The sequence below is a fragment of the Mycobacterium sp. IS-1496 genome (assembly GCF_001499995.1).
GTDB lineage: Bacteria > Actinomycetota > Actinomycetes > Mycobacteriales > Mycobacteriaceae > Mycobacterium.
In genome coordinates, this window is sequence record NZ_LQIU01000003.1 from 55,456 (window position 1) to 136,378 (window position 80,923).

The 80,923-nt window shown below is 67.4% G+C and carries 55 protein-coding genes, 1 pseudogene and 1 riboswitch (1 of these 57 cut by a window edge); of the genes and pseudogenes, 38 read left to right on the forward strand and 18 right to left on the reverse strand.

Translation table 11 applies throughout. The annotated features are described in order from the left end of the window. The 12 genes from AU195_RS02935 to gcvP all read left to right on the forward strand — a co-directional run. A protein-coding gene (locus AU195_RS02935; RefSeq protein WP_059157569.1) for a GNAT family N-acetyltransferase crosses the window boundary here: on the forward strand, positions 1-283 show its 3' end. It extends 569 nt beyond the left edge of the window; only the last 283 of its 852 coding nucleotides appear in the window; its start codon lies beyond the left edge, outside the window; the stop codon is at positions 281-283. Positions 284-287: 4 nt separating this feature from the next. Next, positions 288-2,612: an accessory Sec system translocase SecA2 gene (gene secA2, locus AU195_RS02940; protein ID WP_059157570.1), complete on the forward strand. Its 2,325-nt coding sequence runs from the start codon at positions 288-290 to the stop codon at positions 2,610-2,612. Between the two features lie 10 nt (positions 2,613-2,622). Next, the gene (locus AU195_RS02945) at positions 2,623-3,225 is read left to right on the forward strand and encodes a CDP-alcohol phosphatidyltransferase family protein (protein ID WP_059157571.1); all 603 of its coding nucleotides are present in this window, start codon (positions 2,623-2,625) and stop codon (positions 3,223-3,225) included. Continuing rightward, positions 3,218-4,159, forward strand: coding sequence for a DUF881 domain-containing protein (locus AU195_RS02950; protein ID WP_059157572.1), 942 nt, complete (start codon positions 3,218-3,220; stop codon positions 4,157-4,159). The genes AU195_RS02945 and AU195_RS02950 overlap by 8 nt, the downstream gene beginning before the upstream one ends. After that, complete coding sequence (locus AU195_RS02955) at positions 4,156-4,488, forward strand: small basic family protein (protein WP_059093808.1); 333 nt, start codon at positions 4,156-4,158, stop codon at positions 4,486-4,488. The genes AU195_RS02950 and AU195_RS02955 overlap by 4 nt, the downstream gene beginning before the upstream one ends. Before the next feature lie 2 nt (positions 4,489-4,490). Beyond that, complete coding sequence (locus tag AU195_RS02960; protein WP_059157573.1) at positions 4,491-5,285, forward strand: DUF881 domain-containing protein; 795 nt, start codon at positions 4,491-4,493, stop codon at positions 5,283-5,285. A 47-nt stretch (positions 5,286-5,332) separates the two neighbouring features. Continuing rightward, positions 5,333-5,728 carry a glycine cleavage system protein GcvH gene (gcvH, locus tag AU195_RS02965; protein WP_059157574.1) on the forward strand — a complete coding sequence of 132 codons (396 nt, stop codon included), beginning with the start codon at positions 5,333-5,335 and terminating at the stop codon, positions 5,726-5,728. A 171-nt stretch (positions 5,729-5,899) separates the two neighbouring features. Next, positions 5,900-6,379 (forward strand): glycogen accumulation regulator GarA, encoded by a 480-nt coding sequence (gene garA / locus AU195_RS02970; protein ID WP_059093811.1) that lies wholly within the window; start codon positions 5,900-5,902, stop codon positions 6,377-6,379. Positions 6,380-6,408: 29 nt separating this feature from the next. After that, on the forward strand, positions 6,409-7,170 hold the full coding sequence (gene ftsR / locus AU195_RS02975) for a transcriptional regulator FtsR (RefSeq protein WP_059157575.1): 762 nt from the start codon (positions 6,409-6,411) through the stop codon (positions 7,168-7,170). A gap of 104 nt (positions 7,171-7,274) precedes the next feature. After that, positions 7,275-7,769 (forward strand): bifunctional nuclease family protein, encoded by a 495-nt coding sequence (locus AU195_RS02980; protein ID WP_011560235.1) that lies wholly within the window; start codon positions 7,275-7,277, stop codon positions 7,767-7,769. 228 nt (positions 7,770-7,997) lie between these two features. Next, positions 7,998-8,618 carry a MerR family transcriptional regulator gene (locus AU195_RS02985; RefSeq protein WP_059157576.1) on the forward strand — a complete coding sequence of 207 codons (621 nt, stop codon included), beginning with the start codon at positions 7,998-8,000 and terminating at the stop codon, positions 8,616-8,618. Positions 8,619-8,690: 72 nt separating this feature from the next. Then, positions 8,691-8,789: riboswitch (glycine riboswitch) on the forward strand. A 165-nt stretch (positions 8,790-8,954) separates the two neighbouring features. Continuing rightward, on the forward strand, positions 8,955-11,801 hold the full coding sequence (gcvP, locus tag AU195_RS02990; protein ID WP_059157577.1) for an aminomethyl-transferring glycine dehydrogenase: 2,847 nt from the start codon (positions 8,955-8,957) through the stop codon (positions 11,799-11,801). A gap of 3 nt (positions 11,802-11,804) precedes the next feature. Here the strand turns inward: gcvP and AU195_RS02995 are convergent, their stop codons facing one another. Together AU195_RS02995 and AU195_RS03000 are read right to left on the reverse strand one after the other, a co-directional pair. Then, positions 11,805-12,191, reverse strand: coding sequence for a hypothetical protein (locus AU195_RS02995; protein ID WP_059157578.1), 387 nt, complete (start codon positions 12,189-12,191; stop codon positions 11,805-11,807). A 4-nt stretch (positions 12,192-12,195) separates the two neighbouring features. After that, a complete protein-coding gene (locus AU195_RS03000) occupies positions 12,196-12,942 on the reverse strand; it encodes a thioesterase II family protein (RefSeq protein ID WP_059157579.1) in 747 nt (248 codons plus the stop codon). A 1,627-nt stretch (positions 12,943-14,569) separates the two neighbouring features. Between AU195_RS03000 and AU195_RS03005 the strand changes: the two genes are divergently transcribed. From AU195_RS03005 to AU195_RS03055, 11 genes are read left to right on the forward strand one after another with little or no spacing between them, the layout of a single operon-like run. Continuing rightward, positions 14,570-16,309 carry an AMP-binding protein gene (locus AU195_RS03005; RefSeq protein ID WP_059157580.1) on the forward strand — a complete coding sequence of 580 codons (1,740 nt, stop codon included), beginning with the start codon at positions 14,570-14,572 and terminating at the stop codon, positions 16,307-16,309. Beyond that, the gene (locus AU195_RS03010) at positions 16,306-21,048 is read left to right on the forward strand and encodes an SDR family NAD(P)-dependent oxidoreductase (protein ID WP_059157581.1); all 4,743 of its coding nucleotides are present in this window, start codon (positions 16,306-16,308) and stop codon (positions 21,046-21,048) included. The genes AU195_RS03005 and AU195_RS03010 overlap by 4 nt, the downstream gene beginning before the upstream one ends. A 5-nt stretch (positions 21,049-21,053) precedes the next feature. After that, positions 21,054-24,572 (forward strand): type I polyketide synthase, encoded by a 3,519-nt coding sequence (locus AU195_RS03015; RefSeq protein ID WP_059157582.1) that lies wholly within the window; start codon positions 21,054-21,056, stop codon positions 24,570-24,572. Positions 24,573-24,577: 5 nt separating this feature from the next. Next, positions 24,578-31,054, forward strand: a complete 6,477-nt coding sequence (locus AU195_RS03020; RefSeq protein WP_059157583.1) for a type I polyketide synthase — start codon at positions 24,578-24,580, stop codon at positions 31,052-31,054. Then, positions 31,051-36,450, forward strand: coding sequence for a type I polyketide synthase (locus AU195_RS03025; RefSeq protein ID WP_059157584.1), 5,400 nt, complete (start codon positions 31,051-31,053; stop codon positions 36,448-36,450). The genes AU195_RS03020 and AU195_RS03025 overlap by 4 nt, the downstream gene beginning before the upstream one ends. Further along, positions 36,447-40,865 (forward strand): type I polyketide synthase, encoded by a 4,419-nt coding sequence (locus tag AU195_RS03030; RefSeq protein ID WP_059157585.1) that lies wholly within the window; start codon positions 36,447-36,449, stop codon positions 40,863-40,865. The genes AU195_RS03025 and AU195_RS03030 overlap by 4 nt, the downstream gene beginning before the upstream one ends. Positions 40,866-40,908: 43 nt before the next feature. Then, positions 40,909-42,006, forward strand: a complete 1,098-nt coding sequence (locus AU195_RS03035) for a daunorubicin/doxorubicin resistance ABC transporter ATP-binding protein DrrA (RefSeq protein ID WP_059157586.1) — start codon at positions 40,909-40,911, stop codon at positions 42,004-42,006. After that, on the forward strand, positions 42,003-42,836 hold the full coding sequence (locus AU195_RS03040) for an ABC transporter permease (protein ID WP_059157587.1): 834 nt from the start codon (positions 42,003-42,005) through the stop codon (positions 42,834-42,836). Before AU195_RS03035 ends, AU195_RS03040 begins: the two co-directional genes overlap by 4 nt. Then, a complete protein-coding gene (locus AU195_RS03045) occupies positions 42,836-43,696 on the forward strand; it encodes an ABC transporter permease (protein ID WP_059157588.1) in 861 nt (286 codons plus the stop codon). The genes AU195_RS03040 and AU195_RS03045 overlap by 1 nt, the downstream gene beginning before the upstream one ends. 14 nt (positions 43,697-43,710) lie before the next feature. Then, the gene (locus AU195_RS03050) at positions 43,711-44,946 is read left to right on the forward strand and encodes a phthiocerol/phthiodiolone dimycocerosyl transferase family protein (protein WP_059157621.1); all 1,236 of its coding nucleotides are present in this window, start codon (positions 43,711-43,713) and stop codon (positions 44,944-44,946) included. A gap of 12 nt (positions 44,947-44,958) precedes the next feature. Next, complete coding sequence (locus tag AU195_RS03055; RefSeq protein ID WP_059157589.1) at positions 44,959-45,792, forward strand: class I SAM-dependent methyltransferase; 834 nt, start codon at positions 44,959-44,961, stop codon at positions 45,790-45,792. 24 nt (positions 45,793-45,816) lie between these two features. Here the strand turns inward: AU195_RS03055 and AU195_RS03060 are convergent, their stop codons facing one another. After that, entirely contained in the window at positions 45,817-47,295 is a 1,479-nt protein-coding gene (locus AU195_RS03060) for a flavin-containing monooxygenase (RefSeq protein WP_059157590.1), read from the reverse strand. A gap of 610 nt (positions 47,296-47,905) precedes the next feature. Between AU195_RS03060 and AU195_RS03065 the strand changes: the two genes are divergently transcribed. Both AU195_RS03065 and AU195_RS03070 read left to right on the forward strand, forming a co-directional pair. After that, a complete protein-coding gene (locus AU195_RS03065; RefSeq protein WP_059157591.1) occupies positions 47,906-49,531 on the forward strand; it encodes a PE-PPE domain-containing protein in 1,626 nt (541 codons plus the stop codon). Between the two features lie 152 nt (positions 49,532-49,683). After that, positions 49,684-50,043 (forward strand): DoxX family protein, encoded by a 360-nt coding sequence (locus tag AU195_RS03070; RefSeq protein ID WP_082702947.1) that lies wholly within the window; start codon positions 49,684-49,686, stop codon positions 50,041-50,043. Positions 50,044-50,052: 9 nt separating this feature from the next. On the opposite strand, the gene AU195_RS03075 is transcribed toward AU195_RS03070, so the two are convergent. After that, positions 50,053-50,478 carry an SRPBCC family protein gene (locus tag AU195_RS03075; RefSeq protein ID WP_059157592.1) on the reverse strand — a complete coding sequence of 142 codons (426 nt, stop codon included), beginning with the start codon at positions 50,476-50,478 and terminating at the stop codon, positions 50,053-50,055. Between the two features lie 134 nt (positions 50,479-50,612). On the opposite strand from AU195_RS03075, the gene AU195_RS03080 reads away from it, so the two are divergent. After that, positions 50,613-51,122 carry a DUF2505 domain-containing protein gene (locus AU195_RS03080; RefSeq protein WP_059157593.1) on the forward strand — a complete coding sequence of 170 codons (510 nt, stop codon included), beginning with the start codon at positions 50,613-50,615 and terminating at the stop codon, positions 51,120-51,122. Between the two features lie 21 nt (positions 51,123-51,143). On the opposite strand, the gene AU195_RS03085 is transcribed toward AU195_RS03080, so the two are convergent. Further along, entirely contained in the window at positions 51,144-52,955 is a 1,812-nt protein-coding gene (locus tag AU195_RS03085) for a CocE/NonD family hydrolase (protein ID WP_157531011.1), read from the reverse strand. A 64-nt stretch (positions 52,956-53,019) separates the two neighbouring features. Between AU195_RS03085 and AU195_RS03090 the strand changes: the two genes are divergently transcribed. Next, entirely contained in the window at positions 53,020-54,003 is a 984-nt protein-coding gene (locus AU195_RS03090) for an SDR family NAD(P)-dependent oxidoreductase (RefSeq protein WP_286149114.1), read from the forward strand. Here AU195_RS03090 and AU195_RS03095 read toward each other — a convergent pair. From AU195_RS03095 to AU195_RS03140, 10 genes are all read right to left on the reverse strand, one after another. Then, positions 53,988-56,870 carry a hypothetical protein gene (locus AU195_RS03095; RefSeq protein WP_059157596.1) on the reverse strand — a complete coding sequence of 961 codons (2,883 nt, stop codon included), beginning with the start codon at positions 56,868-56,870 and terminating at the stop codon, positions 53,988-53,990. The genes AU195_RS03090 and AU195_RS03095 overlap by 16 nt on opposite strands. Before the next feature lie 125 nt (positions 56,871-56,995). Continuing rightward, positions 56,996-59,068 carry a hypothetical protein gene (locus AU195_RS03100; RefSeq protein WP_059157597.1) on the reverse strand — a complete coding sequence of 691 codons (2,073 nt, stop codon included), beginning with the start codon at positions 59,066-59,068 and terminating at the stop codon, positions 56,996-56,998. A 94-nt stretch (positions 59,069-59,162) separates the two neighbouring features. Beyond that, complete coding sequence (locus AU195_RS03105) at positions 59,163-61,406, reverse strand: malate synthase G (protein WP_059157598.1); 2,244 nt, start codon at positions 61,404-61,406, stop codon at positions 59,163-59,165. Positions 61,407-61,464: 58 nt separating this feature from the next. Next, positions 61,465-62,382, reverse strand: coding sequence for a 3-methyladenine DNA glycosylase (locus AU195_RS03110; protein ID WP_172800458.1), 918 nt, complete (start codon positions 62,380-62,382; stop codon positions 61,465-61,467). After that, entirely contained in the window at positions 62,382-63,434 is a 1,053-nt protein-coding gene (locus AU195_RS03115) for a hemolysin family protein (protein WP_059157599.1), read from the reverse strand. Before AU195_RS03115 ends, AU195_RS03110 begins: the two co-directional genes overlap by 1 nt. Then, positions 63,434-64,828: a hemolysin family protein gene (locus AU195_RS03120; protein ID WP_059157600.1), complete on the reverse strand. Its 1,395-nt coding sequence runs from the start codon at positions 64,826-64,828 to the stop codon at positions 63,434-63,436. Before AU195_RS03120 ends, AU195_RS03115 begins: the two co-directional genes overlap by 1 nt. 205 nt (positions 64,829-65,033) lie before the next feature. Next, complete coding sequence (locus tag AU195_RS03125) at positions 65,034-66,470, reverse strand: GuaB1 family IMP dehydrogenase-related protein (RefSeq protein ID WP_059157601.1); 1,437 nt, start codon at positions 66,468-66,470, stop codon at positions 65,034-65,036. A gap of 81 nt (positions 66,471-66,551) precedes the next feature. Then, positions 66,552-68,012, reverse strand: a complete 1,461-nt coding sequence (gene gnd, locus AU195_RS03130) for an NADP-dependent phosphogluconate dehydrogenase (protein WP_059157602.1) — start codon at positions 68,010-68,012, stop codon at positions 66,552-66,554. A gap of 44 nt (positions 68,013-68,056) precedes the next feature. Next, positions 68,057-69,007 (reverse strand): M56 family metallopeptidase, encoded by a 951-nt coding sequence (locus tag AU195_RS03135; protein ID WP_059157603.1) that lies wholly within the window; start codon positions 69,005-69,007, stop codon positions 68,057-68,059. A 14-nt stretch (positions 69,008-69,021) separates the two neighbouring features. Then, entirely contained in the window at positions 69,022-69,438 is a 417-nt protein-coding gene (locus AU195_RS03140) for a BlaI/MecI/CopY family transcriptional regulator (protein ID WP_059157604.1), read from the reverse strand. A 203-nt stretch (positions 69,439-69,641) separates the two neighbouring features. On the opposite strand from AU195_RS03140, the gene AU195_RS03145 reads away from it, so the two are divergent. The 8 genes from AU195_RS03145 to AU195_RS03180 all read left to right on the forward strand — a co-directional run bounded on the left by AU195_RS03145 (position 69,642) and on the right by AU195_RS03180 (position 75,395). Further along, on the forward strand, positions 69,642-70,415 hold the full coding sequence (locus AU195_RS03145; RefSeq protein ID WP_059157605.1) for a hypothetical protein: 774 nt from the start codon (positions 69,642-69,644) through the stop codon (positions 70,413-70,415). A 175-nt stretch (positions 70,416-70,590) separates the two neighbouring features. Continuing rightward, entirely contained in the window at positions 70,591-70,995 is a 405-nt protein-coding gene (locus AU195_RS03150; RefSeq protein ID WP_059157606.1) for a PaaI family thioesterase, read from the forward strand. A gap of 55 nt (positions 70,996-71,050) precedes the next feature. Further along, the gene (locus AU195_RS03155) at positions 71,051-71,353 is read left to right on the forward strand and encodes an urease subunit gamma (protein WP_059093845.1); all 303 of its coding nucleotides are present in this window, start codon (positions 71,051-71,053) and stop codon (positions 71,351-71,353) included. Between the two features lie 8 nt (positions 71,354-71,361). Then, entirely contained in the window at positions 71,362-71,679 is a 318-nt protein-coding gene (locus tag AU195_RS03160; RefSeq protein ID WP_059157623.1) for an urease subunit beta, read from the forward strand. Beyond that, positions 71,676-73,397: an urease subunit alpha gene (locus tag AU195_RS03165; protein WP_059157607.1), complete on the forward strand. Its 1,722-nt coding sequence runs from the start codon at positions 71,676-71,678 to the stop codon at positions 73,395-73,397. The genes AU195_RS03160 and AU195_RS03165 overlap by 4 nt, the downstream gene beginning before the upstream one ends. Positions 73,398-73,412: 15 nt before the next feature. Next, on the forward strand, positions 73,413-74,048 hold the full coding sequence (locus tag AU195_RS03170; RefSeq protein WP_059157608.1) for an urease accessory protein UreF: 636 nt from the start codon (positions 73,413-73,415) through the stop codon (positions 74,046-74,048). 10 nt (positions 74,049-74,058) lie between these two features. Beyond that, on the forward strand, positions 74,059-74,763 hold the full coding sequence (gene ureG / locus AU195_RS03175) for an urease accessory protein UreG (RefSeq protein WP_059157609.1): 705 nt from the start codon (positions 74,059-74,061) through the stop codon (positions 74,761-74,763). Next, entirely contained in the window at positions 74,763-75,395 is a 633-nt protein-coding gene (locus tag AU195_RS03180) for an urease accessory protein UreD (protein WP_059157610.1), read from the forward strand. The genes ureG and AU195_RS03180 overlap by 1 nt, the downstream gene beginning before the upstream one ends. Here AU195_RS03180 and AU195_RS03185 read toward each other — a convergent pair. The 3 genes from AU195_RS03185 to AU195_RS03195 form a co-directional block, all read right to left on the reverse strand. Continuing rightward, positions 75,388-76,773 (reverse strand): NAD(P)/FAD-dependent oxidoreductase, encoded by a 1,386-nt coding sequence (locus tag AU195_RS03185; RefSeq protein ID WP_059157611.1) that lies wholly within the window; start codon positions 76,771-76,773, stop codon positions 75,388-75,390. The genes AU195_RS03180 and AU195_RS03185 overlap by 8 nt on opposite strands. 110 nt (positions 76,774-76,883) lie before the next feature. Next, positions 76,884-77,813: an LLM class F420-dependent oxidoreductase gene (locus AU195_RS03190; RefSeq protein WP_059157612.1), complete on the reverse strand. Its 930-nt coding sequence runs from the start codon at positions 77,811-77,813 to the stop codon at positions 76,884-76,886. A gap of 18 nt (positions 77,814-77,831) precedes the next feature. Beyond that, positions 77,832-78,518: an SDR family oxidoreductase gene (locus AU195_RS03195; RefSeq protein ID WP_059157624.1), complete on the reverse strand. Its 687-nt coding sequence runs from the start codon at positions 78,516-78,518 to the stop codon at positions 77,832-77,834. A 166-nt stretch (positions 78,519-78,684) separates the two neighbouring features. On the opposite strand from AU195_RS03195, the gene AU195_RS03200 reads away from it, so the two are divergent. The 3 genes and pseudogenes from AU195_RS03200 to AU195_RS25025 form a co-directional block, all read left to right on the forward strand. Then, entirely contained in the window at positions 78,685-79,461 is a 777-nt protein-coding gene (locus AU195_RS03200) for an ABC transporter permease (RefSeq protein WP_502687309.1), read from the forward strand. Further along, on the forward strand, positions 79,458-80,531 hold the full coding sequence (locus tag AU195_RS03205) for a sulfate/molybdate ABC transporter ATP-binding protein (RefSeq protein ID WP_059157614.1): 1,074 nt from the start codon (positions 79,458-79,460) through the stop codon (positions 80,529-80,531). The genes AU195_RS03200 and AU195_RS03205 overlap by 4 nt, the downstream gene beginning before the upstream one ends. A 198-nt stretch (positions 80,532-80,729) precedes the next feature. Beyond that, a pseudogene (locus AU195_RS25025) lies at positions 80,730-80,923 on the forward strand (APA family fibronectin-binding glycoprotein); the annotation flags it as partial.

Consider the following 80,923-nt stretch of genomic DNA (forward strand, 5'->3'; position numbering starts at 1 on the left):
TCTGTTGTGGACCGCGGGCGGCGCGCCGGTCAGCATGGCCGCGGTACGTCCGCCTGCGGTCGGCGTGTCGCGGATCGGCCCGGTGTACACCGCACCGGAGGTGCGCGGCCGCGGGTACGGGGCGGCGGTCACCGCCGCCGCCTGCCGGTGGGCGCTGGGTGCGGGCGCCGAGCAGGTGGTGCTGTTCGCCGACCTCGACAACCCCACGAGTAACCGCGTCTATCGGCGGCTGGGTTTCGTGCCGGTGGGTGATTCGGTCACGGTCGACTTCCGCGTACCGTAAACGTGTGTCCAAGACGACTACACGCACCCCCGGCCGCCTGAGCGGCAAGTTCTGGAAGCTGCTCGGCGCCGCCACCGAGAAGAACCAGGGCCGGTCGCTGGCACAGGTCAAGGCCTCCGCGGACTACGAGACCAAAGCCGCCGACCTCGACGACGAGCAGCTGCGCAAAGCCGCCGAACTGCTGCGGCTCCAGGACCTCTCCGAGTCGGCCGACATCCCGCAGTTCCTGGCCATCGCCCGCGAAGCCGCCGAGCGCAGCACCTCCCTGCGGCCGTTCGACGTCCAGCTCCTCGGCGCGCTGCGCATGCTGGCCGGCGACGTCGTCGAGATGGCCACCGGCGAGGGCAAGACGCTGTCCGGGGCGATCGCGGCGGCCGGCTACGCGCTCGGCGGTCGCAGCGTGCACGTCATCACCATCAACGACTACCTCGCCCGCCGTGACGCCGAATGGATGGGCCCGCTGATCGAGGCGCTGGGACTGACCGTCGGGTGGATCACCGCCGAGTCGACGGCCGAGGAGCGCCGCAAGGCCTACACCTGCGACGTCACCTATGCCTCGGTGAACGAGATCGGTTTCGACGTGCTGCGCGATCAGCTCGTCACCGATGTCGCCGACCTCGTGTCGCCGAACCCGGACGTCGCGCTGATCGACGAAGCCGACTCCGTCCTCGTCGACGAGGCACTCGTCCCGCTGGTGCTGGCGGGCACCACCCACCGCGAGACCCCGCGCGTCGAGCTGATCCGCATGGTCGGCGAGCTGACCCCGGGCCGTGACTACGACACCGACACCGACAGCCGCAACGTGCACCTCACCGAGGAGGGCGCCCGCAAGCTCGAGGCCAAACTCGGCGGCATCGACCTCTACTCCGAGGAGCACGTCGGCACGACGCTGACGGAGGTGAACGTCGCCCTGCACGCCCACGTGCTGCTCCAGCGCGACGTGCACTACATCGTCCGGGACGACGCCGTGCACCTGATCAACTCCTCGCGCGGCCGGATCGCCCAGCTGCAGCGCTGGCCGGACGGTCTGCAGGCCGCGGTCGAGGCGAAAGAGGGCATCGCGACCACCGAGACCGGCGAGGTGCTCGACACCATCACCGTGCAGGCGTTGATCAATCGGTATCCGACCGTGTGCGGGATGACGGGTACCGCGCTGGCCGCCGGTGAGCAGCTCCGGCAGTTCTACAAACTGGGCGTGTCGCCGATCGACCCCAACAAGCCGAACATTCGCGAAGACGAATCCGACCGGGTGTACGTCACCGCGGCGGCCAAGCTGGACGCGATCATCGAGCACATCGAAGAGGTGCACAAGACCGGTCAACCGGTCCTGGTCGGCACCCACGACGTCGCGGAATCCGAAGAGCTGCACGAGAAGCTGGTCAAGCGCGGGGTGCCCGCGGTGGTGCTCAACGCCAAGAACGACGCCGAGGAGGCCCGCGTCATCGCCGAGGCCGGCCAGCTCGGCGCGGTCACCGTCTCCACCCAGATGGCCGGTCGTGGAACCGACATCCGGCTGGGTGGATCGGACGAAGGTGACCACGATGAAGTGGCCGAACTCGGCGGGCTGCACGTCGTCGGCACCGGGCGTCACAACACCCAGCGGCTCGACAACCAGCTGCGGGGCCGCGCCGGGCGCCAGGGCGATCCGGGTTCGTCGGTGTTCTTCTCCAGCTGGGAGGACGAACTCGTCCAGGCGCACCTGGAACCGAACAAGCGCCCGATGCAGGCCGACGAGAACGGCCGGGTGCTGCACGACAAGGCGGCCGGGCTGCTCGACCATGCCCAGCGCGTGGCCGAAGGCCGGCTGCTCGACGTGCACGCCAACACCTGGCGCTACAACCAGCTCACCGCCCAGCAGCGCGCCATCATCGTCGAACGCCGAGATACGTTGCTGCGCACCGCGACTGCGCGTGAAGAACTCGCCGAACTGTCGCCGAAACGGTACGCCGAACTGGCCGAGGAGATGTCCGAGGACCGGCTCGAGCAGGTCTGCCGCCTGATCATGCTCTATCACCTCGATCGCGGCTGGTGTGAGCACCTCGCGTACCTGGCCGACATCCGCGAGAGCATTCACCTGCGCGCGCTCGGCAGGCAGAATCCGCTCGACGAATTCCACCGGATGGCCGTCGACGCGTTCGCCTCACTGGCCGCCGATGCGATCGAGGCGGCCCAGCAGACGTTCGAGACCGCGCCGTCGCTCGACGGCGAAGTGGGCGTCGATCTGTCCAAACTCGCGCGGCCGACCTCGACGTGGACATACATGGTCCACGACAACCCGCTGGCCGACGACACGATGGCAGCGCTGAGCCTGCCGGGGGTGTTCCGCTAGGTTTAGCCGCATGGACGCCTCTGCGTCAGGGGAGCGGGACCGCGTGCTGACGGTGCCCAACGCACTGTCTGTGCTGCGCCTGGTGCTGGTCCCGGTGTTCCTGTGGTTGTTGTTCGGCGCGCACGCCAACGCCTGGGCGGTCGGCGTGTTGATGTTCAGCGGCTTCTCCGACTGGGCCGACGGCAAGATCGCCCGGCTGGTCGACAATCAGTCGTCCCGGCTGGGAGAGCTGCTCGACCCGCTCGTCGACCGGATCTACATGGTGACCGTGCCGCTGGCGCTCGCCGTCGAGGGCAGCGTCCCGTGGTGGTTCGTCATCACCCTGCTCGCCCGCGACCTGGTGCTCGCGGCGACCCTGCCGCTGCTGCGCGCCCGGGGATTGGCCGCCCTACCGGTCACCTATCTGGGTAAGGCGGCGACGTTCGCGTTGATGTCCGGCTTCCCGCTGGTGCTGCTGGGTCAGTGGGATGCCCTCTGGAGCCGGGTGGTGCTGGCCTGCGGCTGGGGGTTCCTGATCTGGGGGATGGCGCTGTACCTGTGGTCGGGGGTGCTGTACCTGGTCCAGGTGGCGATGGTCGCCACGCGGTTGCCGAAGGTCCGGGCCGGTGGCTGACGGGCAGAGCGCAAAACCGCCGACGCCCGACGAGCGCCGGGCACTGGGCGGCTTCGATCCCGAGGCGGGTCTCAAGCACCACGACGCCGCGCCCAAGAAGATCCCGGTGCCCTCGCTGCTGCGATCGCTGCTCTCCGAACATCTCGACCCCGGCTATGCCGCCGCGGCCGCCGCCCGGCGCGACGGCGCCACGCGGCCGCGCGCCGTCGAGTGGGGCTGGCAGGTGGCGGCGGCGCTCACTGTCGCGACGGTGTTCGGCGTCGCCGCGGCGCAGGCGCAGACCGCCGCGCCGGCCACCCGCGAGGCCCAGCATGTCCTCGCCGGGAGCGTGCGGGCGGCCGAGGCGACCGACGACCAACTCACCGCGCAGCGCGACGCGCTGACCACACAGGTCGCGGCGGAGCGCCGCAGCCGGCTCGAGGGCGATGAGCGCGGCAGGCGACTGCTGGCCGACCTCGACGTCGCCGACGTCGCCGAGGCCGCGACCCCGGTGATCGGTCCGGGACTGACGGTCACCGTCACCGATCCCGGGCTGTCGAACGACCTGTCCGACGTGTCGAAGCAGCGTGTCGCGGGCAGTCGGCAGGTCATCCTCGACCGCGATCTGCAGCTGGTGGTCAACTCGCTGTGGGTGAGCGGCGCGGAAGCGGTGGCCGTCGGCGGGGTGCGCATCGGGCCCAACGTCACGATCCGGCAGGCCGGCGGCGGCATCCTCGTCGACAATCAGCCCATCAGCAGCCCGTATCTCCTGCAGGCCGTCGGCCCGCCCAAGTCGATGGCCGACACGTTCGATCGCAGTACCGGCCTGCAGCGGCTGCGGCTTCTCGAAACCTCTTACGGTGTCGGGGTTTCGGTCATCTCCGCAGAAGCGCTCACCCTGCCCGCCGGTTCGGTGCGGGAGGTCAACTTCGCCACCCAGATCGGAGCCAGATGATCGGAATCGCCGCGCTGCTCGTCGGCATCGTCCTGGGCCTGGTGTTCCGCCCGAGCGTGCCGGACTTCGTCGAGCCCTACCTGCCCATCGCGGTGGTCGCGGCGCTCGACGCCGTGTTCGGTGGACTGCGCGCCTATCTCGAGCAGATCTTCGACTCCAAGGTGTTCGTGGTGTCGTTCGTCTTCAACGTGCTCGTCGCCGCGCTCATCGTGTACGTCGGCGACCAGTTGGGCGTGGGCACACAGTTGTCCACCGCGATCATCGTCGTGCTCGGCATCCGCATCTTCGGCAACGCCGCGGCGCTGCGGCGCAGACTCTTCGGTGCCTGATCATGACCGATGACAACCACGTCGAACACCATGGCCGCCACGAACTGCCGTCGGAGCGCCCGCGGCTCCCGCTCGGCCGCCTGCTGCGCCCCGGCCGGTCGCAACTTCTCTTCGGCGCACTCGGAGCGCTGCTGTGCATCCTGCTCGGCGTGGCGATCGTCACCCAGGTCCGGGAGAACGAATCGGGTGACTCGCTCGAGACGGCCCGGCCCGCCGACCTGTTGATCCTGCTCGACTCGTTGCAGCAGCGCGAGGCCGCGCTCAACACCGAAGTCGCGGATCTGCGCCGGACACTCGAGCAGTTGGCGGCCTCCGGGAGCAACGACCAGGCGGCCATCGAGAACGCCCAGGCGCGGCTCGCGGCGCTGTCCATCCTCATCGGCGCCGTCGGCGCCACGGGTCCCGGTGTGACCCTCACCATCACCGACAGCACCCCGGGGGTTCCGCCCGAGACGATGCTCGACGTGGTCAACGAACTGCGCGCCGCCGGCGCCGAGGCGATCCAGATCCAGGGCGCCGCGGGCGGGCAGCCGGTGGTGGTGCGGGTCGGCGTCGACACCTGGATCGTCGGAAGACCCGGGGCGCTCAATGTCGACGGGACGACGCTGAACCCGACGTACACCGTTGCCGCCATTGGCGATCCGCCGACCCTGGCGGCCGCGATGAACATCCCGGGCGGTGCGATGGACAGCATCGAAAGGGTGGGCGGGACAATGGCGATACAACAGGCCGAGCGGGTGGACGTGACCGCCTTGCGGCAACCGAAAGACCGCCAATACGCTCAGCCAGTCAAATAGCGTGCCGGCCGTCGGCCGATCCACGCCGTCGTACGCAGAGGAGACCCGTGACCGAGATCCCAGCCGAGCTGCACTACACCGAGGAACACGAGTGGGTGCTCCGCACGGGTGACGACACTCTGCGCGTCGGCATCACCGACTACGCGCAGTCTGCGCTCGGTGACGTCGTGTTCGTACAGCTGCCCGACGTCGGCGCCGAACTGACCTCCGGGGAGACGTTCGGCGAGGTCGAGTCCACCAAGTCGGTGTCGGATCTGTACGCGCCCGTCAGCGCGAAAGTGGTTGCCGTCAACGCGAATCTGGAGGGCAGCCCCGATCTGGTCAACTCCGACCCGTACGGCGAGGGATGGCTGGTCGACCTGCAGCTCGACGCCGACGACATGGAGGCGGCCCTCGGTGGTCTGCTCGACGCGGACGCCTACCGTGGCGTGGTGACCGAGTGAGTTGTTGTTAGGGTGCTGGGCGACGGTTCGACCATCTTCGACCGAGTGAAATCAACGAGGGGCGGATCCGGCGGTGGTGGACACAGTGACGTCCACAGCGCGGTACGGTCGACGTGAGACGACGGCTGTGACCGGCCGGATATCGCCACAGCAGCCAGTGAGGAGCAGCGGGTGACGGAGAAGGACATCAACTCTGGGGGCGACCAGACGTCTGAAGAAGTCACCGTCGAGACGACCTCGGTATTCCGGGCCGACTTCCTCAACGAGTTGGACGCACCGCCTGCGGCAGGGTCCGACAGCGCGGTCTCCGGTGTAGAGGGCCTGCCGGTCGGCTCGGCGCTTCTGGTCGTCAAGCGGGGTCCGAACGCGGGTTCGCGGTTCCTGCTCGACCAGCCGACGACATCGGCCGGTCGTCACCCCGACAGCGACATCTTCCTCGACGACGTCACCGTCAGCCGCCGGCACGCCGAGTTCCGGCTCGAGAGCGGTGAGTTCCAGGTGGTCGACGTCGGCAGCCTCAACGGCACGTACGTCAACCGCGAACCGGTGGACTCCGCCGTGCTCTCCAACGGTGACGAGGTGCAGATCGGCAAGTTCCGCCTGGTGTTCCTGACGGGCCCCAGCACCGACGAGAACGGCCCGAGCAGCTAGGTGCCGATGAGCGCCCGCGCGAAGAGTCAATGAGCCAGCCCGACAGCGCCCCACTCGCCGGGATGTCCATCGGGGCGGTCCTGGACCTACTCCGGCCGGACTTTCCGGACGTGACGATCTCCAAGATCCGGTTCCTGGAGGCCGAAGGTCTGGTCACGCCGGAGCGCACCGCGTCGGGCTACCGTCGGTTCACCGCGTACGACTGTGCGCGCCTCCGCTTCATCCTCACTGCGCAGCGCGATCACTACCTGCCGCTCAAGGTCATCAAAGCCCAACTCGACGCCCAGCCCGACGGTGCGCTGCCGCCGTCTGCTCCGTCTTTCCCGACGCCCTACCCGGCGCCGAGGCTGGTGCCGGTCGGCACCGACGACGGGGATGCGGCCGGCGTCGCGAGCGTCGCCCCGACCCAGGTCCGGCTCAGCCGCGAGGACCTGCTGGGGCGGTCCGGTATCGACGACGAACTGCTGGCCGCGCTGATCAAGGCCGGGGTCATCACCCCGTCGTCCAGGGCGGGCGGCGGGATCTTCTTCGACGAACACTCCGTGGTGATCGCGCAGTGCGCCCGCGCGCTGGCCGACTACGGCGTCGAACCGCGCCATCTGCGCGCGTTCCGCTCGGCCGCCGACCGGCAGTCCGACCTCATCGCGCAGATCGCCGGTCCGGTCGGCAAGGCAGGCACGACCGGCGCACGCGACCGGGCCGACGACCTCGCCCGGGAAGTGGCGGCACTGGCCATCACGCTGCACACGTCGTTGATCAAATCGGCCGTACGCGACGTACTGGATCGCTGAGGATTAGACTCGCAACGACGGATTCGTTCGTCGCGTCAGGTCGCCGCATCTGACACGCAGCACCGAAGAACGACAAGCACACTGGTGCGAAAGGGCAGACACAGATGGCTGAGGTTCGTGTGGTCGGCATTCGCGTGGAGCAGCCCCAGAACCAGCCGGTGCTCCTGCTGCGCGAGTCCAACGGCGACCGTTATCTGCCGATCTGGATCGGCCAGTCGGAGGCCGCCGCGATCGCCCTGGAACAGCAGGGTGTCGAACCGGCCCGACCGCTGACCCACGATCTGATCCGCGACGTCATCGCCGCACTCGGGCATTCGCTCAAGGAGGTGCGGATCGTCGACCTGCAGGAGGGCACCTTCTACGCCGACCTGATCTTCGACCGGGACATCAAGGTATCTGCGCGGCCGTCGGATTCGGTGGCCATCGCGCTGCGCGTCGGAGTGCCCATCTACGTCGAGGAGGCGGTGCTGGCGGAGGCCGGGCTGCTGATTCCCGACGAGAACGACGAAGAGGCCGCAGGCGCGGTCCGCGAGGACGAGGTCGAGAAGTTCAAGGAATTCCTCGACAGCGTGTCTCCGGACGACTTCAAAGCGACCTGAAACCCGGGCTTTGTCACGGATGCGTCTCAACTGGGCGCATGCGTGCCGACACGCGGTGTGGGTGGCCACCAACGCCTCGTCAGGCGGCCATACTTTGGGAGCGACGAGCAGTCAGGGCTCGAGTGAACGCGTATGCTCGGACACAATCGGGCTGGCGTACGACGACACTGATCTGCACGTCGCTGCAGGGTGCTAGCGGGCGAGTTCGATCGGCGAGAGGATTCGATAGTGGGCGACACGCCACGTCAGGGAGAGCTGGATCTGTCGACCGAGAACACCCCTGAGCCGGCGCCCCGGGTGACGAGCGAACCCGTGCAGGGTGGTCTGTTCCCCGACGACTCCGTCCCGGACGAACTCGTGGGCTACCGCGGGCCGAGCGCCTGCCAGATCGCCGGCATCACCTACCGGCAGCTCGACTACTGGGCCCGCACCTCGCTGGTGGTGCCCTCGATCCGCGGCGCGGCCGGTTCGGGTAGCCAGCGGCTGTACTCGTTCAAGGACATCCTCGTCCTCAAGATCGTCAAGCGACTGCTCGACACCGGGATCTCGCTGCACAACATCCGCGTCGCGGTCGACCATCTGCGCCAACGCGGCGTCAGCGACCTGGCGAACATCACGCTGTTCTCCGACGGCACCACGGTGTACGAGTGCACCTCCGCCGAGGAGGTCGTCGACCTGCTCCAGGGCGGCCAGGGTGTCTTCGGTATCGCGGTCTCGGGTGCGATGCGCGAGTTGACCGGCGCGATCGCCGACTTCCCCGGTGAACGGGCCGACGGTGGCGAGTCCATCGCCGCGCCCGAGGACGAGCTGGCCTCCCGGCGGAAACACCGCGACCGCAAGATCGGTTGACGCGCAGCCGGTTCACCGGCGCTGACCTCGATCGGACGCTGTTGCGTGCCGCCCGCTAAACTGGTCGTGCATCGCCCGTGTGCGGGAGAGCTCCGTGATCGCCAGTCACGGGCGCCGAAGGAGCAACACCTCTCCGTCAACCTCTCAGGCACCCAGGACCGCGCACGGCCTCGATGCCTCTGGAAAGCGGTGGACACCAGCGGTCCGCCCGCCCATGGGGAAAGGCACGGACTCCGGAATCGGGTCCGCTGCCGAATCTCTCAGGCGCCCGCCCGGGTCGACGACAGAGGGAGAGGGATCGTCCAGCGGTTCTGCGCCCGGTAGGAGATCTCACCCGTGCTCGATGCTCATCAGCCCCGATTCGCCGACCGGCACATCGGTCCGGACTCCGACGCCGTCGCGGTCATGCTCGACACCATCGGCGTGCCGACCCTCGACGACCTCGCCGCCAAGGCGTTGCCCGCGAACATCCTCGACGCGCTGTCCGCCGAGGGGGTCGCACCAGGTCTGGAGTCCCTGCCCGCGCCCGCCTCGGAGACCGAGGCCCTCGCCGAACTGCGTGCGCTCGCCGAGTCGAACACCGTCGCGGTGTCGATGATCGGCCAGGGCTATTTCGACACCCTGACCCCGCCGGTGCTGCGCCGCAACATCCTGGAGAATCCGGCCTGGTACACCGCGTACACGCCGTACCAGCCCGAGATCAGCCAGGGCCGCCTCGAGGCGCTGCTCAACTTCCAGACCATGGTGTCCGATCTGACCGGTCTCGAGGTGGCCAACGCGTCGATGCTCGACGAGGCCACCGCCGCGGCCGAGGCCATGACGCTGATGCAGCGGGCCGGCAGAAGCAAGTCGAACCGGCTCGCCGTGGATGTCGACGTGTACCGCCAGACCGGCGCCGTGCTCGCCACGCGGGCCCGGCCGCTGGGCATCGAGATCGTCAACGCCGACCTGCGTCAGGGTCTGCCCGACGGTGACTTCTTCGGTGTCGTCGTGCAGTTGCCGGGGGCCAGCGGTGTGCTCGTCGACTGGGCGCCGCTGGTCGCCGAGGCGCACGAACGCGGCGCCCTGGTCGCGGTCGGCGCCGATCTGCTCGCGCTGACGCTGGTCACCCCGCCGGGAGACTTCGGCGCCGACGTCTCGTTCGGCAGCACGCAGCGCTTCGGGGTGCCGATGGGCTTCGGCGGCCCGCACGCCGGATACCTCGCGGTCCACACCAAGCACGCCCGCCAACTGCCCGGCCGTCTCGTCGGGGTGTCGGTCGACGCCGACGGGGCGCCGGCCTACCGGTTGGCGCTGCAGACCCGCGAACAGCACATCCGCCGCGACAAGGCGACCAGCAACATCTGCACCGCCCAGGTGCTGCTCGCGGTCATCGCCGCGATGTACGCGAGCTATCACGGCGCCGAGGGCCTGACCGCGATCGCCCGACGTGTCCACGGGCACGCCCGCGCGGTCGCGACCGGACTCGCGGGGGCCGGGGTCGACGTGGTGCACGACGCGTTCTTCGACACCGTGCTGGTCCGCGTGCCGGGCCGGGCGGTAGAGATCCGGCAGGCCGCGAAGTCCCACGGGATCAACATCTGGCTGGTCGACGCCGATCACGTCTCGGTGGCGTGCGACGAGGCGACCACCGCCGACCACGTCGCCGCGGTGCTCTCGGCATTCGGCGCCACCCGTGGCGGGCGGCCCTTCACCGGACCCGAGATCGCCACGCGCTCTTCGGGATTCCTCACGCACCCGGCGTTCACCCGGTACCGCACCGAAACCGAGATGATGCGCTACCTGCGGTCGTTGGCCGATAAGGACATCGCGCTGGACCGCAGCATGATCCCGCTCGGTTCCTGCACGATGAAACTCAACGCGGCCGCGGAGATGGAGCCGATCACCTGGCCGGAGTTCGCCAGGCAGCACCCGTTCGCCCCGGAGGGCGACGCCCCGGGCCTGCGCAGGCTGATCGCCGATCTGCAGACCTGGCTGACCGGCATCACCGGGTACGACGAGATCTCGTTGCAGCCCAACGCCGGATCGCAGGGCGAATACGCCGGCCTGCTGGCGATCAGGGCCTACCACGACGCCAACGGCGCACCCGAACGTGATGTGTGCCTGATTCCGTCGAGCGCCCACGGCACCAACGCCGCGTCGGCGGCGCTGGCGGGCATGCGGGTCGTGGTGGTGGGCTGCCGGCCCAACGGCGATGTCGACCTGGACGACCTGCGCGCCAAGGTGAGCGAGAACGCCGAGCGTCTCGCCGCGTTGATGATCACTTATCCGTCCACCCACGGTGTGTACGAGCACGATGTCGCGGAGATCTGCGCGGCCGTCCACGATGCCGGCGGTCAGGTGTATGTCGACGGTGCGAACCTCAACGCGCTGGTCGGCCTCGCCCGGCCGGGTCGGTTCGGCGGCGACGTCAGCCACCTCAACCTGCACAAGACGTTCTGCATCCCGCACGGTGGGGGCGGTCCGGGTGTGGGTCCGGTCGCGGTGCGCGCGCACCTGGCCCCGTATCTGCCGGGCCATCCGCTCGCCGACGAACTCGGTGACGACTACACCGTGTCGGCCGCCCCGTACGGGTCGGCGTCGATCCTGCCGATCACGTGGATGTACATCCGGATGATGGGCGCACCGGGCCTTCGCGCGGCGTCGCTCACCGCGATTGCATCGGCCAACTACGTCGCCCGCCGTCTCGACGAGTACTACCCGGTGCTCTACACGGGGGAGAACGGCATGGTGGCCCACGAGTGCATCCTGGACCTGCGGCCCATCACCAAGCAGACCGGCGTCACGGTGGATGACGTGGCAAAACGCTTGGCGGACTTCGGTTTTCACGCGCCGACGATGAGTTTCCCGGTGGCGGGGACGTTGATGGTCGAGCCGACCGAGAGTGAATCGCTGGCCGAGGTGGACGCGTTCTGTGCGGCGATGATCGCCATCCGGGCCGAGATCGACCAGGTCGGTTCGGGTGCGTGGCCGGTGGACGACAACCCGCTGCGCGGGGCCCCGCACACCGCCGAGTCGCTGTTGGTGGCGGACTGGGATCACCCGTACACCCGCGAGCAGGCTGCCTACCCGCTGGGCAAGGGTTTCCGGCCCAAGGTGTGGCCGCCGGTGCGGCGGATCGACGGGGCCTACGGCGATCGCAACCTGATGTGTTCGTGCCCGCCGGTCGAGGCGTTCGCCTAGCGGCTACAGGGGAGGCGCGTCGGGGCGTGGGGTCATCAAGTTGAGCGAGCGACGACGACGGCGAGTGTGCTCAGGCTGGTTCGCCGGTGTGGCGGACGTCGTCGTCGTCAGGCCAAAAGGGTGTCCTTCTTCGCCCTCCAGGTAGTCCGCAACGTCAGTGGGTGCGATCCGGCCGTAGCGGATGAGCAGGTCCACCGGGTTGAGGTCGAGGTTCCGGGCGGCGCGAAGCAGGGTGTCGGTGGTCGTCAGCGTGCCCTTACCCTGCCGGTCGTAGTAGGTCGACCGCGACATCCCCACCGCGGCGAGCACCTCGTCGAGTGTGAGCTTGCGGCCGGTCAGATAGGACAGCACCAAGCCGAGATCCTTCTCGGCATCGCGACTCACGACCATCGCCTCACCTCTGTTTCTGAACGCTGGACCCGGTGAGCCGGGCCTCGATGTCACCGACGATCTCGTCGACGTGCTGGGTGATGAAGAAGTGGTTCCCCGCGACGGTGCGCAACGAGAAGTCGCCGGTGGTGAACTCGGACCAGGCGCGCATGCTGTCGTAGGTCACCGCCGCGTCGTCCGCCGCGGCGTAGGCGTACACCGGACAGGACACGGTTGTTCCCGGTGGGCAGCGGTAACTGGTGATCGCCCCGTAGTTCCGCAGTGTTTTGAGCACCGTGGCGCCGAATTCACCTCCGACGAACTGGGAATCGGCCCCCGTCATGGCCGCCACCATCTCGAGCAGTTCGTCGTCCGAACCCTGGTGCAATTGCTCGTAGCCAGCGTGGCCGGGCGCCGGTGATGCCGAGAGGAACAGCGCGGCAAGGGAATCGCCGTCCTGTTCGAGCCGACGGGCGATGTCGAATGCGATCAGCCCGCCCATACTGTGGCCGAAGAAGGCGACGCGGGATCCGCTGATCTTCGGACGCAGCAGTGGGTAGATGTCGTCGGCCAGCGCGGGGATGCTCGCAAGATCGGGTACGTCATGGCGTCCGGCGCGGCCCGGGTACTGCACCGCGATCCGTTTCGCGTCCATCGTGAACGCGCGGGCGAACGGCTTGTACCCGGCGGCGGACCCGCCGGCGTGCGGAAAGATGAAGAGCGTCTCGACTGCGGACTGAGTCGTCGCGCCCAACGACGTGGCACTGTTCATGTGGTTTCCCCCTGCCACTACCCGGTTTCGCCACCAGGCACGGCACTTCGTGGAATGTCGACGCTGTCGATGATGGCCGAAATATCAAGCGCTGCGCGACAGATCAGCGAAGTCTTCGCGATGGTCTTTACGAACGCAGAGTTCCCGTGACCTGCCCGGATGTGCAGCGCGCCGGAGCGCAGCAATGCGGCGCAATCATGTGCGTGGTTGCTGACCGGAACCGCTCCGCGCCGGCTCGACAGATTTCGTCACAATCGTCAAATTCCAAGATCTTGGACTTTCCTTCAGTCGTTCGGAAGGCTGGAGCGCGGCGGCAACTGAGAATCAGATAAGAATTGCATGACCGCGCGCCGGGCCGGTGAAGAGATTTACAGCCAATCGGCCGAGGTGCGCGTCGAGTTGCGCGTGTGCGACGGCCGCGTCCTCCAAAACCCTTGCAAGCGGCAGCATCCGGCGAGAGGCCATCCGCCGCCCGTATGGCGATTCGTGCTGGTGGGCGGGCCGTGAGAGCCAAGCCCCGCCGTCTCGACCGGCGAGGCGACGTGGTGGGTATCCGCGGCGGTGTCGTATCGCGCCATTATGGTGGGAATTGGACCAGGTCCGCTGGATAGCCTGACAAACAAACATTATCGAATTCCGCTTCGATAATTCCGTGAATTGCTGCGCAATGTTTATTCCCTCAACAATGGCTCGTCGTCCATACGGCGAATTCGTGCTTCACTGTGTAGCGGGCGTCGCCGAGGGTGCGAGCCATCCGCATGGCGGTTTGCCTGTCGGGTGACATCCCACGTTGCCGAAGCCGGTGCGCGACGTTGCGGCAGCTTCGCCGACGACGCCCAAATTCGTATTGGCCGCCACCGTCCGCGGCACTTGCCCGAAGTGACGCCGCCGTCAAGTTCCTGGTGGCACAAGTGGCTCGGATCGGCTCATCCCAGCGCCTGGCCCACGCCCGGACAACCGATTTCGTTGCCGTCCGCATAGGTGCCGCCCGAAATAGTGGCCAACGCGGCGACCTGCGCCGATAACGGCACCGGGTGTCACGATGGTTGTGCTCACGGCCGCCACCGCTCAGCCTTGCCGCGAGTGCCATGGCGTCGGATCGTGGCCGTCTCGGATGCGGCGCCGGCAGTGGTCGGCAGTGCGACGGGCTCGTCGGACGTGGGTGATCATTGCTGGAACTGCCGCCCCGGGTGCGGTGGGGTCGGTAACGGGTGGTGCCGCGCACGGATCCGGCCGTTGCTGATTTGAGACCGTCGTGTGCGTCCGGAATTTGCTTGACGGGCGTCAAACTCGCTGGTAGCGGGCGCCTTCGCACCGGAACCCCACCGCGCGTAATTTGCGTAGGAAACGAAAGCAATGATGCGGCCAGAATTCCAGGTTTAAGTTTCGGATTGCCGTTGTACGGTATGGCGATCAACGAAACCGCAGGGGTGGTTCACGATGACCGGAATTCGTTGGTGGGGAGCACTGGGGGACGACATTGACGGTCTTTTCGACCGAGGGCTCCGGCACGCTGGGCGCGCACCTGGGGAGGACGCGCCGCGGTACCGGGCCACAGGGAAGCGCCGTCGATGGCGAGCGCACACGCACTTCTCAACGGACGGCCACTGAAGAAACGGGTAGGACCATGACTGAATCGTCTCTGACAGCCCTGCTGCAGGAGCGGGCGCTGCGGCAGCCCGACGAGGCCGCGTACACGTTCCTCGACTTCGACGTCGACCCGAACGGGTACGCCGAGACGCTCACGTGGGCCCAGCTGCACAACAGGGCGCAGGTCCTTGCCGAGGAACTCACACTGTTCGGCGCCGCTGGCGACCGTGCCGCGATCCTCGCTCCGCAGGGGCTGGACTACATCGTCGCCTTCTTCGGCGCGCTGCAGGCAGGCCTCATCGCCGCTCCACTTTCGGTGCCGCAGTACGGCGTTCACGACGAGCGGATCTCGAGCGTGCTGCGGGACTGCGCGCCGTCGGTCATCCTGACCACGTCGGCGGTCGCGGGCGAGGTCACCCGTTACGCGCAGGGTGGCGGTCGCGCGGCGACGGTTGTCGAGGTCGACTCGCTGGACCTCGACGCCCCCGCCCAGCTGGGTGCGGCGCCGGCCCGACAGTCCAAGATCGCGTACCTGCAGTACACGTCGGGGTCGACCCGCGTTCCGGCCGGCGTCGTCGTCACCCATGACAACGTCGTCGTCAACGTCGATCAGGCCTTCACCGACTATTTCGGCTGCTCCGGGCTTACTCCGCCGGGCATGACCTTCGTGTCGTGGCTGCCGTTCTATCACGACATGGGTCTGATCAAGGGAGTGTGCGCACCGCTGGTGAGCGGCCGTTCCGCCGTCCTGATGAGCCCGATGGCGTTCCTGCAGCGTCCGGCCCGCTGGATACAGCAACTTGCCATCAATCCCGGATCATTCACCGCAGCACCGAATTTCGCGTTCGAGTTGGCGGTCCGGCGGACCACCGACCAGGACATGGCCGGACTCGATCTGGGCGGGGTGCTCGGAATCTGCAGCGGCAGCGAACGGGTGCACGCCGCGACCGTCAACCGCTTCGTGGACCGTTTCAGCCGGTTCGGCCTGAACACCGCGTCGATCAAACCCTCCTACGGGCTCGCCGAAGCCACCGTGTACGTCGCCACGTCCGACCGGGGCCACGCCCCGAACATCGTCCGGTTCGACTACGAGAAGCTCTCGAGCGGACACGCGATGCGGTGCGAGAGCGAGGCCGTCGGTGGCACCGATCTGCTGGGTCACGGGACGGTGCGGTCGACCATGCTGCGCATCGTCGATCCGGAGAGCGGCGCCGAGAACCCCGCGGGCAAGGTCGGTGAGATTTGGGTCCACGGGGCGAACGTCGCCAGGGGTTACTGGCAGCGCCCGAAGGAGACGGAGCGGGCATTCTCCGGACGGCTGGTCAACCCGTCGGCCGGCACTCCGGCAGGCCCATGGCTGCGCACCGGCGACGTGGGCGTGATCTCCGACGGTGAACTGTTCATCATCGGCCGGATCAAGGATCTTCTGATCGTCGACGGGTCGAACCACTACCCGGACGACATCGAGGCCACGATCCAGGAGCTGTCCGGCGGTCGGGTCGCCGCGATCTCGGTGCCCAGCGGGGAAACCGAACACCTGGTCGCCATCGTCGAGGTGAAGAAGCGCGGCTCCGACGAGGAGCACCAAGAACGTCTGCGCACCCTCAAACGTTCGGTCACCGCGGCTGTTTCGACCACTCACCGGGTCAGGGCCGCCGACATCGTGTTCGTCGCACCCGGTTCGATCCCGATCACCACCAGTGGCAAGATCCGGCGCTCCACCTGTGTCGAGCGCTACGGGCGTGGAGAGTTCGAGCGTCTGGATCAGCCGGCATGACTTCGGCCGCGCTCGACGATGCGAGGCTGCGCGACTGGCTGGTCAACCACCTGATCACGCACGTCGGATGTTCACCCGAGAGCATCGACTTCGACGCGTCGATGGCAGACCTCGGGCTCGGCTCGCGCGATGCCGTCGTGCTGTCCGGTGAACTGGCTGAGCTGCTCGGCAGGCCGGTCTCGCCGGTTGATTTCTGGCAGCACCCGACGATCAACGGTCTCATCGAGTTCCTGAGCGCACCGGTTGCGGAGGCGGAGGCGCAGGCGATCGTCGAGGCACCGAACGTCTCGGGCACCGAGCCCATCGCCGTCATCGGGCTGGGTTGCCGGATGCCGGGGGGAATCAACGATCCGGACGCCCTGTGGGATCTCCTCGCCGACGGTCGCTGCACGGTGGGGGAGGTGCCCGCCGAACGCTGGGCGCCGTTCGACGACGGCTCGCCGGAGATGTCGTCCGCACTGGCGCGCACCACACGGTGGGGCTCGTTCCTGAACGACATCGAGGGCTTCGATGCGGACTTCTTCGACATCTCCTCGCGTGAGGCCGTCAAGATGGATCCGCAGCAGCGGCTGCTGCTGGAGGTGTCCTGGGAGGCGCTGGAACACGCGGGGATCCCCGCGGCCTCCCTGCGTCGTTCGCAGACAGGCGTTTTCGCGGGCGCCTGCTTCAGCGAATACGGCTACCTCGCGTCAACGGACCTGCCCCGGGTCGACGCGTGGAGCAACACCGGAGGCGCCCTGAGCATCATCGCCAACAGGCTCTCCTACTTCCTCGACCTGCGCGGCCCGTCGATCACGGTCGACACGGCGTGCTCCTCGTCCCTCGTCGCCATCCACCTGGCCTGCCAAAGCCTGCGTTCGGGCGACTCGAACCTCGCACTGGCCGCCGGCGTGAATCTGCTGCTCTCGCCCGCGGTATTCCACGGCTTCGACCAGGCCGGTGCCCTCTCGCCGACAGGGATGTGCCATTCCTTCGACGCCGCCGCCGACGGCTTCGTTCGCGGCGAGGGCTGCGGTGTGGTGGTGCTCAAACGCCTGCCGGACGCGCTGCGCGACGGTGACCGGGTGCTGGCCGTGGTGCGCGGTTCCGCGGTCAACCAGGACGGTCGGTCCAACGGTCTGATGGCCCCGAACCCGGCCGCGCAGATGGCGGTGCTGCGGTCGGCGTGCGCGAACGCCGCTATCGAACCGCAAGACATGGACTTCGTCGAGGCGCACGGAACCGGCACCTTCTTGGGTGACCCGATCGAGGCCCGGGCCCTCGGTTCGGTGATGGGCCGTGGGCGGCCGACCACCTCGCCGCTGCTCGTGGGCGCGGTCAAATCGAACCTTGGCCATCTCGAGGCCGCGGCCGGGGTAGCCGGCTTCATCAAGACCGTGATGGCACTGCAGCGTGGACGAATCCCCGGAAACGCCGGCTATCAGTCGCCGAACCCTCACATTCCGTTCGACCAGTTGCGTCTGAAAGTGGTTGATCGCGAACAGGAGTGGCCTGCCGTGTCGCGCGCGCGCCGCGCCGGGGTGTCCTCCTTTGGTTTCGGCGGAACCAACGCGCACGTCATCCTCGAACAGGCGCCGGACGCGATCGCGGGCGAACCGCACCCTGCCGCCGCCGTGAGCACGCTGGTCGTCTCGGGCAAGTCCCCCGAGCGGATCGGAGCCGCCGCTGCCGCACTGGCCGATTGGATGTCGGGACCGGGTGCGGGCGTCGCGCTGGCCGATGTGGCCCACACCCTGAATCACCACCGTGCCCGCCATCAGGCGTTCGCGACGGTGTGCGCCCGGGACGGTCTCGACGCCGTGGCGGGCCTTCTGGCGCTGGCCTCGGGACGGCCCGCCGACGGCGTGGTGAGACCTCATGAGGGTCCGTGTGGTTCGGGGACGGTGTTCGTGTTTTCCGGGCAGGGTTCGCAGTGGGCGGGGATGGGTCGGCGGTTGTTGGCCGACGAGCCGGCGTTCGCGGCAGCGGTGGCCGAGCTCGAGCCGGTGTTCGTTGAGCAGGTGGGTTTTTCGTTGCAGCAGGTACTCGCCGACGGTGAGGCCGTTGCGGGTGATGCGCGGGTGCAGCCGGTGATCATGGGGTTGCAGTTGGCGTTGACCGAGTTGTGGCGGTCCTATGGGGTTACCCCGGATGCGGTGATCGGTCACTCGATGGGTGAGGTGACCGCGGCGGTGGTCGCCGGTGCGCTGAGCCCGGCCGAAGGGCTTCGCGTGATCGCGGTGCGGTCCCGGCTGATGTCGCGGCTGGCCGGCCAGGGCGCTGTGGCTCTGGTGACCCTGGACGCCGAGTCCACCGAGGCCCTGATCGCCGACCATGCGGACGTGGCGGTCGCGGGTTACGTCTCGCCGGGGCAGACAGTCGTCGCCGGTCCGCCCGCACAGGTGGACGCGGTTATCGCCGCGGTGCAGAGCCAGAATCGGTTCGCCCGTCGGGTCAACATGGAGGTCGCATCCCACACCGCGCTCATGGACCCGATCCTGGAGGAACTGCGATCCGAACTGGCGGGCCTCACGCCGAACACCACGGCGATCCCGTTCATCTCGACAGTCGAGGACAGCACGACGCCCCTGCTGGACGCCGACTACTGGGTGGCGAACGTGCGGCGACCGGTGCGACTGAGTCAAGCGTTCGTCACCGCCGCCGACAACCACACGACATTCGTCGAGATCAGCCCAAACCCCATGCTGACCAACGCGGTCACCGAAACTCTCGGGGACCTGCATCACCACGCGCTGGGGACACTGTCGCGGGATGCCGACGACACCGTCGTCTTCCACACCAACCTGAACACGACACACACCACGCATCCGCCGGTCACGCCGCACCCGCCCGAACCTCACCCGGTGCTGCCTGCCACGCCGTGGCAGCACACCCGGCATTGGATGGATCTCACACCCCCGCGGCGAACCTCCACCGCGGCGGCGTTGCAGGGCGATCGGTCGGCGGGGGTGCTGCCTGCCGAGTGGAACTGCGAACTGATCTGGCCGAGCCAGCCCCTCGCCGGTACTCAACGCGCCGTCGGCTCGTGGCTGGTCGTCGGAGACCCCGCGCTGGCGGTTCAGATCCGGCGTGAACTGGGGGATGGGGCCGATGTGGCCGTCCTCGACGAAGACACGCCGGAAAGCCGGCTGGAGGCCGGACTGGCGGCTGCCGACCACGTGGTCTATGCGCCGGCGGTACCGGAAATCTTCGACGCCGCGCCGGGCCGTCGATTGTTCGACGCCGCCCGTGGCATCGCCGTGGCGATTGCGCGGATGGCCGACCCGGGTCGCCTCGTCTTTCTCACCCGCAACGCCCAACCCGTCACAGAGGGTGACCGCGCCAACCCAGCACACGCGGTGTTGTGGGGCCTGGGCCGCACCCTCGCGCTCGAGCACCCGGAGATCTGGGGAGCGGTCATCGACCTCGACGAGTCGGTTCCCGATCGGCTGGCCGCCCGCTACTTGCTCACCGAGGCGGCGGCCGACGACGGCGAGGACCAGGTGGTGTACCGCGACGGGATGCGTCGGGTCGCCCGGTTGCGCCGGACAGCGGTGCCGCAGGTCTCAGGCCAGGGTCTCGATCCGGCCGGCAGCCACCTGGTCGTGGGAGCGACGGGCAACATCGGCCCGCACCTCATCGAGCAGCTGGCCGATATGGGCGCGACGACTGTCGTCGCGGTGTCGCGTCATCCGGGCGACCGACTACGCGCGCTCGGCGAGGCCCTCGCCGCGCGCGGCACCACCCTCGTCACGGTGGCCGCCGATGCCGCCGACGAGGAATCGATGCGCACGGTGTTCGACCGTTTCGGCGCAGACCTGCCCCCGCTGGCCGGCATTTACCTGGCTGCGTTCGGTGGCGGACCGGTCACGCTGACGGAGATGACCGACGAGGACGTCACCGCAATGTTCGCCCCCAAGATCGATGCGGTGGCGGTTCTGCACAACCTGTCGCTGGAGACCGACGTCCAGCAGTTCGTCTTGTTCTCGTCGATTTCCGGTGTCCTGGGCTCTCGGTGGCTGGCGCACTACACCGCCACCACCACCTATCTGGACACGTTCGCCTACGCGCGTCGGGCGGCCGGCCTGCCGGCCACCGCCGTCAACTGGGGACTGTGGAAGTCGTTGGCGGACAACCACAGCGAGCACGAACGCCAGATCACCATGGAGTCCGGCCTCGAACCGATGCCCGACGAGGTGGCGATCCAGGCGCTGTGGTCGATCACCGCCGCCGGAGCGCCCGCACGCTCGACCGTGGTCGCCGCGGACTGGCCGCGACTGGCCGCGGCCTACCGTACGCGCGCCGCGCTGCGCATCGTCGACGAGCTGCTGCCGGTCGAGAGCACCGACGACGAAGGCGACCACACGGCTGCAGCGGTTCCCGAGACCGCGTTCCGCCGGGAACTGCGCGCGTGCTCCGCGGAGGACCGGGGGTACGTGCTCAGCCGCCACGTCCGTGCACTGGTCGCCTCGTCGATGGGACTGTCGAGTGCTCAACTGGTGGACCCGTCCGCGGGGTTCTTCCAATGCGGGATGGATTCGCTGATGAGCGTGACGCTCAAGCGTGAGCTCGGCGAGAGCCTCGGCGAGACACTGCCGGCCTCGGTGATCTTCGACTATCCCACCGTCGAGGGGCTCACCGAGTACCTCGCCACGGTGCTGCCCGAGATGATCGAGATCGCCGATGCCGAAGACGTCGACGACTACGACGAGTTCAGCGACGACGAACTGCTCCAACAACTCTCGGAAAGGCTGAGCTGAGTCTGATGGCAGCTGGTTCGTCGGATCGCCGTGCGATCATCACGGAGGCATTACGCAAGATCGATGAGCTGTCCGCGCGGCTGGCCGTGGCCGAGCAGGGGGACACAGAACCGATCGCGGTGGTCGGCATGGGGTGCCGGCTGCCCGGTGGGGTCTCCGATCCCGATGGATACTGGCAGCTGCTGCAGGATGGTCGCTCCGGAATCGTCCGTGTGCCGTCGGAGCGTTGGGATGCCGATGAGCTCTACAGTGCCGACAGCGCTGTGCCGGGGACAATCTGCACGCGTGAGGGCGGGTTTCTGACGTCATGGCAGCCCGACGAGTTCGATGCGGAGTTCTTCGGGATCTCGCCGCGGGAGGCCGCGGCGATGGATCCGCAGCAGCGGTTGCTGATGGAGGTGTCCTGGGAGGCGCTGGAGCACGCCGGAATTCCGGCCCAGAATCTGCGCGGAACCCAGACCGCCGTCTTCGTCGGACTCACCACGAACGACTACTCGCTGCTCTTCGCCGGGAAGCTGCGGCGCGAGGACATCGACCCGTACGTGCCGTTCGGGAATGCGGCGAATTTCGCAGCGGGGCGGCTCTCCTACTTCCTGGGGGTGCGTGGTCCGGCGGTGGTGGTGGACACGGCGTGTTCGTCGTCGTTGGTGTCGGTGCACCTGGCGTGTCAGAGCTTGCGTCGCCGGGAGAGTGACACCGCGCTGGCCGCCGGTGTCAACCTCATGTTGAGCCCCGAGAACAGCATCGCATGCTCACGATGGGGGATGTTGGCGCCGGACGGTCAGTGCAAGACGTTCGACGCCGGTGCCGACGGCTATGTGCGCAGCGAGGGTTGCGGTGTGGTCGTGCTCAAGCGTCTCGGCGATGCGCAGGCGGATGGCGATCGGATACTCGCTGTGGTGCGGGGGTCGGCGGTCAATCAGGACGGTGCCAGTAGCGGGCAGACGGTCCCCAACGGGCCCGCGCAACAAGCACTCTTGCGTCAGGCGCTCGCGTCGTCCCGGCTGACAGCGGCCGACATCGACTACATCGAGGCTCACGGCACGGGTACCGCACTCGGTGATCCGATCGAATTGGATGCGCTCAGCGCGGTGTTCGGCGAGCGTGGTAACGCAGCACCTCTGGTGCTGGGTTCGGTGAAGACCAACCTCGGACACCTCGAATCAGGCGCCGGCATAGCGGGATTCATCAAGACCGTGCTCAGCGTGCGGTACGGCTACATTCCCAAACACCTGAATTTCGAGTGCTTGACGCCTCACGCGGGGCCATCCGCCGCGCAGTTCACGATTGCGGCCGACGGGATGGAGTGGCCGGCGGTGGCCCGTGCCCGCCGGGCGGGCGTGTCGTCGTTCGGCGTAAGCGGCACAAACGCGCACATCATCATTGAGCAGGCCCCCGCACCGGAACCCGCCCGGTGGGAACCGGATCCGGCGGTGTGCACCCTGGTGGTGTCGGGGAAATCCGAGGAGCGCATCGCCGCCACGGCAGGGGCGTTGGCGGAGTGGATGACCGGTGCCGGGGCCGGGGTGGCGCTGGCCGATGTGGCGCACACGCTCAACCATCACCGTGCCCGGCATGCCAAATTCGCGACGGTCTGTGCGCGCGACCGCGCCCAGGCGGTGACGGCGCTGCGGGCTCTGTCGGTTGGGCATAACGCATCCGGACTGGTGAGACCTCATGAGGGTCCGTGTGGTTCGGGGACGGTGTTCGTGTTTTCCGGGCAGGGTTCGCAGTGGGCGGGGATGGGTCGGCGGTTGTTGGCCGACGAGCCGGCGTTCGCGGCAGCGGTGGCCGAGCTCGAGCCGGTGTTCGTTGAGCAGGTGGGTTTTTCGTTGCAGCAGGTGCTTGCCGACGGTGAGGCCGTTGCGGGTGATGCGCGGGTGCAGCCGGTGATCATGGGGTTGCAGTTGGCGTTGAGCGAGTTGTGGCGGTCCTATGGGGTTACCCCGGATGCGGTGATCGGTCATTCGATGGGTGAGGTGACCGCGGCGGTGGTCGCCGGCGCTTTGAGCCCGGCCGAGGGGCTTCGCGTGATCGCGGTGCGGTCCCGGCTGATGTCGCGGCTGGCCGGCCAGGGCGCAGTCGCGCTCCTGACCCTGGACGCGGAGGCCGCCGAGGCCCTGATCGCCGATTTCGACGACGTCAGCATCGCCGGTCACCTCGCGCCGGAGCAGACCGTGATCGCCGGTCCGCCCGCACAGGTGGACGCGATAATCGAGGCGGCGACGGCGGCGGGCGCAATTGCGCGCCGGGTGAACATGGAGGTCGCCTCGCACACCGCGCTGATGGACCCCATTCTCGGCGAACTACGCGACACGCTGGCCGATCTCGCGCCGCAGACGCCGGTCACCCCGTTCTTCTCCACCGTCGACGCCACCACGGCGCCGCTGCTGAACGCGGACTATTGGGTCGCCAACGTTCGCCGGCCGGTGCGGTTGCACCAGGCGGTGTCCGCGGCGGGCGCCCACGGGCACACCACCTTCGTCGAGATCAGCCCGCACCCGGTGCTGACTCGTGCCATCTGCGACAGCCTCGCCGAGGGGCATCACCACGTGGTCGGCACGCTCGCCCGCGACACCGACGACACCCACACCTTCCACACCAACCTCAACACCACCCACGCCGCTCGGCCGCCGGTCACCCCACACCCGCCCGAACCTCACCCCCTGTTGCCCCCCACGCCGTGGCACCACACCCACCATTGGATCAGGGTGAAGGCGGCCGGACCGTGGACCACACATGAATCGGTGACGATCGACACGAGCGCGCCATGGCTGCTCGTCGCGGACACCCGGCATGGATCGAGCATCACCGAAACGATCGCCGGCGATGTGACGGTCGTTCCGCCTCAAGCTCTCGCCGACGAAGGGTCGAGCGCCCTGGCACAGGCGCGCAATGTCCTGTGGATGCCCGACTTGTCGGCGAATGGTTTCGACACCGAGTGCGGCTATCGACTCATCGACGAATTCCGGCTGCTTACCGCAGCACTGGTCGCCGCGGCCGGCTCTCCGCTCCTGTTCCTCTCGGTGCCGGACCGCGAGGAGCTGGCCCCGGCGCGAGCGATCCTGTGGGGGCTGGCCCACTCGTTCGCCGACGAGCACCCCGGGATGTGGGGCGGTTTCGTCGCACTCGATGTCGCGGACAACGCGAGTGACGACCGGGGTGACGGCGAGTCCGTGCCGAGCGGTGACATCAAGGACGTGTGGCGCACGCTTCCGACTGACGGGCGGAGGGCCATGCTTCGCCGGCACGTCAGTGTTCTCATCGCGGCGGTCATGGGACTGCCGTCGCCCGAAGTGCTTGACCCTGAGGCGGATTTCTTCGATCTCGGAATGGATTCGATGATGAGTGTGGTGCTGCAACGCGCGCTGCTCGCCACACTCGGCGAGGAGATCCCGTCACCTGTCCTCTTCGACAATCCGACCGTCGCCACCCTCGCCGACCACCTGGTCGTGCTGGCTGAGACGGACGTCGATTCTCTCCGGGACCTCGCAGAGGTGCCCCTGCCCGAGAAGGTGAGTTGAGTTTCATGGCTGCTGCGACGTCGGATCGCCGTGCGATCATCACCGAAGCACTCCACAAGATCGACGATCTGACGCAGCGGTTGGCGATCGCCGAACGGGGCGAGGTTGAGCCGATTGCCGTGGTGGGTATGGGATGCCGGCTACCCGGTGGCGTCGACAACCCCGACCAGTATTGGCAGTTCCTGCGAGAAGGCCGCAGCGGCATCGTCCGTGTGCCGGCCGATCGCTGGGATGCCGAAGCCTTCTTCTGCGAGGACAACAGTGTGCCCGGCACGATCTGTACGGTCTCCGGCGGATTCTTGACGTCATGGCAGCCCGATCAGTTCGACGCGGAGTTCTTCGGGATCTCGCCGCGAGAGGCTGCGGCGATGGATCCTCAGCAGCGCCTGCTGCTCGAAGTTGCCTGGGAGGCTCTCGAGCACGCCGGCATCCCCGCACACACACTTCGGGGTACGCAGACCTCCGTCTTTGTCGGCATGACCGGTTACGACTACATGCTGACCCTGTCCGACAAGCTGCGCGCGGAGGAGTACGACGCCTACGTGCCGTTCGGGAACGCACTCAATTTCGCGGCGGGCAGATTGTCGTACTTCCTGGGGGTGCGGGGTCCGGCGGTGGTGGTGGACACGGCGTGTTCGTCGTCGTTGGTGTCGGTGCACCTGGCGTGTCAGAGCCTGCGCCGCCGGGAGAGCGACACCGCGCTGGCGGCCGGTGTGAATCTGATGCTCAAGCCGGAAGCCAACATCGCGCTGTCACGGTGGGGCATGTTGGCGCCGGATGGTCAATGCAAGACGTTCGACGCAGGCGCCGACGGCTATGTGCGCAGCGAAGGCGCCGGTGTGGTGGTGCTCAAGCGTCTGGAAGACGCGTTGCGGGACGGGGACCGGGTGCTGGCGCTGGTGCGTGGGTCGGCGGTGAATCAGGACGGTGCCAGCAGCGGGCAGACGGTGCCCAACGGCCCCGCCCAGCAGGCGCTGCTGCGCCAAGCCTTGGCCGCGTCCCGCCTCACTCCCGCCGACATCGACTACATCGAAGCCCACGGGACCGGAACCGCACTCGGTGACCCGATCGAACTCGACGCGCTGAGCAGTGTTTTCGGGGATCGGCAGGATTCTGCGCCGCTGGTCCTCGGTTCGGTGAAGACGAATATGGGCCATCTGGAGTCCGGTGCAGGGATCGCGGGCTTCATCAAGACCGTGCTCAGCGTGCGCCACGGGTTCATCCCCAAGCACCTGAATTTCGAGCAGTTGACCCCACACGCCGGGCCCGGCGCGTCTCAGTTCGCCATCGCCACCGAAGGCGTCGAATGGCCCACAGTCACCCGCGCACGCCGCGCCGGCGTGTCCTCCTTCGGTGTCAGCGGCACCAACGCGCACGTGGTAATCGAGGAAGCGCCTTCGACCACGCCTGAAGCCCGGGAAGCGGACCCCGCCGTGAGCACCCTGGTGCTCTCGGGTAAGTCGGCCCAGCGCATCGCCTCCACGGCGACCGCGCTTGCGCAGTGGATGACTTCGGAGGCCGCGGCGGGCGTCAGTTTGGCCGATGTGGCACACACCCTCGACCACCACCGCACACGCCATCAGAAGTTCGCCACCGTCTGTGCCCGAGACACTTCCACGGCCGTCACCGGGTTGCAGGCGCTGGCCGCCGGTCACCCCGCCACCGGGGTGGTGCCTCCCCACGAGGGGCCGTGTGGCACCGGCACGGTCTTCGTGTACTCGGGACAGGGTTCACAGTGGGCCGGCATGGGCCGGCAGCTGCTGACAGACGAGGCGGCCTTCGCCGCGGCCGTTGCGGAACTCGAGCCGATTTTCGTTGAGCAGGTGGGGTTCTCGCTCCGGGACGTACTCGCGGAAGGGCAGGCGGTCAGCGGAGATGCCCGGGTACAGCCGGTGATCATGGGTCTGCAACTGGCGTTGACCGAGTTGTGGCGGTCCTACGGTGTCACGCCGGACGCGGTGATCGGTCACTCTATGGGCGAGATCACCGCCGCGGTGGTCGCGGGAGCGCTCACGGTGGCCGAGGGACTGCGGGTGATCGCGAGGCGTTCACAACTGATGTCTCGACTGGCCGGCCAAGGCGCCGTCGCGATGGTGGAACTCGACCCCGAAGCCACCGCGGCGTTGATCGCCGACCATCCCGAGGTGAGCCTCGCGGTGTACTCGTCACCGCGTCAGACGGTGATCGCCGGGCCGCCCGCTCAGGTCGACACGCTCATAGCGCAGGTCGCCGGGCAGCAGCGGTTCGCCAAGCGGGTCAACATGGAGGTGGCCTCGCACAACGCGCTGATGGATCCGATACTGCCCGAATTTCGTCGCGCCCTGGCCGATCTGACGCCACACGCGCCGAACATCCGATTCATCTCCACCGTCTCGGGTCCCGACACCACGCCGATGCTCGACGCTGACTACTGGGCGGCCAACATCCGCCAGCCCGTGCGTCTGAGCCACGCTATTCGCGCTGCTGCGGCGAACCACACCACCTTCGTGGAGATCAGCGCGCATCCGATGTTGACGCACGCCATCACCGAAACCCTCACCGATGACCATCACCACAGCATCGGAACCCTCTGGCGTAACGCCGACGACACGGTCACCTTCCACACGAACCTGAACGCCACCCACACCGTGTCCGCGCCGCAGTCCACCCATCTACCGGAACCTCACCCCGAGCTACCCCACACACCGTGGCACCACACCCGTCACTGGATCACTCCCACTACCGGGCGCGACCGCGCCGGCGTCCACCCGCTTCTGGGGATCGGGGTCACCGATCCGGTGACCGGAAGGCGGGTGTGGGAGAACCGGCTCAGTTCGGAGATGATGTGGCTGGGCGATCATGTCATCGACGAGGTCTGCGTCTTACCGGGCGCCGTCTACGCCGAGATGACCCTCGCCGCGGCGACGGAGGCGCTGGGAACGGCTGACGGTGAATGCTGGACGATCGGTGAGCTGTCCCTCGAGCAGGTCATGCCGGTCACGGAGGGCACGGTCGTCGCGACGACGCTGACCGGAGATTCGTCGAATGCTCGCGTCGAAATCCGTTCCAAGACATCGGAATCAACGTGGACCACCCATGCCGTCGCCGTCGCGCGGCGAGTGGCTTCACCCGCCGCCAAATGCCTGCTGCCGATTGCCGAGCCGTCGGCCACGGATCTGGATCCCGAGGAGCTGTACCAGCGTTTGCGCGCCGCCGGTCAGCAGCACGGCCCGGCATTCCGAGGCATCACCGGCCTGTCGGTGAGCCAGTCAGGTGAGGCCCGTGCGCGGGTGCACTTGCCGTCCGCGGCCAGGCGTGGTTCTGGGATGCTGCTGCTCCATCCGGTGATGATGGACATCGCCGTGCAGGTTCTGGGCGCGACGAGAACCGCCACTGACCTCGCCGATAGTGGCGAAGAGCGCGCGGTGGTCCTGCCGGTCAGGTTCGAGGACATCCGGTCATTGGGCGACGTGACCGAAGGTGCGTACGCGGTCGGGTCGCTGACTCCCACCGATCGCCCTGATCGTCTCGCCGGTCACGTGGTACTGACCGACGCGGACGGTCGACCGCTGTTGGAAATCGGTCACGTCGAGATGATGGTGCTGCGGGCTCCGGGCAGCGGCGACCAACTCGCGGGCAAGCTGTTCGCGCTGGAGTGGCGCCCGACCGCCCTCGACGGGTCCGAGTCGCACGCCGGCGGGGCGGTGTTGCTGCTGGCCGAGCCATGTGAAGCCGACGAGATGCTGACCACGGTGACGTCCGCACTCGCGGCCAGAGCCGACGTGCTCGAACAGTTGTCGCCGCATGATCACGAGCAACTCCGATCCGCGATCACACGCGGTGATCGAAGCTGGGACCACATTGTTCTGGTGTATCCGGATCAGGTCGTCGACGATTCGATGCCCGACCAGAGGCAACTCGATACAGCACAGATGCGCACGGTGCAGGCCGCGGAAATCGTGAAGATCCTCTCCCGGCTCGGCGCCAGGAACAGTCCGCGGTTGTGGATCGTCACCCGCGGCGCGCAGCAGCTCCAACCTGATGATCACGTGACTTTGGCGCAGGCGGGCCTTCGCGGGCTCGCCCGAGTACTGACGTTCGAACACCCTGAACTGAATGCCACAACCGTCGACGTCGACCCGATGGGCGCGGGATCCGCTGCCGCGCTCGTAGATGAATTGATGGGTGGCGGAGAGCACGATGAGGTCGCGCTGCGCGACGGACGGCGCTACGTCCGCCGATTGGTGCCTGCACCCACCACCGTCGGCGGCGGGCTCGCGCCCGAGCAACGCCACACGCTCATCAGCGTCGGCGGACCGGATGCCTTCCGTCTGCAGCTCGACCATGTCGGACGTCTGGACGGACTGAAGGTACATGCCGCTAGACGCGTTACGCCCTCGCCGGGCCAGGTCGAGATTCGCGTCTCCGTCTCGGCACTCAACTTCTCCGACGTCCTCAAGACGATGGGCTTGTACCCAGGGCTCAACGGGCAGGCGCCCGTCATCGGTGGCGAGTGCGTGGGGGTGATCACCGCTGTCGGTGACGCCGTCGAATCTGTGCGGATCGGTCAACGCGTCATCGCGGTCGCACCCGGGACGCTGGGCTCCCATGTGACGACGGTGGAAGACCTGGTCGTCCCCGTGCCCGACGAGTTGAGCGACAGCGATGCCGCGACGTTCGGCGTCGCCTACCTGACCGCGTGGTACTCGCTGCTCGAGGTCGGTCGGTTGTCCGCGGGTGAACGGGTGCTGATCCACTCCGCCACGGGCGGTGTGGGGCTGGCCGCGGTCGCGATCGCGAAGATGGTGGGAGCGCGGGTCTACGCGACGGCCGGAACGGATGCCAAACGGGAGTTGCTCACCACGTTGGGCGCCGAGTACGTCGGCGATTCGCGCAGTGTCGCCTTCGCCGATGAGATTCTCGACGTCACCGATGGTGCCGGCGTCGATGTCATATTGAATTCCCTGGCGGGCGAAGCCATCACCCGCGGTGTGCAGATCCTCGCACCGGGGGGCCGATTCGTGGAGCTCGGCAAGAAGGATGTCTATGCCGATGCGTCACTGGGGCTTGCGGCGCTCGCCAAGAGCGCATCCTTCTCGGTCGTCGACTTGGACCTCAACCTGCGTCTGCACCCGAGACGCCACCGCAGAATGCTCGAGGACATCCTGGCGCGGGGTGCGTCAGGCGACCTGGAGCCCCTGCCGGCGACCGAGTTCGACTTCGACCACGTGATCGACGCCTTTCGGCTCATGGCGTCGGGCGGTCACATCGGCAAGATCTTGGTCTCGATCCCAAGCGACGGTGGAATCCGGGCCATTGCCCCTGCGCCGCCACAGCCGGTGGTCACGTCTGATGGCGGCTACATCGTTGTCGGTGGCATGGGCGGTGTCGGTTTCGTCGCCGCGCGATGGCTCGCCGAGCAAGGAGCGGGAATCGTGGTGGTCAACGGTCGTTCGGGTCCCGACGCGGACACCGCCGCCGCGATAGCGGAACTCGCGGACAAAGGTGTGCGGATCGAGGTCGTCACGGGGGACGTCGCCACACCAGGCACGGCTGAGCGCCTCGTCGGCGCCGTCCACGATGCCGGGTTCGCGCTACGCGGTGTTCTGCACAGCGCGACCGTTCTCGAGGACCAGATCGTCCTCAACATGTCGGAGTCGGCGGCCGCGCGGGTGTTCCACCCGAAGGTGGCGGGCGCCTGGCGACTACACACGGCGACTGCCCACCTCGATCTGGATTGGTGGTTGGTGTTCTCCTCCGCCGCTTCGCTTCTCGGTTCGCCGGGACAGGGGGCTTACGCGGCGGCGAACGCCTGGCTCGACGGCCTCGTAGCGTATCGGCGTTCCCGCGGTCTCCCCGCCGTGGCAATCAACTGGGGTCCCTGGGCGGAGGTCGGCCGGGGCCAGTCATTCGCCAATCTCGGCTTCTCGATGATCACGCCGGAGACGGGCATGGAGGCGATGGAAAGGGCGCTCGCCGCCGACCGGGCCACCACAGGGGTGTTCGGGCTCGATGCCCGGCAGTGGTTCCAATCGTTCCCCGCTGCCGCTCACTCCTCACTCTTCAGTGAACTGCGGGATGCGAGCACGGTGGAACGACGCGGTAACGGCAAATACCAGGCAGAACTCGCCGCTCTTCCGGACAGCGAACGTCCTGCGCGCGTCGCGGCGACGATTGCCGACGAGATCCGCGCGGTTCTGCGGTCCACCGATCCGATCGACCACAGCGAGGCGATGACGTCCTTGGGCCTCGACTCGCTGATGGCTCTGGAGCTTCGTAACAGGCTCGAGTCCGGCCTCGGCATCACGCTGCCCGCGGCTCTCGTCTGGGCGTATCCGACCATCTCGGATCTCGCCGGTGCCCTGTGTGAGCGCATGGGCTTCGACCAGGCGCCGGAAATGCCCGACCCCGAACCGGCACTGGCGGACGACGATCTGCGGTTGCTGGCTGATCTCGTCGCGGCGAGCGAGTCCGAGGTGACGATGGGAGCCGGCGAGTCATGACGAATCTGGCCGCGCTCGCATCTCAGCTGTCACCGAAGGCGCGCGAGCTGCTGATGCAGGAGCTCGTCCGGGCGGGCACCGCGTTGCCGGCCGATGCAGGCGCTGTCGAGCCGATCGCCGTCGTGGGCATCGGCTGCAGGTTCCCAGGCGGCGTCACCGATCCGGAAAGCCTGTGGCGACTGCTCGCCAACGGGGTGGACGCGATTACCGAGGTGCCTGCCGACCGCTGGGACGTCGACACGTACTACGACCCGGATCCGGCTGCGCCGGGTCGTATGACGACGCGGTGGGGTGGGTTCGTCTCCGATGCGGCGGGGTTCGACGCCGACTTCTTCGGGATCGCGCCGCGCGAAGCCGAAGCGATGGACCCGCAGCAGCGACTGCTCCTGGAGGTTGCCTGGGAAGCACTCGAACACTCGGGTATTCGCCCGGACTCCCTCAGCGGTACCCGTACCGGCGTCATGGTCGGTCTGTCCACGTGGGACTACGCCATCGTCAACATCGAGCGGCACGCGCAGATCGACGCCTATTTGAGCACCGGGATTCCGCACAGCACCGCGGTCGGCCGCCTGTCGTATCTCATGGGCCTGCGTGGCCCTGCGGTCGCGGTCGACACCGCGTGCTCGTCGTCACTGGTGGCGATCCACCTGGCGTGCCAGAGCCTGCGGCTGGGGGAGAGCGACCTGGTGCTCGCCGGCGGTTCGCAACTCAATCTCTCGCCGTTCACCAGCATCGCACTGTCGAAGTGGTCGGCGCTGTCGCCGGAGGGGCGATGCAAGACCTTCGACGCGCGCGCCGACGGCTTCGTGCGCGGCGAGGGTTGCGGGGTGGTCGTTCTCAAACGGCTCAGTGACGCGGTTCGGGACGGCAACCGGGTGCTCGCCGTGGTACGCGGTTCGGCGGTCAACCAGGACGGCCGGTCGAACGGAATCACGGCACCGAACGCGTTGGCGCAACGTGACGTCATCAACGACGCGTTGCGGTCGGGCGGCGTCGAAGCGGCATCCGTGAATTATGTGGAGGCGCACGGCACCGGAACCATCCTCGGGGACCCGATCGAATTCGAAGCGCTGGCAGCCACTTACGGGGTGGGGAAGGTTCCTTGTGCACTGGGAGCCGTCAAGACGAACCTGGGCCACCTGGAGGCGGCTGCGGGCGTCGCGGGTTTCATCAAGTCCGTTCTGACGGTGCAGCGTGGTCAGATACCGCCCAACCTGCACTTCACCAGACTGAATCCGTCGATCGATGCCTCGGCCACACGATTCGTCTTCCCGACCGAGTTGGGGACATGGCCAGACGACGGCGCGCTGCGGCGGGCCGCGGTGTCGTCATTCGGTCTGGCAGGCACCAATGCGCATGTGGTGGTCGAGCAGGCGCCGGTCGCCGCACCGGCCGCAACGGTTGCGGATCCGCCGGTGACCACCCTGGTCTTGTCGGGTAAGTCACCCGCGAGAATCGGCGCGACGGCCGGTGCGCTGGCCGACTGGATATCCGGTGAAGGCGCGTCGGTCCCGCTCGCGGATGTGGCGCAGACGCTGAACCACCATCGAGCGCGGCACTCCAAACTCGCCTCGGTCTCCGCCCGTGACCGCAGTCAGGCGGTCGCCGGGTTGAAGGCGTTGGCGGCCGGACGTCCGGCGGAGGGAGTCCGCGGCCCGGCTGACGCGATCAGCGGTTCCGGCGCGGTGTTCGTGTACTCGGGCCAAGGCTCGCAGTGGGCCGGTATGGGGAGACAACTACTCGCCGACGAGCCGGCGTTCGCCGCAGCGGTATCCGCGCTGGAGCCGACGTTCCTTGCCAGAGTGGGCTTTTCACTGCAGGACGTGCTCGCCGGCGGCGAGCCAGTGGACGGTGACGCTCGGGTGCAGCCGGTCGTCATGGGTCTCCAATTGGCACTCACCGAACTCTGGCGATCGTACGGTGTGACTCCCCGTGCCGTGCTCGGCCATTCGATGGGGGAGATCACCGCCGCGGTGGTGGCCGGTGCGTTGACAGTGGACCAGGGTTTGCGGGTCATCGCGATCAGGTCGCAGTTGATGTCGCGGCTGGCCGGCCAGGGCGCGGTGGCTCTGCTGGAGATGGATGCCGACGCCACGGCGGCGCTGATCGCCGACCGCCCACAGGTGAGTCTGGCCGTGTTCTCCTCACCCCGGCAGACGGTGATCGCCGGCCCGCCGGGAGACATCGACGCGCTCATCGCCGTCGTACAGAACCGGGGCCGATTCGCCAAGCGGGTGAACATGCAGGTCGCTTCGCACAACGCGCTGATGGATCCCATCCTGCCCGAACTTCGCGAGGCGCTTGCCGATCTGACTCCGGACGCCCCCGTCATCCCGTTCATCTCCACCGTGCAGGACACGACCCAGCCGGTGCTGGACGCCGAGTACTGGGTGGCGAACGTGCGCCAGCCGGTTCGGTTGAGCCAGGCCGTCGCCACCGCAATGGACAAGCGCCTGCCATTCGTCGAAGTGAGTCCGCATCCGACGCTGGCGTACGCCATCACTGAAACCGTCGAGCACAGCGAGTCATCCCGACGCCCCGTGGTGATCTCGACGATGAGCCGGGGTGAGGATCAAGCACTGTACTTCCACTCGCAACTCGCGGGACTGGGAGTCGTCCCTGCGGGGAACGAGCCCCGTCGCCTCGTCGACATACCGACAACGCCGTGGCAGCACACGCGTTACTGGATTCCGGATCGCGCCACCTCTTCAGTCTCCGGGGACTGTCACCCGCTGTTGGGCACGCACATCGCGATACCGACAGGTGACGGCCATGTCTGGCAGGCCGACATCGGCTCTGCCGTCGTACCGTGGCTCGCGGACCACAGGATTCACGACCAAAGCCTCATGCCTGCGGCGGGATTCGCAGAAACGGTTCTCGCAGCCGCCACCGAAGCGTTCGGGCAGCCGGCCGACACAATGCGCCTCGATCAATTCACCGTCGAGCAGATGTTGCCGATCGAGGAGCACACCACGATCACCACGCAGTCGGCGGTGCTCACCGAAAACCGGATCAGGGTCGAGGTCCACTCGCGTTCCGCCAGCGGAAGTTGGCGTAGACACGTGGTGGCGAACGTCGAGAAGCGATCGAGCGATCAGATGCCGGACCGCCACAGCCCGATACCGCTGGAATCACTGGGAACTGCTCTGTCGCCGGCCGAGTTCTATGCGAGCCGTCGACTCGGTCCCGCGTTCGCCGGGCTGAGTCGGATCGTGCGGCTCGGTCGGGGAGTGTCGGAAGCGCAGCTCGACGTCCCGGATGAAGCACCGGACTACCCGGGTCGCGTGATCCATCCCGCCCTTCTGGACGCGGCTCTGCAGAGCCTTCTGGTGGCGATGCCGGACGGAGTCGGGCCGGATTCCGGGACCGAGACCTACATTGCGGAATCGATCGGAACGTTGCGCCTGTTCCGCGAAATCGGCCGTCGCGCTCGATGCCGTTCGGAGATAGGGGGACTCGATGACGGGGGAGCAACACGGATCGGCAAGATCACTCTGACCGACGAGACCGGCGAGACGACCGCCGAGATCACCGATGTGCGCCTCCGGCGGGTCGAGCGCGCGGCGATACCGATGTCGGTGTCGCAAAAGACCTTGGAGACCGTCTGGAGCGAGTGCCCGGTGACGATAGATGCGGCACCCGAGACCCCCGCCGGAACCTGGCTGGCCCTCAGCGACGGTGTCGACGGACGCACGAAGCTCGATGAGTTCGTGACCGCGTGGTCCACCCGGTCTCAGAAAGTGGTCACCGCCGACCTCGCGGATGAATCCGCACTGCACGGCGCATTCGCTGAGGCGGCATCTGATCCGGAGCACCCACCGGCGGGCGTGGTCGTCTTCCTCGAGTGCCGACCTCCGGACGAGGCCGATCCGGAGGCCGCCCTTCATCATGCCCGCAACTCGATTTGGTCCATCTCGACCACGATCCGCACGATGATGGCGGGTTGGCACGGCCGCAGTCCGCGGCTGTGGCTGATGGCGCCCGGAGGCCTCGCCGCCGGCGAGCACGGGCATGACGATCCGGGGATCGGTTCATTGAGAGGCCTCATCCGGGTCCTCGCCTACGAGCATCCCGAGTTGCGCGCGACACTGGTGGATCTCGGCGCGGAGGACGCGGCATCAGTCCTGAGCGCTGAGTTGCGCGCGACGGCCAAGGACGACGTCATCGGCTGGCGCGATGGACACAGATTCGTGGAACGTCTGGCCCGGACCGCTCTCGAATCCCCGCAGAAGAAAACCGTTGTCCGCCAGGGCGGCGCCTACATCGTCACCGGCGGACTCGGTGGCCTGGGTCTTGTCATCGCACGATGGTTGGTGGATCGCGGCGCCGGACGCGTCGTGCTCAATTCGCGCAGCGAGCCATCGGACGAACGGCTTGACGTCATCGCCGGGCTGCAGAGCAAAGCCGAGATCGTCGTGCTGCGAGGGGATGTCACCGACCTGCATATCGCCGAACAACTCGTCGCCGCCGCCGAAGCGACGGGCCGCGAACTGTGCGGTGTCGCTCATCTGGCCGGCGTGCTGGACGACAGCCTCCTGGTGACGATGACACGTGAGAGCCTGGAGCGCGTGTGGTCGGCCAAGGCCGCCGGTGCCTTGCGGCTGCATCAGGCGACCGTTGGGCACCAACTCGACTGGTGGCTCGCTTTCTCCTCCACGTCGGCCATGCTGGGTTCGCCCGGACAGGCGGCGTACGCGACCGCCAACGCGTGGGTGGATGCCTTCGTCACGTGGCGCCGAGCAGCCGGCCACCCCGCAACGGCGGTCAACTGGGGACCCTGGTCCGACGTGGGAATGGCTCGGTCTTTGGCCAACAGTGCAGTGGATCCGATCACGCCGAGCGAGGGAATCGAAGCGCTGGAGGCGCTGCTGGCGACGGGCCGTGCCAACACCGGTCTGGCGCGCCTTCGTACTGACCGCGCACTCACGGCATTCCCCGAGATCCTCGAACTCGGCTACTTCTCGCGCCTGATCGACGAATTGAACGTCTCCGACGCCGGAGACAAGTGGGCGGGTCCGGACGCGCTTCGCGAGCTCGGCCCTGACGAAGCCCAACGGGTCGCCGCCGAGCGTGTCCGTTCGCGGGTGGCGGCGATCATGGGATACGCCGACGAGTCCGCTCTCGACGTCTCTGCGCCGTTGATCACCATGGGCATGGACTCGCTCATGGCGGTGCGCATACGGCGCGCTGCACAGGCGGACTTCGGCGTCGAACCGCCGGTTGCGCTGCTGTTGCAGGGCGCGTCCCTGGACGATGTGACGGCCGATCTGCTGCGACAGCTCGGATTCGCCGGGCACGACGGTCCGGCCGTCGACGCAGTCCGCGACAGGGCCACTCAGCGCGCCGCCGCACGACAACATGCCGCGTCGCGGCGGAAGAGAGGACAACGCGCATGAACCCGTCCATGGACCTCGATTCTCTGCCGCCCAACGCGATCGCGGTGGTGGGGATGGCGGCCAAGCTGCCCGGCGCCACCACGCTGTCGGCCTTCTGGGACAACCTCATGCGTGGCGACGAATCGATCGTGACATTGTCCGAGGACCGGCTGGCCGCGGCGGGAATCGGTGAGAAGGCCTTGGGGAGTGCGTCGTACGTGCGACGGGCGGCGCTGTTGGACGGATTCGACGAATTCGACCCTGAATTCTTCGGCTTCCCTCCTCAAACGGCTCGCATGATGGACCCGCAACAGAGGGTCTTCCTGCAATGTGCATGGCACGCCCTGGAGGACGCCGGCTGCGATCCGGCCGGATTCGACGGGGCGATAGGCGTCTACGGCACCAGCGGCGCCAGCATCTACATGCTGCACAATCTTCTGTCCCATCACGACCCGAATCAGATCATGGGACAGGGTGCCTCGTTCGATCTCATCAACATGTCGTTGTGGAACGACAAGGACTACCTGGCGACGAGGGTGTCGCATCAGTTCAATCTGCGGGGGCCGAGTGTCACAGTCCAGTCGGCGTGTTCCTCGTCGCTGGTCGCCGTTCACATGGCATGCCAGAGCTTGTTGAGTGGAGAGTCCGATGTGGCTCTCGCCGGCGGCGTTTCGATTCGCGTCCCGCACTATGCCGGGTACTGGCACGAGCCGGGATCCATGGTGTCGGCCGACGGACACTGTCGGCCCTTCGATGTCCGAGCCGATGGCACTGTCTTCTCCAGCGGCTGCGGGATAGTGGTGCTCAAACCGCTCCGGACGGCGATCGAGGACGGCGACCGCATCCACGCGGTGATCCGAGGTTCGGCGATCAACAACGACGGGTCGATGAAGATGACCTACGCGGCACCGAACGGTGCCGCTCAAGCGGACGTGATCGCCGAGGCGCACGCGGTTGCCGAGGTCGATTCCTCCACGATCAGCTACGTCGAGACACACGGCACCGCGACGCCGCTCGGAGATCCGATCGAGATAGCCGGCCTGCGCAGGGCATTCAGCGTTTCGGAAGCCACGCGTCCCGGGCCGTGCGCGCTCGGATCCGTCAAGTCGAACATCGGCCACCTCGGGGAGGCCTCGGGTATAGCGGGGCTGATCAAGACGATCTTGTGCCTGAAGAACCGCGCCCTCCCGCCCACCTTGCATTTCACCAGTCCGAACCCAGCTCTGAACCTCGATGACGGCCCCTTCTTCGTTCAGAGCAGCCCCGGCGCGTGGGACTGGGACGGGGTCCTGCGCGCCGGTGTGAGTTCCTTCGGGGTAGGCGGAACGAACGTCCACCTCGTCGTCGAAGAACCGCCCGTTCTGCCGAAGCGGGCGAACCATGTTGCACCGCAGGTTCTCCGGGTCTCAGCGCGTACCGAGAACGCCCTGACCGACTTCCGTTCCGCCTTGGCTGCGGAGCTCTCACGTCCGGACGCCCCGGAGCTGTCGGACGTCGCATTCACCCTCGACGGCCGCAGGAAACACGACATCCGGATGGCCGTGGTCGTGCATGACGCGGAGGACGCCGTGGCGGTCCTGCGGGCACCCGAACACGACAACATGTTCGTCGGTGCAGCGGTGGAGGGTGCAGCGGCGGCGACCGACCGGGTGGTGCTGCTCTTCCCTGGGCAGGGTGCGCAGCATCAGGGGATGGCTCAAGGGCTCTACACGACGGAACCGGTGTTCGCCGAATACTTCGACAGATGCTCCGCAGGCTTCCTCGCAGACCTCGGATTCGATCTACGCGAAGAATTGTTCGGCAGTGGCGCAGTCGATCTCGAGCGTACCGACCGAACGCAACCGGCGCTCTTCGCGGTCGAGTTCGCACTCGGGAAGTTGCTCGAACACTACGGAGTGCGCGCGGCTGCATATGCCGGACACAGCATCGGTGAGTACGCGGCCGCGACGTTGGCGGGCGTGTTCGACCTCGACACCGCAATCCGGGCGGTCGCCGTGCGATCGCGGTTGATGCATGCAGCACCGCCTGGTGCGATGATCGCGGTCGCGATCAGCGAGCAGGCCATCGCCGACCATCTTTCGCCGGGTCTCGACCTGGCGGTGCTGAATGATCCCGAGAATTGCGTGATCGCCGGCTCGCAACAGGACATTCAGTCGCTGCAGAACCAGTTGCGCCGGCAGGGAATCCTGGCAAGGCGCGTACGCACGTCACACGCATTCCATTCTGCGTTGATGGACCCGGTGATCCCACAGTTCGCGGAGTTCATGTCGAGCCTCGAGCTCCGCGCTCCGCATACGCCTTTGCTGTCGAACGTCACGGGGTCGTGGATGACCGACGATGAGGCGACCGACCCCGGCACGTGGGCGAAACAGATCCGCAGCACGGTCAGATTCGCTGACGAGATTGACCGCATACTCGACAATCCGCACAGCGTGGTGGTCGAGGTGGGTCCGGGTGGCACGCTGACCGGATCGGCGGTTCGGCATCCGAAGTGGTCGAACGGGCATCGTGCCGTGAGGTTGATGCGACATCAGGTGCAGAACAAGAACGATAAGGACACGTTCCTCATGGGGCTCGGACAGTTGTGGGCCGCCGGAGTGGAGGTCGACTGGTCACGGTTGTCAGGCCAACCGCCGCGGCGGGTCACGCTTCCCGGGTATCCTTTTGCGCGGGAACGACATTGGATCGACCCGAAGAAGACCGATTGGGTGGAGGCCGTTCCAGGGTCGGAGAATGCCTCGGCGGCTCGCGCGACGGGGCAGGCCGGCGGCGGCAAGAACGCGCAGGAGGACATCGAGCGCACCCTGCAACGCATCTGGTGCGACTGTCTGGGTGTCAGCTCGGTCGGCCGTACGGACGACTTCTTCGAGATCGGCGGTGACTCACTGTTCGCGGTCGGGGTCGCGATGAGTGCCACCAGCCAGGGGCTCGACCTCACTCCGCAGGATCTCTACGAGAACCGCAGCGTGTCGACGCTCGCGGCGACGCTCGTCGCCCGGTACTCCGCGGGTGGGCTTACGGAAGCAGCGGCTGACGAGGACATCGATCTACCCGTTCCGCCCACTCTGCTGTCGTGCCTGGAAAGTGGGCTGCGGGAGACCGGTCAATGGCGGGTACCGCTCATACTGGGTCTGTCCGCCGACGTATCGGTGGCCGACGCCCAGGCCGTCATCACCGCCGTCACCAATCATCACGACGCTCTCCGAACGCGATTCGTGAACCGTTCAGGCAGTTGGGAACAGCGGGTCATTCCCACCTCGGACACCGTCGAACTGCCGGTGCGCTCACTCGGCGACGAGTTGACTCCCGGAACCGCCCAGGAACGGGAAGCCGTACTGGACATCCTCGTTGACGACATCCGCAGGTGCGACCTGTCGAGCTCACCGTTGCGCGCGATCCTGGTCGCCGATGAACAGGGCACGTCGCGATACCTCGCGATCAGCGTTCTCGAATTGGTCGCCGATGCCTCGTCTCGCGAAATCCTGCTCACCGACGTCTTCACGGCTTTCGCCCAACGACTGGCTGGTCAAGAGATCGCGCTGCCGGCCGCTACAAGCACCTGGCGGGAATGGTCTCAGCGTTGTGTGGCGCTGGCGACACATCCCGCAGTGGTGGACACCCGGGACTACTGGATCGACAACGCCACCAGAACCACCATGCACCTCGCGGACGATCAAGTGGTGGAACCACCCGGAGTCGGCGACCTCACGCGACTGCCGTTGGCGCTGAGCGCTGACCTGACCGACGAGGTCGACCGCGTGCGTGTGCGATATCAGTACACGGTCGAAGAAGTTCTCCTCGGTGCCCTCAGCCGGACAATCGCCCGCACGATCGGCGAGGGCGTGGTGGCCGTCGATGTCGACGGGGACGGCCGGTCGGTACTGAAGCCCGACGTCGATCCGCGTCGAACCGTCGGCGGCTTCTCGACGGTCTATCCCGTGTCACTGGTCTGTGCTGGGCGCGAAACGGTTGGTGCAGTTGAGAACTTGCAGAACGTCCACAGAACGTTGATGGAAGTGCCGCACCACGGCATCGGGTTCGCGTTGCTGCGCTACCTCTACGCCCCCTCCTCCCGTGTGCTCAGCGCTGTTCCTGTGCCCGACATCCACCTGCGCCACGAGGGTGTGATCCCCGATGTACCGGCTGGTGAGGCTCCGGTGCAGTTCGACCTCGACGCCGCCATGTCCGTGCGGGACAAGTCTCCGGGCCTCGGTCATGCGATCGAGATGCGGGCATATCGCACCGGGGGCGGACTCCACTGCGACTGGTGGTACGACCGTCGGCGACTCGAGCGGGAAGTCGTCGAGGCGATGGTCGAGGACTTTCCGCAATCGCTCGGCGAGTTGATTGCAGACGCGACCTCCTCAGCGGGGGCGGATTCCGATGACAGCGGTTCCGCTCTCGAGCTCTCCCTAGTTGACCTTTCGGCGGAATGAATCGAGTAACGAGATGACCCTCGCAGTGAGTAAGAGAGATTCGATGCGTGATGAGTCCGGGCCGTCCTACGACAAGAGTGTGATCGTCGAGGATCTGACCAAGTCATTCGGCAGCGTGAAGGCCGTCCAGGGGGTGAGCTTCGAGGTCGGGCGTGGTGAGGTGGTCGCGTTGCTCGGCCCCAACGGGGCCGGTAAGACGACGACGGTGGACATGCTTGCCACGCTCACTGTGCCCGACGGAGGACATGCCAGCATCGCCGGATTCGACGTGGCGTCCGAAGCGGCAGCAGTTCGTCGTTCGATCATGCTGACCGGACAACAGGTCGCCCTCGACGACATGCTCACCGGTCGGGAGAACCTGGTGTTGTTCGGCCGGCTCCAGGGATTGAGCAAGCCGGCGGCGCAGTCACGCGCTGACGAGCTCCTGCGCGATTTCGACCTGGTGGATGCTGCCGATCGACGAGTCGGCACCTACTCCGGTGGGATGCGGCGACGGATCGACATCGCCTGCGGCCTGGTGGTTCGTCCGGAGGTCGTGTTCCTCGACGAGCCGACGACAGGCCTCGACCCTCGAAGCAGGCAAACCATCTGGGATCTGGTGGCCGGTTTCAAAGAACTCGGGATCGCGACCTTGTTGACGACGCAGTACCTCGAGGAGGCGGACGCCCTCAGTGACCGGATCATCGTCATCGACCACGGTGTCGTCATCGCCGAAGGCACCGCTGATGAACTCAAGGAGCGGACAGGCGGAAGCTACTGCGAGATCGTCCCGCGCGATCTCCACCAGTTGCCGGCTGTCGTAGACGCCCTCGGATCGCTGCTACCGGAGCACAACCGGGCGGCGATGAGTACGACCTCCGACCGCATCGCCGTACCCGCACCGGATGGGGTGCACACGCTCGTCGAGGCATTGGCCCGGCTCAACGCCGCGGATATCGAGCTGACAGACATCGCGTTGAGGCGCCCTTCGCTCGACGAGGTATTCCTGGCGTTGACCGCGGATCCTGCTCGGTCGTCGCCGCCTGAAGCTCGTGACACCAAACCGCTGGTGGACGGCTCGCCCGCGGTTGCGGCGGCGGGCGGGGGGAAGCACCGTCTGAACGGTCGCGCCTCGAATACGGGCACGGACGCTGTGTCATGACCGTCGCTCTGGACAAGCCCCGTGACGACGCGATGTCAGTCACCAGGCCACGGCCGTCGAATGTCCATCAGTGGTGGGTGCTCACGAAGCGGTTGATTTCGCCCACACTGCGCAACGGCGAGGTTCTCACGGCGGTGGTCGCCTCGGTGGTGTTCACCATCGGTTGGTATGTGCCGCTGAAGAACATCATGGGCGCCACCATGGATATGAGCTCCTATGCGCAATATCTGATGCCGCTGATAGCGCTTCAGGGCATCTCCTTCGCCGCCGTCACAGGAGCGCTGCGCGCCGCCACAGACTCCGTGAAGGGAGTCAACCGTAGGTTTCAGTCGATGCCGATCGCCGCGCTGACTCCGCTCACCGCCCGTATGTCAGCCAGCGTCTACCGCTGCTCAGTGGGCACCGTCGCGGCGTTGGTGAGTGGTCATGTCATCGGCTTCCGCTTCTACCGGGACTGGGAGTACACGGTTGCGTTCTGCCTGTTGCTGCTCTTGATCGGTATCGTCCTGTCGTTTCTCTCCGACCTGTTGGGCAGCAATTCGAAGAACCCGGAAGCCACCACGCAGTGGCTCCTCCTTCCCCAGCTGATCTTCGGACTGCTCTCCGTCGGCATCCAGCCGGCTGAGCGATTCCCGGACTGGATCCAGCCAGTCGTCCGTAACCAGCCGATCTCCCAATTCGTCTATGCGTTGCGCGCGCTCGCGGGTGATTCCACCTCCGCTGCCGGGCCCGTCACCTGGTCGGCCGTCGGTCCGTCGCTGATCTGGCTGGGCGTTGTAGCGGCCATCATGGTGCCCGCGTCCGTCGTCATCGTCCTGAGGAGGCCGTGATGTCACTTGCGCACGACAAGACACCGGTGAACTCCACCATCCTGCACGAAGACGCGTTTCCGGTCCCTCATCGCCGCACGGGTGAGAATTCGCTGCGCGTTCTCCTGCCGCACACCCTGATACAACTGCAGCGCCTGCTCATCCGTCTGGTGCGCGATCCGATGACGTTCTTCTTCGGGCTCGTCTTCCCGATCTTCTTCCTCCTTGTGATGGATATCGTTCTCGGCGAGACGATTTCGACGGTGACGGGAAACAGCGCGCTCTACGGGAGCGTTCCCATGGTGACTGTCATCGGAGCGATGAACGGCGCCACCGTCGGCGCCGTCGCCATCATCACCGAGCGGACGGACGGTCTGCTGGCTCGGCTATGGGTTGTCCCGGTGCACCGAGCGTCGGGTCTACTGGCCCGGATCGGCGCGGAAGTGGTTCGCGTCATCGTCAATTCCCTCGTACTGCTCGGCGTCGGAGTGTTGATGGGTCTTCGGTTCCAGCAAGGTGTATTGGCGACCCTCGCGTGGCTCTGCATTCCCGCACTCTTCGGCGTGGCGTTCGCGTCGCTCGTGCTCACCGTCGCGTTGTACTGGCCGACCACCACGCTGGTCGACGGTGTCGTCCTGGTGAATTCGCTCGCTCTCTTCTTCTGCACTGGGTTCGTGCCGCTGGACCAGTACCCAGAGTGGATCCAACCCGTGGTCGAGCACCAGCCGCTGTCGTACGCCATCGAAGCCATGCGGGGCCTTTCGCTGGGCGGTCCGGTGCTCGAGCCGGTCACCGGGATCCTGCTCTGGTCAGGAGGGGTCGTTGCCCTGTGCGCCCTACCGATGGTGATCGGCTATCGCAGGGCGTGCCGTCGCGGGTGATGGGGAAGAGTCAGATGTTCTCTGCATCGGTCATCCGCAAACTCGCGCCCAGCGAGGAGTTCTTCGCCGAGACCCAGACGTTCACGTCAGTGACGGTGTACCTCGAAGGTGTGCTCGACGTCGACGCCATGTCGACGGCTTTCGACGTACTGCTCGAGATGTATCCGGTTTACGCCGGCCACTTGGAACAAGGCGCGGACCGGCGATTCCAGATCGTTACGGACGACCTTCTTCATGCCGGGATGTGGACGGTAGAAGGCGATGATGATCGCAGCCCGCACATGCGACTCGATCAGAGCGTGTCACTGCTCAATCTACTCGTCCGAACCGGCGCCGGACGCGCCGAATTGACCCTGTTCGTCCATCACAGCCTTGCCGACGGCCACCACATCGCGGGCCTCTTCTTCGAGTTGTTCACCCGGTACACCGAATTGGTGAAAACCGGTGACATCGGACCAGTCGATGTTCAGCAGGCGCCGGACTCGGTGGAAACCGTTCTGGCGCAACGCGGTATACAGAAACTACGCAGGTCCGGGTTGGACCGGTTCATCCCAGCGATGTTCGCGTACGAGTTACCGCCACGTCGCTCGTCCGGACTGGAGCAGCCTACCGAGCCGGTGGCGGTGCCCGCTTCGCGTGGGCGGTTGACCAAGGATGAGACGACGGCCTTGGTGCGATTCGGGCGAAAGAACCGGCTGTTCGTCAATTCACTTGTCTCTGCCGCGATTCTGCTCACGGAGTGGCGCCTTCGGGAGACGCCGCACATTCCGATTCCGTACCTCTGTCCGGTGAACCTGCGTGGGTTGCTCGAACCGCCCGTGACGCCGACCGCCTGCACTCTCGCGCTGGGAGTGGCCTGCTACCTCGCTCAGATCACCTCGGACACCAATCTCACCGGGCTGGCCCACGACATCGCCGACACGCTGCAGGATGACCTGTCCGAGGGAGTCATCCAGCAATCGATGCTTCATTTCAGCTTGCAGTACGAGGAGATCCCCGGGTTGCCCGATGCCGTCATCTTCACCAACATCGGGAACGTGTCGGCTGTGCCGACGCCTCCGGATCTCGAGATCGTCGACTACCGGTCCGAATTCCACCGTGCATCCGCCGCCGTGGTCGACATCTACACATGCGGAATCGCCGCCGGCCAACTGCGTGTAGAGCATCACGTCCAGAACGCCGCGTCAGAGAGGTCGATCGAATCGATCCTCTCGCTGCTGCGTGCCGCCTCGCTCGAGTCTCAAAACTGAAGGAGAGAACACATGTCTGTCAGCAAGATTCACGTCGACTTGAGCGGACCGCCGCAGACGATGCTGGACATGCTTTACGGGAAGGCGCTTGACGCCGGCTCGCCGCAGCCGATACTCAACGACACCTTCGCGAAGGAGCTCGTCGAGCAGCTCGATTACGACTGGCAAGCCAGTGCGATCACCCGGCAACGCCGACGCCAGGTCGCATCGATCGTGGTTCGTGGCACGCAGTTCGACATGTGGGCGCGTCAATTTCTGGCGGCGAATCGATCCGCTGTGGTTCTGCATCTCGGATGTGGGTTGGACAGTCGGGTGTTCCGGTTGGATCCGGGCCCCGATGTCGAGTGGTACGACGTCGACTTCCCAGATGTCATCTCGCTGCGCGAGCGACTCTATCCCCAGCGCGACCACTACCACCTCCTGTCCGCGTCAGCCACCGATCCGTCATGGCTCACCGCCATCCCGGCGGACCGTCCGGCACTGCTGCTCGCCGAAGGGCTGAGCATGTACCTGCCCGAGGCCGAGGGCATTGCGTTGCTACGCCGTGTGGTCGACCGTTTCCCTGCCGGGGAACTGACACTCGACTTCTGGAGCAGGCTGGGAATGCGGGCACAGAAGAAGACGAACAGGGTGATCACACATTCCGGTTCGACACTCGGCTGGACGGTGAACCGCCCCGATGAGATCTTGGGTGCCGTTCCTGGACTTCGATTGATCTCGGCGACGTCGATGTTCGCGGCCGACACGGTGCAACGGTTGCCCAAGGGGCAACGCCGCGTCGCGAAGGTGGCATCACGCACACCCGGTCTTCGGAAGATCATTCAGTTCCACCGTTACGGCTTCTGACGCCAAGCCCCCCACGGGGGCGGCTCATCTGAACGCGTAATCACTCAGCGGGAATCGCATCGACTCACGCACTGCGTTGCGTGTGGAGGTGGGGCGCATCATCGTCGCGTTGTCCCGGTAATAGTACGAACGTGACGACGCACAGTTGCCGCGGAAGAACACCATATCCTCGGCACGGTCGCTGATACGGTCGAAGAACCGAGTGCTCGCTTCTTCGGTGACCTCGAAGGTGTCGGCGTTGCGACGCCGCAGTTCGCCGAGCAGTCGGTCCATGTGCCGCATCTGATACTCCATCGTGTTGAAGAACGAGAAGCCGGCGAAAGAGTACGGACTGGCCAGGTTCAGGAAGTTCGGGAAGTACGGCACGCTGATGCCCTGATAGGTCTGAAATCTGTTGTCACGCCACCATTTACCGAGGTTCCTTCCATCGCGACCCACCACCTCTATGGCCGGGAAGTTGGCGTCCCACAGGTCGAAGCCGGTCGCGAGCACCAACGTGTCGATGTGTTCCTTGTGGCCGTCGGCGGTCACGATGCCGTCCGGGTCCACTCGTTGGATGCCGGAGGTTTCGAGACGCACGTTGGGCTTGGCGAGTGTTCGATAGTACGAGTTGTGGTACGTGGGCCGCTTGCAGCCGAAGTCGTAATCCGGCGTGAGCTTGCGCCGCAAGTCCTTATTTCGGATCGACAGGAACATGTGCAGCTTGGAGAAGTTCGCGGCCACCAGGGTCAGCGGTTTCGCCCAGCGGTAGAACACGATTCCCGGGATGACTCCGAGCTCACCCATGCCGTCGGTCACGAACCGGAGAGCCCGCTGCAGAGGAGGTATCCGAACGAACAGCTTCTGCAACCAGCCTGGAATCGGGAAGTCCATCTTCGGGATGACCCAGATGGGTGTGCGTTGAAAGACCGTCAGCGATGAGGCTTTCTCGGCGAGCTCCGGAACCAGCTGCACCGCCGTGACGCCGGTGCCGATGATCCCGACTCGACGGCCCTCCATCGGGAAACTGTGATCCCACCTCGTGCTGTGGACCATCTTGCCGGTGAAATCGGCGATACCGGGGATGTCGGGTACGCGGGGCTGGGACAGGAAACCCGTTGCGGTGATCAGCATCCGGCTGGTCATCATCTCACCGGAACCGAGAATCACTTGCCACACCTGCGCATCCTCGTCCCAACGAGCGCCGTCCACGGTGGTGTGGAACCGCATGTAGCGACGAAGGTCGTACTTGTTGGCGATGTGATCGGCGTACTGCTTGAGCTCCTCGCCCGGTGCATACAACCGAGACCAGAAGGGGTAGGGCTCGAACCAGTAGGAGTACGTGGTCGTCGGGACGTCGACTGTGAGGCGGGGATAGCGGTTGATGTGCCAGGTACCGCCGAGGTCGTCCTCGCGATCGAGGATTGCGAGGTTGTCGTAGCCCACGCGATTCAGCTGGATAGCCGCGCCCATCCCGCCGAACCCAGCCCCCACGATGATCGCGTCCAGTAGACCCTCACCCATCGTCACAAGGTACCCGTTGAACGTCGGCCGCCGGTCACGATTCCCCTCACGCAGGCCCTAAATTCGCTTTGCCTACACCAGGCGCGCCAGTGATTCGCCGCGCAGCGACACGTTGAAGGCGCGGAGGAACGGCAAACCGCTTGCATGAGTAAAGATCGTCGGCCGGCCCTCACGATCGGTGCAGCGGAGCGGAATGGTGCCGACGCAATAATTCGACGCGTCAAGTGCATTTGCTGGACCCGAGTTCTCCGCTCGACATCATCCGGCGGCCGACGAACATATCGGCCCTAGCAGGGATAACGGCGTTAATAGTGAGACAACCCACGGGCTGACGACGAAACCTGAGAGATTGCTGAGACGCATTGCGCCGGACGCTGACGAACAGGTTCACGACGCAACAATCGCTGGCCCGTTGCCCGCTGCCAGTACTAAATCGTCACTTCGCGTTTAAGTATCAGCGAATCTATTTCAACTGTGTTACGACATGGGTTACGCTCCTCCGCAAGCGCGGTAACAAGTTAGCCCGCTTTCGAATATCTGGGGTGGAGGAACAACAGTGGGGAATCATCGAGCGATCGCTCATGGAAGCCGAAACAAATTGGCGCCATCGGTGACGGCAGGCCTGGCGCTGGGGGGCGCGGCACTCTTCGGCTTCGCGTACGCCGCCGGTAGCCATGCGCCCAGTGTGGGGCTTCTGGCCACCACCATCTTCATCGAAGGCACCAGGGACATCTATCCGACGGGGGAGCCGGAACAGGGCTGGGACCGGATGGAGGACAGCCTCGATGGTGCCTACACGCAGCCTGGCACGAACGTTCAGTACGACGGAACCGGGACGTTCCCGCTCGGCTCGAACGTGTTCATCGACTACTCGCGAGCCATGGGCGTCCTCACCGGCGCGAACGATCCGCTCTACGACGCCTCGAAGGCGGAAGCAACCGATCGGACCATCAAGGCCATCAAGACCGCACGGGCCCAGAACCCGAACGAGGAGATCGTCGTCGTCGGCTTCTCGCAGGGTTCAGGTGCCGCGACGGACGCGATCGAGCAGCTAGAGAAGGAAGACTACGACACGTCGGGTATCACCTTCGTGTTGACCGGCAACGGAACCCGGAACAACGGTGGCTTCTGGGCCGGGCTGCCGCCCGGTGTGTACGTGCCGGTGCTCGGCATCAGCTTCGGTGACGCGACGATTCCGGGCAATACCAAGATCATTCAGGTCAGCAAGCAGTACGACGGTGTCTCCGATTCACCCAAGTACATGTTCAACCTGGTGGCCGGCGCCAACGCGATCATGGGCCAGTACTACCAGCACAACGACTACTACCGCGACGTGAAGCTCGACTACAACGGGGACGGTTCGGTCAACCAGGCCGACTTCGACAAAATGGAGGACGAAGGCTACGCGACCGTCACCTACAGCAAGGAGACGATCAAAGATGAGAACGGGGTCGACACCGGTCAGCCTGTTGTCACCGACGTTCTGATCCTCAACCAGCCGGGTGATCTTCCGCTTCTGCGACCGCTGCGGGACCTCGGAGTGCCGGATGCGATTGTGGATTCGCTCGAGCCGTTCTTCCGCGCGATCATCGAAACCGGTTACGACCGCCCGACAGACGGTGTGTATCCCTCGAAGCCGGTGATGTTCCACATCCTTCCCGGGCCGCACCAGTGGGTCGATGACGCGCACGCGATCGGCGAAGGGCTGGACGACAGCCATGAGCAGCTGGCGGCGGCCGTCACCGCCCCGCAGCCGGCGCCTCTGACGACGCGATCAACACAAACTGCGGGGTCGTTCAGCACCGCCTTCACACCGCAATTCCTGCCGGCACCGAAGACCGCGTACACGCAACCGCCGGCACTTGTTCAAACGGGTGCCACTCAGGCGCCGGTGGTGCCCGCCGGCGGAACCACATCGTCGACTACCGCGCCGACCGGAGGTGCCCCGGCCGGTGGAACGCAGAACCTGCCCGGCCTCAAGGCGTTCAACAAGGTCGTGACCGGTGTGGCGAAGTCGATCACCCAGGCACTGACACCCAAGAAGACCACCGGCGGCTCGACCGGGACCGGCACCACCGGCACGGGCTCAGGAACCGAGGACACCGGGCCCACCACAGGCGGGAGCACCACGACGGAAGGTGGGGGCACCACGGGTGCCGGCGAAGGCACCGACGGCGGTGCGGGCGCCGGCGGGACCACCGGCGGCTCGGAGAACACCTCCGGCGGCACAGGTTAAAATTAGTTAGCCCCACGGCTGCCCGTCACCGCCCCGGCGGTGGCGGGCAGCACTTCGTGTCTCTATGCCTGACAGCAAATCACCGGTGCGGCGGCCGATGCGCCGCTACCATCCGAGAGCACCGGTCATTTCGACATCCGATCGAGGAACCCATGGACATTGCCATCATCGTCGTCACGATTGCGTTAGCGGTGTACCTTGGGATCGCCGCCGTGCTGAACATCTTCTACATGGAGCATGCTCGCGAGAACGCCACGCACTTGAAGATCTCTTCGAAACGGGTGCGCTTCATCGGCTGGTGCCAACTCGCCGCTGTGATCGGCCTGGTTGCCGGCCTGTGGTGGTCAGCGCTCGCCATTGCGGCCGCAATCGGGCTGCTGCTCCTGATGATTGGCGCCGTCATGGCTCACCGAAAGGTCGGTGACTCGATCAAGGAGATGGTGCCGGCCGTGGTGGTGTTCCTGCTGACCGGCTTCGTCATGGTCGGGCATATCGCACAGGCCGGCGCTTGACAGCCCGCGTCAACGCGCGATGCGCGCCTCCGCCAGCTCAGCGATGCGCCCGGTCGTTCCGGCGAAAGTCTTCTTGAGGTTCTTCCCCATAAACCGTCCGGCGATGGCAGCCAACGGACCGTCCATGATCACGCGCTCAGTCAACACGGTCCCGTCGTCGACGTCTTCGATCGTGTGCTCGTAGGTCATGGTGAGCCCGGGGAACCGTGAAACCCCGGCCCAGGCCCTAGGGGCGTCGATCTCCGTGATCGTGGAGGTGGTGGCGGGTCCGCCCTTGACCTTGCCTTTGATCTTCGCGCCGACAACGAAATCGCCGTCGATGGCCGTCGACTGAATTATCCCTCCCGGCCACTCAACCGGATTGCTCCAAACGGTCCACACGGTCGAAGCCGGTGCGGCGCAAGTGGTCGAACCTTCGAACGTACGTCTGCTCATCAGGCAATAATCGCACCATGTTGCTGTCGGCAGGGTGCAATCCGACAGAACATGTTCGGGGACAGACTCTTTGAATAAGCGGGCTTCGTGCAAAGAACTCTCGTGCGAGGTCTGTGACGGTAGCGTCATCTGTCATGTCACGAAGCTTCCAGTTGACCTTCGAGTCGCCGGCCAGTGTCTCGCAGATTCTCGCGGCGCTTGGCGACGAGGCCTACTGGCATGCGAGGCTCGAGTCGTTCGGTGGGGGGACAGCCTCGTTGACCTCGCTGCACGTCGATGCGAATGGTGTTGTGGCCGCCGATGTCACAGTCAGTCTGTTACGCGAACGGCTACCTCGCCTGATCACCCAGTTGCATCCTGGCGGCCTCGCCATGAACCGCAGCGAGAAGTGGACCCCGGCCGCCGATGGTGGTGTCCGCGGCGAGATCCGGGTAGCCGTTGCAGGTGCGCCGTTGTCCGCGGTGGGGACAGCGGAATTGCTCCCTCTCGACGAGGGCGGTTCTCGGTTGACCTACGCCACGACTGTCACCGTCAAAATTCCAGTTGTCGGCGGCAAGATCGAGAGCTACGTGGGTTCCCGAGCCGCCGATGACATCGGTGCGATACAACACTTCACGACCCGATGGATCACCGGACGAAGCTGAGCAAAGGGGCCTTCCGCGGATTCAATGCGTCACCACAGGAAGCTCGATACATGACGCACGCGAACGGTCACGGTGGACCGCCAGTGTCCGCGGTCCGTCACTCAACACCTCGAAATGGCTTGCGTCGCAGCCGGCCAAGGCTACCCGTATTCGGTGGCCCGGCCGAAACAGATAGGACGTCGGCAGTAGGTCGAAGGTCAACTGAGCCGACTCACCCGCGACGAGAGGTGCCGCATCGCCGCGCTTGAAGGTGCGGTACGGGCCGATCTGGCTGTAGACGGGAGCGGCATCGCTCAAGCGGCGGTTGACGAAACGCAACTGTCCCTCGGTCACATAGGCGACACGGTCCTGTTCGTCGACATCTTCGAGGTAAGCGAATACTGTGCCGTCGGCGGTCGGGGAGGTCACGAAGAGCCTCACGACGGGGTGTCCGGTCACCTCAAGGGCTCGGTCGAGTGGCGCGGACGTGTAGGTCAACATCCGCGCATGCTGCGCGGCGCGATCCGGATAGCGAACGGCTTCCCCGATGGTGACCTGGGTACGCCACCGCGAATGTTCACCCGTTCCAACGGACTGATCCACCACGTAGTGGTCAGCTTCATTGTCACAGTCGGGAATCGCGGGCTGCAGCCGGCGATCGGGTGCCAGATGGTAGGTGTAGGGCTCGGCGGGTGGCGGCCATGCATCCGCCGACTTCCACCGGTTCTCAATCATGGTGAAGTAATGGACTCGTGGCTCCGCCTCGATGCCTGTAGCGCGGCCCTTCAGATGATGATCGAAGTAGCGAAGTAACTCCGCGTCGTGGTCGAAGACCGACTTGAGCGGCCCCTGAGCTGGATCGACGTGCCAGCCGCCACCGTGATTCCACGGTCCCAGAATCAAGCGGCTGCCGGGGGTGGATACGGTCAGGAAGCGCTTGATCGCGGCGTTCGCATATGCGCCGTCGAACCAGCCGCTGTAGCTGTACACCGCTGCCCCGGAAGCCTGGAAATCTCGCCAGTAGTTGTGTGGGCTGAACACGTTGACACTGCCCGACTCGTCGACTGGCGTGCCGACCAGTTCGATTTCCGCGCCCAGCTTCCTGTGGAAGGGATCTAATGGGGCGACGTCATCGCGGAAGCGGATCGACAAGGCTTGCTTGTGAACGTCGTAATTGGCTTCGTGTGCCGCTACGGCAGCCGAGCGTAGAGAGCGGTCGTGATCGGCCTGTACCGGCTGTACCCCGGTCAGCACCAGATCCGCCCACTTCCCGACGACTTCATGCGGTGCGTTTCGATCCAGCGCGGCGTTGTAACGGCCCCATGTCTCGGTGAACCACGTGGCATGTACGCCGCCGGGAAACGCTATATCGGTGTAGGCGTCGAAGGGTGCGAAGCGAGGCGCCACCGCGCGTACTGCAGGATGCCGGTTGGCGAGCAGGAACTCGGCGGCGCCCCCGTTGTACGAGGTACCGACGGCGCCCACTTTTCCATCCGACCACGGCTGACGCACGATCCAGTCGACGATCTGCGCCCCATCTCGGATCTCGTCCGGCGACCACTCGCACACACGGTCACCGAACGATGCGCCGGCACCACGGACGTCCACATCCACCCACGCATAACCGCTGGCCACAAACCGCTTTCGGCACCGTGCGTTGCGCGGGATGTGGTGAAAAGTCGGGCCCGGCACGACAGTTCGCAGTGGCTGTCGCAGCTCCATCGACCGGTAGTAACGGGTCTGATGCAGGATCGTGGGCAGCCGGGCACCTTCACGCAAATTCTCGGGGAGGTAGGTGCTGACCGCGATCCGCACGCCATCACGCATCGTCAGGTAGAAGGACCGATAACGCATTCTCCGAGCCGTCCGGCGTGCGGGCTCGGCGTCGTACCATGCTGCATCAGAGCCGTTCTTGACCATGGGACCTCGCCGCCGACGACCATTCGGTTCGTACTTCGTCGATGCCAGCATATGGTCTCTGCCACGTCATCGCCGCGCTAATACGTGCTCAATTCCGCAGTGCACCAGCAAATGTCCAGGTATCGTCCTCGATGCTGGTGCACGAAATCACACCGGTGGGGGACAGGGTGTTATGAAGAACTTCTCCGACGCGGTGGCACTGGTCACCGGAGCCGGTGCCGGGATCGGTCTTGCGGAGGTCAGGCAACTAACTGACCGCGGTGCGCGGGTGTGCGGGGTCGACATCGACGAGGAGGCGGCCCGACGCAGCGGTGCGGCGCTCGCGATCGGTGCCGACGTCAGTGATCGCGCGGCGATGGCGGCCGCGGTGCAGCGCTGCGTCACCGAACTCGGCGGGCTTGATCTGGTGATCTGCAATGCCGGCATCACCCATCCGCCGTCGACGCTGCGACTTCTCGAACCCGGTGTTGCGCAACGTGTCTTCGACGTCAACCTGATCGGCACGCTCAACACGGTGCAGCCCGCCATCGAACCGCTCATCGCCGCACGGGGACATATCGTGCTCGTGTCCTCGCTGGGATGGCCGCCGAACATCGAGTTCGGAGCGATGCTTCCCGCAGTCGGCGGCGTCGCGTACGCCGCTAGCAAGACCGCTGTGGAGATGCTGGGGCGAGGACTTCGGATGGAGCTTGTCGACCACGACGTCTCGGTCACGATCACCTATTTCGGACCTGTCGACACGGCGATGGCGAGGATGACACTCGGAACGCCTCAGAGCGAGAAGGCCGAGAAGGTGCGCATCAGCCCCGAAGAGGCGGCGGCGCAGGTACTCCGCGCGGTCGAGCGGGACAAGGTGCGAGCGATCATTCCGTCCCGCTGGCGATTTCTCGACATCGTGCGTCACTTCGGAGTCACGATGGACAACATTCTGTTACGTAGCAAGGGCCAGAGAGAACTGATCCGCACCTACGATTCGGTGTGACCGGACGCCGTTTGGGCTACCGGCGCATTTCGGCTCGGACTGGGTGAATTCGCGGACTCGTTCCGGTATTGCCCGTCGTTCGGCCGGTGCGCCGCTTGTGCGCACCCCAATGCGTCGGCGCCTGCGATTTTCCCCAGCTCCACGAGACCCGTGAATTCGATGGTCGAGAGGGTTTGCCGACGTGACGAAGAGTCCGGGAACTGCCGATCGGCAATGGCCAGCCGCCTCAGTTCCGGACTGAGATTTTGAGTCGCCTGCAGCTTGAGGTAATGAACCGTGACAGGCCGCGTGAGCGCGCCTTCGGCACCGGCGCTTGCGACCGACGGATACAGGGTGAAGGTCGTCGCCGACGTGGCGGCGGCGGAACCGTGACCGGGCAGCATGTTACTCAGGGAATCCTCGAACTCGACCTCGTTGACGTCAACACCGAATTCCAGCGCGGCCAGAGCGAGCGACTGCTGCAGGGCGGCGAAGGATAGAGTTGGGTCTTCCGTCGCATCGACGCAGAAGATGACGTCGCACTGCCTCCGTAGCAGTTCGACCAGCCCGAGGTTGTCGTAGTAGCCACCGTCGGAGATGAACACGTATCGGTCGTCGGTGTCGCACCAGCCCAGGATCCGCTTGAACGGGTAATTGAAGCGTGGCCCCGGCAAGTTTCTCGAAGTACCAGCCGCGCGGTCGCTTCCTGACTCCGATCCTGAAACGTGCTGACCCTCGGACAGTTTCACATTGGGCAGCCACATTCCTACCTGGGCGTTCCCCTCGGACATGAGACCGGTGCCGTGACGGCTTCCTCCTCCGCGGGTCGGCGAGGGGACGCCCACGCCGGTGGTGGCCAACCACGACGAGACTTGATCGATGTTGCGGAACTCCCGACGCCGGCGGGATGAGCGTCTCACCCGCATGGCCGTATCGATGTAGTCGGCGGTACGGTACGGCCGCGATCCGGTCTGGCAGACGAAGCGTGGTGAGATGGTGAACGGCTCAGCCGCGGAAGTCCCGGACTGTCGACTGCAACACAGCACGAGCTCAGGCACCTCGGCCTTCGTGGTGAGCCATCTCCACGTCCCGACCGCCGACTCCGCAGGGCGCTCGAGTCCATCACCCACCGGGCCGAAGCTTCGGCGCAGGCGAAGGGACAGCAGGCCGTGCAGGGAAGGGGAGTTGGGGCTGAGGAAGATGTACATGGCCAGCAGCGCAAGGCCGGGCACGACAAGGGAGACCTGAGACGTGGCGGACAGTGTGATGGCGCCCCACGGCGTGACGAGCGAGATCGACAGGGACATCGCCACGACGTACAGGACGGCCAGCGCCCAGGCGGTTCCACCCAGCAGCATCACGCCGGCTGCCAGACCGCGCCTCCATGGTCGGGACGACTCGGATGAGGTTTGCCTGGCCGGCTTCCCGAACAGACGCCAGAGTCCACTGGCGATGCTGACGCCTATGGCAAGGGCGATCATCAGAATGGCGACACCTGCTGCGAGACCTACATCGTCGATCGAGCGAAACCATGCCGGTAGCCAGACCAAGCACGAGGCCAGGAAGATCGAGAGCCCCAGTAGCAGTGCTCCGATCGGCCACGTCCGCGCGATCCGGTTGTTGGCGAGACCCGTCACGAGGAGCCAGATCAGTCCTGCCGCGGCGAAGACGATGCTCGGCCCGTAGAAGTGATCGGCCGGGATCGGCTGCGGTCCGCAGTATGCCGCTCCCAATTGGCCCGAGTCGATGGCGCAGTGGGTCATGACCAGTCCGAGCGGCCAGGCGATAAGGTAGATCAGCAGACCGACGATTAGAACGTTGGTGAGGCTGCTGAAGATAATCGAGCCGATCGCGCCGACGAACCCTCCTCGTCCGTTGACCGCGTAGTAGTGGCGGGGGTATCCCGTTATTCCGGTCCCGAATCGGAGTCGGGCGATGACCGCATCGGATGCGCTTTCCGCAGGCCTGTATGCCTTTTGCAACGTCCACGCGGTGGCCGCCCAAGCCCCGCCGGACACGCCTGCGATGAAGCGTGCCGACCCGGTCTGTGATCCGCTCAGGAGGCCCCCTGCTGCCTCGAACTGGCTGAGAGCGCCCAAAGAGAAAGCTGTAGAACGAATTCCGCCACCACTGAGGCAGATCCCGACACGCTGATCGTCGTGGCTCGGTGCGCTTACATCACGGATGTCGACGGCGAGTTGCTGCGGTTGTCTGGGAGGTTGCACGGACCCTGGAAGTCGGGGTGACCCCGCGGCGGTCATCGGCGGGAAAGGGTCCCGGCGGCGCGAGATCCAAGCCGCGGCAGCGATAAGTCCGGCGATGATCATCGCCACGACCGCCACCCATTTCGCCGACGAGACAGCCATCGCCAGCCAATTCACCAGGCCACCGTCGCCGCGCAGAGCGAACAGCCCTTCGTCGGTCGTGTAGAGCAGAGCAGAAAGAAGACAATATTCGAGCGTGTCGAACGCAGCAGCGATCGTCGGCAACCACACGACCCATGCGGCCCGCCGAAGCGGAGGAGCTTCCAGCCGCCACCATCCACCGACAAGGATCGCCGTGAACATCAACCAATAGCCGGCCATGACCAGGAGGTCGGGGACCAAGATCTCCTGTACCGATGCAGGGACCGAGCAGCGTTGCAGCAGCCAGGAGAATCTCTCGCCCGAGCCCGCGAATTGTGAACCGAGATGGACGATCCCGCATCGTTCGGCGACGACGAACAGCCACGTGAATCCCACGTTCACCGCCACGAACCCGACGACCGCCGCGACGATCAGTCGACGGGAGCCACCTGCCCGCGCGTACGCCCGCACAGCCGCGTCGGCTCGCGCGCCCCCGCTCGTCGCGTCCTCGACGATGACGTCATTGCTGGTCTGCCCCGCCATGGTCCGTATCTAACACAGGCGTTCGGCCTTGTGGCGGGCAATGCGCAGCCTCTTCCGCCAGATAGTTGCATTGGCCAACACCGTGGACGGATGACGACGTCAGGGGCTGCAGTTGACAGCGCCGATCACTTGAGCAGAGTGGTGATCGCCGCCGCCAACTCCGGCGAATCCGACGTCGCAAGGTTCTGATACTGGCCTCGGGTCGTCCGCGCGACGGCCTCCCACGTCCCCCGGTCCGGGTCGTCACCGAAGTCGATGACATTGACCGCAACCGGCCGGGCGGGATCAAACGCGTCGCGGACGAACGCCTCGAGCCCTGCACCGTCGAGGGTCCGGTCGGTATGCGGTCCCTCAGTGATCACCAGCACCGAATTGGGTTGCCCCTCCCGGAACCTGGCGAGCGCATCGTTGTAGACCAACCGCAGCGTGGTGAACGACACCGCGCCGCCGGAGGTGGACGACAGCGTGTCGAGCGTCGAGGTCAGCGCGGCCGAACGCGGTTGATCACCCACCGGTTCGGAGAGCGGACCGGTGGTGATCTGCGAGTTGCCCGCGGTGGAGTCGAACGTCCACAGGCCCAGCGCCGTCGTCGGCGGCAGCGCCTCCACCCGCGGGATCAGCGCGTTGACGACGTTGCCCATCCTCGTGTTCGCGCCCTCCTGGCCGGGCATGGACAGGTCGAGCATGATCGTGGTGGTCGACGCCTGCGCCGGTGAGGTCAGTGCCTCGGCCAGCCTCACCCGCGCCGCACCGTCGCCGACCGACAACGGGGCGGCCAGTTTCGGGAAGTCGGTGACGTCGCTCGGTGGGGGTGTGCCGCCCTGGGTGCGGAAACCGGCCTTGGCCAGCTCGCTCATGCGGTCGGGTTCGCGCATGAACCGGGCGAACTGGCTGGCGGCGGTGACCTGTTCCCGCTCGAGCCAGTCGCCCGCCAGCAGCACCGTCGGATAGTCGGCGGTCGCGACCGGGCCGGGCGGCAGCCACGAGGCGAGGGTGGACTTCGCATTCGGCAACGCCGCGGCCCGTGCCACCACCTGCTGTTCGGTCGTCGCCACCGCGTGCACCGGTGCCCTGGCCGGGTCACCGGAACGCAGCAGCGCCTCCATGGCGGCGTCGGCGGTGTCGGCGGGCAGTTCCGGTGCGCCGGCGGCCAGCGTGTTGATCGCGCTGATCCCGTCGGTCGCCGGGGCGCCGTCGGGTGCGGTGGCCGCCGCGACGGCCTCGGCCGCCAGATACGACGCGTCGGCGTTCCCGCTGCGCGGCAGGGCCAGCTTCAGTGCGCCCCATCCGGGCAGACCGAGTCCGTCGAGTGCTGTCGGGTTGGTCTGCAGACCGGGCAACGTTCCCCAGTTCTGCTGCGCGAGTTCGGGTTTGAGCTCGGGCCGCACTGCGAGCACGACCGGGGTGCTGACGAGGGTGCGGGAATCGCTGACCGTCTTCTGGTCCGTCGCCGCTTCGAGGCGGGCCGCCGAGACGCCGCTCGCGGGGATCCACAGCGCCGGCCGCTCGCCGAGGTCAGACGGCCACTTGTCCTCGAAACCGGCGATCACCTGTTCGGATTCGGCCGCTTTGACGCCGACCTTCACGCAGCGGTCACCGACCGGCGCGGCGTTCTCGTTGTACTGGTCGGCGAGCCCGCGGATCGTGTCGGCGATCGACGGGTCGGCCAGCACTGCGACGTCGAGGTTGCCTTCGACGCAGCGGGCCGATGCGGCATCGCCGCGCTCGGAGAGGGTGTCGCCGAAGAAGCGCCACAGGATCACCCCGCCGACCACCACGACGACAGTGACGAGCGCCGCGATGACCCCGAGGCTGATACCGCGCCGGCCCGGCGCCAGTGCGCGGTGGCTGCCCGTCCACTCGCCGCCGTCCGACGTGCCGCCGTGGGGCGGCCCGGCCGGACCGCTCGGGGGCGGGGGAGCGGCGGCCGCCGGATGGTCGTCGGCGTACTCGTCGTCGTAGCCGCCGTCGGCATAGTCGCCGTCGGCGTACTCGTCGTCAGCGGTGTCGTGCGCGCGGGTGTCGTCGGCGGCGGGTTCGTAGGACTCGTGCCCACCCCAGGGCTGCGCCGGGAACTCACCACTGTGCCGGCCCGACGGACCGGAGTCGGCACCGTGTCCGCCGTCGTCGATCCCGTCGTTCGGGACACCGGCTTCGTCGTCGGAGTCCTCCGGATCGGGGATGCTGTGCCTACCCACTCCAGCCCCTGTCTTCGCGTCGTCGCTTGATCATCGCTGGGTCATCGCCGCTTTCGTCCGGCCCCGGGCAGTCTAATCGCCTGCCCGCGCCGTCTCAGGCGCCGGCAAAGCCGGCTTTGTACTCGCGTCGGCGCCGGTGCAGGATCGGCTCGGTGTAGCCGTTCGGTTGCGCCCCGCCGGCGAGGATGAGTTCCTGAGCGGCCTGGAACGCGATGCTCGAATCCGGATCGGTGGCCATCGGCCGGAAATCGGGATCCTGCGCGTTCTGCTCGTCGACCACCGCGGCCATCCGGCGCAGGCTCGTCTTGACGTCCTCTTCGGTGATGACGCCGTGACGCAGCCAGTTGGCCAGCAACTGGCTGGAGATCCGCAGCGTCGCGCGGTCCTCCATCAGGGCCGTGTCGTGGATGTCGGGCACCTTCGAGCAACCGACGCCGGCATCGATCCAGCGCACCACGTAACCCAGGATCGACTGGCAGTTGTTGTCGACCTCCTCGCGGATCTCCTCCGGCGCCCACGCCAGCTCCTTGGCCAGCGGGATGGTGAGCAGGTCGTCGATCGTCGCGCGCTGTTTGCCCTCGAGTTCCCTGTGCACTGCGTACACGTCGACCTGGTGGTAATGCATGGCATGCAGCGTCGCCGCGGTCGGGGACGGCACCCAGGCGGTGGTGGCGCCGGCCTTCGGCTGACCGATCTTCTGCTCGACCATGTCGGCCATCAGGTCCGTCATCGCCCACATGCCCTTGCCGATCTGGGCGCGGCCCGAGAAGCCGGTGGCCAGACCCACGTCGACGTTCTGGTCCTCGTAGGCCTTGATCCACGGCTGGCTCTTCATCGCACCCTTGCGGATCATCGGGCCCGCCTCCATCGACGTGTGGATCTCGTCGCCGGTGCGGTCCAGGAAGCCGGTGTTGATGAACACGACCCGGTCGGCGGCGGCCTTGATGCAGGCCTTGAGGTTCAGCGTGGTGCGCCGCTCCTCGTCCATGATGCCGACCTTGAGGGTGTTCTGCGGCAGCCCCAGCACGTCCTCGACACGGCTGAACAGGTCGACGGTGTACGCCACCTCGGCGGGGCCGTGCATCTTCGGCTTGACGATGTAGACCGAACCGGTCCGGCTGTTGCGCAGCGGTCCGTTCGACTCGCTCTCCTTCAAGCCGTGCATCGCGATCAGCCCGGTGAACAGGGCGTCCTGGATGCCCTCGAACACCTCTGTCTCGTGGCCGTCGTCCCCGGCTCTGGTGATCGCGTCGTTGGTCATCAGGTGCCCGACGTTGCGCACGAACAGCAGACTGCGCCCGGGCAGGGTGAGCTCACCGGACCCGTCGGGGGTGGTGTACGTGCGGTCCGGATTGAGCACGCGGGTGAAACTCTTGCCGCCCTTGCTGACCTCTTCGCTCAGATCGCCGCGGTTGAGCCCCAGCCAGTTGCGGTAACCCAGCACCTTGTCCTCGGCGTCGACCGCGGCCACCGAATCCTCGAAATCCATGATGGTGGTGACGGCGGATTCGAGCACGACGTCCTTGACGCCCGCCTTGTCGGTCGAGCCCACCGGTGACTCGGGGTCGATGAGGATCTCGATGTGCAGACCGTTGTTGCGCAGCAGGATCGACCACTGCGGCGACCCGAGTTCGCCGGTGTAGCCGACGAACTGGGCCGGGTCGGCCAGGCCGACCACCGACGAGCGCTCGCGCGAGGAGTCATCGTGCACCGACGTGTCGTCACCGACCTCGACGAGCACCTGCCCGTCCTCGATCTTGAAGCCGGTGGCGTCGCTCCAGCTGCCCGACGCCAACGGCGCTGCGCCGTCGAGGAATTCACGGGCGTAGGCGATCACCTTGTCGCCCCGGACGCGGTTGTAGCTGGTGCCCTTCTCCGCGCCGTCCGCCTCGCTGATCACGTCGGTGCCGTAGAGCGCGTCGTAGAGCGAGCCCCACCGCGCGTTGGCGGCGTTGAGCGCGAAGCGGGCGTTGAGCACCGGCACCACCAGCTGGGGGCCTGCGGTCGTGGTGATCTCGTCGTCGACATCGGTCGTGGTGATCGTGAAGTCGCCCGGATCGGGCTCCAGGTAGCCGATCTCGGTGAGGAACTGCTTGTACTCGTCGGCGTCGTGCGGACCGATCGCCCGCTGCCGATGCCACTTGTCGAGCTGCGCCTGCAGGTCGTCGCGGCGCGCGAGCAGTTCCTGGTTGCGCGGGGTCAGGTCGGCGACGACCTTGTCGACGCCCGACCAGAAGCTGTCCGGATCGAGGTCGGTACCGGCCAGCGCCTCATCGGTGATGAAGTCGTAGAGCGCGCGGGCCACGCGCAGGTTTCCCACCGTCACGCGATCAGTCATCGTTCTCCTCCTCGGCCGTACTCCGCGCACGCCATCCGCACGCCGCCGTCGATCCAGCTTACCTATGGGTAACCTCGGCGAATCCAGCGCGCACCGCCGTCGCGCCGTCTTCTGTCAACGCGGTGCGCAGTGCGTCACATCGCGCCGCGAGTGTGGCGCGCAACGGGGCCGCCCGGTCGGCGATGTCCTGCTGCGCCCGGACGTATTCGGCGCGCCCCGCCGGGGTTTCGATCGCGATGGCCTCGAATCCGTAGCGGCGGAGATCGTATGGGCTCGCGCGCATGTCGAGCAGCCGGGCATCGGCGGCCAGGTCCAGACAGTCCATCACCAGATCCGAAGCCACCAGCGGTGCGAGTTTGTACGCCCACTTGTACAGGTCCATCGCCGCGTGCAGGCAGCCCGGCTGTTCGGTGTCGATCTGACGCTCGCGGCTCAACGGTTCCACGTTGCGGCCCACCGCAGCCTCGGTGAAGAACCGGTAGGCGTCGAAATGGCTGCAGCGCAACGACATCGATTCCACCACCGCGTCCGTTCCCGGCCGTCCGAGGCGCAGCGGCACCGCGTCGTGGCGGGTCTCGGGGCAGCGGTACACCATGGCCCACTCGTGTAATCCGAAGCAGTTCAGCCGCGCCGGGCGGGCGGCGGTGGCCCGCAACAGGCCGGCCACGAACTCCACGGTGTCGGCGCGCGACCGCAGGTGCTCGGCGGTCACGCTCACGCCACCGGGAACCGCGCCGTAGCCAGAACGGCCGAGACGGTCGCGGGCGGCGGGTCCCGACAGCACGACGCCGAATCCGGGGTGCCAGCGCCGCAGCTGGCGGGGACGCAGGCTGTAGTAGGTGAACAGGAAGTCCCACACCGGGTGGCTCCGACCAGCGCTGCGCCGCGCCTGATGCGGTGCGCAGAACGCGTCCACGCGATCACGGTGGGTGCGTTCCCGCCGCACCCAGACCGACTCGTCGAGGACCTCGGCCATCACCGCCGGTGCGTTCCGTCGCGCACCGTTCCGACGAGGTCCTCGACGAGGTCCTCGAGCGCGACCATCGCGGTGATCGCCCCGTCGGAGGTGACCAGTGCGAGGTGACTGTTGGTGCGGCGCAGCCGGGTCAGCGCCTCGGGCAACGGCAGCGACGCGGGAAGCTGGGGGAGCGGGCGCACCATCGACCGGTCCAGCACCGCGTCGGGGTCACCGACCAGCGGGAGCACGTCCTTGATGTGCAGGTAGCCCAGGTACTGTCCGGACGGTGCGGTCACCGGGAAGCGCGAGTACCCCGTCTCGGCCAGTGCCCGTTCGACCGCGGCGACGGTCGGGCCCTGACCCGGCGCCGACGCCGGTATGGCGTGGATGGTGTCCAGTGGCATCGCCACGTCCTTGACGGCGCGGTTGCGGATCTGCAGGGCGCGGGTCAGCCGGGTGTGCTCCTCGGGGTCGAGCAGACCCTCGGACACCGACTCCGCGATCATCTCCGACAGTTCGACCGTCGACACGTTGACGTCGAGTTCGTCCTTGGGCTCCACGCCGACGGCGCGCAGCGTGGCGTTGGCGCACCAGTTGTAGAACGCGATGAGCGGCCGCGCCGCCCTGATGTAGACGAGATAGACGGGGATCAGCAGCATCGCCGCCGACTCCGGTCCGGCGATCGCGATGTTCTTCGGGACCATCTCGCCGAGCAGCACGTGCAGCGTCACCACCACGCTCAACGCCACCACGAACGACACGGTGTGCAGCACCGCGTCGGGGATGCCGAGCAGCCCGAACGGTTTCTCCAGCAGATGCGCCACCGCGGGTTCGCCGACGCGGCCCAGCAGGATCGAGCAGATCGTGATGCCCAGCTGGGAACCCGCCAGCATCAGCGAGAGGTTCTCACCGGCCCTGATGACCGTCACCGCGCTCTTCTTGCCCTGTTCGGCCAGGGCCTCGAGCCGGTCCCGGCGCGCCGAGATGAGCGCGAACTCGGAGGCGACGAAGAACGCGTTGGCCCCCAGCAGCAGCACGGTCAGCAGGACGCCGAACAGATCGCCACCCATCAGCGGTCCTCCTCCGGCTCGGCCCCGTCGGCGCCGTGGTCGTGATCGGTGTCGCCGCGGCGCCCGAGTTCGGTCAGTTCCACCAGGTCGATCCGGCGGCCGTCCATCTGCACGACCTTGGCCTCCCAGCGGATCGGATCCTCGATCGGTCCGTCCGGATCGAAGGCGGTCAGCTCGACCGCATCACCCACCTCCGGGATGTGCCCGAGTTCCTGCAGCACCAGCCCGCCGATGGTCTCGTACTCGCCTTCGGTGGCGCGGAAACCGGTTCCGGCGGCGACTTCGTCGATCCGCAGCAGGCCCGACACCTTCCAGCCCTCGCCGGCGGCCACCACGTCGGGGGTGGCGTCGTCGTGCTCGTCGCGGACGTCGCCGACGATCTCCTCGATCAGGTCCTCGACGGTCACCATGCCTGCGGTGCCCCCGTACTCGTCGACCACGAGCGCGGTCTGCAGGCCGTTGGCGCGGATCTGGGTCATCACCGCGTCGCCGTCCAGGGTCGACGGGACGGTCGCAACCGGGATCGCCAGCGCCGCGAGGCGGGTGCGTCCGCGGTCGTCGCGCGGCACCGAGAACACCTGTTTGACGTGGACGACACCGATCGTCTCGTCCAGGTCGCCCTCGACGATGGGGAAGCGCGAGTACCCCGTCTCGATCGCCGCGGCGATGAGGTCGGCGACGGTGTCGTCGGCCTGCAGGGCCTCGATCTCGGTGCGCGGGGTCATCAGCTCCTCGGCGGTGCGGTCGCCGAACTGCAGCGATCTGTCCACCAGGATGGCGGTCACGGGGTCGAGCGAACCGCTGCGCGCCGAGTTGCGCACCAGCGAGATCAACTCTTGCGCCGAACGCGCCGAGCGGAGCTCCTCGGCGGGTTCGATGCCCAGCCGGCGCAGGATCATGTTCGCGGTGCCGTTGGTCAACCGGATCAGCGGCGTGAAGATCGCGGAGAACAGTAGCTGCGGAGGGGCCGATGCGCGAGCGGTCGGCACCGGTCTGGCCACGGCCAGGTTCTTCGGGACGAGCTCACCGAAGACCATCGACAGCGAGGTGGCGATCAGGATCGCCAGGAACAGGGCCACCCCGCTCGCGGCCCGCTCTGACAGTCCGATCGCGTCCAGACCGGGATGGAGCAGCCGGGCGACCACGGGTTCGGCCAGGTAGCCGGTGGCCAGCGTCGTGATCGAGATGCCCACCTGGGCGCCCGAGAGCTGGAAGGACAGGGTGCGGTGGGCGCGACGGACCATCTGGTCGCGACGGTGCCCACTGCGCGCGTTGGCCTCGACGGTGCTGCGCTCCAACGCCGTCAACGAGAACTCGGCGGCGACGAACACCGCGGTACCCGCGGTCAACAGCACGATCGCCAGCAGCGAGAGCAGGGTGTACGCGACGCTCATCGCATCGTCACCGGTGCGCCGGGCCGTGTGCCCGGCCGACTAGAAGACGGTTCGGCGTCGGGGGGCTCGATGGACGGGTGCTCGGCCCGGCAGGCCTCCGGTGCACACCGGGCCTCGGCGGGTGCCTGCGGCACGTGATCCCTTCCTCGGTCGGACGTCGGACGTCAACGAATGACGGCGCGAATGCCCAATCGTAGCCGGACTCTCACCAGCCGGTCGGCAGCGGGCGGCCCTCGGCGAAGCCCGCGGCGGACTGCACCCCGAGCAGTACCTTGTCGTGGAGTTCGGGCAGGGTGGTGGCGCCGACGTAGGTGCAGGTGCTGCGGACCCCGGAGGTGATGTGGTCGAGCAGGTCCTCCACGCCGCCGCGGGCCGGGTCGAGGCTCATCCTCGATCTCGAGATGCCCTCCTCGAAGAGCGCCTTGCGGGCGCGGTCGAACAGGCTGTCGCCCGCGGTCCTTGCCGCGACCGCCCGCTTGGAGGCCATCCCGTAGCTCTCCTTGTACGGCTGATTGTCGCGGTCGTGCATCAGGTCGCCGGGGGATTCATACGTGCCGGCGAACCACGATCCGATCATCACGTTGGCCGCTCCCGCCGCGAGGGCGAGCGCCACGTCCCGAGGGTGACGCACCCCGCCGTCCGCCCATACGTGCGCACCCAGATCCTTTGCCGCCGCAGCACATTCGACGACCGCCGAGAACTGTGGCCGGCCGACCCCGGTCATCATCCGGGTGGTGCACATCGCGCCGGGTCCGACACCGACCTTGATGATCGAGGCGCCCGCGGCGACGAGGTCGCGGGTGCCCTCGGCCGACACCACGTTGCCCGCCGCGATCGGCAGGCCCAGGTCGAGGGAGGCCACCGCCCGGATCGCCTCCAGCATCTTGGTCTGGTGCCCGTGAGCGGTGTCGATCACCAGCAGGTCGACTCCGGCCTCGGCCAGCCCTCGCGCCTTCGCCCCGACGTCGCCGTTGATGCCGACGGCCGCGGCGATGCGCAGTCGCCCGTGCCGGTCGACGGCAGGGGAGTAGATGCCGGCGCGCACGGCTGCGGTGCGGGTGAGCACCCCGGCCAGCGTGCCGTCGGGTCCGGTGAGCACCGCGACGTCGACGGGCGCGTGTTCGAGCAGGTCGAAGACCTTGCGCGGATCGGTGCCCACCGGCGCGGTGACGAAGTCGGTGATCGCGACGTCGCGGACCCGGGTGAACCGGTCGACGTCCACGCAGGTCGCTTCGGTCACCAGACCGATCGGACGGCCCTCGAACACCACGACCGCCGCCCCGTGCGCGCGTTTGTGGATCAGCGCGATCGCGTCGGACACCGAATCGTCGGGCTCCAGCATGACCGGGGTGTCGACCACCAGGTCGCGGCTCTTGACGAAGTCGACGGTCTGCTGCACCGCCGAGATCGGCAGATCCTGCGGCAGCACCACCAGACCGCCGCGGCGGGCCACGGTCTCGGCCATCCGCCTGCCTGCGACGGCGGTCATGTTGGCGACCACGACCGGGATCGTGGTGCCCGAACCGTCGACGGTGGACAGGTCGACGTCGAAACGCGACGCCACGTCGGACCGCTGCGGGACGACGAAGACGTCGTCGTAGGTCAGGTCGTATGCCGGGTGGTGGCCGTCGAGAAATCTCATCGCCACCGAGTCTAGATTCCCCGAGACTGCTGCCGGATCACGCTCGGGCGCGGAATCGCCATCCGTGAGCGGTCTCGGCGGTCAGGCCTCGACCTCGGTGCGGTCACCGCTCCACAGTGTGTGAAAACGTTTGGCCGGATCGGTGTCGATGCGGCCGTAGGTGTGGGCGCCGAAGAAGTCGCGCAACCCCTGTGTCAGCGCGGCGGGCAACCGCTCGGTGCGCAGCCCGTCGTAGTAGGACAGCGCCGAGGAGAAGCCCGGGATCGGGATGCCCAGCTGGGTGGCGGTCACGACGACGCGGCGCCAACTGTCGATCGCGTTCTCGATCGCACTGCGGAAATACGGCGCGACGATCAGGGTGGGCAGATCCGGGTCGTCGTCGAAGGCGTCCTTGATGCGGTTGAGGAACTTGGCCCGGATGATGCAGCCGCCGCGCCAGATGGTGGCCATGTCGCCGGGGGTGATGCCCCAGTCGTACTCGGCGCTGCCGGCCTGGATCTGGTTGAAGCCCTGCGCGTACGCGATGATCTTCGACGCGTAGAGGGCCTGGCGGATGTCCTCGGTGAACTGTTCGGCGTCGGCGGGCTTGTCGCCGAGCTCGCCGGTGGCCAGGCCCGTGGTGGCCTTGCGCTGGGCCACCGAACCGGACAGCGCCCGGGCGAACACGGCCTCCGCGATGCCGGTGACGGGCACACCCAGGTCGAGCGCGGACTTCACCGTCCAGCGGCCGGTGCCCTTCTGCTCGGCCTCGTCGAGGATGACGTCGACCAGCGGTGTGCCGGTCTTCGCGTCGGTCTGCCGCAGCACCTGTGCGGTGATCTCCACCAGGAAGCTGTCGAGGTCGCCGCGGTTCCACTCGTCGAAGACGTCGGCGATCTCGGGGGCCGACTTGCCGAGGCCGTCGCGCAGCAACTGGTAGGCCTCACCGATGAGCTGCATGTCGGAGTACTCGATGCCGTTGTGCACCATCTTCACGAAGTGGCCCGCGCCGTCGGGGCCGATGTGCGTGCAGCAGGGGACGCCGTCGACGTGCGCGGAGATCTCCTCCAGCAGCGGGCCGAGGCTCTCGTAGGACTCCTTCGGCCCGCCGGGCATGATCGACGGCCCGTTCAGCGCGCCCTCCTCGCCACCGGAGATGCCCGCGCCGACGAAGTGCAGGCCACGTTCGCGGATCGCCTTCTCCCGGCGGATCGTGTCGGTGTAGAGCGCGTTGCCGCCGTCGATGATGATGTCGCCGGGTTCCATCGCATCGGCGAGCTCGTTGATCACGGCGTCCGTGGCCTCCCCGGCCTTGACCATGATCAGCACCCGGCGCGGCTTCTCCAGTGCGGCGAGGAACTCCGGGATGGTCTCGGTGCGCACGAACGAGCCCTCCGAACCGTGGTCGGCCAGCAGCGCGTCGGTCTTGGCCACCGACCGGTTGTGCAGGGCGACGGTGTAGCCGTGCCTGGCGAAGTTGCGGGCGATGTTCGAGCCCATCACGGCCAGGCCGGTGACCCCGATCTGCGCGGTGCCTTCGGTGGACTTCTCGGACGAGCTCATGGGCGCAGCCTTTCCTCTTCTGTTGTGTTGTCGCGGGGGTGGGCCTAGCGGACGAACAGGCGGTGCAGTTCGGTCAGCCACGGGACGGCGACGGCGAACGTCGGGCCGACCAGCACCACCGCGGCGGCCAGATAGGCGGTGGCGGCCAGGGCGAGGCTGTTCGGCCGGCCGCCGAGACGGCGCACCCGGATCACCGTGGTCGGACCACCCGCGGCCAGCGCACCGGAGGGGGCACGCCCGGCGGCGCAGGCGACGAGGGCACGCGCGAGCGGGGTGGGGCCTGCCCTGCGCACGGCGGCGTCGTCGGCGAGCAGTTCGACCAGCAGACGCACCGCGTCCAGGGCGCTGGCGCTGCGGACGAATCGGGGGAAGGCGGCGTGCACCGCGGTGAACATCTCCAACACGAGGTCGTGCCGGGCGCGCAGGTGGGCGCGTTCGTGGGTGAGGATCGCGGCGATCTCGTCGCGGTTCATCGTCTTGAGCGCCCCGTCGCTGAGCACCACGCGGCTGCGCACCCCGGGCAGGCAGTACGCCAGCGGTTGCTCGACGTCGAGGACGCGCAGGCCGGTCGCCTGCCTACGGACGTCGGTCGGCACCGCGTCGCGGGAAACCCCGAGCAGATCGACCATCATCCGGTGGTGGGCGCGCCGGCGCCGGGTGGCGACGGCCACCTGCAGCACCGACACGATCAGGCGGGCGCCGATGAGCAGGGTGAGCGCGAAGGCCACCACGTAGAGCAGCCACAATGGCCACCCGAGAGCGTCGATCTCACTGGTGATCGTGGCGGTCGGTCGGCCGTCGGGGCCGGGGACGAACAGCCGGCTGGCGATCGCGATACCCGCGGAGAAGGCCGAGAGCACACCGGCCAGCGCGATGGACTGCCAGAGGACCACCGCCGCGCGCGGAGCCCGCATCGGCCAGGACGCACGAGCCAACAATGCCGGCACCGGCCCCACGAGGAGCAGCGCGACAAGGGTGAAGGCCAGCGCGGACACCCCTCGATTGTCGCTCAGGCGGTACCCGGACCGCCAGCGGGCTTGGTGAGACTTTGCTTGCCCTCCAGTTCGGCCAGCGCCCGGCGCAGGGCGGCGGCCTCGCCGGCGCCGACGCGCTCGACGAAATGCACCAGCGCGGCCTCCCGGCTACCGGAGTCGGCGGCCTGATCGAGGGCGTCCACCATCAGCCCGGCGACCAGTTCGTCGCGGCCGTGGGTGGGGGCGTATCGGTGGGCACGGTCGTCACGGTGCTGCACCACCAGGTTCTTCTTCGCCAGTCGCTGCAGCACCGTCATGATCGTGGTGTAGGCCAGGTCGCGTCGAGCGGCGAGCGCTTCGTGCACCTGGCGCACAGTCTGGGGCTCGCGGGCGGACCACAGGTGGTCCATCACCTCGCGCTCGAGCTCGCCCAGACGCGTCAACTTGGCCATCTTCCCGTCACTCTCTCCAACAGTAGAACCAGGGTACTACCGCGCGTCGTATCCGACGCAGAGGAGCAACAGTCTTCCTCATTGCGGACATTCCCGCACTGGTCACCGGGCGGTGCTGTGAAACCAATCACAGGTTCTGGTCCCGCCGGGGCTCGTAGTTATAGTAAGGCTAACCTAACTCAAGTGAGCCGCCGGGAGGTGCAGTGACCGTACTGATCGAGGACCCGCTGATCGCGGGCATGGCCATCAAGCGGACGCTCCCGCTACACGAGTCGAGCCGCCGCCTGCGCGAGCTCTACCCGGAGTGCCCACGGGTCTACGGGGTCGCCGTCATGGGTGACCTGTCCCGGCGCCGGTGGTGGCCGCTGACCGAGGCGCTCACCGGGGATCGTCTCCAGGCGATGTTCGACCTGGCCTCCGCCGAGACCGACAACCGTGCCGCGGTCGCCCAGCAGCTGGCCGCCACGCTCGCCCATGTCGTCCTCGGCCGCGTCATCCCGCTGCTGGTGCTCGAGGGCCGCGCCTGGGATACCGGCCTGGAGAACCTGTGGGTGCACGTCGACTCCGAGGGTGCCATCGACTGGGTCGGCGTCGTGGACCCCACCCTGCGCGCGCTGCCCGACGATCCGCACATCGCCGGCCGGGCCCGTTTGCGGCTCGGGGCGCCGCAGGGCATCGTCGCGCTGCCCAGCGAGGCCGCGCTGACCACGTGGGTGGCGCACCGGAGTCACCGTGCGCTCGCACCGCTGTTCGCCAAGCTGGCTGCCATCAGCGGCGGCGCGATGTCCGTGCCGGCGATGTGGCACCTCGTCGGTGGGGCGGTCGTCGGCGCGGCCACCCAGGTGCCGCTGCTCGCCGGGTCCAGCGAGTTGACCAGCATGCGCCGCGGACAGGCCGTGCTCGATGCGCTCGTCGGTTTCGGCCTTCCCGTACGCGGTGCGGTGCGCGGAACCGGGGGGAAGGTCTTGCTTAATTAGGGCAGCCTTGCCTACCCTGATGATGTTCCACCGGACCGCGCCGGAGTCCTGAGGGCTGCAGAGACCCCCGGTCCATCGAAAAGGGCGGGCCCCGCACATCATGTGCGGGGCCCGTCCGCTTTCTCGCCCAACCCGTGTCGCGTGCGCCCCACGTCGCGGTGTAGACACGTCTGCTGTGACCACTCAGGTACCCGACGGCCTCGGCGACGGCTACGACTCGGAACTCGGCCTCACCTATCTCGAGATCACCCCCGACGGCGGCCGGGCGCAGCTGACGATCCACGACAAGCTGTTGCAGCCGTGGGGGATCGTGCACGGCGGCGTCTACTGTGCGGTCGTCGAGAGCCTCGCCAGTGTCTCCGGCCACGTCTGGCTGAGCGAGAACGGCGGCGGCACGGTCGTCGGCGTCAACAACAACACCGACTTCCTGCGGGCCATCTCCTCGGGGACCGTCACCGCGGTCTCCACCCCGATCCACCGCGGTCGTCGTCAGCAGCTGTGGCTGATCACCATCACCGACGAGAACGACAAGCTGGTGGCGCGCGGTCAGGTGCGGCTGCAGAACATCGCCGACGCCTGAGGTCCCGCGCGCTGAGCGCTGCCGCGCACGGCGCGCCATGGCAGGATCGCGCACTATGCGTTTGACCCCGCATGAGCAGGACCGCCTGCTGATCTCCTACGCCGCCGACCTCGCGAGGCGCAGGCGCGCCCGCGGGCTGCGCCTCAACCATCCCGAGGCCGTCGCGGTCATCACCGACCACCTGCTCGAAGGCGCCCGCGACGGCCGCACGGTGGCGGAGTTGATGGTCAGCGGACGCGATGTGCTCAGCCGCGACGACGTGATGGAGGGAGTGCCCGAGATGCTGCACGACGTGCAGGTGGAGGCCACGTTCCCGGACGGGACGAAACTCGTCACCGTCCACCACCCGATCCCGTGACCGCGCCCATCGTGCCCGGCGAGATCCTCTTCGGCGAGGGGGACATCGAGATCAACACCGGTGCCGAGCGTCTCGAGATCGAGGTCGTCAACACCGGTGACCGGCCGGTGCAGGTCGGCAGCCACGTGCACCTGCCGCAGGCCAACGCCGCCCTCGACTTCGACCGGACCGCCGCGCACGGCCACCGCCTCGACGTCCCCGCAGGCACCGCGGTGCGCTTCGAACCCGGTGTGGCGCAGCGTGTCCGGCTCGTCGCGCTGCGCGGAACGCGGGAGGTGCACGGGTTGTCGCTGAATCCGCCGGGCCGATTGGACGAGACGCGATGAGCGGGCTGTCGCGGGAGCGCTACGCGGCGCTGTACGGCCCCACCGTCGGTGACCGGATCCGGTTGGCCGACACCGACCTCGTCATCGAGATCACCGAGGACCGCAGCGGCGGACCGGGACTCGCAGGCGACGAGGCCGTGTTCGGCGGCGGCAAGGTCCTGCGCGAGTCGATGGGACAGGCCAGGGCCACCCGCGCCGACGGCGCCCCCGACACCGTCATCACCGGCGCCGTCATCCTCGACCACTGGGGTATCGTCAAGGCAGACATCGGTATTCGCGACGGCCGCATCGTCGCGATCGGCAAGGCCGGCAACCCCGACATCATGGACGGTGTGCACCCCGACCTGGTGGTCGGTCCCTCGACGGAGGTCATCGCGGGCAACGGGCGCATCCTCACCGCGGGCGCCATCGACTGCCATGTGCATCTGATCTGCCCGCAGATCATGGAGGAAGCCCTCGGCGGCGGCATCACGACGATCGTCGCCGGCGGCACCGGACCGGCGGAGGGCAGCAAGGCCACCACCGTCACCCCCGGGGCGTGGCACCTGGCCCGCATGCTCGAGGCGCTGGACACCTGGCCGCTCAACGTCGCGCTCCTCGGCAAAGGGAACACGGTCAACGCCGGCGCTTTGTGGGAGCAATTACGGGGCGGTGCAGCGGGTTTCAAGCTGCACGAGGACTGGGGCACCACACCGGCCGCGATCGACGCGTGCCTGACCGTCGCCGACGCGGCGGGGGTGCAGGTCAACATCCACACCGACACGCTCAACGAGATGGCCTTCGTCGAGGACACCCTGGCGGCGATCAAGGGCCGGTCGATCCACGCCTACCACACCGAGGGCGCCGGCGGCGGCCACGCACCCGACATCATCACCGTCGCCTCGCACCCCAACGTGCTGCCCAGTTCGACCAACCCGACCCGCCCGCACACCGTCAACACCCTCGACGAGCACCTCGACATGCTGATGGTGTGCCATCACCTCAACCCCAGCGTCCCCGAGGATCTCGCCTTCGCCGAGAGCCGCATCCGGCCCTCGACGATCGCCGCCGAGGACCTGCTGCACGACATCGGGGCGATCTCGATGATCGGCAGCGACGCCCAGGCGATGGGCCGGATCGGCGAGGTGGTGCTGCGCACCTGGCAGACCGCACACGTGATGAAGCGCCGCCGCGGGGCGCTGGAGGGCGACGGCCGGGCCGACAACCTGCGCGCCCGCCGCTATGTCGCCAAATACACGATCTGCCCGGCCGTCGCACACGGCCTCGACGGTGAGATCGGCTCCGTCGAGGTGGGCAAGCTCGCCGACCTCGTGCTGTGGGAGCCGGCGTTCTTCGGCGTCCGCCCCCACGCCGTCATCAAGGGCGGCATGATCACGTGGGCCGCAATGGGTGACGCCAATGCGTCGATCCCCACACCGCAACCGGTGCTGCCCCGCCCGATGTTCGGTGCGGCGCCCGCTTCGGCCGCCGCGACGTCGGTGCACTTCGTCTCGCCGCAGGCGGTCGAGGACGGCCTCGCCGACCGCCTCGACATCCGGCGCGCACTGGTCGCCGTCGCCGACGTCCGCCGCGTGGGTAAGGCGGACATGCCGCTCAACGACGCGCTGCCCCGCATCGAGGTCGATCCGGACACCTTCACGGTGCGCATCGACGGTGACGTGTGGCAGGAGCAGCCGGCCGCCGAACTGCCGATGGCGCAACGCTATTTCCTCTTCTAGCCGATTGCCGCACCGATGACTGCACTGACGACCCTGCTGGCCCTCGCTGACTCCCGACTCCCCACCGGTGGCCACGTCCACTCCGGCGGTGTCGAGGAAGCCGTCACCAGCGGGCTCGTCACCGATGTCGAGACGTTGCACGCCTACCTGGTCCGGCGCGTGCGCACCCAGGGTCTGGTGGCCGCGTCGATCGCCGCCGCCGTGCACGCCGGCAGCCTGACGGTGGCGGTGGCCGATCGCGAAACCGACGCGCGCACACCGGCGCCGGCCGCGCGCGCCGCCTCCCGGGCGCAGGGCAGGGGACTTGCACGGCTGGCCCGGCGGGTCTGGCCGAACCACGACTGGGCCGCCCTGGGCCGCACGCCGCATCTGCCCGTCGCATCGGGCGCGGTGGGTGCTGCGGCCGGCCTCACCCCCGGGCAGACGGCGCTGTCCGTCGTCTACACCACGATGACGGGGTCGGCGACCGCCGCGCAGCGGTTGCTCGCGCTCGACCCCGGCGACGTCGCGGCGCTGACCATCGGTCTGGCCCCGCTGTGCGACGACGTCGCCGCGGCCGCCGCGCAAGAGCCCGCCGACCTGTCCGACCCGCTGCTCGACGTGCTGGCCCAGCGGCACAGCGCCCGCGAGCGGCCGTTGTTCGCCTCCTGAAAGGTTCACCATGCCACCGCATTTCCTCTCCGCTGATTCCACGGGCCAACCGCACCACCACGCCGACCGGCCCAGGCGGGTCCGAGCGCCGGGGGAGCCCCTGCGCATCGGCGTCGGCGGTCCCGTCGGCTCCGGTAAGACGGCGCTGGTGGCCGCGCTGTGCCGGCAACTGCGCGAGGAACTTTCGCTGGCGGTGCTGACCAACGACATCTACACCACCGAGGACGCCGACTTCCTGCGCCGCCACGCCGTGCTGCCCGACGACCGGATCGCCGCCGTGCAGACCGGCGGCTGCCCGCACACCGCCATCCGCGACGACATCACCGCCAACCTCGACGCCATCGACGACCTCATCGCGGGCCATTCCGGCCCGGACGACCACCTCGACCTGATCCTCGTCGAATCCGGCGGCGACAACCTCACCGCCACGTTCTCGTCCGGGCTCGTCGACGTGCAGATCTTCGTGGTGGACGTGGCCGGCGGCGACAAGGTGCCCCGCAAAGGCGGTCCGGGGGTGACGTTCTCGGATCTGTTGGTGATCAACAAGACCGACCTGGCGCCGATGGTCGGCGCCGATCTCGACGTCATGCGACGCGACTCGGCCAAGGTCCGCGGGGACCGGCCGTTCGTCCTGATCTCGCTGACCGCCGATCCGACGGCCGGGCCCGTGCTGGAGTGGGTGCGCGCGCAGCTGCGGGTGCCGGTGCAGGGCTAGTGCACTCCGAGGTCCTCATCGTCGCCCGCGCGGGACGCGGCCCCCACATCGAGCACACCGGCGGGATCGCGGTGCGCCGCACCGGAATCGACACCGTGCACCTGGTGTCGGCGGCAGCCACCCCACTGGGCGGCGACGTGATCAGCGTGCGCGTCGTGGTGGAACCGGGCGCCCGGCTGGTGGTCCGCAGCGCCGCGGCGACCCTGACGTTGCCGAGCGCGGCGACACCGGAGTCGCGGACGTGCTGGGACGTCGAATCGGCCGGGGATGTCGACATCGACCCGCAACCCACCGTCGTCGCGGGCGCCTCCCGACACCTGACGACCACGCGGATCCGGCTGGCCGGCGAAGCCGGCATCCGCCTACGGGAGCGGGTGCAGATCGGCAGAACCGGTGAACGCGAGGGGTTCTGGTCCGGCGCCCTGCACGCCGACGTCGACGGCGCACCGCTGCTGCGGCATCGCGTCGAACTGGGCAGCGGATCGGTCACGGATGACGCACTCGGCCGCCCACTGGCGTGCGTGAGCGAATTGCGTTATCCCGAACCGTCGTTCGCCTCCAGCGGCACGGTGCTCGCGCTGGCGGCCGGCGGATGCCTGGCCACCTGGCAGGGGGAGCGGCTGACTAACTAGCCGCCTGCTCCCTCTCCCGTTCGGTCTCGGTGACCGCCGCGGCGATCTCCTCGAGTTCCTCGATGCGCGTTCGGGCGTACGCCTGCTGCTCGGTGATCGTGAGCTGACCGCGCTTGGTCGACAGGAACGTCACCGTCCACGAGATCAGCGTGACGATCTTGGTCTTGAAGCCGACCAGGTAGACCAGGTGCAGCGCCAGCCAGGCCAGCCAGGCGATGAAGCCGCCGAACTCCAACGGGCCGACCTTGGCGACCGCGGAGAACCGCGACACCGTCGCCATCGAACCCTTGTCGAAGTACTCGAACGGCTGGCGGAACGCCGGGTTGGCGCCCTTGACCTCGTTCTTGATCAGCTTCGCCGCGTAGCGGGCACCCTGGATGGCGCCCTGCGCCTGGCCGGGCACGCCTTCGACGGCGGCCATGTCGCCGACGACGAACACGTTCGGGTGCCCCGGGATCGACAGGTCGGGCAGCACCTTGACGCGCCCGGCCCGGTCGACCTCGACCTCGGACTGGTTGGCCAGATCGCGTCCCAGCGGGCTGGCCGACACGCCGGCCGACCACACCTTGCACGCGGATTCGATACGCCGCAGCTTGCCGTCAGGGTCCTTGACCGTGATCCCGTTGCGGTCGACGTCGGTGACCATCGCGTTGAGCTGGATCTCGACGCCCATCTTCTCCAGCCGGGCCGCCGCCTTCTTGCCCAGCTTCTCGCCCATCGGCGGCAGCACCGCCGGTGCGGCGTCGAGCAGGATCACCCGGGCACTGGTCGGGTCGATGTGCCGGAACGTGCCCTTGAGCGTGTAATCGGCGAGCTCGGCGATCTGGCCCGCCATCTCCACGCCCGTCGGGCCGGCCCCCACGACGACGAAGGTGAGCAGCTTCTCGCGTCGCTTCGGATCGCTCGACCGTTCCGCCTGCTCGAACGCGCCGAGGATGCGGCCACGCAGCTCCAGCGCGTCGTCGATGGACTTCATGCCGGGCGCCCACTCGGCGAAGTGGTCATTGCCGAAGTAGGACTGACCGGCGCCCGCGGCGATGACCAGGCTGTCGTAGGGCGTGGCGTAGTCGTGGCCCAGCAGTTCGGAGTGCACGAGCCGGTTCTGCAGGTCGATGTGTGTCACGTCACCGAGCAGCACCTGCACGTTCTTCTGCTTGCGCAGCACCACGCGGGTCGCCGGGGCGATCTCACCCTCGGAGATGATGCCGGTCGCCACCTGGTACAGCAGCGGCTGGAACAGGTGGTGGGTGGTGCGGGCGATCAGCTTGATGTCGACATCGGCGCGCTTGAGGGTCTTCGCGGCGCTCAGGCCGCCGAACCCCGACCCGATGATGACGACTTTGTGCCGATCCGTTGGAGTGGCTCCGGGATGGCTCATCAGTGCTCCTCGACGGGCGGGACATGCGAATTCTCGCCCTCTACGGTAGTCGGCGGTGCCCGGCGTTGGGCACTCGGTCGGTTGTGGCTTATGCCACGCGGGGCGCGGACTTAAACGCCCAGCACCGGCTTCAACAACGCGGCGACCTCCGTGATGCCCCCCGGCTGATAGCCGTTGAGGCTGGTGACGGGGCTCAGGATCACACTGTCGACGCCCGCGTCGAACACCTTGGTCTTGACCTGGTCGACGATCTGCTCGGCGCTGCCGTACACGGCCTGCTGCTTGAAGTCATCCGGGATGACGTCGCCGGTGACGTTCTCGTCGATGATCGCCACCACCAGCATGCTGGTCTCCAGCGTCGCCGGGTCCCGGTCGATCTCCTCGCACTTCTGCCTGACGACCTCGATCTTGCGGGGCAAGTCGTCGAACCCCGCGATGATGTTGAGGTGGTCGAAGTGACGGGCGGCCAGTGGGATCGTCTTCTTCTCGCCGCTGCCACCGATCATCAGCGGGATGTGGTCGCGGAAACGCGGCTCGGCCATCGCCTCGGTGACGCGGTAGTACTCGCCCTCGAACGTCGGGCGCTCACCCTCGAGCATCGGCAGGATGATCTGCAGCGCCTCGCCCAGCTTCTTGAACCGGTCGGTGAAGGTCCCGAACTCGTAGCCCAGCGCATCGTGTTCCAGCTCGTACCAGCCGGTGCCGAGGCCGAGGATCGCCCGGCCCTGGCTGACCACGTCGAGCGTGGTGATCGCCTTGGCGAGCAGCGTGGGGTTGCGGTAGGTGTTGCCGGTGACCAGCGTGCCGAGCTGGATGCGCTCCGTGGCGGTGGCCAGCGCGCCGAGCGCGGTGTACGCCTCGAGCATCGGCGCATCCGGGGTGCCCAGCCCGGGTAGTTGGTAGAAGTGGTCCATCACGAAGACGGAGTCGAAGCCCGCCTCCTCGGCCTCACGGGCCTGCGCGATGACCGTCGGGAAGAGTTCGGCGACGCCGGTGCCGTAACTGAAGTTCGGGATCTGGAGTCCGAGTCGAATCGTCACTCCAACAACCCTATCGGGCTAGCCGAAGTTGGCCGGTACGCCGCGGCTGACGTGCATCGTCTGGCCGGTGATGTGGCGGGCCGCCGGCGTCGACAGGAACAGGGCCAGCCGGGCGATCTCGGCGGCCACGGCGGGCGGGGTGCTCGACAGCCCGTCGTAGGACGGCTCGGCGCTCTTACCGGTCGCCACGGCGTTGACGGTGATCCCGCGGGTGCCGAAGTGGGTGGCCTGGCCGGCGGTCCAGTCGGACAGCGCTGCCTTGATCGCGGCGTCGACGCTGCCCTCACGGGCCTGGGCGATGGCGACGTTCTCCGGGATGACGTTGACGATCGACCCGCCCGAGCGGAGATGGTCGCCGACGATCTGGACGGTCAGCACCGCCGACAGCACGGTGGTGTCCAGGGCGCGCCGCCAGGCGAGCGCGTGATCGGCCAGGCCGAAGGTGCGCGGGTCCTGCGCGGCGTACCGGGGCGCGGGCACGTTGACGAGGGTGTCGAGGTGGTGCGGGAAGAGCGGCCGGGCCTCTTCGACGCCGGCCGGGTCGGTGTTGTCGAACACGATGGAGTCGACGTCGAGCTCCTTGGCGGCGATCTCGAGGTCCTCTCGCCGGGCGCCCGCGATCACCACCTGGTGTCCGTCGTCGCGGAACTCCGCGGCGATCGTTCGTCCCAGATCCGTATCACCGCCGGTGACCAGCACCTCCATCGCCATACCCTCCTCGTCGGCTCGACCACCGCGCGCGGGGGCCGCGGTCTCGCGTCGATGTTACTGGACGGTAGCTACCGCGGGTAAATCGACGCGCGGACGATGCGGTATAGGCGCACGCCGGTGACCTAATGTGCATCGCGTGACGGTCACCGAGGGGTCCGCGCTGCCCCGGTGGATCTACGTTCCGGCGGCGGCCGGCGCGCTGTTCGTGGCGCTGCCGCTGGTCTCGGTCGCCGCGAAGGTCGACTGGCCCCGTTTCACCACGCTCGTCAGCAGCGAATCCTCGGTCGCCGCGCTGGTCCTCAGCCTGCAGACGGCCACCGCGAGCACCGTGTTGTGTGTGCTGTTGGGAGTGCCGATGGCGATGGTGCTGGCCCGCAGCCGGTCGCGTGCCGTCCGCGCGGTGCGCCCGGTGCTGCTGCTTCCGTTGGTCCTGCCCCCGGTGGTGGGCGGTATCGCGCTGCTCTACGCGTTCGGCCGGCTGGGGCTGCTCGGCCGGTACCTCGAAGCGGCGGGCGTCCAGATCGCGTTCACCACCGCGGCCGTCGTGCTGGCGCAGACGTTCGTGTCGCTGCCGTTCCTCGTCATCGCCCTGGAGGGGGCGGCGCGGACCGCGGGCACCGACTACGAGGTCGTGGCGGCCACGCTCGGGGCCCGGCCGTCGGCCGTCTGGTGGCGGGTGTCGCTGCCACTGCTCGCGCCCGGCCTGGTCTCGGGCTCGGTGCTGGCGTTCGCGCGGGCGCTCGGCGAGTTCGGTGCCACGCTGACGTTCGCCGGGTCCCGCGAGGGCGTCACCCGCACGCTCCCGCTCGAGATCTATCTGCAGCGGGAGAGCGACCCGGACGCGGCCGTGGCGTTGTCGGTGCTGCTGGTCGCGGTCGCGGCGGTGGTGGTCGTCGGCCTGGGTAGTCGCCGCCTGCGCGCGCAGGGCTGGACGTGACCGGGCTGGCGGTGCGGGCGCGCGTCGAGCGCCGCGGTGTCGACGTCGAGTTCGCCGTCGGCCCGGGGGAGGTGCTGGCGGTGCTCGGACCCAACGGCGCGGGCAAGTCGACTGCGCTGCACGTGATCGCCGGGGTGGTGCGGCCCGATGACGGCGTGGTGCGGGTCGGTGACCGTCTGCTCACCGACACGGCCGCCGGTGTGCATCTACCGACGCACCGGCGGCGGGTCGGGCTACTCCTGCAGGACCCGTTGCTGTTCCCGCACCTCCGGGTGGCGGCGAACGTCGCGTTCGGTGCCCGCAGCTCCGGTCAATCGCGTGCGAAAGCCGTTGCCAACGCTCAGCATTGGCTCGGCGAGCTGGACGCCGCCGAGTTGGCCGGTCGGATGCCGCGACAGCTGTCGGGCGGTCAGGCGCAGCGGGTCGCCCTGGCCCGCGCTCTCGCCGCCGAGCCCGACGTGCTGCTCCTCGACGAACCGCTGGCCGGCCTCGACGTCGCCGTCGCGGGGGCGATGCGACGGATGCTGCGGCAGGTGCTCACCCGGGACGGCCGCTCGGCGGTGCTGGTCACCCACGACCTGGTCGACGTCGCGACACTGGCCGACCGGGTCGTGGTCGTCGACGGCGGCCGGGTCGTCGAGACCGGTCCGGCGGCAGCGGTGCTCACCGCGCCGCGCAGCCCGTTCGGCGCGCGGTTCGCCGGGGTGAACCTCGTGGCCGGCGTCGCCGGGCCGCACGGCGTGGTCCACGCGGGCGGCGTCGACTGGCACGGTGTCCCGGCCGAGGACGTGGTGAGCGGTGAGCCGGCGGTGGCGATCTTCCGGCCCGCGGCCGTCGCGGTGTACCGGCAGCGTCCGCACGGCAGCCCGCGCAACACCGTCGAGGTCACGGTCGCCGAGGTGGACAGCAGCGGGCCGGCGGTCCGGGTGCGGGCGGGGGAGCAGGGGGGCGTGCCCGGGCTCGCGGCCGACGTCACCGCCGAATCGGCCGCCGAACTGCGTCTGACTCCGGGGGACCGCATCTTCCTGGCGGTGAAGGCCCAGGAGGTCGCGGTGCATCCGGCGCCGTAACGGTCGACGTCCCCGGCCCGATCCACAGGGCAGAACGGATTTCGACGGCCCCGGCGTGGCGGCCGCACGCAACCGTGCGCAGCAACTGTGACACAGTGCTCTGAACTGTGCGTTCGCTTTCACAGCAATCGCGACTTTTATCACTTTCACAGCATTTCACACTTGCGTCACGGCGGTAACACGGTAGTTTCTTTCATCATGGATGAGCCGGATGTGATGCCGACACGACGCAGGGGCCTGGCGAGGACGCTGGCGACCGCCGCCATGGCCGGAGCCACCGCAGCGGCCCTGGCGATGCCCTCGGTGGCGAGTGCGCAACCCGCGCCGCCACCGCCTGCGCCGGAGCCGGGCCGCGTCGACAACGCCGCGGGCGGCCTGAGCTACGTGGTGAT

Bases quoted from the DNA above. Each gene is read 5' to 3' on its own strand.
- AU195_RS03020 (WP_059157583.1), top strand. From the start codon at position 24,578: ATGGCTGCTGCGACGTCGGATCGCCGTGCGATCATCACCGAAGCACTC.
- AU195_RS03110 (WP_172800458.1), bottom strand. From the start codon at position 62,382: ATGGCCGAGGTCCTCGACGAGTCGGTCTGGGTGCGGCGGGAACGCACC.
- AU195_RS03035 (WP_059157586.1), top strand. From the start codon at position 40,909: ATGCGTGATGAGTCCGGGCCGTCCTACGACAAGAGTGTGATCGTCGAG.
- AU195_RS03155 (WP_059093845.1), top strand. From the start codon at position 71,051: ATGCGTTTGACCCCGCATGAGCAGGACCGCCTGCTGATCTCCTACGCC.
- AU195_RS03005 (WP_059157580.1), top strand. From the start codon at position 14,570: ATGACTGAATCGTCTCTGACAGCCCTGCTGCAGGAGCGGGCGCTGCGG.
- AU195_RS03165 (WP_059157607.1), top strand. From the start codon at position 71,676: ATGAGCGGGCTGTCGCGGGAGCGCTACGCGGCGCTGTACGGCCCCACC.
- AU195_RS03115 (WP_059157599.1), bottom strand. From the start codon at position 63,434: ATGGGTGGCGATCTGTTCGGCGTCCTGCTGACCGTGCTGCTGCTGGGG.
- AU195_RS03120 (WP_059157600.1), bottom strand. From the start codon at position 64,828: ATGAGCGTCGCGTACACCCTGCTCTCGCTGCTGGCGATCGTGCTGTTG.
- AU195_RS02955 (WP_059093808.1), top strand. From the start codon at position 4,156: ATGATCGGAATCGCCGCGCTGCTCGTCGGCATCGTCCTGGGCCTGGTG.
- ureG (WP_059157609.1), top strand. From the start codon at position 74,059: ATGCCACCGCATTTCCTCTCCGCTGATTCCACGGGCCAACCGCACCAC.
- AU195_RS03040 (WP_059157587.1), top strand. From the start codon at position 42,003: ATGACCGTCGCTCTGGACAAGCCCCGTGACGACGCGATGTCAGTCACC.
- AU195_RS03060 (WP_059157590.1), bottom strand. From the start codon at position 47,295: ATGGGTGAGGGTCTACTGGACGCGATCATCGTGGGGGCTGGGTTCGGC.
- AU195_RS03055 (WP_059157589.1), top strand. From the start codon at position 44,959: ATGTCTGTCAGCAAGATTCACGTCGACTTGAGCGGACCGCCGCAGACG.
- AU195_RS03010 (WP_059157581.1), top strand. From the start codon at position 16,306: ATGACTTCGGCCGCGCTCGACGATGCGAGGCTGCGCGACTGGCTGGTC.
- AU195_RS03140 (WP_059157604.1), bottom strand. From the start codon at position 69,438: ATGGCCAAGTTGACGCGTCTGGGCGAGCTCGAGCGCGAGGTGATGGAC.
- AU195_RS03125 (WP_059157601.1), bottom strand. From the start codon at position 66,470: ATGAGATTTCTCGACGGCCACCACCCGGCATACGACCTGACCTACGAC.
- AU195_RS03085 (WP_157531011.1), bottom strand. From the start codon at position 52,955: ATGCGTTATCGGTCCTTCTACCTGACGATGCGTGATGGCGTGCGGATC.
- AU195_RS03025 (WP_059157584.1), top strand. From the start codon at position 31,051: ATGACGAATCTGGCCGCGCTCGCATCTCAGCTGTCACCGAAGGCGCGC.
- AU195_RS03030 (WP_059157585.1), top strand. From the start codon at position 36,447: ATGAACCCGTCCATGGACCTCGATTCTCTGCCGCCCAACGCGATCGCG.
- AU195_RS03185 (WP_059157611.1), bottom strand. From the start codon at position 76,773: ATGAGCCATCCCGGAGCCACTCCAACGGATCGGCACAAAGTCGTCATC.
- gnd (WP_059157602.1), bottom strand. From the start codon at position 68,012: ATGAGCTCGTCCGAGAAGTCCACCGAAGGCACCGCGCAGATCGGGGTC.
- AU195_RS03070 (WP_082702947.1), top strand. From the start codon at position 49,684: ATGGACATTGCCATCATCGTCGTCACGATTGCGTTAGCGGTGTACCTT.
- AU195_RS03000 (WP_059157579.1), bottom strand. From the start codon at position 12,942: ATGAACAGTGCCACGTCGTTGGGCGCGACGACTCAGTCCGCAGTCGAG.
- AU195_RS02945 (WP_059157571.1), top strand. From the start codon at position 2,623: ATGGACGCCTCTGCGTCAGGGGAGCGGGACCGCGTGCTGACGGTGCCC.
- AU195_RS02980 (WP_011560235.1), top strand. From the start codon at position 7,275: ATGGCTGAGGTTCGTGTGGTCGGCATTCGCGTGGAGCAGCCCCAGAAC.
- AU195_RS03090 (WP_286149114.1), top strand. From the start codon at position 53,020: ATGGGACCTCGCCGCCGACGACCATTCGGTTCGTACTTCGTCGATGCC.
- AU195_RS03170 (WP_059157608.1), top strand. From the start codon at position 73,413: ATGACTGCACTGACGACCCTGCTGGCCCTCGCTGACTCCCGACTCCCC.
- AU195_RS03080 (WP_059157593.1), top strand. From the start codon at position 50,613: ATGTCACGAAGCTTCCAGTTGACCTTCGAGTCGCCGGCCAGTGTCTCG.
- AU195_RS02995 (WP_059157578.1), bottom strand. From the start codon at position 12,191: ATGGTCGTGAGTCGCGATGCCGAGAAGGATCTCGGCTTGGTGCTGTCC.
- AU195_RS03045 (WP_059157588.1), top strand. From the start codon at position 42,836: ATGTCACTTGCGCACGACAAGACACCGGTGAACTCCACCATCCTGCAC.
- ftsR (WP_059157575.1), top strand. From the start codon at position 6,409: ATGAGCCAGCCCGACAGCGCCCCACTCGCCGGGATGTCCATCGGGGCG.
- AU195_RS02960 (WP_059157573.1), top strand. From the start codon at position 4,491: ATGACCGATGACAACCACGTCGAACACCATGGCCGCCACGAACTGCCG.
- AU195_RS03015 (WP_059157582.1), top strand. From the start codon at position 21,054: ATGGCAGCTGGTTCGTCGGATCGCCGTGCGATCATCACGGAGGCATTA.
- AU195_RS03105 (WP_059157598.1), bottom strand. From the start codon at position 61,406: ATGACTGATCGCGTGACGGTGGGAAACCTGCGCGTGGCCCGCGCGCTC.
- AU195_RS03050 (WP_059157621.1), top strand. From the start codon at position 43,711: ATGTTCTCTGCATCGGTCATCCGCAAACTCGCGCCCAGCGAGGAGTTC.
- AU195_RS03095 (WP_059157596.1), bottom strand. From the start codon at position 56,870: ATGGCGGGGCAGACCAGCAATGACGTCATCGTCGAGGACGCGACGAGC.
- AU195_RS03075 (WP_059157592.1), bottom strand. From the start codon at position 50,478: ATGAGCAGACGTACGTTCGAAGGTTCGACCACTTGCGCCGCACCGGCT.
- AU195_RS03195 (WP_059157624.1), bottom strand. From the start codon at position 78,518: ATGGAGGTGCTGGTCACCGGCGGTGATACGGATCTGGGACGAACGATC.